This window comes from Anditalea andensis (assembly GCF_000714815.1).
Taxonomy (GTDB): Bacteria; Bacteroidota; Bacteroidia; order Cytophagales; family Cyclobacteriaceae; genus Anditalea; species Anditalea andensis.
The window spans coordinates 1-115,343 of sequence record NZ_JMIH01000034.1 but is presented as its reverse complement, the minus strand read 5'-3'; the positions used below and the strand labels follow the sequence as shown (position 1 = coordinate 115,343).

General features: G+C 39.5%; 73 protein-coding genes and 4 pseudogenes (1 of these 77 running past the window's edge). 68 read left to right on the top strand and 9 right to left on the bottom strand.

The features are described from left to right. From EL17_RS20695 to EL17_RS20630, 14 genes are all read left to right on the top strand, one after another. Positions 1-1,759: the 3' portion of a SusC/RagA family TonB-linked outer membrane protein gene (locus EL17_RS20695; protein ID WP_035078936.1), read on the top strand. 1,301 nt of this gene lie to the left of the window's left edge; only the last 1,759 of its 3,060 coding nucleotides appear in the window; its start codon lies beyond the left edge, outside the window; the stop codon is at positions 1,757-1,759. Between the two features lie 17 nt (positions 1,760-1,776). After that, positions 1,777-3,309 carry a RagB/SusD family nutrient uptake outer membrane protein gene (locus tag EL17_RS20690; protein ID WP_035078933.1) on the top strand — a complete coding sequence of 511 codons (1,533 nt, stop codon included), beginning with the start codon at positions 1,777-1,779 and terminating at the stop codon, positions 3,307-3,309. Between the two features lie 79 nt (positions 3,310-3,388). After that, positions 3,389-4,447 (top strand): family 43 glycosylhydrolase, encoded by a 1,059-nt coding sequence (locus tag EL17_RS20685; protein WP_035078932.1) that lies wholly within the window; start codon positions 3,389-3,391, stop codon positions 4,445-4,447. 238 nt (positions 4,448-4,685) lie between these two features. Then, positions 4,686-6,716, top strand: coding sequence for a glycoside hydrolase family protein (locus EL17_RS20680; RefSeq protein ID WP_035078929.1), 2,031 nt, complete (start codon positions 4,686-4,688; stop codon positions 6,714-6,716). Between the two features lie 201 nt (positions 6,717-6,917). After that, the gene (locus tag EL17_RS20675; RefSeq protein ID WP_205623594.1) at positions 6,918-8,756 is read left to right on the top strand and encodes a glycoside hydrolase family 2 protein; all 1,839 of its coding nucleotides are present in this window, start codon (positions 6,918-6,920) and stop codon (positions 8,754-8,756) included. Positions 8,757-8,758: 2 nt separating this feature from the next. Next, positions 8,759-9,904, top strand: coding sequence for an aldose epimerase family protein (locus EL17_RS20670; protein ID WP_084166293.1), 1,146 nt, complete (start codon positions 8,759-8,761; stop codon positions 9,902-9,904). A 78-nt stretch (positions 9,905-9,982) separates the two neighbouring features. Continuing rightward, complete coding sequence (locus EL17_RS20665; protein ID WP_035078923.1) at positions 9,983-11,119, top strand: glycoside hydrolase family 43 protein; 1,137 nt, start codon at positions 9,983-9,985, stop codon at positions 11,117-11,119. A gap of 483 nt (positions 11,120-11,602) precedes the next feature. Then, the gene (locus tag EL17_RS20660) at positions 11,603-13,984 is read left to right on the top strand and encodes a TonB-dependent receptor (RefSeq protein ID WP_084166292.1); all 2,382 of its coding nucleotides are present in this window, start codon (positions 11,603-11,605) and stop codon (positions 13,982-13,984) included. Between the two features lie 27 nt (positions 13,985-14,011). Beyond that, the gene (locus tag EL17_RS20655; protein WP_035078917.1) at positions 14,012-14,743 is read left to right on the top strand and encodes an ABC transporter ATP-binding protein; all 732 of its coding nucleotides are present in this window, start codon (positions 14,012-14,014) and stop codon (positions 14,741-14,743) included. Then, positions 14,740-16,134, top strand: a complete 1,395-nt coding sequence (locus EL17_RS20650) for an ABC transporter permease subunit (protein WP_035078915.1) — start codon at positions 14,740-14,742, stop codon at positions 16,132-16,134. The genes EL17_RS20655 and EL17_RS20650 overlap by 4 nt, the downstream gene beginning before the upstream one ends. Position 16,135: 1 nt before the next feature. Next, positions 16,136-17,596 carry an ABC transporter permease subunit gene (locus EL17_RS20645; protein ID WP_035078911.1) on the top strand — a complete coding sequence of 487 codons (1,461 nt, stop codon included), beginning with the start codon at positions 16,136-16,138 and terminating at the stop codon, positions 17,594-17,596. Positions 17,597-17,791: 195 nt separating this feature from the next. Next, complete coding sequence (locus EL17_RS20640; RefSeq protein ID WP_035078908.1) at positions 17,792-18,160, top strand: hypothetical protein; 369 nt, start codon at positions 17,792-17,794, stop codon at positions 18,158-18,160. Positions 18,161-18,451: 291 nt separating this feature from the next. Then, positions 18,452-18,733, top strand: a complete 282-nt coding sequence (locus EL17_RS20635; protein ID WP_035078905.1) for a hypothetical protein — start codon at positions 18,452-18,454, stop codon at positions 18,731-18,733. 101 nt (positions 18,734-18,834) lie between these two features. Next, positions 18,835-19,590, top strand: coding sequence for a TerC family protein (locus tag EL17_RS20630; protein ID WP_035078902.1), 756 nt, complete (start codon positions 18,835-18,837; stop codon positions 19,588-19,590). Between the two features lie 178 nt (positions 19,591-19,768). On the opposite strand, the gene EL17_RS20625 is transcribed toward EL17_RS20630, so the two are convergent. After that, the gene (locus EL17_RS20625) at positions 19,769-20,461 is read right to left on the bottom strand and encodes a LytR/AlgR family response regulator transcription factor (RefSeq protein ID WP_035078900.1); all 693 of its coding nucleotides are present in this window, start codon (positions 20,459-20,461) and stop codon (positions 19,769-19,771) included. Further along, positions 20,458-21,489, bottom strand: a complete 1,032-nt coding sequence (locus EL17_RS20620) for a sensor histidine kinase (RefSeq protein ID WP_035078897.1) — start codon at positions 21,487-21,489, stop codon at positions 20,458-20,460. Before EL17_RS20620 ends, EL17_RS20625 begins: the two co-directional genes overlap by 4 nt. 151 nt (positions 21,490-21,640) lie before the next feature. On the opposite strand from EL17_RS20620, the gene EL17_RS20615 reads away from it, so the two are divergent. The 5 genes from EL17_RS20615 (at position 21,641) to EL17_RS20595 (ending at position 26,593) form a co-directional block, all read left to right on the top strand. Beyond that, positions 21,641-22,246 (top strand): hypothetical protein, encoded by a 606-nt coding sequence (locus tag EL17_RS20615; RefSeq protein WP_035078894.1) that lies wholly within the window; start codon positions 21,641-21,643, stop codon positions 22,244-22,246. A gap of 466 nt (positions 22,247-22,712) precedes the next feature. Continuing rightward, positions 22,713-23,129, top strand: coding sequence for a hypothetical protein (locus EL17_RS20610; protein ID WP_035078891.1), 417 nt, complete (start codon positions 22,713-22,715; stop codon positions 23,127-23,129). A gap of 28 nt (positions 23,130-23,157) precedes the next feature. Further along, on the top strand, positions 23,158-23,658 hold the full coding sequence (locus tag EL17_RS20605; RefSeq protein WP_051720257.1) for a hypothetical protein: 501 nt from the start codon (positions 23,158-23,160) through the stop codon (positions 23,656-23,658). 185 nt (positions 23,659-23,843) lie between these two features. Next, on the top strand, positions 23,844-25,847 hold the full coding sequence (locus tag EL17_RS20600) for a sensor histidine kinase (protein WP_035078888.1): 2,004 nt from the start codon (positions 23,844-23,846) through the stop codon (positions 25,845-25,847). 125 nt (positions 25,848-25,972) lie between these two features. Then, the gene (locus EL17_RS20595) at positions 25,973-26,593 is read left to right on the top strand and encodes a response regulator transcription factor (protein WP_035078884.1); all 621 of its coding nucleotides are present in this window, start codon (positions 25,973-25,975) and stop codon (positions 26,591-26,593) included. A gap of 342 nt (positions 26,594-26,935) precedes the next feature. Here the strand turns inward: EL17_RS20595 and EL17_RS20590 are convergent, their stop codons facing one another. Continuing rightward, positions 26,936-28,621 (bottom strand): DUF885 family protein, encoded by a 1,686-nt coding sequence (locus EL17_RS20590; protein WP_035078881.1) that lies wholly within the window; start codon positions 28,619-28,621, stop codon positions 26,936-26,938. 232 nt (positions 28,622-28,853) lie between these two features. On the opposite strand from EL17_RS20590, the gene EL17_RS20585 reads away from it, so the two are divergent. From EL17_RS20585 to EL17_RS20570, 4 genes are all read left to right on the top strand, one after another. Then, positions 28,854-29,765: a dihydrodipicolinate synthase family protein gene (locus EL17_RS20585; RefSeq protein ID WP_035078878.1), complete on the top strand. Its 912-nt coding sequence runs from the start codon at positions 28,854-28,856 to the stop codon at positions 29,763-29,765. After that, a complete protein-coding gene (locus EL17_RS20580; RefSeq protein ID WP_051720255.1) occupies positions 29,762-31,204 on the top strand; it encodes an aldehyde dehydrogenase (NADP(+)) in 1,443 nt (480 codons plus the stop codon). Before EL17_RS20585 ends, EL17_RS20580 begins: the two co-directional genes overlap by 4 nt. Before the next feature lie 130 nt (positions 31,205-31,334). Further along, the gene (locus EL17_RS20575) at positions 31,335-32,333 is read left to right on the top strand and encodes a 4-hydroxyproline epimerase (protein ID WP_035078875.1); all 999 of its coding nucleotides are present in this window, start codon (positions 31,335-31,337) and stop codon (positions 32,331-32,333) included. Between the two features lie 12 nt (positions 32,334-32,345). After that, entirely contained in the window at positions 32,346-33,599 is a 1,254-nt protein-coding gene (locus EL17_RS20570; protein WP_035078872.1) for an NAD(P)/FAD-dependent oxidoreductase, read from the top strand. Between the two features lie 17 nt (positions 33,600-33,616). Here the strand turns inward: EL17_RS20570 and EL17_RS20565 are convergent, their stop codons facing one another. Beyond that, positions 33,617-34,504 (bottom strand): AraC family transcriptional regulator, encoded by an 888-nt coding sequence (locus EL17_RS20565; RefSeq protein ID WP_035078870.1) that lies wholly within the window; start codon positions 34,502-34,504, stop codon positions 33,617-33,619. Positions 34,505-35,294: 790 nt separating this feature from the next. Here EL17_RS20565 and EL17_RS20560 point away from each other — a divergent pair. From EL17_RS20560 to EL17_RS20540, 5 genes are all read left to right on the top strand, one after another. Further along, positions 35,295-37,949 (top strand): DUF5695 domain-containing protein, encoded by a 2,655-nt coding sequence (locus tag EL17_RS20560; RefSeq protein ID WP_164675196.1) that lies wholly within the window; start codon positions 35,295-35,297, stop codon positions 37,947-37,949. 262 nt (positions 37,950-38,211) lie between these two features. Beyond that, positions 38,212-41,220, top strand: coding sequence for a SusC/RagA family TonB-linked outer membrane protein (locus tag EL17_RS20555; RefSeq protein ID WP_084166291.1), 3,009 nt, complete (start codon positions 38,212-38,214; stop codon positions 41,218-41,220). Positions 41,221-41,231: 11 nt separating this feature from the next. Then, positions 41,232-42,821, top strand: coding sequence for a RagB/SusD family nutrient uptake outer membrane protein (locus tag EL17_RS20550; RefSeq protein WP_035078867.1), 1,590 nt, complete (start codon positions 41,232-41,234; stop codon positions 42,819-42,821). A 220-nt stretch (positions 42,822-43,041) separates the two neighbouring features. Further along, positions 43,042-45,303: a S9 family peptidase gene (locus EL17_RS20545; protein ID WP_051720283.1), complete on the top strand. Its 2,262-nt coding sequence runs from the start codon at positions 43,042-43,044 to the stop codon at positions 45,301-45,303. Between the two features lie 481 nt (positions 45,304-45,784). After that, a complete protein-coding gene (locus EL17_RS20540) occupies positions 45,785-47,203 on the top strand; it encodes an alkaline phosphatase (RefSeq protein WP_035078864.1) in 1,419 nt (472 codons plus the stop codon). Positions 47,204-47,342: 139 nt separating this feature from the next. Here EL17_RS20540 and EL17_RS20535 read toward each other — a convergent pair whose 3' ends face one another. Next, on the bottom strand, positions 47,343-50,402 hold the full coding sequence (locus tag EL17_RS20535) for a beta-L-arabinofuranosidase domain-containing protein (protein ID WP_035078861.1): 3,060 nt from the start codon (positions 50,400-50,402) through the stop codon (positions 47,343-47,345). A gap of 333 nt (positions 50,403-50,735) precedes the next feature. Between EL17_RS20535 and EL17_RS20530 the strand changes: the two genes are divergently transcribed. The 6 genes and pseudogenes from EL17_RS20530 to EL17_RS24430 form a co-directional block, all read left to right on the top strand. Beyond that, positions 50,736-51,995, top strand: coding sequence for a serpin family protein (locus EL17_RS20530; protein ID WP_035078858.1), 1,260 nt, complete (start codon positions 50,736-50,738; stop codon positions 51,993-51,995). Between the two features lie 309 nt (positions 51,996-52,304). Beyond that, positions 52,305-53,381 (top strand): gluzincin family metallopeptidase, encoded by a 1,077-nt coding sequence (locus EL17_RS20525; RefSeq protein ID WP_035078856.1) that lies wholly within the window; start codon positions 52,305-52,307, stop codon positions 53,379-53,381. A gap of 28 nt (positions 53,382-53,409) precedes the next feature. Further along, the gene (locus tag EL17_RS20520; RefSeq protein WP_035078852.1) at positions 53,410-55,062 is read left to right on the top strand and encodes a MutS-related protein; all 1,653 of its coding nucleotides are present in this window, start codon (positions 53,410-53,412) and stop codon (positions 55,060-55,062) included. Positions 55,063-55,231: 169 nt separating this feature from the next. Continuing rightward, a complete protein-coding gene (locus tag EL17_RS20515) occupies positions 55,232-57,673 on the top strand; it encodes an ABC transporter permease (protein WP_035078849.1) in 2,442 nt (813 codons plus the stop codon). A 220-nt stretch (positions 57,674-57,893) separates the two neighbouring features. Continuing rightward, on the top strand, positions 57,894-58,307 hold the full coding sequence (locus EL17_RS20510; RefSeq protein WP_164675194.1) for an NUDIX hydrolase: 414 nt from the start codon (positions 57,894-57,896) through the stop codon (positions 58,305-58,307). A gap of 197 nt (positions 58,308-58,504) precedes the next feature. Beyond that, positions 58,505-58,666 (top strand): annotated as a pseudogene (locus EL17_RS24430) (GNAT family N-acetyltransferase); the annotation flags it as partial. A 232-nt stretch (positions 58,667-58,898) separates the two neighbouring features. On the opposite strand, the gene EL17_RS20505 reads toward EL17_RS24430, so the two are convergent. Next, positions 58,899-60,146, bottom strand: a complete 1,248-nt coding sequence (locus tag EL17_RS20505; RefSeq protein ID WP_035078842.1) for a hypothetical protein — start codon at positions 60,144-60,146, stop codon at positions 58,899-58,901. A gap of 410 nt (positions 60,147-60,556) precedes the next feature. On the opposite strand from EL17_RS20505, the gene EL17_RS20500 reads away from it, so the two are divergent. Beyond that, positions 60,557-61,051 carry a GNAT family N-acetyltransferase gene (locus EL17_RS20500; RefSeq protein ID WP_035078839.1) on the top strand — a complete coding sequence of 165 codons (495 nt, stop codon included), beginning with the start codon at positions 60,557-60,559 and terminating at the stop codon, positions 61,049-61,051. Positions 61,052-61,197: 146 nt separating this feature from the next. Here EL17_RS20500 and EL17_RS20495 read toward each other — a convergent pair whose 3' ends face one another. Continuing rightward, on the bottom strand, positions 61,198-62,574 hold the full coding sequence (locus EL17_RS20495; RefSeq protein ID WP_051720251.1) for an alpha/beta hydrolase family protein: 1,377 nt from the start codon (positions 62,572-62,574) through the stop codon (positions 61,198-61,200). 351 nt (positions 62,575-62,925) lie between these two features. Here EL17_RS20495 and EL17_RS20490 point away from each other — a divergent pair, with 351 nt between their 5' ends. Then, on the top strand, positions 62,926-63,270 hold the full coding sequence (locus tag EL17_RS20490) for a PadR family transcriptional regulator (RefSeq protein WP_035078836.1): 345 nt from the start codon (positions 62,926-62,928) through the stop codon (positions 63,268-63,270). Positions 63,271-63,273: 3 nt separating this feature from the next. Continuing rightward, positions 63,274-65,901 carry an FtsX-like permease family protein gene (locus EL17_RS20485; RefSeq protein ID WP_084166289.1) on the top strand — a complete coding sequence of 876 codons (2,628 nt, stop codon included), beginning with the start codon at positions 63,274-63,276 and terminating at the stop codon, positions 65,899-65,901. A gap of 34 nt (positions 65,902-65,935) precedes the next feature. Here EL17_RS20485 and EL17_RS20480 read toward each other — a convergent pair whose 3' ends face one another. Then, complete coding sequence (locus EL17_RS20480; RefSeq protein ID WP_035078833.1) at positions 65,936-66,415, bottom strand: GNAT family N-acetyltransferase; 480 nt, start codon at positions 66,413-66,415, stop codon at positions 65,936-65,938. A 630-nt stretch (positions 66,416-67,045) separates the two neighbouring features. Between EL17_RS20480 and EL17_RS20475 the strand changes: the two genes are divergently transcribed. The 23 genes from EL17_RS20475 to EL17_RS20365 all read left to right on the top strand — a co-directional run bounded on the left by EL17_RS20475 (position 67,046) and on the right by EL17_RS20365 (position 102,134). Next, complete coding sequence (locus EL17_RS20475; protein WP_035078829.1) at positions 67,046-68,542, top strand: calcineurin-like phosphoesterase C-terminal domain-containing protein; 1,497 nt, start codon at positions 67,046-67,048, stop codon at positions 68,540-68,542. 111 nt (positions 68,543-68,653) lie between these two features. After that, positions 68,654-69,178: a sigma-70 family RNA polymerase sigma factor gene (locus tag EL17_RS20470; protein WP_035078827.1), complete on the top strand. Its 525-nt coding sequence runs from the start codon at positions 68,654-68,656 to the stop codon at positions 69,176-69,178. Between the two features lie 103 nt (positions 69,179-69,281). Beyond that, a complete protein-coding gene (locus EL17_RS20465) occupies positions 69,282-70,223 on the top strand; it encodes a FecR family protein (protein ID WP_035078824.1) in 942 nt (313 codons plus the stop codon). A gap of 122 nt (positions 70,224-70,345) precedes the next feature. Continuing rightward, a complete protein-coding gene (locus tag EL17_RS20460; RefSeq protein ID WP_240486040.1) occupies positions 70,346-73,795 on the top strand; it encodes a SusC/RagA family TonB-linked outer membrane protein in 3,450 nt (1,149 codons plus the stop codon). A gap of 115 nt (positions 73,796-73,910) precedes the next feature. After that, entirely contained in the window at positions 73,911-75,347 is a 1,437-nt protein-coding gene (locus EL17_RS20455) for a SusD/RagB family nutrient-binding outer membrane lipoprotein (protein ID WP_240486039.1), read from the top strand. Positions 75,348-75,810: 463 nt separating this feature from the next. Then, positions 75,811-76,218, top strand: coding sequence for a transmembrane 220 family protein (locus tag EL17_RS20450; protein ID WP_051720248.1), 408 nt, complete (start codon positions 75,811-75,813; stop codon positions 76,216-76,218). Positions 76,219-76,271: 53 nt separating this feature from the next. After that, positions 76,272-77,174, top strand: a complete 903-nt coding sequence (locus EL17_RS20445) for an EboA domain-containing protein (RefSeq protein WP_035078816.1) — start codon at positions 76,272-76,274, stop codon at positions 77,172-77,174. Positions 77,175-77,228: 54 nt separating this feature from the next. After that, entirely contained in the window at positions 77,229-78,140 is a 912-nt protein-coding gene (locus EL17_RS20440; protein ID WP_035078813.1) for a TatD family hydrolase, read from the top strand. A gap of 16 nt (positions 78,141-78,156) precedes the next feature. Beyond that, positions 78,157-79,065, top strand: coding sequence for a UbiA-like protein EboC (eboC, locus tag EL17_RS20435; protein WP_035078810.1), 909 nt, complete (start codon positions 78,157-78,159; stop codon positions 79,063-79,065). A gap of 27 nt (positions 79,066-79,092) precedes the next feature. Next, the gene (locus EL17_RS20430) at positions 79,093-80,250 is read left to right on the top strand and encodes a 3-dehydroquinate synthase (protein ID WP_035078807.1); all 1,158 of its coding nucleotides are present in this window, start codon (positions 79,093-79,095) and stop codon (positions 80,248-80,250) included. A gap of 11 nt (positions 80,251-80,261) precedes the next feature. Further along, a complete protein-coding gene (gene eboE / locus EL17_RS20425; RefSeq protein WP_035078804.1) occupies positions 80,262-81,476 on the top strand; it encodes a metabolite traffic protein EboE in 1,215 nt (404 codons plus the stop codon). A gap of 90 nt (positions 81,477-81,566) precedes the next feature. Continuing rightward, entirely contained in the window at positions 81,567-82,937 is a 1,371-nt protein-coding gene (locus EL17_RS20420; protein WP_035078801.1) for an alkaline phosphatase family protein, read from the top strand. Positions 82,938-83,026: 89 nt separating this feature from the next. Next, positions 83,027-84,253 (top strand): MFS transporter, encoded by a 1,227-nt coding sequence (locus tag EL17_RS20415; RefSeq protein ID WP_035079072.1) that lies wholly within the window; start codon positions 83,027-83,029, stop codon positions 84,251-84,253. A 439-nt stretch (positions 84,254-84,692) separates the two neighbouring features. Then, complete coding sequence (locus EL17_RS20410) at positions 84,693-86,873, top strand: GH92 family glycosyl hydrolase (RefSeq protein WP_035078798.1); 2,181 nt, start codon at positions 84,693-84,695, stop codon at positions 86,871-86,873. A gap of 211 nt (positions 86,874-87,084) precedes the next feature. After that, positions 87,085-88,488, top strand: a complete 1,404-nt coding sequence (locus EL17_RS20405; RefSeq protein WP_035078795.1) for a sugar porter family MFS transporter — start codon at positions 87,085-87,087, stop codon at positions 88,486-88,488. Between the two features lie 175 nt (positions 88,489-88,663). Further along, positions 88,664-89,386 carry a GntR family transcriptional regulator gene (locus tag EL17_RS20400; protein WP_035078791.1) on the top strand — a complete coding sequence of 241 codons (723 nt, stop codon included), beginning with the start codon at positions 88,664-88,666 and terminating at the stop codon, positions 89,384-89,386. Beyond that, complete coding sequence (locus EL17_RS20395; RefSeq protein WP_051720247.1) at positions 89,383-90,294, top strand: ROK family protein; 912 nt, start codon at positions 89,383-89,385, stop codon at positions 90,292-90,294. Before EL17_RS20400 ends, EL17_RS20395 begins: the two co-directional genes overlap by 4 nt. 34 nt (positions 90,295-90,328) lie before the next feature. Then, positions 90,329-92,698, top strand: coding sequence for a GH92 family glycosyl hydrolase (locus EL17_RS20390; protein WP_035078788.1), 2,370 nt, complete (start codon positions 90,329-90,331; stop codon positions 92,696-92,698). Positions 92,699-92,821: 123 nt separating this feature from the next. Continuing rightward, positions 92,822-95,845 (top strand): SusC/RagA family TonB-linked outer membrane protein, encoded by a 3,024-nt coding sequence (locus EL17_RS20385; RefSeq protein ID WP_035079067.1) that lies wholly within the window; start codon positions 92,822-92,824, stop codon positions 95,843-95,845. A 17-nt stretch (positions 95,846-95,862) separates the two neighbouring features. After that, the gene (locus tag EL17_RS20380; RefSeq protein ID WP_035078785.1) at positions 95,863-97,434 is read left to right on the top strand and encodes a RagB/SusD family nutrient uptake outer membrane protein; all 1,572 of its coding nucleotides are present in this window, start codon (positions 95,863-95,865) and stop codon (positions 97,432-97,434) included. A gap of 140 nt (positions 97,435-97,574) precedes the next feature. Next, entirely contained in the window at positions 97,575-98,804 is a 1,230-nt protein-coding gene (locus tag EL17_RS20375; RefSeq protein ID WP_035078782.1) for a SusE domain-containing protein, read from the top strand. A gap of 28 nt (positions 98,805-98,832) precedes the next feature. Continuing rightward, positions 98,833-100,023: a glycoside hydrolase family 76 protein gene (locus tag EL17_RS20370; protein ID WP_035078779.1), complete on the top strand. Its 1,191-nt coding sequence runs from the start codon at positions 98,833-98,835 to the stop codon at positions 100,021-100,023. Between the two features lie 338 nt (positions 100,024-100,361). Further along, the gene (locus EL17_RS20365) at positions 100,362-102,134 is read left to right on the top strand and encodes a class I mannose-6-phosphate isomerase (RefSeq protein WP_035078776.1); all 1,773 of its coding nucleotides are present in this window, start codon (positions 100,362-100,364) and stop codon (positions 102,132-102,134) included. A gap of 329 nt (positions 102,135-102,463) precedes the next feature. Here EL17_RS20365 and EL17_RS24120 read toward each other — a convergent pair. Then, positions 102,464-103,228: pseudogene (locus EL17_RS24120) on the bottom strand (SDR family oxidoreductase). 282 nt (positions 103,229-103,510) lie between these two features. Here EL17_RS24120 and EL17_RS20355 point away from each other — a divergent pair. The 8 genes and pseudogenes from EL17_RS20355 (at position 103,511) to EL17_RS20325 (ending at position 115,249) form a co-directional block, all read left to right on the top strand. Beyond that, on the top strand, positions 103,511-105,844 hold the full coding sequence (locus tag EL17_RS20355; protein WP_035078773.1) for a glycoside hydrolase family 2 TIM barrel-domain containing protein: 2,334 nt from the start codon (positions 103,511-103,513) through the stop codon (positions 105,842-105,844). Between the two features lie 29 nt (positions 105,845-105,873). Further along, the gene (locus EL17_RS20350) at positions 105,874-107,757 is read left to right on the top strand and encodes a rhamnogalacturonan lyase (RefSeq protein ID WP_035078770.1); all 1,884 of its coding nucleotides are present in this window, start codon (positions 105,874-105,876) and stop codon (positions 107,755-107,757) included. A gap of 236 nt (positions 107,758-107,993) precedes the next feature. Next, a pseudogene (locus EL17_RS24425) lies at positions 107,994-108,146 on the top strand (DUF4160 domain-containing protein); the annotation flags it as partial. Next, the gene (locus tag EL17_RS22865) at positions 108,130-108,450 is read left to right on the top strand and encodes a DUF2442 domain-containing protein (RefSeq protein ID WP_051720237.1); all 321 of its coding nucleotides are present in this window, start codon (positions 108,130-108,132) and stop codon (positions 108,448-108,450) included. The pseudogene EL17_RS24425 and the gene EL17_RS22865, both read left to right, overlap by 17 nt. Before the next feature lie 703 nt (positions 108,451-109,153). Continuing rightward, complete coding sequence (locus tag EL17_RS20340) at positions 109,154-109,858, top strand: DUF1961 family protein (protein ID WP_035078767.1); 705 nt, start codon at positions 109,154-109,156, stop codon at positions 109,856-109,858. Between the two features lie 42 nt (positions 109,859-109,900). Continuing rightward, positions 109,901-112,621 (top strand): exo-rhamnogalacturonan lyase family protein, encoded by a 2,721-nt coding sequence (locus EL17_RS20335; RefSeq protein ID WP_035078764.1) that lies wholly within the window; start codon positions 109,901-109,903, stop codon positions 112,619-112,621. Between the two features lie 281 nt (positions 112,622-112,902). Beyond that, positions 112,903-114,007, top strand: a pseudogene (locus EL17_RS23920) (tyrosine-type recombinase/integrase). 87 nt (positions 114,008-114,094) lie between these two features. After that, positions 114,095-115,249, top strand: a complete 1,155-nt coding sequence (locus EL17_RS20325; RefSeq protein WP_164675193.1) for an erythromycin esterase family protein — start codon at positions 114,095-114,097, stop codon at positions 115,247-115,249. Positions 115,250-115,343: the final 94 nt, after the last annotated feature.

The following is a 115,343-nucleotide window of genomic DNA, read 5'->3' as shown; positions in this document are numbered from 1 at the left end:
CAATGCTTATTTGGAAGTTGAACTTGCGGATTGGCTTACCTATAGATTTAATGCAGGTTTGGAAGCCAGTTTTGACCATATAAAAACGCTAAGAAGGGTAGGGGAATGGCATTTCAATCAACCTGCTGCTCCTACCACCATACAGGAAAACAGGTCCACCTATACCAGTTTGCTTTTAGAACATACCCTGAATTTCAATAAAACTTTTGGGCTTCATGATATCAATGGTGTGGTAGGGTACTCTCAGCAGCAATCTAATAACCAAGGGATATTAGCAGGAAGAACTGATATACAACAATTCGGTGGAAGATATCTTGAGACTATAGGATCTGCTACTGGAGATCCAATTGCAGATGGATTTGTCAATACTGATTTTTTGATAGTAGGGTATTTGGGAAGGTTAAACTATACCTATAATGATAAATACCTACTTACTTTTACAGGAAGATATGATGCTGATTCCCGTTTTGGTGCGGATAACAGATCCCGGTTTTTTCCTTCTATAGCAGCAGGATGGAGAATAAGTGATGAAGCGTTTTTCAACTCAGGATTTGTCTCTGATTTAAAACTTCGGGGTTCCTATGGAGAACTGGGCATAGTCACTGTAGGATCATGGGATTATATAGGGTTCTTGAACAGTAACCCCAGGGCTATATTTGGTCCGGACCAGGTACCTTATGTAGGCGCTACGCAGGCTAGGTTAGCTAATCCAAACCTTGGCTGGGAAAGAAGAAAAAGCCAAAATTATGGCTTTGATGCCAATTTTTTAGAAGGCAGAATAGGATTGTCAGCAGAATATTATAATTCCCTTTCTGAAGATGTACTCGTAAACCTTCCGGTGGCTTTTTACTTGGGTAATCTGGGAGGCGATCCGGCCGTCAATGCGGCCTCCATAAGAAACAGAGGATTGGAAATAGAAGCAACCTATAGAAAATACAGCGGTGAATTCCAGTGGGATGTTTCGGCAAATATCACTACAATCAGGAATAGGGTAGAAGATGTAGGAAACTTTGGTGAGGGCATAGATTATATCCAAACAGGTATCACCAGATCTCAAATAGGCAGATCAATAGGAGAATGGTATGTATTAAAGACGGACGGCTTGTTTCAGAGTCAGGAAGAAATAAACAACTATACAGGACCAGATGGTCAACTGATACAGCCACATGCACGGCCTGGTGATGTTCGATTTTTAGATATTAATGGCGATGGTCAGATCAATCAGGAAGACAGGACATTTGTAGGATCTCCCTGGCCTACTATGCAGGCAGGTGGTCAGTTTAATGCTTCCTATGGCCAATTTACGCTCAACATCCAGATGGTGGGTGTATTTGGATACTCTGTACTCAATGGGGTGAGAGCCGATATAGACGGCTATCAGAATACTAACTTCAGACGGGACATCAGTCCCTGGAGCCCTGATAATAGAAATACGACAGACCCAAGGATAGGTTTCGCTGTAGGTGATCCTGGATTAATAGATAATGCCAGGCTAGAAAGTGACCGATGGCTAGAGGATGCATCCTATTTTAGGATTAGAAATTTAGAACTGGGTTATGCCTTAGCGCCTCAATTAAATCAAAGACTTGGAATCCAGAGGGCCAAGATCTTTATCAGCGGACAGAATTTGTTCACGTTCACCAAATACAGCGGACCTGACCCCGATGTGGTGGGTTCAGGGATTCTTAACAGGGGTTATGATCAGGGTAATTGGCCTGCCAATAAAATTTATTCGATAGGATTTAATTGTGAGTTTTAACTGAAAAAGATTTTATCATGAAGAATATATATAAATACATCACCATAATTTTCACGGCATTCACAATAAGCTGTAACCCTGATTTGGATAGAATCAATCCAAACCAGCCTACGATGGATGTGTTCTGGAACAATGCTACAGATGCAGAACAGGGAGTCAATGCTATATACAGTACATTTGCTCGGGTAGGATTTTCCAGGTGGATGCCCATCATTTTTATCACCAGATCTGATGAGGGCTACAGTGCCAGTCCATGGGCTGATTTAGCCAATGCGATGGGAGGTTTCATTCAGCCGGATTATAATTTTGGACCTGTAGTAGATGTTTGGAGAGATAATTACATCGGCATATTCAGAGCTAACCAAGTTTTGGAAAATGTACCTTTAATAGAAATGGATGCGGAACTAAAAGCCAGACTATTGGGGGAAGCTTATTTTCTGAGAGGATATTTTTATTATAACTTAGCTTTGCTGTGGGGAAATGTTCCTTTGATGTTAGAGATTTCTACTCCTACTGACCTGCCACCTACTGCGACTCAGCAGGAAGTATGGGCTCAGGTAGAGAGAGATCTGCTTAATGCTATTAGTGGCCTTCCAGCACGCTATTCATCCAGTAATGATCTAGGGAGAGTCACCAAAGGAGCTGCCTACGCCCTGCTGGCCAAAACTTATATGCAGCAGGAGAAAAACAATGATGCTGAATCAGCGCTCAATTGGTTGGTAAATGGAGAAGGGGCGGGAATTTATGAACTAGCTTCAGGGTACCGTGATAATTTTCTGATTCATACAGAAAATAACAGTGAATCAGTTTTTGAGTGGCAGTTTGCAGTGAACCCTACGGAAGTCACTGATGATGATGTGGCTACTTTTAACCACAATTATGGATCTTCTATAGCTCAGTTTATGGCACCTCCAGGCATAGGATGGTCAGATGCTGAATCCAGAACTTGGGCCATTGAAGAATTCTTAGCCGAAAGGACAATTGACAATCAAAGAGATCCTCGACTGTCTACTAGTATATTGTATGCCTTTTCCGACGAAAGGGGACCAGAATTTACTATGGTCTATGGGCAGTCTTTTGTACAGAGATATGGAAATACAAATCGCAATAGGGCCTGGCATAGAAAATTTCTCAATGATCATTGGAAAAATGAAGAGGGATACCGCTCGCCTAATAACTACAGGTTTATACGCTATGCGGATGTATTATTGATGTATGCGGAGGTATTAAATGCTCTGGGAAGAACCCAAGAAGCTTACCCATATGTAGACAGGGTAAGGCAAAGGGTTAACCTTCCTGCTCTATCAGTAGCACGGCCTGGTCTTAGTCAAATGGCATTTTTGGATCAATTAAAACATGAAAGACTGCTGGAGTTATTTGGAGAAGGCCATCGATATGCTGACCTGATCAGATGGGGTGATCTGAACAAAAATCTAGCATCACGGGACCCAGGGTTCAATAATTTTGAGGTGGGGAAGGATGAATTTTTGCCTATACCTCAGAGAGATTTAGATATCAATCCGAACCTGCGTCAGAATCCACGCTGGTAAAAGGTCAATACTGCTTATTATATGAATCAGCACAGGGGCAGGTTTTCCTGCCCCTGTATCTTCACTAAATTTTAATTATATGAAGAGTTTAATCAATATTTACTGTTTATTTGTTCCTATTCTCTTGGCAGCATCCTGTCAGGAATCCAATGAGGGGAATCCGGATGTAGATTTACCTGAACAGGAAAATACTTATATCAATCCTGTATTTTCACCCGTTTTGGCAGATCCTACTGTGGTCAAAAGTAACGGATATTTTTATGCCTATGGTACAGAAGATAACTGGGGAAATGAAGGAGGTCATAAGCTGGTTCCCATTATCCGATCAAAAAACTTGGTGAATTGGGAATTTGTCCGAAATGCATTTCAGGTAAAGCCAAACTGGAAAAATGCAGGGGGTATCTGGGCTCCTGATGTAACCCAAGTCGGAGAGGAGTATTACATGTATTACTCTTATTCCACCTGGGGTGATCCTGATGCCGGTATAGGGTTAGCCATAGCTTCAGGGCCGGAGGGTCCATTTATAGACCAGGGAAAATTATTTCTTTCCAGTGAAATAGGGGTAGAAAATTCCATTGATCCATTTTATATAGAAGATGATGGGAAGAAATTTCTGTTTTGGGGAAGTTTTCATGGGATATATGCCATAGAACTGTCTGCAGATGGTAAGTCAGTAGAAGGAGAAAAAGTACATATCGGCCATACGCACCTGGAAGCAGCATATGTATATAAAAAGGATGGAGCATACTTCTTTTTCGGTTCTGAAGGATCCTGCTGTGAGGGAGCCAATAGTACTTACCAGGTAAGGGTAGGAAAATCAAACAATCTTTTAGGCCCTTATTTGGATAAAGGAGGAAACAGTATTGCAGATGGTAATCACGGTGAAATTATCTTAAGAAGCAATTCAGTAAACTATGGTTTTGCAGGTCCGGGGCATAATGCTGAGATCATGGTGGATGATGAAGGCACTGAATGGCTGCTTTACCATGCCATACCCAAAAACAACCCCAGACTGGACAATGGAACCAATAGGAGACCTCTGATGCTGGATAAACTGATTTGGAGAGATGGCTATCCCACCATACAGGGGCAGGAACCCAGCGTAACTTCCCAAAAAGCACCTGCATTCAATGATTGACATCACTATATGCAAACCGTGCGTTAAAAAGGACTCATTCTGTGAAGAATGTATAGGCAAAATGGCATCAAAATCTCTAATGGGTGGAACTCAGTCTGGGCCTTCAGTTCGGAAGGGTTTTGACTAAAAAAAGATTATTATACACATAAAGTCGAGCTTGACTTAAATTGTCACCAGAGAGAATCAATCGCTTTACAGCAAGGTTCCATTTCACTTGACTTTTGAAAAACAATCACTAATGAAAAAAATACTCATAGCGTCAGCTATATATATAATGGGAATGTCTGCAATGGCCCAAAAAACTGATAGCAAGTTACTGGAGCAGGCTTCATTTGCCCTTGCTGTCAAAAAACCGGGAAATGATGCATCCACACATGCTTTGACTATGGATGAGAAAGGCAATCTTCAAGCTGCTAAATCTATACCCCTGACCGTATCTATGGAACAAGGGCAGATGGGAACCACCCTTGAAGTCAAACTCAATATAGTCGCGACAGAAGATGTTTATTTTCATTTGCAGGGGAAATTTCATTTGAATGAGCTCCAGTTTGAACAGGCCCAGATGTATCTGCCAGGCTTTTGGTACCGACAGAATCAAAGATCTCCGGAAAATGCACCTTCTTTGCGGTCAGGAAATAATTGGCTAGTAAGAGAAGATAGGTTGAGTACCCCGCTTTCGGCTATATTCGATCCGGCTGCCCATACAGGTTATACTTTGATGAGAAAGAATGCTCCCACTCAAATAGCACTGACTACCCACCATACCGGAGAAGTAATATTGGGAGGGCCCACCGATATGGGTGCCTTGGGATTTGGGGAAGATGGAGGAATCCCTTTTTTGGCATTTGCATATCCCTACGCTGAGGAACCGTATAGTTATTATAGAAAACTGACACTGGGAAATCCGGTTAAAAGCTTTTTGAAACTGGATAAAGGGGAATCGGTTTCCATAACCTATTTGCTGTCTAAATCAGAAGAGGAAAATTTTTCTGCCTTTGTGGCGCATGAGTGGAAATATTCCTTCGATCAATTACAGCCCAAACCTCTGGAGGATCAGAAATTTACTGATCAGGAAATCAAATCCACCCTCGTGCAGTTTTTTAAGTCATCTTATATCGAGCCAGGTAACCTGAAGGGTTTTTCAGGAGTGCACCTTTTGACAGCTACCTGTGAGCCTGTCAATGTACTGGAAGTGGGTTTTATCGGCAGGGTGCTGTTAAATGCTTTCAATGCGCTGGAGTACGGAGAAGCTTACGGAGATGGGGAATTGGTCACTATGGCCAATAATGTATTTGATAGTTATGAACAGCATGGGTTTACCTCCAAAGGATTGATCAGGGAAAATGTAGACTTTGATAAAGGTGACGAACCTTCCGTTTATTCTATCAGAAGGCAGTCGGAAGGTATATATGCTTTGCTGATGTATTTTCAGTATGAAAAATCCAAAGGTAGGAATCACCGTGCCTTTGAGCAAAAAGTCAAAGGCCTACTGAACACGCTCATGACTTTGCAACAAGCAGACGGCAGCTTTCCACGAAAATTTGACGGCAGTCTTGGTATCATTGATGAAACTGGCGGCAGCTCTCCCTCAGCAGTGCTACCATTGGTCATGGCCCACCATTATTTTAAAGATAAGCGATATCTAGAGGCTGCCAGAAAGGTGGCCACGTATCAGGAAGTAGAAATCATCTCTAAATCAGATTATTTTTCGTCTACCCTGGATGCCGACTGTGAAGATAAAGAAGCCTCCCTATATGCATCGACGGCGATGTATTATATGGCTCAGGTCACTAAAGGCAAAGAGCGACAGCATTATGTAGACCTGGCAAAAGAAGCGGCATTTTTTGCGCTTTCATGGTATTACACATGGGATGTGCCTTTTGCCCAGGGTCAGATGCTCGGTGATATCGGACTCAAAAGTAGGGGTTGGGGCAATGTCTCCGTAGAGAACAACCATATAGATGTTTTTATTTTCGAATTTGTAGAAGTACTTCAATGGCTGACAAGGGAAACAAAGGAAGAAAGATTTGCTGCTTTTGCCGATGTCATCAAATCTTCTATGAGGGAGCAATTATTGCCTCATAAAGGTAATTTAATGGGAGTAGCTAAAGTGGGCTATTATCCGGAAGTAGTTCAGCATACCGCCTGGGACTATGGCAAAAACGGAAAAGGATTTTATAACGATCTTTTTGCCCCCGGATGGACAGTGGCTTCTTTATGGGAATTATTGTCAGATCAGAGGGCTTCCAGGTTCTTTTCACAAAAGTGAATTGAAAGTCTGCTGTCTAGCTTAATTATACAAAACAGAATAACTTACAGCGGCAAAAAAAAATTATAGTAGGCTCCATGATCATCCTATTATAATGGAACCGTTGATTAAGGTTTGGATATAGATATAGAAGAGTCCAACTTACGGATGATCACCCTAAGTTTAAAAAATATTGAATTAAATAACCTAAAATACCCAATCATGATAAAAAACCTGCTTTTATTCACGGCACTACTGTTTTGTTTCATTCCATTATATGCGCAAGAACAAGCCCTTAAATCTATGGAAACGCCATGGTCGGATAAGGTGGGTCAACAGCCCCATCAGGAATATCCCCGACCTCAAATGAGCAGGGAAAACTGGGTAAATCTAAATGGGAAATGGCAATATACCATACAGGATAAATCTCCCGCTATACCGGAAAAGTTTGATGGTGAAATTCTGGTTCCTTTTGCAGTGGAATCCAAGCTTTCCGGTGTAGGCCGGATAGTGGGTGATGAAAAGTACCTTTGGTACAAAAGGACTTTCGATGTATCACCGAAGATGAGGTCGGGTAAACTTTTACTCCATTTCGGAGCAGTAGATTGGGAAGCGGAAGTATTTATCAACGGACAGTCTGTAGGAATGCACCAGGGTGGATATGATCCCTTTTATTTTGAGATCAATGACTATTTGGTCAAGAACAGAGAACAGGAAGTAGTGGTCAGGGTTTGGGATCCTTCGGACAATGGACCTCAGCCCAGAGGTAAGCAGGTAGAAAAGCCCAACAGCATTTGGTATACTCCCGTGACAGGGATCTGGCAGACAGTATGGATGGAAGCAGTACCTTCCAGGTACATTTCTTCTACAAAAAATACACCGGATTTTGATCAGAATAAGATCAGCATCTTACCTCACGTGGCAGGCAACCCCGGCAATGGCAATATAGAAGTCAAAGTCATGGATAACGGTCGCATGGTAGGTCAGAAAACTGTCAAAATAGGGGAAACAGCGGATTTTGTCATCGACAGCCCAAAACACTGGAGCCCTTCCAGTCCTTTCCTCTATGATGTGGAAGTAAGCTTAAAAGAGGGTAACAAAGTAATTGATAAGGTGAAAACCTATACCGCGCTCAGAAAAATAAATATGGGCACGGACCAAAACGGTGTACAGCGCATGCTTTTGAACAATGAATTTTTATTTCAATATGGGCCTTTGGATCAGGGATGGTGGCCTGATGGACTATATACTGCACCTAATGAAGCCGCCCTAGTTTTTGATATTCAGAAAACCCGTGATATGGGCTTTAATATGATTAGAAAGCATGTAAAAGTAGAACCGGCCCGCTGGTACTATCACTGTGACCGTATGGGAATGTTGGTATGGCAGGATATGCCCAATGGAGATCATGGCAACCGATGGGAACAGCGGCCAGGTATAGTTGGCTTAGGTACCGAGAAAGATAGAACTGCAGCATCTGAACAGATTTTTAGAAAAGAGTGGAAAGCCATCATGGATGCCAACTATAATTTCCCTTCCATAGTCGTATGGGTACCTTTCAATGAAGCTTGGGGCCAGTTTAAGACCACTGAAATTACCGAATGGACACAACAATATGATCCCACACGGCTCATTAACAGTGCCAGTGGAGGAAATTTTATCATGAAAGGGAGCAAAATTACGGGGCATGTTATTGATCTTCACAATTATCCGGATGCAGCTATGCCAGATCCGGAGCTGTATGGAAAGGATCAAGTAATCGTTTTGGGAGAATTTGGAGGTCTAGGTTTACCGGTAGAAGGACACACTTGGCAGCAAAAAGACAACTGGGGATATCAAAGTTTTCAAAATAAAGAAGCTTTAGAGAAAAGATATACCGAATTAATAGAAGCATTGCTCCCTCTGATCCAGAAAGGCTTATCTGCAGCAGTCTATACCCAAACCACCGATGTTGAAATAGAAATAAATGGCTTAATGACTTATGATCGCAAGGTAGTAAAGTTAAACGTAGAGCACCTGAATAAAATACACCAAAGACTATATCAAATTAAACTAAAATAAGCATGGGCAAATCCCTGTTATGGATATGTTGCATCTCTTTGAGCTGCATGGTCCTATCCAGTTCAAATGAAAAGTCTGGGGAATCTGATGCACAGGATCCATTTACAGCTACAGTTGATGGAAAAGAAGTAGCCATATACAAATTGAAAAATGATAAGGGCATGGAGATCCATGTGCTGAATTATGGTGGCAGGGTGGTTAAAATAATGGTGCCCGACCGGGAGGGTAGCATAGATGATGTAGTGTTGGGATTCGACAGGCTGGAGGACTATCAGGAAAGTTCAGAAGCATACTTTGGAGCAGTTATAGGTAGGTATGGCAATAGGATAGCCAAGGGTAGCTTCAGCTTGGATGGCACCAGCTATGCACTGGCCATAAATAATGAACCCAATGCCCTCCATGGTGGACCTGCGGGTTTTCATCATGTAGTCTGGGAGGTCCTGGAACATCATGACGACCATATTGCTATGAAATATATAGCGAAAGATGGAGAGGAAGGATATCCCGGCAATATGGAAATTTTTATGACCTATACCCTGACTGATGACAATGGATTTAGGATAGATTATGAGGCTACTACTGATAAAAAGACAGTAGTTAACTTAACCCATCATTCATTTTTTAATTTGAACGGTGCTGGGAGCGGTGATGTGATGGATCATATATTGGAACTGAATGCAAGTGCCTTTACTCCGGTGGATAAAACATTGATACCAGTGGGGACAATTTTGCCGGTAGCCAATACTCCCATGGACTTTACCCGGCCTACCGCTATAGGAGAAAGGATAGGAGAGGGAGATGAACAACTGACATTTGGCAGAGGGTATGACCATAACTGGGTACTGGATAAAGCAGAACCGGGTTTACTTACATTCGCGGCTGCTATAACGGCTCCCGCCAGTGGAAGAAAAATGGAAGTGTTTACCACAGAACCAGGCATCCAGTTTTATAGTGGCAATTTTCTGAACGGCAGCGTAAGCGGAAAGGATGGTAAAAATTATATCCATCGGTCTGCCTTTTGTTTGGAAACCCAGCATTTTCCGGATTCACCTAATCAGGAGACATTTCCAAGTACTGTTTTATCACCAGGAGAAAAGTATACCCATACAGTGATATACCAGTTTTCTGTTTTAGCAGATACTAGATAGGTGGAATTTATGCATGAAGATAAAAGCTATTAAAATTCAACATTTTAATTTGGGCCATATTAAATCTATACACTTACAATGAAAGCTTCACATATAGTCATTGTGTTTTATGTTTTAACGATCATCCAGTTTTCCTGTCAGAGCCGTTCCTCTAACGACGATATGGATGCAGCTACTTTTAGTAATCCATTGGATGTGGCTTTTGGCGATCCTTTTGTATTAGATGGAAATGATGGTAAATTTTATATGTATGGAACAGGAGCCGGAGCTAAGGATGGATTTGTGGCTTTTTCATCCGATGACCTGGTTAATTGGGAAAGTGAGGGACAGGTATTTACAGGAAACACAGAAGATTCTTGGAGTGTAGCCAATTTTTGGGCTCCTGAGGTCTATAAATTTGATGACAGGTTTTATTTGTTTTACAGTGCCGACTGGAAGGTTAATCCAAACCGGGATGACGAAAATTTCCGAATAGGGGTAGCGGTATCCGATTTGCCGACTGGGCCGTTTATTGATCTGAAGGATGAACCTATCTTTGATCCAGGCTATCCTATCATCGATGCCAATGTCTATCAAGATGAAAACGGAAAATTTTATTTATATTATTCCAGAGCTTGCTACCAGCATCCTGTGGAATCAGAAATAGCTGATTGGGCGAGGAGTCAAAACCTTTACGATGAAGTCGAAGAAAGTTGGATCTATGGCGTAGAAATGTCTTCGGACTTTATGTCTACGATAGGCGATCCTGTATTACTATTAAGACCACCGGTTAAAATGGATGACAAGAATGCGGAGTGGGAAAGCAGGTCAGTCACCTCGAAGGAAGTCAACAGGCGTTGGACCGAGGGTTCTTTTATCTTTAAATTCAAAGATACGTACTACATGATGTATTCAGCCAATCATTTTGGAGGCGAACATTATGCCGTGGGGTATGCTACCGGCACCTCACCTTTGGGCCCCTTTACCAAAGCTTCAAACAATCCCGTGTTGGAAAGCAATAGGAATACCGGAGGAACAGTTACGGGGACGGGCCATAATATGGTGCTATTTTCTCCAGATAAGCGTTTGATGTACACAGTATACCACGGCAGGACTGAAAAAACTGGTAATGAAAGGGTAGTCTTTATTGATAAAGTGACTATAAACGAAGAAGGTAAATTAGAAGTGGATGGCCCAACTTTAGGTCTGCAACCTTTGCCAGATATTGTTAGATAGACATTCACTCTAGGCTCGTGTATTGGGAGTTTAATACGGGATGCGGAAAGCATTTAAACAATAAATAAAAGTAGGCAAGAATTTAAAATATATTGGGGTAATCATTTTATAATGGTTAAACATGGATTTTTATGTATATATCAATTCATGTTTAACCTTATTTTTTTATATTTTATTCTTTATTAACCGCTGCTAGACTCATACATAAGTGGAGATTCAGGTTTTAGTATTATTGGGTATGTTTATAGATCGCATGCCTAGGGCCGGTATGATTCGTCTTTAAATTTCCTCTTTATAAAAAGGTGTAAAATATATAGCTATAGACCTCTTTACTCATTACTATTAAATTTTTTTAGAATAATTTATAAGCCAGTTGCGTTATTAAATTTTTTTATGCAATATTGTTGCAATTATAATGATTTATGAATTCTCCGCATATAAATTCACACATCTATTGCTTATTATGATCAGCTACGTTTGTATATGAGAACAATATACTTTTTATTATTCTATTTATTATTCTATTTATTATTTGCTCAAGCTTCAATAGCTCAAAGTCCTAAGGTTAATCATACATACTCTATTAGAGGTATAGTAACAGATGCTCATCACGATCACTTTTTGGTTGGGGCAAGTATCTTAGTTCTGACTGGTGATAGTGAGCGATCAAATATACATATGGGAGCTGGGAAAGACAGAGGTGCTATTACTGATGGATCTGGCCGGTTTCAGCTCTATCAGATGAGTATGGGCACTAAAATCAAAATATCATATCTGGGATATGAATCCCAGATAGTGGTGGTAAATTCACCTGAAGAAATGATTCAGGTGCGTCTTACGCCAATTTCTACTTCTCTCTCCGAAGTTACTGTAACTGCCTTTGAATCAGATCGGAAACTAATGGATATTCCTGCAGCTATAGGCTATCTGGGATCGAGGGATCTTGAAAGATTTGCTATAGTGTCCCCTCATCAGGCATTCAGCACCCTGCCGGGTGTAAAGGTACATACTACTACTATAGGAAGGTATCAGGTCAAAATAAGAGGAGGATCTATGGGGACCATAGGCCATGGAGATAACTATAAATCTTATTGGAACGGTATACCGATCACTACTTCCAATGGCTTTAATCCCTTGGCATACTTTGATATGGGAAATGTGGGCAATGTAAGTGTAATTCGTGGCCCCTCGGGAAGCATTTATGGAGCAGGAATTAACGGGGTGATGCTTTTTGAAAGTAAGGAGCCTACGGAAGGGGAAACAAGTCTTCAGACAGATGGTTTATATGGATCTTACCATACCTATAGGTATAACCTTGAATTTGCATCTGCTACCGATAAAGGTGATATAAGGCTACAATATTCTCAGGTTCACACAGATGGCTATAGGCAGGAAGCTGCATCTGACAATGAATTTATAAGTGTGTCTGGAAACATCCGGGCTTCTGAAAAGGGTAAAGTTACCTTTCTTGCCCAATATGTAGATAGGTTTTATGGGATACCAGGAAATCTAAATGCAGGACAAGTGCTAGAAAACAGAAAGCAACCAGGAAACTCCCCAGATTTTGATAATGGCCTGACTACTTTAAGCCTAATGGTGGGTGCAGCGCATGACTATAGATGGAACGAACGCTGGCAAAATATCACCTCCTTTAGCTATCTGGCTTCAGAAGGTACTTTCTTAATTGGAACTCCTTTTTTTAGTCTAGCAGATGAAACCCTAGTCACTTCGTTTTCTATGCGCACGGCCACTTCATATAATTTCAAAACTTTGGGAAATAGAAATGGCAGATGGGTGATAGGTGGAGAGCTTACCAGAGGGATAAATCAGGTTAATGATTTTACAGATGGCTTTAATAGCCCCATTTATAGTTCTAGAAGATCCACAGACCGTGTGTTTTTAGGATTTAGTCAGGTAGAAGTAGACCTACCTTTGGATTTTACCCTAATGGCAGGAGCTAGTTTTAATAATTATTTTTTGGGGTTCAGGGAGTATTTGGCAGATGATATACCCGCTTTCTCGAAGTACGTAAATGATATATCACCCAGGCTCGCCATTACCAAGAAAATGGGTGAAAATATAGTATTGCATGGCAATATCAGCAAAGGTTTTACTCCGCCACCGAGAGGAGCGATAGACAATACCGGTAGAAATATAAATGCAGATTTACAGTCTACCACAGGGTTAAATCAGGAAATAGGGATACGTGGAAATCTCTTTGACAGTCGTTTTCATTTTGACCTGATCACTTATAGACTCAATGAAAGAAATGTAATTCTTCCCAAAGTAATGGGAAATATGGGAGGTATAGATCTCATCAGAAATGAAAATGCCGGTGCAATAAATAGACTGGGAATAGAACTAACCAGTGCTTATGATTTCAGGCATCTTACCGGAAGAAATTTTAGTCAAGCCAAGCTTTGGACCAGTTATACTTATATGCACCATGTTTTTGATACTTACCATTCCCTTCAAACTGCCGAAAATGAAGAAAGTATAGAAATAAGCTACAGTGGAAAGGTAATTCCAGGCATTCATCCCCATACATTGGTTAAGGGGGCTGACCTTGCTATGCGCAATGGTTTCTATATAAATGCTACTTATAGTAATTACACAGGGATTTATCTTAACAACGAAAATACGGATAAGGATACAGCTTATGCTGTTCTGGATTTCCGATCAGGTATTAGAAGACCGCTCGGCAGTAGGTTTAAAGGAGAAATTTATGCAGGAATTAATAATGCTTTAGACGAACGCTATACCGCAGTCCATAATCTAAACGCTTTCTTAGGATCTTATTTTGACCCAGCTCCGGGTAGGAATTACTATGGAGGGTTTAGCTTGAAATATTTCTTATTACCATAAGTAATATATTAATAAAGAGATGTACCAATGATAAAAACAGAAAATCTTTCAAAAAAATATGAAGCTCAGGTAGCCCTTCATTCACTCAACCTGGACATTAAAAAAGGAGAAATTTACGCTCTTTTAGGATCAAATGGGGCCGGTAAGTCAACTACCATTCACTTGCTAATGGGCTTTATGAAGCCTACATCAGGACTGGCATATATAAATGAGCTTCAAGTAAAGCCAAATGATTCCGCTATCAAACAGTGGGTAGCCTATATACCGGAAGTAGTCAACCTATACCCCAACTTTTCGGCTTTAGAAAATTTGGATTTCTTCAGCGGATTATCCGGCTTTAAATATACAAAAGATCAGCAGGTAGCATTATTAAGAGAGGCAGGTTTACGAGATGAATTTCTAAAAAAACCTGTAGGGGCATTCTCTAAAGGTATGAGGCAGAAAGTAGGTATATCCATCGCACTGGGCAAACAGGCAAAGGCTATTCTAATGGATGAGCCTACCTCAGGGCTAGACCCCTATGCCAGCAATGAATTTTCAGAGATTTTACATACCCTTAGTAAGAAGGGGGTAAGTATTCTGATGGCTACACACGATCTGTTTAGGGCCAAAGAGAGCGGACATAGGATCGGTATCATGCATTTAGGTCATTTGCTGTTAGAACAGGATACTTCTTCAGTTTCTCAAGTGGAGCTAGAGCAATTATACATGCATACCATTCAGTCCTTTAATAATCAAGATCAAAAGATTATCATATGATTTTGTTAATATTCAGGAAAGAATTCAATGAAATCTTCTTCAGTAAGAGGTTTTTGATCATAGTGATAGGAGTTGCGGTTCTATGGTTTTTTGCGTTGTTTAACGGCATTGGGTATTATCAGGGAAGCAATAGTAGTGCCCAGCAAGTACAGAACGAGACTTATCAGCAATGGTTGGATCAGGGAGATAAAAATCCCCATTCTGCTGCTCATTATGGCTTTTATATTGCCAAACCCATCCCGTTATTGGCTGTAATAGACAAAGGTGCCAATGACTTTTTAGGGAATGTAGTTTGGATAGAGGCGCATAACCAGAATGAAGTGAAAAACCCAGCTGCTACTGATGCGGGATCCCTGCTACGGATGGGGCAACTTACCATAGGTTTTGTATTGCAGTTTATCATCCCTTTGATGATTATATTACTATGTTATAACCTATTCACTAAAGAAAAAGAGAACGGAACCATTAAATTGCTTTTGAGTACCCGAGCCAATCTAATAGATCTTTTTATGGGAAAATTTCTGGCCTCCATGCTTAGCTTATGGATGATGTTATTGCCACTTTTGGCTTTTTCCATGTTATTGATGTATCAACAGGATTTTTCTGAAAGTTGGTCTTTAGAAATTATTCCTTCCATGGTATATTTTGTTTTAGGTTTATTTTTATTGTACACCTTATTGATTGCTATTTGTATCTCGGTGTCCCTTAAGGTGAATAGTTCATCAATTGCCTTAGTGATTTTGGCTGGTTTTTGGCTTTGTGGTGTGTTTTTGGTACCTCGTTTTGCCAGTGTATTGGCCGAGCAGGTTTATCCTGCCCCTACTTCATTTGCCTTTGAACAGCAGATCACTGATATGAGACTGAAGGGCATAGATGGGCATGGACCGGTAAATGAAGATTTACTGAAAGAGACCTTGGATCAATATGGGGTGGACAGTATAGAGGACCTTCCTGTAAACTTTGCAGCTATTTCTTTGCAAGCAAGTGAGGAATCAGATGCCGCCATATACGACATAGTCTATACAGAGCTGTTCATTCAATTTCGACAGCAGGAAAAATTTTTAAGCTATATGGGAATTCTATCACCTTTCCAGACTTTCAGAAATATTTCTATGGCTCTTAGCGGCACCGATATGCAGACACATTTGGATTTTGCCGAACATGCAGAAAAACATAGAAGAGCTATCCAAAAAACCATAAATGATTTTTACCTCTCCCATGATACGGGTAGTGATGATTTGTGGCACTCGGTGGGGTTATTGAATTACACATCTCCGGATATATATCAAAGACTGCACATGGCACAATTAGATGTGGTGGTATTGATCACATGGTTATTGTTAGGTTTGGGGTTTACCTATTATTCTGTTAAAACGTTTAAAATAGTCTGATATGCTGATTCATATATTTAAGTACGAATGGCTTACTTTGGTAAAAAACCGGGTATTCCTGACTGTTTTTTCTTTTAGTATGCTGCTTTGTATCCTGGCTTTATGGAGCGGATATCGGGAATATCATAAACAGAATAGTGTAGTCCAACAGATTCAGGAAACGGAAAGGGCCTATTATGATAAATTAAGCGTGGAACTGGCCGATATAGAGCAGAATGGGTGGACGGGTAGTTCATGGAGCAATCCCGCCGATCCTACCAGTCTAGCCTTGGGTATAGGAGCCAGGTATGCCTATAGAAAACCTCATTTTATGCAGATTATCAATGGAGGCCAAAGTGATTTACACCCTTATTACTATAAAATTACTGGAACCAAGCATCAGGCATTTTTTCATCATGCGGAAATAAAAAACGGTATGCTGAATTTTATAGGTAGATATGACCTTTCATTTGTGATCATCTTTTTATTGCCATTATTGATCATAGCTTTTAGCTTTGATATATTGGGCAAAGAAAAAGAGGGGGGTACATTGCCCTACCTATATGCTTCCCAGTGGTCATTAGCAACTGTTTTCCTATGTAAATATTTATTCAGATCCTTGGTATTTTTTATGGGAGTATGGCTGGTTAGTACCGTATGCTTGGGTTGCTCTTTGCAGAGTATGAACTTCTTAGTTACATGGCCATTCTTGATATGGAGTCTTTTAGTATTTGGTTATATGAGTTTTTGGTTTTGTCTTACATTTTTTGTGAGTAGCATGGGCATCAGTGCTAATTATACAGCTTCCACCGCAGTAGTGGTATGGCTGATGGCTGTCGTTCTTTTACCGGGTATATTGGAATATATCACAGAAGCTAGTTATCCACTTCCCTCTAGATCTGGACTAATCGTCCAGTCCCGAGATGCTGGGGTGGAAGCCCAGAAAAAAGCCGCCGATATTTTGAAAGAATATGTGGAAGAACATCCGGAATTGGCTGCTAATCACGAGGACCTGAACATGAATGATTTTGGCACCCGGTATTTTACGGTTTTGAATGAGGTAGAGGCTTCTATGAAACCTTCAGCTGATGATTTTGGCAGACGACTGGAGCAGAGAGACCACTTTATAAAAAGTTTATCTATTATCAGCCCTGCCTTGTTGAGCCAGGAAATCATGAATGAAATAAGCGCCAATACAAACTTCCATTACCGTTTTCTGGAAGCTGATGCCAATGCTATTAAAAAGGAATTGCGTGAATTTTACCTTAAAAAAATTATTCAGGGACAGGTATTAAAATCAAATGAAATACCATACTTACCGGGACTTGTTCATTCGGAAATTTATTATCAGTCTGATCTCAGTTGGCTCTTTAGAAATACGATGATCATATGGGGATTATGTTTATTGTTTCTGATATTGGGTATAGGTCGGTATAGAAGTATGACATCTTCTGAATTCAGTAAGATATTGGCCGGTAAATAATATGGTCATTTTTTAATGAGACCATTACCATTTAAGTGACAGTGTGCCTACTGAATTTTATGGCTATATCCAATATTACCATAAATTATGCTTAGGAAATAAATTTTTAAATTGAAGGTCTGTTTTGTTAACATGGTATATAAATTGATTATATTTATTACGAATAATTGGTAAAACCAATTATCGGCCAAATCTATGAGAAATTTTCTGAAAACCTGTTTTGGTATTTTCTTGGCACTCTTTATGGGGGTGCAGGGAATTTTACTACAGTTCCTTTCAGGAGGTAATATCGATAATTCAGGGGCCAATATAGAAAGCATTGATTTTAATCAGCTTTCTCTTGAGGATTATGCCAAATCATTACCGATCATCAGCCAGGGAGAAGTTTTTCCTGCTGTCCAGGAAGATCCAGATATTTTTCCTTCCATTGATTTTCTTCATACCCATTTTTTAAGTCTTCAATATTACGATCAGACTGTAAAACAAAGACTTTTCCTTTCTAAAAAGGTTGAGGTCTTATTAGATATAAGGACAATAATCTTCCCAAGCCATTTTTTCTGGTAGTAAGGTTTATTTTTTATCTCAGGACGTGACAACTAAGTGAGAAAAATCGGGTACACTCTATATATACTAGGATTTGTATATGTTAACTGAACAGCTATAAAAATCTGTTTTACCTGATAGCAACACTTATCTTGGTTACGCCTGTTATACCTTTCCATATTTATATGCTGATAAAAAATTATAGCGTGCTAATGGAGCTTATGCAGGCATGTTATATCAAAGTGTTCCAGCAATAAAACGGAGTAGGCCTTATGAACCATTTCTAATAAATATTTAAGAACTCATCATTATATGAATCCTATCGTTCAGTTAAAAAAAGAAGACATTGCTTCCATTCGCTTCAGCCATACTGATGTGCTTGCTAACCCGGTATCCGTTTTACTTAGGGAAAAAGATATGGAAAGAGCACTTATACTCGGTAATCTGGAACATACCAAAGTGAGGATAACCTTCATGGATCTTTATCAATCCACGTATGAAGTAGAAACTACGGTATGGGCAATTACCGAAGAAAGTATCTGCCTAAAAGGACATTTATACCTACCAAAAAAAGCTGTCTTGTCTTTATGTTAAAGTAAATCAGAAGCCCTCACCGGGCTTCTGATTCATATGATATAAGAATTTACATACTACATTCAATATTATAGTCCTTTCTATACATCATTCTTTATAAAATGGATATTTTCCTTCTGACTGAAACATGGATTGCATTAGCCACATTGACTTTTCTGGAAGTCGTTCTGGGTATAGACAATATTATATTTATCTCTATTATTTCAAATAAACTTCCTCCATCCCAACAGGAGAGGGCACGGATAATAGGCCTTTCCTTTGCCATGGTATTTAGGATCGGATTGCTTCTGGGGCTTACTTATATCATTAGATTCAACGAACCCTTAATTGCCATCTTTGATTTTGAATGGAGCATCAAAGATCTCATCTTAATAGCCGGTGGATTATTTCTTCTCTTCAAATCTACTGTGGAAATTCACCACAAAATGGAGGGAAAGGTAGAAGAAGTAAAATCAAATGTCACCAATAATGTATTCAAGGTGATTCTTCAGATCATTTTATTGGACGCAGTATTTTCATTTGACAGTATCTTAACAGCGGTGGGTTTGGTCAATGAAGTGGTGGTGATGATCATTGCTGTGATTATCGCTATGGGTATAATGATCATCTTTGCAGGCAAAATCAGTAACTTTATCAATAAACAACCTGCTCTACAGGTGTTGGCACTATCATTTCTGATCCTGATCGGTTTTATGCTGATGGTAGAAGGATTTCATGTAGAAGTACCAAAAGGTTATATATATTTTGCAGTATTCTTTTCACTCACTGTAGAAATCATCAATATGAGAATGAGAAAAAATACGGAAGGAAATAAGGTTGAACTTAACCCGAGATTAAAAGAACAAGATCAAAATTAGAGAATAAATATATTTTGGAGGCATCATGGAGAATACATGCTCAAAATTTACACCTACATTTTACCAGATAGATTGACAGGGTATAGGTAGACCTATAATACTATCAATGGATGGATCATCCTACAGTTTCATAGGTATATTATATATTGATATGTACTGCCGGTGGATTTAAACTACCTTACATCTGTTGAAGTAAATTGAGCAAATTTTTTCTCCGGTCTCTAGATACAGGCAAACTTTTATTTCCGATAAACAGGAGGGCACCGTCAATTTTTGATATATGTCTAATATTTACTATATAAGATTTATGGATCTGTACAAAAACATTTTTTGGCAACTCTTCTATAATACTTTTGAGTGTCTGATGTACGAGATGTCGAATACCTGTGGCCATATTCAGTTCTATATAGTTTTGTAAACCACTTATGTACGTCAAATTTTCCATGTCTATACTGATCATTTGGCCGTTTTCCCTTATAAAAAAATGATTAGATGATATCTCCTGCGGATTAGATAAGTCCCATAACTTTTTAGCTTTTTGAACTGCCTGACTGAATGAATCAAAAAATATAGGTTTGAGCAGATAACCGACTGCATTGAACTGATAACCTTCCAGGGCATATTCTGGGAAAGCTGTGGTAAATATGATCATAATTTGATGATCTGAAATCAATTTGGCAAAATCCAAACCGTTTAAGGAAGGCATTTGAATATCCAGGAAGATGAGGTCTATGCTTTCCATCTGGGTATTTGCCAAAGCTAATTTAGCATTAGCATAGTCTCCCACGATCTCTAGATAATCAAATTCTTTTATAAATTCAATAAGCCCTTGCCTCGCTATCCTTTCATCATCTATTACGATACATTTCATATGCTTTGTAATTTAATCTGTAGATGTACTTGGTATATCCCATCTATAGCACTGATATCCAGCTTATAATTTTCATGATAGGAGAGCTCTAGTCTTTTTTTAGCATTGTCTAACCCCATACCTTTAACCGAATTTTTTGATGCCTTTTCATCAAAGGAGTTTTCAATATAGAATTTTAATTCATTTCCTTCATATACAGATATATCCAAATGGATAAAATTAGGCTGTTCAGTATAACAGGAAACATGCTTAAAGGCATTTTCTACAAATGTAGATAGAACAAATGGTATAATTACCAATTGTGTTTCAGGGATTTCCCAGGAACAGTCTATTTGGAGATCTTCTCCAGATCTACCTTTTTCGAGATGAAAATAATGTTTTAGAAAAGATATTTCATCATTTAATCTTATCCATTTATTTTTAGATTCATATACATAATATCTTAATATACTGCTATACCTCGAAAGTAAATCTAAAGCCTCATCTTTATCTTTTCTGATCAGAAATTGGAGATTGTTAAGGATATTAAAAGTAAAATGGGGACTAAGCTGGGTCCTTAAATGGTCCACTTCCAATTCTAAGACCGTATTTTTCATAATTTGGTCTCTTTTTTCTATTTCGAGGTTTTTCTTTAAAATCTCAAATCCAAAAACCAACCCTGAGAATAAGATGGTAAAAGTCAGCATACCAAAAAAAATAGTAACCATATCCTCCAATAACATTGTAAAAATTGAATAGGGTAAAAGCATATAGAATAAATAGTAGCCAATAGCTGTTAAAATAACGGCCACTAAAGTGCTTATACCTATGCAGTAGGCTATAAATCTTTTTCCGTATTTAGAAATAAAAAAGGATTCAATTAATCTACTTAGAATAAAATCCAGATAAAATTTTAGCACTGCTGTAATCACTATGGTATAAATAAATGATAATACCAGTGAAAATTCTTTACTCGTAAATAGCTGCAAAAAAATCACCCCGAAAATAAATGCCCAGAAAATATAATTTGCATTTTTAATTTTATACATGTCTCAGTAAATAGATAGGGTAAAATTAAACTAAACAATCGATAGGAAATAACGGCTCGTCAACTAATATCGACTAATGGTCAAAGAAAAAAAAAGTTTCTGTTTTTTAAAATTAGGTTTGTTTCATCATTAACGAAAATGAACAAATAAAATGAGAAAAAACCTTATGATTATCATGGCATTTATGCCTTTTCTTACTGCTTATGCCCAAGATGATAAGACTGTTACGGCTGTTGCTTTTCATGTAACCAATTCTTATCAATGGCCAGGTCAAAACACCGGTATTCATAGTTTCTATGGATTGGGAGGACATATTAACGTATATCTTAATGACAGATATTATGTTGGGTTTTCTCAAATGGGAAGTTTAGCGCCTTCGGATTTGCTCAAAGCCGGTGACCTATCTCCTGAAAAACTCAGACTGTATGAATATACCCTAAATGCAGGTTTAAAATTTAATCTGGGCTCAAATTTATATATGAGAACAGGTTTAAACGGGGGAGTAGCTTTAGTTAGCGTTGGCGAAACGCAAAAGATAGACGGTATTAATGAATTTAAATCAAGATATAGAACTGAATATATCGTTCTATCTCCACAGATAAATTTTGGGCTGCCAGTAAACAGATACTTTTCGGTAGAAGCAGGCGCTGCTCATAAATGGTATCTTGGTGACAAAACGCTGAATGGTATTAGGGCAGGTGATTTTAATGGTTTTGCCGTTTCGCTTTCTTTAGTCGGGAGATTGCCATTTGATTAAAATAAAAAAAAACGGTGAAGATCTTTTCATAATAATACATTTTGGGAAATTAAGCCACTGTTGATTTTTGTTTATAAGGATGGTATTAAACTTATGATCTGAATTGGACAATTTATTTAAACTGCGGGAAGAAAATTTTGATTTCTCCCGCAGTTATATGAGTAGCGTATACATCTAATTAAAAATATAATTTTTTAAAATTCAAAAAATTTTTCGTATCTATAAAATCCTCTCTCCCAAAGAATAAACTTTAAAAAACTCCACTTATATATTATTGAATAAGCATACGTTTGCAATAGCTTCTATTCAATTGGCATAAAAATCTTGTTAAAGATACCTTTAACATATAGAAATAGCATTGCTATAGAATGGGGTTTAAATATTAAAAATACTGGTTTTCGTGGATGTTTTGCTGTAGATGGATTATCTAATTTTGAATAATAAATCTCACTTAAATTTTTGAACCATGAAAAATAATTGTATCGCTGCTTTCCTGATCCTGATACTAATAGCAGGTGCCTGTAGTGGCAAGGAGGATGATGAACCAGTTAATGCAGATCCACTTATCGGCCTCTGGCAACTCATAGGTATAAGTCAAGGTAACCAAACGGTGGATGTCACCGACCAGGCATGTCTGAACAATAGTAATTTAGACGTTTCATCATCGACGATGACGCTTACCCTTTCCGTTCCCCAAGAACAAGGAAATACGGGATGTCAGACCCAAGCCTCATCAGTAAATTGGGTAAATGAAGATGGCACCTATTATATGGTGGAGAATGGTAATAAAGTACCAGCCATCTTTTCCTTAAAGGCCAATAATGAGCTACACGTGGACATTACCTTAAATAATGAGCCTGCTACACTCATCTTCACTAAATAATTTCTGTTAACTTATCTTTTTTTTAAAAATGAATACATTTAAAACATTACAGATTATCACGAGAATATCAATTTGTTTAATCCTGCTATTAGGAAGTATGGATTTTGTCCAGGCACAGGCGCCAATCTATAAAACAGGAGTAGGTCTGCTGATTGATGTGGGAGATGGCGGGACACTGGTAGGACCTCATGTAAAACATTTCTTCGACCAAAACCAGGCCGGTGAGGCTGCTTTACAGTTTGGAGCTGGATTGACTTTATTACAGGTAATGTATCAGTACCACCAGCCTGTAGATGGAGCACCAGGTTTACAGTGGTATATCGGTCTGGGTGGTGCCCTGGCTTTTCCAGATGGAGGAGGGGATACTTCTTTTGGGATAGTCCCTGCCATAGGGATGGATTATAAATTAGATAATATCCCGCTGAATCTTTTTCTGGACTGGCGCCCGAAGTTTATGATTTATGATAATGACAATGAATTTATTGCTGCCAGATTTGGACTAGGTTTACGATTTACATTCGGAAATTGATTATTTTACCATATTAAATCTAGTTATTAAATAATTTCTCCCGCAGATGTCAGAAGGCTCTTAACCGGGGTTGCTTCGGAAGATCATCCTAAAGTTCAGTATGAATCGGTAAATCTGTGGGAGAATTTACAGACATTTAAATAAGCATAAATGGAGTGCCTGGATAGGGTGATTTTGGATACAAAATGAAAAAAACTATTGTTTCAGTCAGCTTATATTTCTTTGTTTTTGCGGCTGTATGCCAATCATCACCAGCGGAAATTTACGCGGACAGCTTATTAAATATTGCCGAAAATGCACATTCAGACTCATTGAAAATAAATGGGTACCTGGAATTAAGTGATTTTTGGTCAGATCGTGATACTACTATTGCGTTCCAATACCTAGATATAGCTTCAGGTCTAATGCCTGCTGGAGATAAATATTATGAAGGTTTGGTCCATTTTTATACAGCTGGTATTTATTTCGATAAGGTCATAGAGCGTGGGAAAAACGAATACTTAGAGGCTGAACAACTATTAAAAACACTGGATTCTAAAGCAGCTTACCGGCTGAGGGCTAGGTTATGGAATAACTATGGGGCACTTCTTCAAAGACAAGATCAGCAAGATGGCTATATTAAAATTCTTTTGAATCAAGCAATACCTATGGCTAAGATGGCAGGGGATAGCATTATAGTCGCTACTAATTATCAAAATGTGGCCTTGGTACTGATGAATATTACGGATTATGATAGGGCAGATGAATATTATCATAAGGCCATTCAGGCCCTTTCTGGTTTTTCTAATGCACATGAGGAAAAGTTGACCGCTTTTGTCAATGCTGCCAAAAATGGTATTTATAGCAGGAAATTTAAACAGGCAAAAGTATACTTAGACAGCGCCGAGGTACAATTGAATTTTATCCCACATTCATTATATGCTCCTGTTTTCTATATGACTTCGGGTAATTACTTTAGACACCAAAAAATGTGGGATGAGTCTTTACAAATGTTGGACACCGGACATCGGCTAGCTAATGAATATAACGATCACCGATCTATAGCTGCTATATTATTCGAAAAATATAACCTATATAAGGATTTGGGAGATATAAAGAATGCCAAATTAATTTTAATGGAATCCTATCGTTTGGTAAATAGGTTTGATAGCCTCCACGATAAAAAACTTCACCTTAAAGAACTATCTATTATCGATGCCCAACTGAACGACTTCCCTGCTGCCTATAGGTGGCTCAATGAATATGTCATTATTTCCGACAGTATGATGCAGATGGATTCCCAATTAAAAATTTTGGAGTTGGAAAAAAAATACCGAACGGTAGAGCGTGAAAATGAAATATTGAAACTAAAAACTGACAACCAACAACAACAGCTAATATTAAAAGAGAGCAAACTTGTTTTGGTGTTGTTGATTTCGGTTTTATTGATAGTTTTAATAATAGCTGTTTTTGGGTGGAAACTGTATAAAAACAACAAAAAAACCATTAAACAAAATAAACTGATACACCAACAAGAATTAAGAGCAATCAAGCAATCAGGACAATTGACAGCCTATAATGCCATGCTGCAGGGCCAGGATCAGGAACGGAATCGGATTGCCAGAGACCTACATGATGGGTTAGGGGGCATGCTGGCGGGAGTCAAACTTAAACTCTCCTCTATAGTATCTAATGAAAAGCAAAACAACTCATTAATCCAACCGGATATGGAAATATATAAGGTAATAGGTCAGTTAGACCAATCAGTGGACGAATTAAGAAGAATAGCTAGAAATATGATGCCTGAATCCTTAATTTATATGGGATTAGAGGCTGCCCTTTCAGATTTATGTAAATCTTTGGATTCAGAAAAGACAGCTGTGGTTTTTGAAGCTTTCAACCTTGGAAGTAATTATGAACAGGCATTTCAGATTTCAGTATATAGAATAGTGCAAGAATTACTTACCAATGCACTGAAACATGCCAATGCCCAATCAATAATGGTACAGTGCAGTGAAAATGAAGACCGACTTTATATTACCGTTGAGGATGATGGAAAAGGTTTTGATCAAAATTTGATGGAAAAAAATACCGGTATAGGCCTGAGCAATATCAAAAATAGGGTTCAACTTTTACAAGGTTCGGTAGAGATAAATTCAAAGCCAAATGAAGGAACTACTTTCTCTATAGAGATACCATGTAGCCTTTGATATAAATTAACAACATCTTATAATCGATGAATACAAAAGGGTATTAAACCTGGATTATTATTTGCTTTGCGAGGTTATGTCCAGTCTTTGGTGCGTAAAATTATTACCTATAAAATATTATAATAATGAACAATGTGTCTATTGTAATCATTGATGACCATCCCATAGTGTTACAAGGATTTACACATATCCTGCTACATGAGGACAATATAAATTTGCTGGAGACATTCACTTCAGCTTCTAATGGCATTTCATATATAGCAACCCATCAGGTAGATGTGGTGTTGCTGGATATCAATATGCCAGATATGAACGGTCTTGAAGCCTGCGATCTGATTTCCAAAAAAAATCCTTTGTGCAAAGTTATTGCTATAAGCAATAATAATGAGCATAGTATCATACATAGGATGTTACATAGTGGTGCATCAGGCTATGTTCTCAAAAATGCCTCCGCGGAAGAATTGGTAAAGTGTATCTGGGATGCCGTATCGGGAAATACTGCTTTGAGTCAGGATGTGAAGGAGATATTACGAACCACCAAAATCAGCAATCTTCCAAAAATCACCAGAAGAGAAACTGAAATACTTCTGCTATTGGCCAAGGGCTTGACTTCAGTAGAAATAGCTGATAAAATATATGTGAGTCCCCTTACTATAGAAACACACCGCCGCAATCTGATTCAAAAGTTTGAAGTAGCCAATTGTGCTGCCTTGATCCATAAAGCCATGGAATTAAAATACATATAATGCTATTTATATTTCCTATTTATACATTATTTTTTATTTAATTTTTGTTTTAAAGATCAAGGTTCTATCAAGGTATACGATGGTTTTAATCAGCATATAATGGATAATAATGTTAATATGTAAACCCAGTGGTTATTTAATTTTTATCAAGCTTTTCTTATCTATTTAGATATTTAAATAAAATAAAATTACACTAAAATTTAGTAAACTATTATTGGTATTGAGAGGTAGGATTTTATATTCTTATAATCTGCACATAATCTTCCTAAAATGTGGATTTATAATAAACAAAATCATGCAGGATAAATATAAAATATGCCATTATATATCTTCTCATTGATTTTAGTCCAAAAACTTCCAGCTGGTAGTATACTCTTTTGGAATTTGTTTATCTGATAACTGCAGTCGGATAAGTTCTACTGGGATGGAGTTTTGTTGTAATATAAAATCATGGAAATCTTTTTCTGACATTTTTCCAGATTTTACATATTCATTGTTTAAGGAGTAAAATTGAAGTCCGCCGATCATATAGGCTATTTGATAAAGAGGACCATATCTGCCTTCAAATGACCTTCTCACTTCTGCTTCAGCATTGGCTTTTTCATGGCCTAACTTGTCTACCAAAAAGTCTATGCATTCCTGTGGTGTCATCTTTTCCAAATGGTAATTTAAGCTGAAGATGATCCGTGCACATCTATGCATTCTCCAAAATAACATGCCTATTTTATCTTCTGCTGATATGGGGAAGTCTTTGTCCCATAGATTAAATTCCCAGTATAAGGCCCAACCTTCTATCCAAAATGGAGTGGAAAATATCCTTCTATAAGGTTTATACCGCTGTGTCATAAAATTCTGCAGATGGTGGCCTGGTATGAGTTCATGCTGTACAGTGGCTCTGGAGAAATGAGGGTTATTGCCTCTCATGCTCATCATTTTTTCATCATGGCTCATAGTAGAAGTGGGGTAGGAGATCTGAATAACTTCCCCTCCCAGAAAGAAAGGATTGACCCTTTGGGCTTCGGGACTCATCATTTTCATTCTCCAGGTTTCCTTGGCCAAGTCAGGTATAGTGACTAAGTCTCTTTCTTCCAGAAATTTAATAGCTTCTTCAGCCAAATAATGTATATCTTCAGGCCATTGTCCTGGAGGTACATAGGTGTTTTTTACATATTCCAAAGCTTCTTTCCATTGGTTACCATAATCTAATTCTTGAGTAGCCAAAAGCATTTCTTTTTCACACCAGGCAAATTGCTTTTCCGCTTCGGCTATCAAATCCTCAGGCGAATAGGGAATAAATTCATATTCCAGCTCTTTAAGGATAGCTTTTTTTCCAATAGGTTTACCTATTATACCGCTTCCATCATCTTTTACCAGTTTATTGGTATAATGGCCACTTAAAAATGTTTCATACTGTGCCAGTGCTTCCGATAATTGGTGATAGGGGGCTTTTAACCACCATGAAAAATCAGGATCGTAATCAAAATAGAATTGATAGGCTTCTTCCACTGCTATTCTTAATGATTTTATCACCTCACTTGCCAGTTCTGCTTTTTGCCAGCTGTCAAATGGTTCTGAAGACTTTATATCTTGATGAAGTTTATTAATCGCCAAGGTGGTCTCATTAAACTGTCTGGCAAGTGCTTTTCCATCTTGTTTTTTCCCAGCCCTTCTTTCTATGTAGAATAACTCCAAGGGGGATGAAAATGCCATTACATGAGATATTTCTTTATAAGAAGCATAAGAAAGTGAGTGAAAGTGTAATTCTTTTCTCAATTTATTTTTAAATAGCAGATAATCAATCTGAGCATCTTTGGAAGCATTTGAAAAATCAAAAACTTCTATTTTGTTGAGCCATTCTTTATATAATTGCTCCATTCTTTCAAAATATTCCGGCGTATATATGTTAGTATATTTTCTGCTTAAAGCAGCATGATCTGCTCTAAAAGATTCGATTTCGGAATACAGATCGTGTCCGTAAATATTGGAATGAACCAGAGAGAAGAATAAGAATAATATGCCTATCTTCATTTTTCGGCAAGTATTAAACTTATTGCTGTAGAGGGAAAATATCTTAAACATTACTTATTAACTTTAGGGTAGCATAAAAAACTAATTCTATTTAAAATTTTTATGAATTTAATAAATAATGTTTGCCTTTTTTAGAATAGCCAATATAGTGCAAGCAATGATTAATCTGGTGCCATGATAGGTTGGGATGAAGTACTAATTTTGATTTTGAAGAAACCAAAATAAAAAATATATGAATTGGAATGGTGTTTTACCTGCCGTGACCACAAAATTTCACGCAGATGGAAGTTTGGATTTCGAATTATTTTTCCAAAATATTGATGAGCAAGTAAAAGCGGGAGTATCAGGGATCATATTAGGGGGAACCTTAGGAGAATCCAGTGTATTGGAAGATGATGAGAAACTTCTTTTGACTCAAAAAACTATTGATTATCTAGACGGCCAGGTACCAGTTATTTTAAATATTGCTGAAGGATCTACTAAAAAAGCTGTCCAATGTGCGCAGCGTGCAGAAGATATGGGTGTAGATGCCCTGATGATGCTTCCCCCCATGAGATACCTGCCCGACCATCGCGAACTGGTAGCCTATTTTGCCACAGTCGCAGAAAGCACCTCCCTTCCTATCATGATTTATAACAATCCGGTAGATTACAAAACATATGTTACTCTCGAAGTTTTTGAAGACCTATTGCCCTATAAAAATATCCAGGCTGTAAAGGAATCCACCCGGGATGTATCCAATGTGACCAGAATGATCAATAAATTTGGTGACCGGTATAAGATACTTTGTGGCGTAGATACCCTGACCATGGAAAGCCTGACCATGGGAGCCCATGGGCTGGTGGCAGGTCTGGTATGTGCCTTTCCTCATGAGACGGTGACATTATTTAATCTGATCAAAGCAGGGAAAACCACAGAAGCAATTTCCATTTATCGTTGGTTTTTACCTCTTTTGGAATTAGACATCCATCCTAAGCTGGTACAGTATATTAAACTGGCAGAGGAAATGGTAGGCATAGGTTCGAGCCATGTCCGGGCCCCTAGACTCCCTTTGGATGGGGAAGAATATCAGAAGATAAAGCAACTTATACAGGAAGGGATAGATACCAGGCCTGTTTTAGCATCTAAAAATATTTCAGTATGAGTAAATACAGTATATCTACTATGGTAGAATGGTCTGATAAGGCTTTTGAGCGGTATGGACAAAGCACCATTGCCACCAGATCCAAGTTTCTGCTATCCATCATTGAATCATTGACTGATAAAAAAGAGATTATTATAGAGGTGGCGGTCCAAGAAACCCATTTACCCGCCGTCAGACTTCAAAATGAATTTGGAAGAACAGTAAACCAAATAAAGCTCTTTGCCACTTCTATTTTAAACGGAACTTACCTGGAGGCGACCATTGATCCTGGGGATCCACATCGGCAGCCCTTTCCAAAGCCAGACATCAGACGATTATTAATACCTATAGGACCGGTGGTGGTGTTTGGTGCCAGTAATTTTCCTTTGGCATTTTCCACTATCGGAGGGGATGCAGTGTCTGCCTTGGCTGCAGGCTGTACGGTTATTTATAAAAGCCATCCGGCTCATCCCCAAACTTCAAAATTGGTTTTTGAAGCCATATCAGAAGCGTTAAAAAAAAATGGACTGCCTTTGGATACATTTATCCATCTTGAATTGAGTAATGAGGAGAGCCAATCGCTTATAATGCATCCCTTAGTAGAAGCGATAGGTTTTACAGGATCGTATACAGCTGGAAAACTTATCTATGATTTGGTTCAAAAGAGAGATAAGCCTATACCGGTATTTGCCGAAATGGGAAGCGTAAATCCGATTATGGTTTTAGTGCAAAAGATAAGGGAAGATATGGAAGAATTAGCTTCCAGTTATGCCAGTTCACTATGTTTAGGGGTCGGGCAATTTTGTACCAATCCCGGATTGATTTTTATACCAGAGACCGAAAAGGAAACATTTGTTGCGCTGCTTAGGGAAAAACTTTCAGCTGTTACACCCCAACCCATGCTTACGTCCCAGATAGCCAAAGATTACCACCGCAAACTATCTGAATTTGGTAAACTGGACTTCGGAAATGGGATTTCTGAAGTGAGCATCGATGCACTTCCGGCCATTAAAGTCGTAGATTCCGACACCTGGATCAATACTCCGCTCTACCATCAGGAGGTATTCGGTCCATTTGGTATGGTGGTCACCTATAATTCTACCGATGATTTAGCCGACATCACCAAACATCTGGAAGGACAGCTTACGATCACCTTATGGGCCACAGAGGAAGAACTTGTACAGCATAAAGGGATCATACATTCCCTGCTCCGAAAATGCGGAAGACTATTGTTTAAAGGGGTGCCTACAGGTGTGGAAGTAGGTCATGCCATGCAGCATGGTGGACCTTTTCCTGCCACCACTGACAGCAGGTCTACCTCTGTAGGAACATTTGCTATAAAGAGATTTTTGAAACCTATAGCTTTTCAGGATTGTCCCGAGGCATTGCTACCCGAAGAATTAAAGGATGATAATCCCTTGAAGGTGGTACGTATGGTGGATGGAGAGATGAATTTATAACATGAAAATTTGGAATCGAACATGAATCATGCATATAGTGAGGCATATCAGGATGCATTTTATGCCAGATGTTATCCATACCTCCTGTACTGAACAATTTTATGATCCTTAAAAGACATTTATAATAAAGATGAAAAACACTTTTAGCTGCATTGATGGGCATACCTGTGGAAATCCTGTACGATTGGTAATAGGAGGGGGGCCGCTTCTTAAAGGGGAAAATATGTTTGAAAAGAGGCGCCACTTTTTAGAAGAATTTGACTGGGTAAGGAAAGGGCTGATGTTTGAGCCACGTGGCCATGATATGATGTCCGGTAGTATTTTATATAGTCCCTCGGATCCCAATAATGATGTAGGTGTACTCTTTATCGAAACAAGTGGCTGCCTCCCAATGTGTGGGCATGGACTAATCGGTACAGTCACCATGGCTGTAGAAGAAGGCATCATCACGCCTAAGCAAGAAGGAGTAGTAAGGGTCGAAACTCCTGCAGGTCTGGTAACGGCCACCTATCAAAAAAATGGTGATAAAGTGACAGCTGTTAAAATCACCAACGTCCCGAGTTTTCTACTTCATACAGATCTGAGCATAGATCACCAGGACCTTGGGAGGTTGACCTTTGATGTGGCTTATGGAGGGAATTTTTATGCAATAGTAGATCCTCAGGAAAATTTTCCTGGGATACACCATTATTCTGCAGAAGAGCTGATCCGTTTAAGTAGAAAACTCCGAGAGGGTATCAATCAAAATTTTACCGCGGTTCATCCAGAAAATCCTAATATAAGCGGCATATCTCATATATTATGGACAGGGAATGTGCTTTATCCTACATCTGATGCACGAAATGCCGTCTTTTATGGAGATAAGGCAATTGATAGATCTCCATGTGGCACAGGAACTTCGGCCCGCATGGCACAATTGTTTTTTAAGGGCAGGTTAAAGGTAGGGGATAGTTTTATACATGAAAGTTTTATCGGTTCGGTCTTTAAAGGACAGGTATCTGCTATTGTAAAGGTGGGGGGATATGAAGCTATAATCCCCACCATAGAAGGATGGGCTATTAAAACAGGTTATAACACTATCTTTTTGGATAATAATGACCCTTATGTTCATGGCTTTCAGGTGATTTAATAATATAGGATAATGGATACAGTAATAGTGGGAGGAGGTATAGTCGGATTATTTACTGCTTACTATCTTCAGAAGAAAGGAATCAAAGTTACTATTATAGACAAAGGTAACTTTACAGAAAGCTGTTCTACGGGTAACGCAGGAATGATAGTGCCCAGCCATATAGTCCCATTAGCATCTCCAGGGATGATATCAAAAGGGATAGGCTGGATGTTTTCTTCAAAAAGTCCCTTTTACATTCATCCCCGACTGGATAAGGAACTGATCAAATGGTGTTATTATTTCTATAAAGCTTCAAATGTTAGCCAGGTATCTAAGGCTGTTCCTGTATTAAAAGATTTTAGTTTACAGAGTAAAGCCCTGTACCTGGACTTTCAAACAGAGCATGCCCAATTGGATTTTTCTTTACAACCGAAAGGTCTATTGATGCTTTATCAGAGCAAAGCAGCGGAAGTGGAGGAAACTGCCTTTGCTTCACTGGCACAAAAAAGCGGTCTAAATGCAGAAATCTTAAGCAAAGAGGAAGCCCAAAAGTTGGAACCAAATCAAGAACTAAACATTCGGGGAGCACTATATTTTCCTGATGATGCACACCTCGATCCTGCTAAGCTATATGGATTATTAAAAACCGTTTTAATAGATAGTGGTGTAAGGTTGATTCCGGAAACAGTAGTAACAGGCTTTGAAAAATGGGGTAGAAAAGTAAATAAAATAATCAGTGACAAAGGATCCTTTACTTGTAATAACCTCATTATCTGTACAGGAGCCTGGTCTGGTGCTTTGGCGAAAAACCTGGGGTTTACATTACCTATGATAGGAGGGAAAGGCTATAGCTTTTTACAGCCCAACCTTTCCAATCTCAAACAGGCCACCATTCTGACTGAAGCCAAAGTTACCCAAAGTCCCTATGCTGATTTTGTGAGATTTGGAGGTACGATGGAAATTTCAAAGCCTAATACAGAGATAAATCTGAACAGGGTTCAAGGCATATTTTCTTCCATACAAAAGTATTACCCGGGATTGTCGGTAGTTTTTCCTGAAAAAAAGGCTATTTGGAGTGGCATAAGACCATGCTCTCCTGACGGCATGCCTTACATTGGCCCTGCACCTGGGTACGATAATGTTTGGGTAGGAGCAGGACATAGTATGATGGGTGTAAGTTTGGCACCTGCTACTGGCAAAATGCTCACAGATCTACTGGTAGGGAAGAAAGTAGATCCAGTACTTCACCATATGCTATTTGATGTAGATCGATACAATAAATAAAACACAAAAGGGTATCCTTAAACTACAATCATTTCATGTTTGTAGTTTATGTTTTTAGAATATTCTGAAGGTGTACAATGGGTAATGGCTTTAAACTGCCTATTGAAATAGGAGATATTATAATAACCTACATTAAAAGCCACTTCTTTGATACTCAGCTGTTCTTCTACCAGTTGTCTGCAGGCATGTCCTATTCTTATTTCATTTAAAAACTGGGAAAAGGTTTTACGGGTATGTTTTTTAAAATACCTGCAAAAAGCATTTACACTCAGATTAGCCACATCGGCAGCATCGGCCAATGAAATATCTTTTGAAAAATTTTCAATGAGGAAATTGATTACAGCACCTACCTTATCAGTATCGGCAAACTTTGTACTCTTTTCGTAAGTGATATGGCTCAAAGTCTCCACGTCCTGAGAATGCGATAGTTCATTTAGTATTTTGAACAAATAGATGTATTTATCAAAACCTTTCTTTTTGGTGATTTTTTTACTGGCTTTGTATAATTTTTCTTTTGTTTTGCCTTTTAGCACTAAGCCACTATTACTCTTTTCAAGTAATTTATTTAAATGATGTAATTCAGGTAGCTTTTTAAAATTTTCACCTATGGCATCCAGAGAAAACAGTATGGAAATATTCTTAGAACGTAATTTGCTATCAGGTTGATAATAAGCCATATCACTTCTGAAAAAATGTGGTAGATTAGAACCTATAAGAAATGTATCACCTGAATGAAAATTTCCGAAAGCATCTCCTATAAAATAAGTCCCACTACCTTCTATAATGGTCATGATCTGATATTCAGCATGAAAATGTAGGTTGTCATAAAAATGGGGGTGATTTTCTTTGAGAATTCGGACCGGCTCATCTGTAGTCCTAGGCAGGTGGTATAGAAGTGGCTTCATAATATAGGGCTGGGGTTGGGTGATAGTAAAGATAGATATACACTTAGAAATATTCCAAGTGCTGATAGTCGTTCTATAGAGGGTATTTATCAAATACCCCTTATCAGTACTTTTTCATTTGATAGTCGGATTATGATAAATATGCATAGGCAAATGTTTTATCGTCATTTTACTATTTTACTGTCTTAATATGTAGCTTATTTTATATGATCAGTTAAAATTAGTATACTATGCTAATATTACAAATTATAGCGGAGATATAATAAAAGCGGTTAATATAGTATCAATAATTAATAAAGATGTACATGCCTATATCAGCATCGCACTTAAAGAACTATTCCATAGGTGGTTTGGTGATTATTCATCAGATGAATTAACCACATACTTTGAATATTAAGGAATAGCAGGGATGTAATCTAACAGCTAGTATTTTTATTAAGTCAATGATATTTATCTCATTAGATGGCATGGTGATCTGGTATCTGTTTTCACATTTAAATATAATTTTTTATTAACGGATAGAAACCTATATCAGTAACCGTGGTAAGAAGTGTATTATATGCCCTATCACCCTTTCCTTTAAATCTGAGGATACTATAAACCAGTTAATATTGTATCAGTCATGGATAAATCCATATAATTTTCTGCTATTGGTTTTTTCTACATTTGTATTTATTGATGTTTGATTGACATGGTCTTCCTCAAAAAATATATAATGAAAAAATATTCAATTTCCTTTAGAATTATAATTAGGTACATTTTATCTATTCAGATTATATTAGTTTTTAATTTGACACCTTTATTAGCCCAAGGCATTTGGGATAAGATAGAAAAGAAGCCTCAGACATTTGATATCAATAAGGTAGAGTATTTAGAATCTGAAGATATTAGATTAGGCATACTGGCATCTACACAGACTGTAGCCTCCTTAAATCCAAAAAATGACCTATCTTTTGATTTTGTGCCTTCAGAACTCTTAGATATCAGAAATAGAGATAGCTTATATCATCTTGGAGATATCAATATCATGTACCAGGTAAAAGGAGAGGACATTTGGAAGAGCTTTTCTACAGCACATCAGCGGGTAGCGCAGGGGAACCATTCCAGCGTACATAGCACCAATATAAAAATGCCAAATGGCAATAATACCCCTATAACCATCCAGCGAAACTGGAAAAGTGCGGGTAAGGGCATCCTACTCGAATTTGTGATAACAAATAAATCTACCACTGATATAGAAATAGGGTATCTCGGTATTCCTATGATATTTGATAATGTGCTTCATGGAAAAGACCTTGAACAGGCGCATCTTGAAAAAGTATTTTATGATCCATATATAGGTGCAGATGCTGGATACCTGCAAGTGGTCAGACTCCACGGCAAATCTCCTGTGCTCTTAGTCTTACCGAATAAAAATGCTGGATTTGAAGCCTACAATCCATTATTGGATGATTTGACTCCCAGAAACATTACGTTCGAAGGATTTCATGATTGGGTGATTCATAGTAAAGCTTTAGCTGATACTAAATGGAACAAAGCTCAGCCATGGGTAAATCCAAGTTCTAAAGTGTTAAAACCTGGTGAATCATACCAGTCAAGTTTAAAGTTGGTACTGACTGACAACATTAGAACTATAGAAACCACACTTTCCGAAAACGATAGACCTGTAGCGGTAGGGTTCCCTGGGTATGTAGTACCCATGGACATAAATGCAGACCTACGGATAAAAACATCCTCACCTATAAAGAACATCCAGGTGTATCCAGAAGGAGCCATTGAAATCTCCAGATCCAAAGATAAGGATGTAAATGAATGGTTAACTTATCAGGTAAAGGGGAAAAAATGGGGGCGGGCCAGCGTAAATATTGAATACGAAAATGGATTAAATCAAGTGATCTCCTACAAAATAATAGAACCTGAAGCTGAAGTGGTCAAAAAAATCGGACATTTTCTGACCAATGAGCAGTGGTATGAAAACGAAAAAGACCTCTTTGGCAGGGATAAATCCATCATTTCTTACGATTATGAAAAGAAGAAACAGGTGGTAGAAGATTCTAGGGCATGGATCGCAGGACTAAGTGATGAAGCCGGCGCAGGATCCTGGCTTGCTGCTTTTATGAAACAAATTTTGGAGCCTGAAAAAGAAGAGATAAATAAGTTAAACCAATTTGTAAACCATGTCATGTGGGGTGGGCTCCAGCTCCACGAAGGAGATCAAAAATATGGTGTACGCAAAAGCATGTTTTACTATGAACCTACCTTAATGCCTGAAGGTACCTATAGTGAAGATGTAAATTATGGCACCTGGGCAGCATGGAGTAAGGAACATGCGGAATCTATCGGTAGATCTTACAACTATCCGCACGTAGCAGCAGCCCATTGGGTCATGTACAAAATGGCCAGATATCATGAAAATGTAGATTTGGACCATTCTTGGGACTGGTATTTGACGAATGCATACCACACCTCCATGGCCATGGTAGAACTGGCCCCCCATTATGCCCAATACGGTCAAATGGAAGGAACAGTATTTCTCTTAATACTGGAAGATCTCAAGCGTGAAGGTTTTATAGATTTTTCAAGGGAATTAGAGGCTTTAATGCGTAAAAGAACTGATGGGTGGGTAGCATTGGCTTATCCCTTTGGAAGCGAAATGCCATGGGACTCTACAGGTCAGGAGGAAGTATATATGTGGACAGATTATTTTGGATTTACTGAAAAATCCGACGCTACATTGAACGCTATTCTTGCATATATGCCTACGGTGCCCCACTGGGGCTACAATGGATCAGCTAGACGCTATTGGGATTTTCTATACGGAGGAAAATTACAGCGTGTGGAAAGGCAGTTACATCATTATGGATCAGCTTTAAATGCCATTCCAGTAATGAAAGAATTCACTAAAAATCCAACGGATTTATATCTCCTTAGGGTGGCATATGGTGGATTACTGGGGGGGATATCCAATATAACCCAAGATGGTTTTGGTCCAGCAGCATTTCATTCCTTTCCAGATTTTTTGGACATAGATGCCTATAGCGGTGATTATGGTTCTGGTTTCTTTGGATATGCCATCAATTCAAAAAGTATTTTGATGAATGATATGGATTTTGGATGGATGGGTTTTGGAGGAAATATAATTAGTGATTCAGATAATATTAATATGGATATAACTTCTGGAGGTAGAAATAAATTTTATCTAGCCCCTGAAAAAACCATGATCATCATGGAGGCCGGGAAGATCGAGTCAGTTAATTATCATCCAAAAGAGCGGAAATTGAAATTATATTTAGAAAGAAAAAATCAACTTACTCCTTATGCTTACTTTAGAATCGAAAGTGAGTATACAGGTGGTTTTGATTTATCAAATTATCCAAAAATAAATAAGGATGTATATAAAGTAACCCTTGATGAAGGGTCTGCTGCTATAGAAATATCTTTTTAAATATCGCTTAAAAAATATACCCCCATGCATTATGGTAATAATTTATGTATGTAAAATATAAGATTATTATATATATGAATGATGTGTGTTTTCATTAACTAATCATTTTTAGTACAGGAAAATTTAATAGGATAATATAGTATAAGAACATGATATAATTGTAGCAATTTTTTAAATATTGTATAGGTACATTTATACACTTGTTATATATAAAATTTCATCCTAAAAAATATTATTATGTACAATTTAACCTGTGTTATTTATGAAAATATTTACTAATGGAATATATTCTTTAGTTATAATAGGAATATTTTTGACCATTTCTATTCAAGCTAGAGCATATAGTACAGTGAAAAAAATCTATATATCCATAGAAGGAAAAGGGGCTATAGAATCGACAGAGGCTAGGACTATAAGTGGTACTGTTTATTCAAACGAGGATAATCTGCCCTTGCCCGGCGTGAGTGTAGTAATAAAAGGTACATCTACAGGGACAGCTACTGATGGAGAAGGTAATTTCACTTTAGAAATACCGGATGAGCCTACCACACTAGTTTTAAGCTTTATAGGGTATGTGACCAGGGAATTGGTCATTAATAATGAATCTCAGATAGAAGTGAGAATGGATGCAGATGTAGCGTCTATGGATGAGGTGGTAGTAGTGGGCTACGGATCTATGCGAAAAGGAGACGTTACCAGTTCAGTGGGTGGAGTTAAAGAAGAAGATTTTGTTAAAGGAGCTGTGAGGGATGCAGCACAGTTGATACAGGGAAAGGTAGCCGGTTTAAGAGTTACCACGCCGAGCGGCGATCCCGGAGCCAGTACGCAAATTAATTTACGAGGCATCAATTCCATTCATGGATCATCCCAGCCGTTGATTTTGATAGATGGTATTCCGGGTGATATGAATACCGTAGCACCTGAAGACATTGAATCTATTGATGTTTTGAAAGATGGGTCTGCTGCAGCGATATATGGAACCAGGGCAACAGGTGGAGTAATCATCATAACCACTCGGCAGTATAGGGAAAATAGAAATACTGTTTCTTATAATAACTATGTAAGTATCCAGACCATAGCCAGAAGACCGCAGTTGCTTACAGGAGACGATTATAGAAGGTTAATAAGAGAAGAAGGGATTCCCTATACAGATTATGGGCACAATACTGACTGGCTTGGGGAAATGTTGCAGACACCTGTAAGTCATAACCATAATTTGACACTTTTTGGAGGAAATAGTACGACAAACTTTACCGGATCAGTAAATTATAGAGACTGGGATGGCATATTTTTAAGAACGGGCCAACAAAGGCTGACCTTAAGGGCCGATCTCAACCATAGTATGTACAATGACAAGCTAAGGGCTAACATCCAGATTATCAATAGAATTTTTACTGCTAACAGAGGGGGAGCTGACGGTTATGCCTATAGGCAGGCTATGATCAGAAATCCCACTGACCGTGTACGCGATGATCAGCAAAACTGGCAGGAAAGAGATGGCTATTTTTATGAAAACCCTATCTCCCGAATATATGAATATAACTCAGAGTCCAGGTTTAAAGAAATGCGAATAAGCGGTAGTTTGATTTATAACCCTTTGGATAATCTGGATTTGAAACTTTTGGTTAGTAGTGTACAAAATGATACCCTCGTGGGTAATGCCACCACATTTGACCATACAAATACCTGGTTAAATAATCAGAATGGAACGGCAAGCAGGTCCACCATTGCCCGTGTAGAAAACTTAATGGAAATGACTGCGAACTACCATAAATCTTTTGGCAGACACATTTTATCAGTATTGGGCGGATATAGCTGGCAGGATGCTACCAATGAATCTTTTTATGCCAGTAACTGGAACTTCCCTACAGATCTGTATGGGTGGAACAATTTAGGGGCCGGTGCAGCACTTCAGACCGGGCAAGCTGGTATGGGAAGTGGTAAAGACAAATGGCAATTGGCTGGATTTTTTGGAAGGTTTACCTATAATTATGATGACAGATACCTCTTTATGAGTAGTATTAGAAGAGAAGGATCATCTAGGTTTGGCGTAAATTATCAGTGGGGAACCTTTCCTGCTGCCTCTGTAGGTTGGAGGATTAGTAATGAACCGTTCTTAAAAGGGAACAGTAATATTCAGGATATAAAGCTAAGGGCAGGATATGGAGTGACAGGGACCATAGCCAATTCCCCTTATTTAAGCCAAATAAGCTATAATTTTAATAGGGATCAAGGTGCCTTTATAGGAGGCAATTGGGTTCAGGGATTTATACCAGCCCGTAACTTTAATCCGGACCTGAGATGGGAAAGAAAGATGGAATATAATTTTGGACTGGATTTTAGTTTTTTTAAAGACCGAGTAAGTGGATCATTTGATATTTATCGTAGAGATATCAACGATCTTTTATACAGCTTCCCTGTTCCGGTTCCTCCATATCTTATCAATACTATGATGCTCAATGCAGGCTCCATGCAGAATGACGGTGCTGAAGTTTTGCTTAATATTACCCCTATTGAGCAGCGCGAATTCGTATGGCGCGTTAACTTAACCTATTCTACAAACAAGAATAAATTGGTGGATTTATCCAATGACCAATTTGAAGTGTCTAACCAATTTTTCAATGCTGGCGGGACAGGTGAACCTATCCAGGATTATACACACCGGGTAGAAGTAGGGGGACCTATAGGGAGATTTTTTGTATGGCATACGGTCGGTGTAAGTGAATCAGGTGAATGGTTAATAGAAAGTCAAAATGGAGAGACAATACCAATCAGTGAAGCTGTTCAGGAAGACAGGCAATTTTATGGAAATGGCATTCCTAAACATATTTTAGGTATTAACAATACCTTTATTTATAAAAATTTTGATTTGGAATTAAATATCAGAGGCGCATTTGGTCATGATATACTAAATTTCCAGCGGATGTTCTATGAAAACCCATACAATACAGCCTATAATATGTTAAATACGGCTTATGATCCGGTATATGGGCAGAGATTAAGCACGGATCTAGCATATGTCAGCCATTACATAGAAAGTGGAGATTATATAAAACTGGACAATGTGACATTCGGCTATACATTGCCCAGACTTAGATTTATGCAGCATGCTAGAATATATGCATCAGGATTGAACCTGCTCATTTTGACCAATTATAAAGGGATAGATCCAGAAGGTGTTTATATTTCCGGCTTTGCCCCGGGTAATGATGAAAGAGATAAATATCCCACCACGAGAACCTTTACATTAGGATTGAACGTGACCTTTTAATAGATATAGATATGAAGACAAATATAAAAATTCTTTTAGTAATAATGCTGATCATTAGCGGAATCAGTCTGCCATCATGCCTGGATCTTACAGAAGAAGTCTTTTCGGAGGTGGTGGCTGAAAATTTTCAGCCTGGAGAACGAGACATTCCCTCTATCATTGCACCGGTGTATGGCTCATTGAGGGCATTGATGATGGGCTGGCAGGGGCATTTTGATGTGCAGGAAGAGTCCGCTGACATCATCATCACCCCCTCCAGGCCAAACGGATGGTATGACGGAGGCACTTACCTGCGCATGCACCAGCACAATTGGACTCCTATCCAATGGCAGCCTACAAATCTCTGGCAAAGTTCCTATAGGAGTATTACTACTGCTAACAGGGTGATATCACAGATCGAGGATGGAGAGATTCCCATAGAGGCCGGAAGAGATGAAGTTATAGCTGAACTAAAGGCAGTAAGAGCATTTGCCTATTACTTATTACTGGACAATCATGGGAATGTACCGATAGTAACCGATTTTAGAGATGTGAGCCTGCCACTTCAGCGCACTAGGGCTGAGCTTAGTGATTTTATATTATCTGAACTGGAAACTGTACTGCCATTTTTAAGCAAAGATGCTTCTTCTACCTATGGGCAGCTGAATTATTGGGGAGCTATGACGCTAATGGCCAAAATATACCTTAATGCGGAAGTCTATACCGGCACAGCCCAATGGGATAGGGTCATCGATGTCTGTGATGAAATCATAAATGAGGGGGGATATGCTTTGGAACCAATGTATGCTGATATTTTTCACTGGGACAATGCCAATAGTGTAGAAACTATTTTTGCTATCCCCTATGATGAAATATTTGGAACGGGAAATACCGTCCATATGAAAACCCTGGATCCACTTAGCAGATTTGTATACAATATGCAGGCAGGACCTTGGGGAGGAAACTGCGCTGTACCACAATTCATCAATAGCTATGATGAGGAAGATGGCCGACTTCAAGATACCTGGATTATGGGGCCCCAGTACCATGCCAATACAGGAGAGATGGTAATTAACTATACCAGAGAGGTGCCAGGCATGGCCGCAACTGCTTCTAACAACGGTTATCGTATAGGAAAATATCAGATAAAACAGGGAGCTACTGGTAGCCTTGATAATGATTTTCCTTTTTTCAGATATGCGGACGTGTTGATGATGAAAGCAGAAGCACTTTTGAGAACAGGGAGGGCCACTGAGGCAGCCATTTTGGTTACCCAGGTCAGAGAAAGGGCATTTGTAAATTCAAATCCAGCAAAAGCGGTGGTCACTGCCGAAACACTTATCGGTGGTAGCAGGTACAAATATGGCTATCAAAATATCGATGGCTCCATAGAAGTAGACCAAAGTGGGGATGTTCCTTTTGGTGGATTCTTGGATGAATTAGGCTGGGAATTTGCCGCTGAGGCGCACCGAAGACAAGATATAATACGTTTTGGTGTTTTCCAGACAAAAAGTTGGTTCAACCACAGGCCTCATCCACAGGCCAATACCAGAATAATATTTCCCATACCTGAGGGAGAAATCAACAGTAATCCCAATCTTGCACAAAACCCCGGTTATTAAAACCTATTGGGGATACCAAGAGCGTATCCCTATTTATACGGGGATTTATTGAAAGTATTTAATAATGATGGTTAAAAATAACTATGCCAGCCTATGCAGATAGATGATGATCATCTTATAAAATTAACTTATACTAGTACCCTATATGGATACTCATTGGTATTCATTACAGTATTTACCCAGATTGACTTATAGCCAATACATGATCAATATATATATTATGGTAACATTATTATCAAATTCCTTGAAGAAGATTCAATGTGAAAAATATACCTATTCACTGTTTTTATTACTGTTTTTGAGTTACTTCGGCAATGTGACTGCTCAAGGGACTGCTGCTGATCATCAAAGGGCTGAGGTTATAAAGGAAGTCATGGATAATGCTATGTATAATACCCCTAAAGATTTTGTCTGGCTAGAGGATCATTCTAAATTTTGGTATATAAATCCCAGCCGAAACGGGAATGAAATCATACTAGTGGATGCTGAAAACCGTACAAAAAAAGTCGCTGTGGATTTGCAGAAATTAGCAAATACCTTATCATCAACATCGGGATTGAGTATAGATGTTTCTCAATTAAACCTTCAGGGATTAAAATTTGTAAATGAAAAAGAGATATCCTTCCAATTTGATCGGAAGGCATGGAAATATGATCTGGTTTCATTCCAATTGAAGTACATTGAGGGTGAAGTGGAAGAAAGCAGGGGGGCTGGATATTGGGGAGCCAACAGAGAAGAACAAAAGGAAAACCATCCCTTAAGCTCACCGGACGGTAAATGGGAAGCCTATATCAAAAATAATAATGTCTATATAAAAAATAAGAGTGTGGACAATGAGGAATTTGCCCTGAGTTTTGACGGTTCTCCGGGGGAATATTATTCCTCTTATATATACTGGTCTCCGGATTCCAGATATTTGGCCACCTTTAAGGTAAGGCCCAATCAGAACAGGATACTTTATCTTCTGGAATCTTCACCCATTGACCAGCTGCAGCCAAAACTTCATACCAGAAATTACCTCAAACCCGGTGATGCCTTACCTCAGAAAAAACCCGGACTTTTTTCTGTTTACGACAAAAAGCAGATTCCCGTCCATACAGGCCTAGGTGACCAATATCATGTCACTCATCCTGTATGGAGAAAAGACAGCAGAAGCTTTACCTTTGAATATAATGAGCGTGGACATCAAGCATATAAGGTGCTTGACGTAGAGGCTCATACCGGTAAGGTAAAGGAAATTATAGCGGAAAAAAGTAATACCTTCATAGACTATAGCAGTAAGAAAGTCCGCTATGACGTGAAGGATGGAAAAGAAATCATATGGGCCTCTGAACGGGATGGCTGGAATCACCTATACCTATATGACGGAGTCACCGGTAAGGTAAAAAACCAAATCACCAAAGGGGAATGGGTGGTCAGAAAATTGATACATGTGGACGAAAATAGCCGTACTTTGATCTTTGAGGGCAGTGGTATGGATACCGGGGAAGATCCCTATTTGATCAAGTATTATAGAATAAATTTTGATGGATCAGGAATGGTTACTTTGACTAAAGAAGAAGCGAATCATAGCGCATTCTTTTCAGATAATTACAAATACTTTGTAGATAGCTATTCTAGGCTGGATTTACCACCAGTTACTGTATTAAGGAGTGCTGAGGACGGTAAAGTAATCATGGAACTTGAAAAAGCAGATGTAAAGGATCTGCTCAAAGCTGGATGGAAGGCACCTGAGGTTTTCTCCGCTAAAGCCAGAGATAACAAAACAGATATTTGGGGGTTTATCATACGGCCTTCTAACTTTAATCCAAACAAAGTTTACCCTGTTATAGAATACATATATGCGGGGCCTCATAGTTCGCATGTACCAAAGACCTATAATTCTGAATTTCGATACCGTTTTTTGCATGAGATTGCCGAATTGGGTTTTATAGTGGTTCAGCTAGATGGTATGGGTACCTCTAACCGCTCCAAAGCCTTTCATGATATAGCGTGGAAAAATCTGAAGGACGCGGGCTTTCCTGACCGTATAAAATGGATCAGGGCCGCTGCCGAGAAGTACCCTTATATGGATACAAGCAGGGTAGGTATCTTCGGAAACTCGGCGGGAGGGCAAAGCTCTGCGGGAGCCTTACTACTGCACCCTGATTTTTATAAAGTAGCCGTCTCCTCTTCCGGCTGTCATGATAACCGTATGGATAAGATGTGGTGGAATGAACAGTGGATGGGATTCCCTATTGGTCCACATTATGCAGAATCTTCCAATGTGACCCATGCACATAAACTTGAAGGTAAACTGATGTTGATCCTGGGCGAGCTGGATGACAATGTAGATCCGGCTTCATCTTTACAGTTGGTAAATGCTTTAATCAAGGCCAACAAAGATTTTGACTTTTTGATGATCCCTGGTATGGGACATTCATTGGGGGGAGATTATGGGGAAAGAAAAAGGAGAGAGTTTTTTTTAAAGCATTTATATTAAATGCTGAATAACTAGGTCTATTATCTATAATATAAACCCCTGCCATGTATATAATATATTGAGGGGACCAATATGACATTATATATTTTTTTAACTATTTTTCATGCAGATGATTCATGCCCTTATCTGATAGGCGATGTACGAAATAATTCCGGAGGATATATTTACCCATATTATCTTTTGATGCCATATTTTAACAGGTCCTAAAAATATACCAAACATCTACCATAATATAAGAGCGTATAATAAAATCCAAGGGGAGTAGAAGTAGATGAAGAAGAGGATGATGAATTTAAAGCGCATCTGCGCCATTTTTACAATAGCAATGGCACAATGATGGCCTTTGGGGAAGAATACACCACTATTTTTTTAATTCTGAAGTCATGATTTCTTAACAATTCCCTAATTATCGATTTCAAGATGTTGTGAATATTCACTTTACCTTCGACGTGAATAATTCATATTTTCTTTAAAAACACTCATGAAAAGACGTAATTTCTTTAAAAATGGAATCATGGCCACTGTAGGCCTTAGTGTGTTAGGTTCAAGGCCAATTCTTGCCAAGCCTGAACAATATAAAGGTGAAAAAGCTAAGAATATTATTTTTCTAGTCTCTGACGGAATGAGTACTGGAACGCTTAACATGACAGATATACTGACCCGACAAAAACTGGGCAAGGTATCAAATTGGATTTCCCTATATGAATCGGGTAAAGTTAGGAGATCTCTGATGGACACAGCATCAGCTAATTCTTTTGTAACAGACTCTGCTGCAGCAGGATCTTCATGGGGGTGCGGGCATCGGGTTAATAATGGTTCTTTAAATATTGGCGCTAATGGGGAAAACTTTGAACCCATTTTGCAGAAATTCAAATCAGAAGGAAAGGCTGTTGGGTTTGTCACTTCTGTGCAGGTCACGCATGCCACACCAGCTTCCTTTTGTGTCAATCAGAGTAGCAGAAACGCTATGCCTATGATTGCAGAGGATTATCTTAAATTGGGATTTGATGTAATGATGGGGGGTGGACGTGAATTTTTTGACCCAGCCAAACGTCCGGATGGAAAGAATCTGTTTTCAGAATTTACCAACAGGGGCTTTCAAGTGGTAAATAACAAAGAGGAAATGCTTAGTGCAAATAGAGGTAAACCCTTGTTAGGTGTGTTTACAGATGACGGATTGCCTTATGCCATCGACAGAGAGAATGATCCTAATCTGAAGAAATCTATTCCTAGCTTAGCTGAAATGACTAAAAAGGCCATCGATTTACTTAGCCAAAATAAAAAGGGATTTGTCATGCAGGTGGAAGGCGGAAAAGTGGATTGGGCAGCTCACGGTAACGATGCCTCGGCCATACTTTATGACCAGATTGATTTTGATGATGCTGTCGGAGTGGCGATGGATTTTGCCTTAAAAGATAAAAATACACTTATAATCATCACCTCAGACCATGGCAATGCCAATCCAGGTATGTTTAATCCAGGCGTAAAAAATGTGCATTTTGAAAGCCTATTTGAATCTAAAGCATCGAATCAGTGGATACTTCAACAAGTCAAGACCAATACTTCAGTATCCCAGTTGATAGAACTGGTAGACCATTACCAAAATGTCGCATTGGAAAAAGAAGAAGCGAATGTACTATTAAAGAATTTTACTATAAATGATGATGGCTTGTATAATCCAGATAAGTTGCCCATGGAAATGTTTGGCAAAATTTTGTCCAAACATAATGCTGTCAGCTGGGCACATTCAAATCACTCAGCTGATTATGTAGAATTAGCAGCATATGGCCCAGGCAGTGATGCCATAGGTGGTTTTGTCAAAAACTATGAATTACATAATTTTATGCTAGAAGCTGCTGGTATTGCAAGGGATAAATTTGCTCAATTACAAGAGGTATAAAGTAATACATTAATATTGATAAATTATTGTTTTCATTATGAAGTGATTATGTATAATAGTTAAATTAATTTTTTAAAGTTTAATAGGTAGTTCTGGAAAGTTGCTTGCTGCTCATCACCAATATAAATAATGATGAAATTCATTCTAATGTGAAGTCTAAATAAACCGAGTGCCTTCCATAAGTTTCATAAAAAGGCTTGAAGATCACACCATCAATGGTGTATTCCAAGGGCTTTCCAGAACTTTTAATTTTACTGCTTATGTCTTTTACATCTAAAATTATGGATCGCCAGTCGCTTCTAGCTTCTTTTTCCTGAGCAGCAAGTAATACAGGTCCGTAAAATAAACTTGCAATATTTTGCTGATCCATTACGGGTTCCAGATAAAAATGAAAAGGCATTTCTAATTCTATGGTATCACCTTCTTTCCATTTGCGCTTGATAGTCAGATAAGTTCCGGGTATTGCCTCCATTTTTTGTTGTTTACCATTTATTTTAACATAAAAACCTTTTGTGGCCCAACCAGGTACCCTTACATTGATATCAAATTTTCCACTGCCTTTGACAGTCAGCTGAGTTTTGTCCTCCTTAGGGAAATTAGTCGATTGTTCTATAGTAATTCCCTTAGAATCCCAGAATAAAGTGGATGGAATGAATAGGTTTACGTATAATGCCTTATCATCTAGACTTTTAAAATAAATGGCACTTTGAAGCTTTGTGTTACTTTCAATAGAAGTACCGTTGCAGCAGGTAAAACCAGACATTTTAGGATTGCCAAAATGTTTGATCGAACCAGGTTTGAGGGGTACGTGATAGGTATTTGCAGGGCTATCTTCCGCCACGGATGCCAAAATGTGGTTATACAGTCCTCGTTCATAATAATCCATATAGGACGCCCGCTGCTCAAATAGAAATAGCTCTGAAGATAATTTAAGCATATTATATGTAGCGCAGGTTTCATTTTGTCCACCGGCAGAAAACCCGTTTTCATACAAAGTACTCGGTTGCGCGGTAAAACACTCTGCATTTGCTGGGTTTCGAGCACCTGCCACCCCACCTATGCTATACATATAATCGTTGACTGTTTTATACCAGAAATTATCTGCCACTTTAAAATATTCTGGATTTTTGGAAGCACGGTATGTCTCTATGCTTCCTACAATTTGAGGAATATGCTGATTGGCATGTAATCCACGGAAGACGTCCACATTTTTTGCTAATCCGTGAATATGGGTAGTGTCACCAAAAAATACCCGAACATTGTCAAATAACTTAGCGGTAGCTAAGTATTTGGCATTTCCGGTAATACGGTGCAGCTTAGCCATCGATTCATTCATGCCTCCATATTCACCGGCTATATATGTGTTCCACATTTTTATAAGCTGTTCTGTGGGTACTTTATCGAGTCGGGAATGCACCCAATCGCTCATGTCTGTAGCGATAGCCAGAGCCTTAGGATTATCGCTAACCTCGTATACATCTATTAATCCGGCCAAGATTTTATGTAGTGTATAATAGGGTGCCCATACTTGGTTTATCTGTCCGCCATATGAGGCCCCCTGTTCTAACATGATAAATTGGTCAGGTGGGTATGCACTGATGTATCCCTTTCCCCAATTCCAATAATCGGTGCGTATACCTGATTCACTCAGGTCAGAATCATATGCTGATTTTCCTGGTCCGTGAGGTATTGCGGCAGGATCTGATACCGAGTGTGTCCCTACTTCTCTCTCCATTCCTGATAACTGGGATAATTGATATAAGGTATTTACCATATACTCCATTTTATCAGAGAAGTTAGCTTGAAGTTCTTTATCATATCCAGTACTGGCGTAAGCTTGTGCTATCGCAGTTAGGTAATGTCCGGTGGCATGTCCTCTTAGTTTTGTGTCTTGACTGTCCCAAACTCCCAGCGGCTTGACTCCCACAGGCTGTTTCTGACCAAAAGCATCCCTAAACATATAAAGAAAAGCATCTGGGTCTGTTTCTGCCAATGTGGTTATGAACTTATCCCTGTTTTCGATGAATTTAGTCTGCTGACCTTGTTCATTTGTCTTCAACATAACCTGTCCCAGGTCAAAAGTTTGTAACTTTACGTTAGGAGCGGTAGATAATGGTGATTTTTTTACTGTCACTATAGCCTTTGGTTCATAATCAGTTCCAGGTACCTTTCCGGTTAGAGAATAGATTCCGGGATGGAGTACTGCAATATTGTCGGTATCGGATGGCCATATCACCCTCACTTTGGGGCCATTGATCATATTTTTATATGTTCCTTGTATATAACTGGGTAATCTAGGCAAATGGCCTACTTCTGTTTCTACTTCCACATCTGCCACATGGGTCAAATAGCGATTGTAAAATTGAGATCCTGATTCGGTAAAAGCCGGCAGTTCATCTATTTGTTTAGTCACATTAACAACACCCTCATTTAGATTTTTTGAAGCATTATTAAAAATTTCCGCTACTTGGTTATCTGTTAATGCGATGCGGTAAATCCGGAAATCATGTAGCAGTGCATTTAAATTAGTCGCTTCCTGAATGAATGATTTTCCTATATTGAGTTGAACTGCATCAGGTGGCGGTGAACTAAATTGAAGGTCAATATTGATGTTTTTGTTATCTCCTACACGCTTTCCGTCCACGTATGTTATTAAGGACTTTGATGGTACATCTGCTACCACTGTTACATAAACCCACTTATTTATATCCAGTTCTGGAGAAATAACTTCATTGTTGCCCTCAGTTTCTCCTATTATATTGGTAATTAATCCTTTTTGCAAAGCAGTTCCCACCGGTGCTGCAAAAAACCTTTTGTTATTGTCCCTGCCAAAATCAAACAAAATTTGGCCCTCTTCTTTAGAACGCAGGTAAACCCAACAGGATATACTCATCGACTCTATGTCCGTCAGACCATCAGGAGGTATAGTCAAATAGCCAGGGTTTTGCCCTGAGAGCGAAATAACTTTACCAAACCTGCTGTCTTGTATAAATTTGATATCTGTGCCCTGAAATTTTGCATGCAGGTTGTTCCGGGACCAGTCTTTGACATCATTATCAAATATATAACGTGCCACAAGTCCTGTTTCGCCGATACCATCCAACATCTGATCACCACTTTGGGCCTTTAGACTATACTGTGGCTGTACAAGGATTAAAATGGTTAGGACAAATAAAAATCGGATATAGTATAATTCCATGTTTTATAGGTTTCATCTGTATGCTGTAAAATTATTGAAAAAATTACTTGGTCTTATATCTCTATATTAGCTTACATCTATACTATATTAACTTGTATATGTACAAAGGCCAATAGGGAAAGAAGCTTATATAGTGATAATAAATATAGAAGGGTTTTCATTATAAAAAGTATAATGTCATGGAATTTCAGGTCGAGTTGTTGATGCCTGCCATTAACTTTTTTTTGGCGGGTTGTGGTAAGGAAATAATTACTCAGAATCTGGCATACTTTATTTCTATTGTAGCAATTATCCCATTACATTCGTCTAGTAGGAGTAATAATATTACTGAATATGACAAAGCATAGCTGCACAGGTATTGCCTCCATATTTTTAGCATTTGCTTGTTCACAAGCGAATGTAGATGAAGCGCCAATAGAAGCCAATCTCCGTTCTATGGCTTATTATGAAACCACATTGGCAAAATCAGGTTCTAAATTTGCCATCGACCTTTTTCATCAGCTAAATGATCCGGAGGAACCTAATCAATTTTACAGCCCTTACAGTATCCACCAAGTGCTATCACTGGCCATGAACGGCAATGAAGGAGAGGTTCTGGAAGAGTATAAAAAATTGCTTCGGTATGATGGTTTGAGTATGACTGATGGTAATAAAGGGGCAAAAGAGCTTACTGAGTTTTTGTTACATGTGGATCCGAAGGTTAAAATATCCATCGCCAATGGAATTTGGTATAGGGAAGAATATGACCTTCATGTACCTTTCCGGGATGATGCCCAATATTACTATGGATCCGAAGTGGCACCACTTAATATGGAGAATCCTGCTTCTGTCAATGTAATAAACAATTGGATTGAAGCCAAGACCAATAATCTCATCAAAGAGATGTTGGATGAAATACCCCAATATCCTTATGATAAAGTGGTCATGTACCTGGCAAATGCCATATATTACAAAGCAGACTGGAAATACCAGTTTTTGACCTCCAAAACTCAAAAGAAACCGTTTTACCCCCGTAAGGGGAGTCAAGTCCAAGTGGATATGATGGATCTGGATAAGCCGGCGGCATTCAAAAGCTATTTCGAAAACGATTTGACTTACATTGAAATCCCTTATAGTACAGGGCAATATTCTATGGGAATATTATACAACTCTGCCGGGAATTTAGATAGTGTGGCCGATATACTGACTTTTGAAAACCTGGAAAAATGGAAAGCAAACAGCTCTGAATCGAATTTCATCCTTAAAATGCCAAAGTTCAGGTTGAGACATAAGCAGGATAACATGAGTGAGGATTTGGCCGCTATGGGGCTGGTCCAGCCATTCTCTTATCATCCAGGCAATTTCACTAGACTATTTGATAATCCCACAGACCCATTAAAAATCAGTAGGGTCATCCATGATGCACTAATTGAAGTGGACGAAAAGGGAGCAGAGGCTGCGGCAGCCACTGTGGTGGAAGTTGTAGAATTAACCTCTATGCCAAGTAAACCTCGGGAAGTAATTTTGGACAAACCTTTCATCTTTTTCATCCAAGAAGCACACAGCGGTGCGATATTGTTTATGGGAAAACTGGGAGATCCTTCTTTGCTTTAATAAGAATACGATAACTAATCTAAAGTATATTTATCTCGCTTCAGGATTAAAAGCATGTTTAGTGGATTATATTTTGAAACAATGTGAAAGTAGTGGACAGGGATATTGGAACGTTCCGATATTGATTTTGTATATATTGGTTGTATAAAAACTTTAGTTTTGATTTTCCATTGCTGCAAATTATATTTGGTTGGGTAGGATTACAGGAGGGTAATGTTAAAAACCTGGACCTTCCACCTATCTTTCGTATTGAGATAGGTCTCTATTGATTTTTAGAATTTGCCCAAACGATGAAAGTAAATGATACTAATGAATAGACTTACCTCTTTAATCTTTGCTTTAATCATACTTTCTTTAAAGGTAGGCGCCATGCCTACTGATAAATCGGTTGAGCCTGAAACCTTTGTTCGAGTAAACCTTAAAATATTAGGAGAAGAGAATTCCTTTTCAATTGTATATTCAGGAAAACCGTCTAAAGGGTTTTGGATTGATGAATACAACAAGGTGGATATTGATCCGGATTTTATGTTCTTGCCTGTATTCAGTACATTGGAAGATTTTGGTTATAAAATCAATGCGGGGGTGGATGACATGAACTATACATTTATAGATGTCCACAGAGGTAGATTATCTCAAGAAATGGAGTTGACATCCAGCACCACATCCTACTACTTCAATCCAATTTTGGTGAGCAATAATCAAGAGAATGGGATTGGGTCATATGAAAATTCTTTCGATGGTAATAATGTAAGAGTGTTTACTGAATATGTAGACAGTGCCCCTTATGTAGGAGATGCAGCTATGAGGATTTTCGATTTCTTCAACAGTACTTTTGCCAGAGAAGACCAGCTACAGTTCTTTTATGTGCAGTACAGCCCGATATCATGCGATGAACATAAAGTCACCAGGTCATTTAAACCTTCTATAGTGTTTGCTAAGTCCCCTGAAGACATCGCTACTCTTGCCCATGAGATATCCCATTTATGGTGGAATAGGGGAGATGCCCTTACAACTGAAAAATGGCTTTCTGAATCATTTGCCCTATATTCGGAGATGATGTTCATTCGTCAAGACCAGGGAGAAGCTAAATTTAATAAAATCATAGAGAAACTTGCAGAACGTTCAAATGATTTGTCACCTCTTTTGGGAGGGCACAGGTTTGGTAAATATGGAGATGGTCTGATCTATGTAAAAGGACCATATATTTTGTATCAGTTGGAAAACAGCATTGGGCACGAAAAATTTGTGGACTTTATAGTGGCAGTTAACAGAGATCAAGTTTCTACCACAGGACATCTATTGGAAATACTGGAGGGCCAAACATCTGTCGAGGTCCGAAAGGAATTCGAGGAGTTGATGAAATTCAGGTTTATAGGGATTTTTTAGAAGCTATTTTTAAATTAGAAAAAAACAAATGGAGTATCTAATATTAGGCTTTATTGGGATAATGGGAATAATTATTTTTATTAATTACAATAAATCCGGAAATGACAACAAGAAAATCGAAGCGCTTAGACATAATTGGGGAAAAGTTAAAAACGAGTATTTTAATTTTGATTACATCTGCAAATATTCAGATGTAGTAGAAGACGACTGCTTTCATCGTCTGAATGATCAGACGCTCGAGGACATAGACATTTACGGAATTTTTAAATTTATTGACAGGACTACGAGTAAAGTGGGGCAGCAGTTCCTCTTCAAAAAATTAATCGGACCAACAGATAATGCCAAAGATCATTCAGAAGCCTTTATCAATTTATTCACAAATGATTCGCATCTGCGAGAAAATATCCAGTTGGAACTCATGAAGCTAAATAGAGAAGGAGCTTACTTTATCCCATCCTTACTGGAGGACAAACTTTTAGAAAGACCAAAGTGGTACAATCTACTCATTTTGGATATTTATATGCTAGTAAGTTTACTGATCTTATCATTCAAGTTCCCCATTCTGATTATTGCGTTTCTTATTCTAGTAATTGTAAATATGTGTTTACACTACTGGAATAAAAATAACACGTATCAATTTCTCAGATCATTTCCTCAACTGAACCGCCTAATTAATGTTTCGAAATCCTTACAGAAAAAGGGCGATCCATTCCGAGACAAATCGATTGAAGAAAGTATTTATAACCTAAAATCATTTCAACACAAAGTAAGGCTGATCAACTTAGAAACAGCCAGTGGAATCAAATCAGAATTAAGCTTTTTGGTAAACTATATCGTTGAATTAATTAAAGGTATTTTTTTAATAGAGGTATTTGCACTTTACAGAATAACCTCAGAATTGGAAAACAAAAAATCTTCTATTCTTAATCTTTTCAGATATGTTGGAAATATTGATGCTTCAATTTCGATAGCCTCTTTACGGGCTGGTAAGGAAAAAACCTGCGTACCGAATTTTGTCTCTCCCAGAAAAGAAATTATTGCCAAAAACGTCTATCATCCTTTAGTAAAAAACTGTGTAAAAAATAGCTTGACGATAAAAAACAAAAGCATTCTTATTACCGGTTCTAACATGTCGGGAAAGTCTACATTTTTAAGATCCATGATTATAAATTCAGTTTTGGGTCAAACCATTTATACATGTTTTGCTGACGAGTTTACTTCCCCGATCCTAAAGCAATTTTCAACTATCAAAATTAACGATGACCTATTAGATGGTAAGAGTTATTATTTTCAGGAGGTGAGTATAATGGCAAACTTACTAGAACAAGTAAAGTCTTCACACCAAAATCTGTTTGTATTAGATGAAGTTTTCAAGGGGACCAATACCATAGAAAGGATAGCCGCTGCCAAGGCTATTCTATCCTATTTAAATCGCAATGATAACATGGTGTTGGTTGCTACCCACGATATTGAATTGGCTGAAATGCTGGAACAGGAATATGACCTGTACCACTTTACAGAAACGGTCGAAAACAAAGCGCTTCATTTTGATCACAGTATCAAGTCGGGGCAATTAAAAACCAGAAATGCTATCAAGATATTAGAATTATCAAACTACCCCAGCGAAGTTTTAGATGAAGCGCAAAAAGTAAGTAGGATGCTAGGGGTAAATAAACTTTGATGCCACATGTAGGAGCTCAAACAATTTCCAATGTCCGCTTTCGGGCAAAAATGGTCGGATTAATTGACAGCTAAGTATTGAAAAGGGTTTCTACGCATTTAAATTGATTTTTTTGATGGCATGGGAATGGAAGAGCCAGATTATTTTAAGAGAGGAATTATTATAATCTATGTGGAAAAATTATTTTAAGATTGCCTATAGAAATCTTTTGAGACAGAAGGTTAATACTTTTATTAATGTGATGAGTTTAACACTGGGTATTGCGGGGGCTTTAGTGATCTATACCATTTTGCATTATGAATCGGGATTTGATGCTTTTCATACCAACGCTGACCAAACATACAGAGTAGTACACCATAACAAAACGTCAGATGGTATGCAGTATTGGAACACCACTGCATATCCATTGGCAGACGCTTTACGCCAGGCATTTCCAGAATTGATAGTAACCCAAACCTCTGGTCCAATCACCGCTAAGCTTTCGTCTACAAAAGCCGAAAACCAACTTAATTATGAAGAAGATAAGATATGGTTTGTTGATCCTATGTATTTTGATGTTTTTGATTATAAAGGGGCGTATGCAGATGGGGAAATTTGGATAGGTGGAGATCAAGACAAAGCATTTGAGCATCCAAATTCCGTAGTGTTGACCTTAAAAGCAGCGAAAAGATACTTTGGGAAGGTAGCCGATACTCCTGCCAATGTCATCGGTCAGTCGCTTGTACTGAATGAGCATGCGTCCATGATGGTAAGCGGTATCATACAGAATCCTCCTTTAAATTCCAGTATGCCCTTTGAAATTCTTCTACCCTATGAATATTTTAAAGGTAATAATAAAAGTCAGGCTGAAAGTTGGGAAGGAAATCATCAAGGTACTACATACCTGGTGATCCCACCAGGAACCGATCCTACTCAATTGACTGAAAAAATAGCAACTCTAAAATCTCAGTTTTTAAGTAAGGAAGATAATGAAAGGATCGCTTATCATCTTCAACCACTTAGTGAAATTCATACCGAAACTTTGTATGGAAGTAGCCCGGGTAGCTATGTTACCAGCCAAAGTATAATTAATGGATTATGGTTACTGGCCTTTGTACTCATATTAATATCTTGCCTAAATTATATTAACCTGGCTACTGCATTATCCATAAAAAGAGCTAGAGAGGTAGGAATCAGGAAAGTTCTTGGAAGTACAAAACAACAGCTTTTCTTCCAACATATGAGTGAAGCGTTACTAACTTCCACTTTAGCTTTTATCGCGGCATTCTTCATCGGGAATTGGGTCATAGGGGTTATTAATGAAATTATTGACTTTGCCACTTTTGAATTTCCAATAGATCTGGAGTTTTACTTATTGAGCATTGTGTTAATATGTGCCACCACTTTCTTGGCGGGAGGATATCCAGGTATCGTGATGACTCAGTTTACGCCCATTATGGCTTTAAAAAATAGGTTGAGTCTTGCTAGTGGCAATGGTTTGTCTTTTCGACACTCAATGATTGTTTTTCAGTTTGCTATTGCACAAGCACTTATAGCTGGAACGCTTATCATGTCCAACCAAATGAATTTTATACAAAAAAAAGATTTAGGTTACAAAAAGGATGATATTTTGTCAATTAAACTTCAGGATTTGAATACTCAGAAAAGAGAAGCATTTCGTCAAAGCCTTTTACAAATACCTGCTATAAATCAGGTTAGTTTTTCATCGGGAGCACCCACTACTCATGAAAGGCAGTATGGAAGCAGCTTTAGACTTTCGCATGAACCTGTGGAAATGAGAAGGGGTACTGAGTTAAAATTTATTGACAGAGAATATATCAGTCTTTTTCAGATTTCGCTAGAGGCAGGTCAGATGATGCCATTTAAAGATGAATATAACTTATCCGATGGCCTAATAGTAAACGAAAATTTAGTCCAGAACTTGGGTTTGACCCCTGAGGAAGCAATAGGAATGGACCTATTGACAAATGAAGGGACTGCCTCTATTATAGCTGTGGTTAAGGATTTTCATAACAATGCCCTTCAGGAGGAAATAATGCCGTGTATAATGGTATTTGGGGGCAGTAATTTTCTTGATGAAACTAACATTGGCATTAGCGAAAATATAAATTATGCTAATTTAAATGATGATATTAAGGCATCATGGCAAAAGGTTTATCCAGACGAAAAAATGTCAATAGAATTTTTGAATGAAAAACTAGATGATTTCTATAGATTAGAAAATTATCTCTTTCAAGTTTTGCAAGTCGCTTCAGGTTTAGCTATCCTAATTGGATGTCTGGGCTTATATGGGTTGGTATTACTCGCAGCTCAGCAAAGGACCAAAGAAATCGGTATTAGAAAGCTGGTTGGAGCCTCTATAACAGGTATTATTACTTTACTTTCATGGGATTTTATCAAATTGATTTTGGTAGCGATAACTTTAGCCACCCCAATTATTTTTCTTTTGATGGATGATTATCTTCAGAGATTCGCTTTCAGAATCGATTTAGAATGGTGGTATTTTCTAGGTTCAGGGATAATAACATTCACTATAGCTCTGGTGACTGTAAGCTATCAAGCTTCTAAAACTGCATTAATGAATCCCGTCAATGCTTTAAGAAGCGAATAGTCAATAATAGATGAAAGAATAGTTTCAATATTTAAAAACAAATTGTTTAACCATTTCACATTTTAATTAGATAATATTTAGCCTTATAAACTCACAATCAATTAAAAAATTTTTATCCATCCTCTTTTTTCTAACTTACATAAACGCACAGGCCCAAGACAAATCCGATAACTATTCTTTTTTCAAACTGTATGTAACCAATGATAAAGACCAGGTGCTTTTGGTCAAATGGAACGGGGAGTGGGAAATAGTCGGAGAGAGATACAATGATCCTTTATCTATCAAAGTATTTTTGGATGGGATGGGGTTAGATATGGGAATTACTATCAGAGAACCAAGGTTGAGCGGAATGTATACTCAGCGATGGAGGGGAGTGCCCTTCTTGACTATGATGCATTATTATCATGCTAACTATGCCGGGGGCGAATTACAGATTCCACCGGACTGTACCGATATAAGATGGTTTAGCTACGAAGAGGCTTTACAAGTTATACCTTACGAAAACATGACCACTATGTTGAAAGAAATCAAAAAGAACCCTGGGAAAATTATAGGGGCAGCTTTTGAGAGATATAAAGATGAAAATAATATGACCCAGTTCATTACCTTGGAGAATTTTCATGTTATGAATTAAATAGGAATTTACTATTATATAGCTTATTCCATTATAAGTTGAAGAACGATTTTAGTATATCATTTAGGGCAGCCAATTTTAGCGACGTATCAGAGATTTAAAAACTGTTTGTAGAAACAATTATGGCTATCAGTATGGACTACTATTCACCGGTATAGGTAGAGGCATGGGCTTCTGCCTCAAAAAAATCAGAACGCTGGGCAACCAAAATAGACAGGCACTATTTTCATGTCGCTGAACACGATCATATAATGTTGGGTTTCGCTTCCCTAGATGAGAATGATCTTATTGATCTGCTTTTTGTCCATATAGATTATCAAAAAATGGGTATTGTAGCTAAACTTTATTGCGAAATTTAAAATGAAGGCATCAGAATAAAAATTTTAGTGCTGCAAGCTAATGTAAGTAAAAAAGCCAAGTTGCTTTTTTAGATGGTGGCGTTCAAAACTGTAAAAGAACAAAAAAATATCCATGAAAGTCTAGAGATTATTAACTACAAAATGGAAAAGACAATATCCACTATGCAAGGATTTTTATCTCCTAATGAAAAAAGGCTTGACGTAAGAATTTAATTTTTTGGTTTCTTATAGTTTATCGGTTAAACGGAATCTCGTTGATCCAATGAAAACCCCTGTTCACCAAAAGATAATCCTGTTTTAACTTTCTCTTAGTAATGTATTCTACATTCGCGCCATCCATTTTCCAAGAAATCAGAAAATCAAGGTTTTCTTTTTCTGAAATGAACAATGTAAAGGGATCTTCCTGATCCCCATCTTTTATAAAGTTAATTTCCCCTTCATTCCAAATGTTGTCTATAGTGTAATACTGCTTTGATTTATGGCTGTCCACAGTCATGATAGATTTTCCCTGGACGATTATTTTTTGAATGCTCAATAAAGAATCCATGGAATGTTCTGTTAATGAACTGGTGGACTGTACATCATATATCCCTTCCCATTCATTCAGATATACCCTCATTTTTTGACTGGCTACATGACTTGTTACCATGGTTATGGGTAAAAGGACAATAAGTATTACCTTTATGCTGATATAGATCAACCTTTTCCATTTTTTATCAAAAGTGTATCGGTCATCAGATATCTGCGCTGGTTGATGAAGTAGAAAGAATGAAGCTAACTTAGAGATATAAGGAAATACTATCAGAATAGAAAAGAATAAAAGATGTCCTGAGAAAAGTTTTACTGGAACGTCAAATGATAAGTTAACCAGAAAAATATTAACAGTGACACTTATGGTTATCAAGGCTCCCAGGACTTTTGTTCTTCTGATCAGTAATAGAAAACCTGCCAGAATTTCTGCCACTCCCATAAAGCCTTTATAAAGATCTGAATACCCAAAAAATCTCCATGCGAGACCCATAGGAGAGAAATCTCCAAAAGTGGACTCTAATGAAAAATAGCTTGGGCCCGGAAACTGGCCAATAAGAAATTTGACCACTCCATATGATATTAGGGTGAGCCCGACAAAGTATCGGGCATATGTAAGCATAAAACTGTATAGCTTATCGATTTTTCCACTGACTAGTAAAACAAGCAGTACAGCAGTAGCTAATGCTATAATGGAATAACTGGCCAGTGCCACATAATCCAGAGTGGTATCCCCACTTCCGTTCATAGGATTAAAGATGATATCATTGATTCCAAAGACCTTTTTAGCAAATAACAGGTTCAGCTGCCCTTTTACCCAGTCCAAATGTCTGGTGATAAAAAGATAGCCATAAGGAACATAACTTATAGGGAAGGGAAAGACATAAATAAAAATATAAATGCTAAAAAATGCTTTGGTAAAAAGACGGATGTTTTGACCTGAATTTTTCATATGGCATAAGATAATCATGGGAATTTAAAAAATTTTTTGAATATCGCAAAAGGATGTAGTTGATCTAAAGGTAGGAGAGGGCAGTGAGAAGGTTTTTCAGGCTACTATTTTATCTCTACATTGGAGCTACAGTTTCCGCCTGGCTGCACCGATATTCGATAGTTTGGCCCTGAAGACGCTTTATAGATCATCCCATTCGAAAATATGTCTACCATGATGGCTAATATTAGAAAAGACTCTCGTAAAATAATAGGCGCTGCATTTGAGAGATACAAGGATGAAAACAATTTTATTACATTAGATGAGTTTCATATTATAAATTAATAATAGCCTCGAAAATCCCAAAAATTATTATTTACTTAGAATAAACGTGAACAGTTTAGATCATCTGAATATTACATCTACCATTAATGGATAATTTTAGAACATCGATAAGGGTTTCAAATCTTAACGATTTGGCCGATATTATAAAACTCTTTAAAGAAACAATTGCAGTCGTTTGCAAAGATGATTATTCCCCAGAGCAATTAAAGGTATGGACTTCCTCAACCGAAAATCCTGATCGATGGATTGACAAAATAAAATCCCACTACTTACTAGTGGCTGAATTGGACAAAGAGTTAATAGGGATCGCTTCATTGGATAATAGGGACTATATAGATTTACTTTTTGTCCATAAAGATTATCAAAGAAAAGGTATTGCAAATAGGCTTTACTCCGAAATTGAAAATGAAGCCATTAAAAGAAAAATAACTTCTCTATATGCTGATGTAAGCATAACAGCCAAGTTATTTTTTCAAAAAATCGGGTATGAAATTTTAAAAGAGCAGAAAAATAATAAAGAGGGTGTAGAAATCATCAATTACAAAATGAAAAAGCAATTAAGCAATAGTAATAGCTTATAAAGTTTTCAATGAATAGTAATTTTGGTTGAGTCGTTTTAGTCCGATATACCAGCCGAATCAAAAAGGAAATATTACACACCTTCTTCTAAAATTAATGAGTTTGAAGTGCCGGATGCCAGCGTGAGAAGATAACTTTTATTTTCCCGTCAATCCTTTCCCATTACATTTGCTTTGATCCAATCGCTAATTTCTTGCAAAGCCTGAACCGAAAATGTTTCTTCCAGAAAGTATACTTCCTCAAAATTTCCAACTTTGCATGGTTGGAAAAAATGATTGACGTTTTCAAGTTCCACCAATTTATAATTGGGATGTCCCATTGCTTCAAAAGTTTTCCTTAAACCCTCAAGATTTTGATCAGCATCAACCAGAAAATCCTTTGTACCGTTGAGCGCTAAAATAGGGATATCCAATTTGGGAAGGTATTGATTGACATCAAACTGTAAAAAGTAGTGGTACCACTCAGAGGTATGGCTATTTATTTGGTCTCTCTTATACTTTTCCCTGCCGCCTTCCACAATAAACTCATCATCTGCGATGGATGCCATCCAGGTATCAAAGAGCGGATCCAAAGTTTCTTTCAGGATTTCTTTATCATTAATCTGGGCCATGCTTCTATACACTTGCTCCCAATGGGCAAAATCCCTTTCAAAGTCTTCGGGAGCATCATTTTCAAAAATCATTTGCAATTGCTTCAGGTACATGTCCAGATTGGATACTCCTGGAGCAGCCAATAGTACAAGAAAATTTATATCTTCCCAGGTTGCTACTAAGGGAGCTATATTGCCACCTTCACTGTGACCTGCCAATCCTATCCGGTCGGATAGAATGTTAGGATGATTTTTCAGAAATTGAACAGCGCCCTGGGCATCCCTTGCATAATTTTCAGCGGTGGCTGGCCTAAACTTGCCTTTGGATTCACCTGTTCCCCTATCATCATACCGGAGTACGGCTATGCCATTTCTGGTCAAGTGATCCGCTAATACCAGAAAAGGTTTGTGTCCCATAATTTCTTCGTCTCTATTCTGGGCACCACTTCCTGTTATAAGAACAATGGCGGGGAATTTACCCTGGACATTTGGCATCGTAAGTGTTCCAGCAAGCTCAATGCCTTCTTTGGTATTCCAGAAGGGGATGTTTTCGGAATAATAGGGAACAGGAAGATCTATAATTTGTGTACGCTTAGTAAGCGGTTCCCGATGCCAAGTTAGGGAGCTTAGGGAATCGCTTCCTGTTATTTTTCCGTTTATTATTGACCCGTCGATTGATCCTATAAATTCATAGCCGAGGCCTTCATGCCTTAAGAACAGCTGTTCATCTTTATAGCTTATACTGTCAAATTTTGTTCTGAATATACTTTTCTCAGGAATATCCAGCAATGCCGAATATTTCCCATCGGTTTTGCTTACATCAAGCAGCAGATGTTCCCTGTCCCGAAGCTGTCCGTACCAGTTGCCGGTGATTTCCTGGGCATTTGAAAAGTGAAAGATAAATAAAAAAAATATCAGAATAGAAAGCTTCGACATGATGTTCTTATAGTTTTATAAAGGCAAAATTAGTCAAAATCTTTTATCCAGGCCAGTCATCGAACTGCTACATATAAAAGTGACGAAGTGAGGGGTATAGGGGGGATAATTATGAATATAGGGTTTACGATTTAGGTATCATTTTATAATTGTTTTAAAACTCTTCATATCCAACCTGTAGGAATAACCAAATCATAATTCATTTATGTAAATGATGAAATCGCCCGTCCCCGACCATTTTTGTTCTATTACGAGCGAAGTTTTTACTAATTATAGCCATTTCTACCCATTTAAGACCATATCTTATTTGGCACAATTATTAAATCTACATTTAGATAATATTCGATAGCTATGAAAGATTATCAACTGGGTGAGTTTGAAGAAATCGTCTTATTGACGGTAGGAATTCTTAACAATGTAGCCTATAGTATTGGAATCAAGGATGAAATAGAATCACGCCTCAGCCGAACGGTGAGTATGGGAGCGCTACATACTGCACTGAAAAGAATGGAGGATAAAGATTATCTTAGATCATATGCCGGCGAAGCTACAGAGGAGAGGGTAGGGAGGCCAAGGAGGTATTTTGAGATTACAGCCCTTGGAAAAAAAGCCTTACAGCATGCTAAGGCTACCCGTGAACAGTTATGGGCTGCCATACCGGATACGATTTGGCAGGCTAAATTAATGGGGATTTAACTTATGAAAAATAAAAAGCATACACCTCCCAAATTCTTTTTAAACTTCTTTCGATGGTTTTGTCATCCTGAAATGTCAGATTATATAGAAGGAGACCTGATGGAGGTTTACGATAGAAACCTCAAAAAACTAGGCAAAGGAAAAGCTGATTGGAAGTTTATCATTGATGTGATTCTGCTACTCAGACCTGGCATTATAAAACCACGAAAAGCATATCAAAATCTAAATTCTTATAGCATGTATAAAAGTTACTTCAAAATAGGGTGGAGAACGCTCTTCCGAAACAAAGATTATGCACTGATGAACATTGCAGGCTTGGCGTTAAGCATTACTTGTTGCCTGCTCATTTTTACATTGGTCAAGCACCATTTAAGTTTTGATAATTTTCACGAAAACAATGAGCAGATTTATAGAATCGTCACGGAAATGCACAGTGAAAATGAACATTATTCCACAGGTGTTCCCACACCCTTAGGGACATTAGTACGTGATAACCAGACTTTCAGCGAAAAGACGGCGAGGATTTATATTCATCCAAATGCTTTAATAACACTACCAGAAGAGGAAGAAAAGATTAAATATAAGGAGGCCTCTGGTGTAACCTTCGCTGAGCCGGAATTTTTTAATATTTTTAATTTTCACCTGGTTGAAGGTAGTATAGAATCTTCTATGAATGCCCTAAATTCAGCCATCATTTCCGAGCGACTGGCTGTAAAATATTTTGGAGATAAAAACCCAATCGGTAAAACCATCTTGCTGGAAAATGATCTTGAAATATCTATTAGTGGAATACTAAAAGATATCCCTGACAATACCGACTTTAGGTCAGAGATAATAGTTTCTTTCCCTACTTTTAAATCATTTATGCCTTGGTTAGCTTCGGATGATTTTTGGTCCGGTATATCCGGAAATCTCCAAACGTATGTGGTATTAAACCCATCCACACCTACTTATGAGGCAGAGGAGGCGCTAACCTACTATGCTCAGGAATACCCAATAAATAAACAAACCAAAAGCGTGTATAAATTGCAGGCACTTTCTGATATTCATTTTATAGACAGATTTGGAGGAGGAGTGATCGATAAAAACCATCTATGGATACTTTCTGCAATAGGTATATTTTTACTGCTGACAGCATGTGTTAATTTTATAAACCTAGCCACAGCGCAGGCTTTAAGACGTGCCAAAGAAGTGGGAGTCCGCAAAACAATGGGGGGCCAACGGAGGCAACTTTTTTGGCAGTTTATGGTGGAGACAGGAATAATTACTGCCATAAGTATTTTTATAGCAATTATAGCTGCCTATATACTGCTTCCTAACCTTAATAATCTATATGAAACTAATCTTCGTTTAGCATTATTCACCGATAGGAGTTTGATACTGTTTATAGTTGTTTTGGGTTTGGTCATCACCTTTTTAGCAGGATTTTATCCAGGTTATTTATTGGGAGGATTCCAACCGATTACTGCCTTTCGACAGAAACTTTCGCAGCAGCATATAGGCGGATTTAATTTGCGGCGGACATTGATTGTATCCCAGTTTGTGATTTCTCAGGTATTGATCATATCCTTGATAGTGGTGATCAACCAGATGCGGTTCACTAAAAATGCAGACCTGGGTTTTGATAAGGAAGCCATTGTAATGGTAAAGGCAGGGGATTATGCTATTTCGAAAATGGAAGCAGTAAAAAATGAATGCTACCGATTACCTGGTGTGGAGCAGGTATCACTTTGTAATAATGCCCCGGCATCTGCTGATAAATGGGAAACGGATATATTAAGGGGAAACAGTCAGGAAAAAATGGATTTTCTTATCAATATGAAATTAGTGGACGCTAATTATGTTTCTACATTCAATTTAGATATTATATATGGGCGCAATTTGATTGTTTCCGATACAGTAATGGAAATCTTAGTCAATGAGACTTTGGTTGAGCTATTGGGAATCATCAATCCAAATGATGCACTTGGAAGCCATATATCAGTTAATTCCGGTAATATGAAGGGGCAAATTGTAGGGGTGATCAAGGATTTTCATGACAGGTCTTTTCATGAAGCCATTAGCCCCACTATTTTGGCTTCAGCCAGTAGACATTATTCTCATTTTGCCATTAAAATAGACCCCCAGGATATCCAAAGTACGTTAGAGGGACTTAGGTCGATATGGCAAGGAAATTATCAAGATCAAGTGTATGAGTACGCATTTCTAGATGACCGTATAGAGCAATTTTATTTGACTGAAAACATGATGCTATCAGGGATCCAAATGTTTACCATTATTGCACTATGCATCAGTTGTTTAGGTCTATATGGTTTAATTTCATTTATGGTCACACAGAAGACCAAAGAGGTGGGTATCCGAAAAGTCATGGGAGGAGGGGAAATCCATATTATGTGGATATTTGGGAAAGAATTTGTGCTTTTGATCGGGTTAGGTTTTGTGATAGCCTCTCCTATAGGGTGGTGGTTGATGCAAAGGTGGCTTCAGGATTTCGCATTTAGCATTCAGATAGATATATGGACATTTGCTATAGCGGGTATAGGAACATTGATCATAGCTGCTGCCACGGTCAGCTATCAGGTTCTTCGTGTTGCTTTTCTTAATCCTGTATTAAGTTTGAAGGCCGAATAGCAGATCTAAAATTATACACAACCAATAACTCTGTCTATTTTATCTTTCGGTTTAACGTCATCATGTCCGGTAATTTCTTTTCAAAACATCGACTGTTTTCGATTTCAGCATACTGGCCGTAATTTGGAATTAAGCTGTATCCGTTTTTAAAATACAGGCCTATTGCTTCCGGCTGCTTTACACCGGTTTCCAATATGCATTTCTGATAGGATAATTCAGCAGCCCAGGTTTCTAAAGTCCTTAACACAAGGGAAGCTGCTCCCAGACCTCTGTTTTTGGGCAGAGTATACATTCTTTTGATTTCCATAGTATGCTTATCATATTCTTTAATAGCCCCACAGCTGATGGGGTAACCATTATCATATATGACTATGACATATTTTATAGAATCAATTTTATTGAATTGTTCATAAAAAGAATGATCCTCGCCATCCCTTTTGGCCAGGTCCATATCAAGGTGTTTTACCAGTTCTATAAAATCCCTGTCATTAGAATCAGTTCTTTGTATTTCCATCTTTAATTCAAATATAGAGTATTAATTTATGGGGTGTCATAAAGTATGTATCATTGAAACCCAAGCTGGACGTCTATCTTTTCGCTGAGTATAGAAGTCAGGTGATGTGTACATTTTTCAGCTTTAACATTAGTGATCGGCTCCTATATCTCAGGCTAAGTTTATGGACCTATGACTTGTTCATTTTTATTGTGACGTAATTGATATTTTAAAATTGAAATGGCGGCAATTCAATTTATTTATGCTTTAATTCCTTCCATGCCTAAAGCAATATAGGCTAATTTTAGTAAAATTAATTATAAATACCTCAGAAATGCTTCTGATATATTGTTAGATGTGAAGCATAGTTTCTTAGATCCCATATCTTGCAGTTTTAAGTATTGATCATAAATAATTCAATTATAAAACTTAAAATTGAAAAATCCTGAAGCTTAAGCTTATGAAGAATATGGCTATATTGAATATAAGATGCAGCGCCTTTTCTCAGTGAAAATAAGGGTAAAAAAGTCTATTTTTTTGGCGTGTCGTTATTAAGAAATTTTTAAGGTTTTTTGACCATTTATTAATGGTAGTGATTGGAATAGAAAAAAAGATGATTTTTAGCCATTCTTAAAACTAACTCGCATTATAATGTTTAACCGACGCAATTTTATCAAAACATTAGGGCTTTCAGGCCTTGGCCTTACTGGTTTAGGCCTTGAGTCCTTGGGCGCCGATCAACCTATCAGGTCTAAGGCTATTGTCCCTTATTCACCTATAAAAATCAAAGGCAGGGTCACTTCTAATGGTAAAGGTATATACAGGACCATAATATCGGACGGAAGGAGTGTAATACCAACCGATAAAGAAGGAAGGTTTGAATTGATATCTGGTACAGACAGGGACTTTATCTTCATCAGTTTGCCTGCAGGCTATCAGATCAAAAAACAGGCAAACGGATCGGCTGCCTATTATTATAAACTGGATCCCACCAAGTCAGAGCAGGAATTTAGCTTTAAACTGGATCCGGTGTCGCAATCAGATGATAACCATCATTTTTTATTACTGGCTGATACGCAGATCCAAAATGAATATGAAGCGGAACAATTACTCACCGTTTCGGCAGTTGATGTACAAAAAACAGTTCAGCAACTTAATGACCCCAACCTGTTTGGAATAGGCTGCGGGGATTTGGTATTTGATCAGTTTGATCTGTTTAAAGACTACAATGATGCTATTGTAAAGACAGGAATTCCTTTTTTTCAGGTAATAGGCAACCACGATATGGACCTGAACGTACGGACTGACCGCTGGAGTGGGGATACATTTAAAGGACATTTTGGCCCCACCTATTATTCATTTAACAGGGGAGAAATACATTATGTGGTGCTGGATGATGTTTTTTATCTAGGAGCGGATAAAAAATACATAGGCTATCTGGATGAAGAACAACTACAATGGCTGGAAAATGATCTGTCTTTTGTGGAAAAAGGGAAAACAGTGGTGGTATCCCTTCATATCCCTACTTATACAGGAGCAGTGACCAGATATCCAGAAAGGGATACGCTCGGAGGGACGGTCAGTAACCGACAGCATTTATATAAAATTTTGGAAGGATATAATGCACATATTATGTCTGGGCATACACATTTTAATGATAATATGATCCTGGGCGATCATCTCTTTGAGCACTGCCATGGGACAGTATGCGGTGCGTGGTGGTCTGGACCGATATGCTATGATGGTACGCCTAATGGCTATGGCGTATACAAAGCACAAGGTTCTAGTCTCAGTTGGCAATATAAATCTACAGGTATGGACCTGAACCACCAGATGAGGATCTATGAACAAGGAAAGCATTCAGAACATATGGATATGGTGGCAGTGAACTGCTGGAACTGGGATCCTAGCTGGAAAATGACATGGGAAGAGAATGGTATTCAGAAAGGTCAACTGGATAGAAGGGTGGCCCTGGATCCACTTAGCGTATCACTCCATTTGGGCCCTGAATTACCTTCCCGAAGAAAATGGGTAGAACCCCAATTGAATGACCACATGTTTTTCTTTAAGCCCCAGGATGCAGGAGCTAATATTAACATTTTAGCTGAAGACAGGTTTGGAAATACCTATAGGGAAAAACTTGTATGATGATCATCCCCTGTCGAAACCGGGCAGGGGATTTAATAAAAACATAATCTATTTATTTTCTGTCGGGAAAACCTCATAGTTACATTTATATCCTGTAAAGATCTATCTAATATGTTGTTCAGTAAAAATCAATTTAATGCTGTCTTTGAAGAGCATTGGGAGGTTTTATACAAGGCTGCCTATAGCCGAATCCAGGATCAGGCTGTAGTGGAAGATATGCTTCAGGATATTTTTATTGACCTTTGGAGCCGGAGGGATTCCATCATCATCCGGTCTACCTTAAAAGCATATTTGCTCACTGCGGTAAAATATAGAGTTCTAAAATTTTTACATCAGAAAAACCAGTATTATATTAGGGATATACAAGGACTAGATTTTGTAAATGCCACTGAAGAAGAAGTTCATCCTTTTGATCTACTCTATGAACGACTCGAAGTTGTGCTTCAAAAATTGCCGGAAAAAAACAGATTGATATTTAAGTTAAGCAAACTGGAAGGCTATTCTACACAAGAAATAGCGGATAAACTGGATATTTCATCTCAGACTGTTCACAACCACCTTACCAAATCAATGAAAATTATCAGAACAGAGCTATCTGATGCTACTCCTCTATTGTTATATTTCTTTTTACCTTAGGTTAAGAAATCTGTACTTTTTGAATTTAAGTTAATATTTTCTTAATTAAATGAAGTAGTAGTGGGCCCTATCTATTCGGACTATATAGATAGGACCCATTACTATGGAAGAAGATCAGCGAATCCAATTATTAATTTCCCGGGCATTGACTGGGAAGCTCTCAGCGGATGAATGGAAGGTACTAAACGATTGGTACCAGCATCAAAAGGAGGAATATCTTGTCATAAAAGACTATCGGGACAGGTCTAAATCCCAGATCAAAAGGGATATCTTACATCGCATAGAAACCTCTGTAGAGACCAAGCAGAAAACAAAGCTGTATTATTATGCAGCTGCAGCTGCTTCTTTATTTTTGATTTTTTCATATTGGATATATCCCCCTTTGTCAGAAGCAAAAAAGAATGATACCCTCATCTACCAAAAAGTGGAAAACGGCGTAGGTATGATAAAGAAAATAAAGCTGCCGGATGGTTCCTTAGTTTTCTTATATCATAATTCTTCCATACAGTTTGATGCCAGATTTAAGGATGACAGAAGAGTGCTGTTATCAGGCAAAGCTTTTTTTGATGTCAAAAAGGATTCCATACATGCTTTCACTGTAATAACTCCCTCATTCAGTACAGAAGTCTTAGGGACCTCTTTTCTAGTGAATGAGGCAGATAGTCAGGTAGCTGTCAAAACCGGTAAGGTAAAAGTTGAAAATTCTCTTGGAAGAGAAGTGTTTCTTTCACCTGACCATCTATTGACCTATTCTGGAGATGATGTTAAAGTCGAGTCCATATTAGAGCCAGAAATTTATTTCGGATGGGTAGAGGGACAGCTTTATTTTAAAAATACCTCCATGCCTGCGCTTATAAGTGAACTGGAGAACTGGTATGGGGTGACCATTACTTCCAATGTAAAGGATGACATCAATTGCCAGGTAACCGGGACCTATACTGATCTGAGCTTAGAAAGCCTTCTACAGGCTATCCAATATTCAATACCACTTACCTATACGATCAATGAAAAAAATGTAATCATCCATTTCAAAAATTGCAATTAAATATGAAGGGGACTGTTACAGCAGCCCATTACCATTCTAGGCAAGCTCGACTTGTCTCCGTACACATTACCAGAACATTCAAATTTATGAAAGAAAAATTACAACACCCTTTAAGGAAAACAATGATGAAATTATTTTCCATTATGTTACTGCTCTGTTGGGGGCAATCTCTTGTCTGGGCAAATGATTCTGATGCCCAGAGTCTTACTCAAACCATGATCAAAGTATCTGGCAAAAAACAGTCCGTGCTGACTTATTTCCATGATATAGAAAAGCAGTCATCATTTCGGTTTTCTTATGACAGCCATCTGGATTTAAATCAGCAGATCAACCTGTCCAAGGAAGTACAGTCTTTAGAACAACTGCTTTTAGCCATTTCTAAAAAAGCCAATCTTAAATTTAAGCAGGTCAATCAAACCCTTGCTGTATCAAAAAACCAGGAACAGATGGATAAGGGAATGCACAAGCTTTTGGTAATCAGCGGTCAGGTGAGGGATATGGATACAGGGGAAGCATTACCAGGTGTAAATATTATAATCAAAGGTACTCAGAAAGGAACCGTCACAGATATCGAAGGGATGTTTCAAATAGCTGCTGAGCCGAATGACATTCTTTTGTTCTCTTATTTAGGATATCAAAAGCAGGAAGTGGCTATTCAAAACCAGCAGCAAATACAGGTTCTGCTTAGTATGGATGACAGCGAGTTACAGGAAGTCATTGTGACGGCCTTGGGTATCAAAAGAGAAGAAAAAGCCCTGGGGTATGCCACCCAAAAGGTGACAGGTGACGAATTATTAGAAGCAAGGCCAAACAACTGGTCAGATGCCTTGATAGGAAAAGTCGCTGGGTTAAATGTATTGTCTGCTGGTTCAGGTCCTATGAACTCTTCTCAGATAAGCCTAAGAGGTGATAATTCATTAAATCCCAATGGTAATTTTGCTTTGATAGTAGTAGATGGTGTACCGCTGAACAGTGGTCTTACCTCATCTGGAGTGGGCAGTGCATATGGGGCCGGATCTGGAAATGATGTCCCTGTAGATTTTGGAAATGGAATAGCGGATCTTAACCCGGATGACATTGAAAACATCACGGTACTAAAAGGGGCCAGTGCGACGGCTCTATATGGCAGCAGGGCTGCTAACGGAGCCCTTATCATCACCACCAAAAGCGGAAGAAGACCGCAAAAGGGTATAGGGGTGACGGTAAATACAAACGTAAGTTTTAATGATGTGCTTAGATGGCCTGACCGCCAATACGAATATGGTCAGGGAACAGGTAGGGCATTCAACCAGCAAGGAGAGCTGTATTATTCCTATGGCGTGTCTGAAGACGGTGCCAGTACAGGAGGTACCAGTAGTGCCTTCGGCCCAAGGTTTGATGGTCAATTTTATTATCAGTTTGACCCTGCTACTCAGGAACAATCAGCGGAAAGGCAATTGTGGAGACCTTATGAGGATAATGTAACCGGTTTCTGGAGGACAGGTTCCACTATTACCAATAGTGTAGCGCTGGAAGGTAGTACCCAGACGAGTGCGGTAAGGGCATCCTTTACCCATACCAAAAACGAATGGATAATGCCTAATACCGGATTTGAAAGATATGTGGCAGCTATAAGTGTAAACCAGGAGATCAGCCCGAGGTTAAAATTGACCGGAAAGGTCAATTATATCAATAAAAGAAGTGACAATCTGCCCGCCACAGGATACAACAACCAGTCTATCGCTTATTTTATGATTTTTCAGAATCCCAATATCAGCCTAGATGCATATAGACCGATATGGCGTGCAGGTATGGAAAATGTCCAACAATTGAATGCGTTCAGTGGCTTTATAGATAATCCCTACCTTATCGCATATGAAATGACCAATGCTGTAAACAATAATTCGGTGATCGGTAACCTATCAGCTAACTATGAATTCAGTCCCAAATTTGATCTACTCATAAGGTCCGGGATAGCCATGAGCCAAGAGGAAAGGGAGCAGCGTAGGCCATACAGTACAGCAAATTTTCAGCGGGGATACTATAGGGAACAGGACATTACCAATTATGAAATCAATACAGACTTCCTGCTTTCCTATCACGAAAAGCTGGGAGATAAAGTGGATCTCAGAATGAGTGCGGGAGGCAACCAAATGATCCGAAACTATAGAATGGTCAGTGCGGACGTAGATGGATTGGTGATACCGGGTGTGTTTAAATTAAGCAATGGCATTAATAATCCTATGTTAAATACCCTTACCAGTGATAGGGTCATTAATTCTTTATTCGGATTGGCATCTTGGTCTTTTGATGAAAAAATATATGTAGATCTCACAGGTAGGAATGACTGGTCCAGCACCCTTCCATCGCAGAACCGAAGCTTTTTCTATCCTTCGATCAGTACCTCGTTTATAGTTACGGATTTGATGGCCTTGCCGAAAATGATATCTTTTGCAAAGCTTAGGTTGTCTGGAGCGCAGGTAGGAAATGATACGGAGCCCTACAGGACCAGTAAATATTATGGTCAGAGTGAATTTCCCGGATCAGGTTCAGTACCTACCTTACTATATAATACTAATTTTAAACCGGAAATCAGTACCAGTTACGAAGCTGGGATAGATTTGATTTTTTTTAACAGAAGATTGGGTGCGGACATCAATTTCTATCATACCGTCACCAATAATCAGATTTTGGAAGTACCTATAGACATTACTTCTGGATATTCCAGAGCGGTATTAAATGCGGGCAGGGTCCGGAATCAGGGAGTGGAACTGGTATTAAACGGTTCACCGGTGGTTACCAAAACTTTTAAATGGAATACTTTCATCACTTGGGCAAAAAATGATAATAGGGTATTGGCCCTGGCTGATGAAGTAGATGGTAGCCAGGTGATCGGTACAGGAGGCAATGCCTCCATTATTGCCAGAGTGGGAGGGACTACAGGAGATATTTATGGATTTGGCTTTGAACGCTCTCCTGATGGACAGATTATTTATAACGCTACTACAGGATTACCCATCAGACCTCAGGAAATCCAATATATAGGAAACGCGTATGCAGATTGGAAAGGAGGGTTTAGAAATGAATTTACCTATAGAAATATCCGGACCAGCATTCTTTTCGATGGCCAGTATGGGGGAATGGTGTATTCCCAGACACACCATAAAATGGCCGAACAGGGGAAATTGACCCATACCTTACGGGGAAGAGAGGATGGATTCATCATAGGGGATGGAGTGGTGGATAACGGTGACGGTACTTATTCACCCAATACAACACAGGTAGATTTACCTGCCTACTATGGCGATTATTATAGACGGGCCAATGTAGAATCCAATTCCTTTGATGCTTCTTTCATCAAATTAAGAGAGCTCCGAATCGAATACAACATTCCATCCAGGTGGATGAATAGGTGGATGGCCGAAAGAGCTTCCATTGCCATTTACGGCAGAGACCTGGCCATGTGGACCAATTTCCCCATGTTTGATCCTGAAACGGCAGCCTTGAACGGTGGCACTTTATTGCCCGGTATAGAAATGGGCCAGTTGCCTACGCCTAGAACTTTCGGTGTAAATATCACGCTTAAACTTTAATTCTGAATCCGGTCATGACAAAATCCTCACGCTGTAAAAAATTATCTCCTATACGAGATGCCGACCGCTACTTCGATATGGGCTAAATTATGACTTTTAAACAAAAAATGACTTAATGATGAAAAATATATTATTGATATGTAGCGCGATTACATTCATGATGAGTGTAAATTCTTGTGTATATGATTTTGATGAATTAAATACCAATCCCAATCTGATAGACAGGGTCAGTCCGGGTACGCTGCTCAATCCGATTCTCTATGGAGTGACCAGTTTTAATACGTCCAGGGCGGATGCGTTTACCTTCCAGCTGATGCAAGTAGCACTGCCCTTCCCAAGTGCTGCAGGAGGCATACACAGGTATGATCTTACTGAATCAGCTGGTAACTCCACATGGAATACTTATTATAGATGGCTGATCAATATCAAAGAAATGGAAACAGCGGCAATAGCCGCCCAAGACCCTAATTATGAAGCCATCGCACTAACTTTAAAAGCATGGGTGTATAGTTTGCTTACAGATAGTTTTGGAGATGTGCCATTTTATGAAGCATCTAAGGCGGAAGAGGGAGTGCTACGGGCCAGGTTTGACACACAGCAGGAAATATATGAAGCGATCCTGAAAGATTTAGAAATAGCCAATAGTTTATATGATCTTCAGCGTAACATGATTTATGGAGAAGATATACTATTTCAGAATAATGTGGCCAGGTGGCAGAAATTTACCAATTCCCTACACCTACGCTTATTGTTAAGGATTTCTAATAAACATACGGATGCGTACAGCAGGATGGCTGAAATCATATCACAGCCAGCAGTGTATCCCATATTTAGTTCCAATGAGGAATCTGCTGTTTTGAAAATCACTGGGGTGGCGCCTAATCTTTCACCTTGGGGAAGAGCCATTGATTTCACCACTTTCAGGTCCATGTCCGAATTTTTTATCGATCACCTAAATCAGCTCAATGACCCACGTAGGGCTAAGTTCAGTACCCAGGCCAGAGAACTCGACGGGCAGTCTATTATAGGATATAAAGGCATACCCAGTGGATATGCCAGCAATGAATCTGCATTTCAGTTTCAGCCCAGTAACCATAATATAGCTTTGGTTCAGGCCCCTATGATCGGACTGATCCTTACTTATGCAGAAGTGGAATTTATCAAAGCAGAATTGGCACTGAAAGGACATATAGCTGCTAATGCCAAATCTCATTATGAAGCAGGTGTTAAAGCAGCCATGGCAATTTGGGGAGTGCAGTTGCCTAATGAATATTTTACCAATCCGGCTGCGGCTTTTAATAATACGATCGAAAGGTTAATGTTACAAAAATATATAGGCCTTTATTTTAATGATTACCAACAGTGGTTTGAATATAGAAGAACCGGATATCCTGTACTTCCAAAAGCAGCCGGTATGTTAAATGATCAAAAGGTACCGGTCAGGTTTCGCTATCCTGTGGATGTACAGTTGCATAACAGGGCAAATTACAATGATGCTGTGGCGAGAATGGGCGGGGATAATATTAACATAAAAGTTTGGTGGGAAATGTAAACAAATGGAATGCTGCTAAAGAAAGACCGGCCTGCTGTAGTAGGTCGGTCTTTTTATAAGGATGAGTTCTTAAACAAAAAGTCTATATAATCACCTTTTAACATGGTTTACTTATTTAATTTTGGAATAATATTACGATGGTACTTGGCATGTCGTATTCCATGTCCTATGTTTATATCTATTTGAAGAAGAAAATAACCACAGATCATTAAAGAAAGTATTAGATCAAACTTATTAACTATATTATGCCAAATTTAATAAAATGCTTAATACGGCTTAAAATAGGTTTGGATAATTTCACAAATGGCATAAATCACAATTGGTAAACTTGAAATTTATGGCATTTCTGAAAATTTTAAATAATTTAAAAAAAACGAAGTAGAATGGCATATTTTAATTTGCCCTGCTATAAATTTAATTCTAAAGTATTCTACCTTTAACAACGAATAAAACTACTTACATCATGTTATCATTTGCCCGAGTTTTTTTTGGTGCCTGGAGTCTATTGTTTATAGTTTTTGCTTATCTCCAATTTAACGATCCCGACCCTGAAGTATGGGTAAGTATATATGGGCTGGCAGCAGTCTTATCCGCTTTGGCAGCTTATGGGAAATACCTTCTGCCTGTATTGCTGGTAGCTGCTGTGGCTGCTCTGATAGGAGGCATTTATTTATTTCCCTCATCCGTGAGTGACTGGGTGATTCAGGAGTGGCGACAAGCGGATCTAACTATGAAAACCCCCGATATGGAAGAAGCCAGAGAATCCTTTGGTTTACTTATCATTTTTGTGATCATGAGCATCGCTGCCTTTATAGGCTGGAGGCAGATAAAACCTTCCCCCATAGCTAAGAAAAATGCTTTACATTCATAAGAATAAAACCTATTTGCCTTTATCCATTTCAATTTATTTATCCTAATGACCATATGATCTATCAGGTAGACATTTCAGATGCTAAAACCTTTTTTCGGAAGATTATTCAGGAGAATATCCCTACAGCTGGGCTAAACTGGATAGATGGCCAGGTATCGAATCTAGAAGATGATTTCAAAATAAGGTCATTTTATATGGCATTCAGTACTGTACCCCGGTATATCAGCAAAGATTTTTTGGTCATGACAAAAGATCAAATTAGAGAGGCAGAAAATTTGCGGCAAGGCTTTCAGCCCAAATATTGGAACCAGGTACAATTTGTCCGAACCTATTTGCTGTTAATGCTACCAAACGATATAGCAGGTGAATATATAGCTAGCCTGGATAAGCTCTATGAAACTGCAGATATGGACGAACAGATAAGCCTCTTTGGAGCTTTACCCTTACTTCCATATCCTGAGATGTTAATTAAACGTGCAGCGGACGGCATCCGTACCAATATCACTGCAGTATTTGATGCCATTACTTTACATAACCCTTACCCTAAGGAATTCTTGCATGAAGAAGCTTGGAATCAGATGGTTTTAAAAGCAGTATTCATGCAGCGCCCCCTGTACAGAATCTATAGGGCAGACGAACGGACCAATCCAGAATTGGCCAGGATGCTGATAGATTTTGCGCATGAACGTAGGGCCGCTGGACGGAAGGTATGGCCGGAACTCTGGCGGTTTGTGGCACCCTATATGGGCAATAATGATTTATCAGACCTAACTAGCCTCCTCAATGGAGATATATTAGAGAGGAAGGCAGCCCTATTGGCATGTGCATTCAGTAAGGCCTCCCAGGCTGAACAGCTGCTCAACCAATTTCCCGACATAAATAAGGAAATATTAAGTGGCAGCCTAGACTGGGATACCCTAGGTGAGCTTGTAGAGGACAATGTTTTGAATGCTTGATCATAAAATCCCAAAACGCTATTATAAAAGTTTACCATAATAAAATAATATTTTATGTTTATAGATCCCCATATCCACGTTAGTTCAAGAACTACTGACGATTATGAAGCCATGCGAAAAGCGGGTATAGTAGCGATCATAGAGCCGGCTTTCTGGCTTGGTCAGCCAAGAACCAAAGTGGGCAGCTTTCAAGATTACTTTAACAGCCTGGTAGGCTGGGAACGTTTTAGGTCCAGCCAATTTGGTATCAAACATTACTGTACCATAGGCCTGAATTCAAAAGAGGCCAATAATGAAGCCCTTGCAGAAGAGGTAATGGATCTGTTGCCGCTTTATGTAGGAAAAGAAGGTGTAGTGGCGGTGGGTGAGATAGGGTATGATGATCAGACTAGGGCTGAGGATAAATATTACCGCCTGCAGCTGGAGCTGGCTAAGGAAGTAAACCTGCCGGTGATGATCCATACTCCCCACAGGGATAAAAAAAGAGGGACCATTAAGAGTATGGATGTTTCAGAAGAGCACGGAATATCTCCTTCCATGGTCATAGTGGACCATAATAATGAGGAGACCGTGAAAGAGGTGCTGGACCGAGGATACTGGGCAGCATTTACCATTTATCCCCATACCAAAATGGGCAGTGAGAGAATGGTGGAAATTATCAGGCAATATGGAGCTGAAAGAATAATCGTAGACAGTGCTGCTGACTGGGGTATCAGTGATCCCCTTGCCGTTCCAAAAACAGCTAAACTGATGAAGGAAAAAGGAATAAAGGAAGAACTTATCCATCTGGCTTGCTATCAGAATGCACTGACGGCCTATGGACAAAGTGGCCAAATGAACGAAAACGATTGGCTCAATGCTGAGCCCATAGACCAGCGGAAAAAATTAGCCGGCAATACCGTATTGCGCGGGGGGCAAAATCCCAAAATTGAAGGAGAATCTTCCGAAGATATTGTGGAGAATTAAAAATTATAAAATGTAAATGGATAAGATTATTGCTCATATACGCTTAATGCGGCCAGCTAATATCATTACAGCCATTGCTGACATCCTTGCGGGATTTGCGGTTTCTGGTGCAGCAGTGATGTTGTTTTCTACAGATTATCCAGGCTCTTCTGCTTTGCTTTATTCCCTGTTGTGGCTGGTGCTGGCTACTATAGGCCTATATGGCGGGGGAGTGGTATTCAATGATGTCTTCGATGCAGGACTGGATAGTTTAGAACGTCCCGAGAGACCTATACCCCGTGGACTTGCTACAGTAGGCAGTGCCAGTATTTTGGCTGGTCTGCTATTATTTATTGGGATAGTGGCGGCATTTTTGGTGTCTGTCTTAAGTGGGGTTATCGCTATAATTATAGCTGCACTTGCGGTATTATATGATGCTTGGGGAAAGCATCAACCCATATTTGGACCCATTAATATGGGTCTATGCAGGGGATGGAACCTGCTGTTGGGTGTGAGTGCGGTACCAGTAATGGTCCAGGAACTATGGTTTTTAGCATTAATCCCTGTTGTTTATATTGCAGCAATTACTATGATCAGTAGAGGGGAAGTGCATGGTAAAAATAGAAGAGCGCTGGTGGGGGGGGCAGTAATGTACGGCATCATCATACTGGCCCTGATAGTAATATCCGTATTGGCAGCAGATATCTGGTGGCAGATTATTCCCTTTACAGTATTGTTTTCTTACCTCATATTCCCCCCTCTGGTGAAAGCGATACAAAACCAGGATCCAAGACTGATCGGAAAGGCAGTCAAGGCTGGTGTACTTTCACTCATAGTGTTAAATGCCATCTTGGCTACGGCTTTTGCTGGTTGGATGTATGGGGTTGCTGTGCTACTATTATTACCCATTTCTATAGGTGTGGCCAAAAGATTTGCTGTCACCTAGGGTCCTTTAACTATTTATAAAATATAGATGAAAAAACCACTCAAACAATCTTTTTCTGTACCCTTTACCTATTCGGTTCATTTTACGGAAAATGTTTTTGACATAGAAAATACGCTTTTGGCCAAATCAGTTATGAAGCCACAGCTGGCCAAAGTATTTTTTGTCATAGATCATAAAGTAGCAGAACTGCACCCTGATCTTACCGATAAGATCCAAAAATACGCTCAGGCATATAAAAACCATTTTATCTTGTGCGCTTTACCTTTGATAGTACCCGGAGGTGAAGAGGTAAAAAACAGCATGCAATATGTGGAGCAGATCATAGATGCCACTAATGCTTATGGTATAGACCGTCACTCATTTATAGTGGCTATAGGTGGAGGAGCTGTACTGGACATGGCTGGTTTTGCTTCAGCTATCGCCCATAGAGGGATCCGGCATATTAGGATACCCACTACTGTATTGGCACAGAATGACTCCGGTATAGGCATTAAAAACAGTGTGAATGCCTATAAAAAGAAAAACTTCATTGGGACATTTGCCCCTCCATATGCGGTAATCAATGACGCCACCTTTTTGTCTACTTTGGATCACAGAGACTGGCGATCGGGCATATCTGAGGCGATTAAGGTGGCATTAATCAAAGATGCCTCTTTCTTTGACTGGATTGAAGCTAATTCAGAAAAATTGGTCACAAGGGATATGGACGCCATGCAAGTATTGATCTATCGTTGTGCAGAAATGCATCTTGAACATATCGGAGGCGGAGACCCATTTGAAATGGGATCATCCCGTCCATTGGATTTTGGCCATTGGGCAGCACATAAACTGGAGCAGCTTACACAATATTCTCTGCGCCACGGTGAAGCAGTGGCCATTGGAATCTGTCTGGATTCCACATATTCCCATCTAAAAGGAATGATCTCCCAAGAACACTTACTGCGTATCATTTCAGTTTTTAAAAAATTGGGTTTTACTGTACATATCCCAGAACTCTCGGATGGAAATGTAATCAAAGGATTGGATGAATTTAGGGAACACTTGGGTGGTAAGTTGACTATCATGTTATTGGACGATATAGGCAGGGGAATAGAAGTCCATGAAATGGATAAAGACCTGATCCATCGTGCTACAGAAATGCTCAAGATATTTCAGCAAGAGCGAGTAAATGAAGCTTTAAAATAACCAGTTTGACTATGTTCAATAACGGCTGCCATATAACCTATTGTACTAATATTCACCCCGGAGAAAGTTGGGAAGATACATTTGCCAGTATTAAGGCTGCCGTTCCCGCTGTTAAAAGTAAAGTAGCAAAAGGCACTTCTTTCGGGATTGGTCTCAGGCTTTCAGACAAGGCCAGTATATCACTATTGGAAAAGGACAATCTCCCTGAATTTAAAAACTGGCTAAAGGAGCATGACTGTTATGTATTTACCATGAATGGTTTTCCTTTCGGAGAATTCCACCATCAGATAGTAAAAGATCAGGTGCATCATCCAGATTGGACTACACCTGCCAGGTTTGACTATACTTCCCGCCTTTTTGACATTCTAGCCGTACTTTTACCGGAAAATATAGATGGGGGTATATCCACTTCCCCTCTTTCTTACAAATACTGGGAAGCAGTAAGGGAAGATAAGGACCGGATAATGCATGAAGCCACCATGCATATGGTTAAAATAGCAGAAAAGCTCTACAGGATCAACCAACAAACCAAACAGGTATTACACCTGGATATAGAACCCGAGCCCGATGGTTTATTGGAAAATACCGATGAGGTCATCATCTGGTTCAATGATTGGCTTATGCCCCTCGGTACAGCCTATTTGAAACAACAGCTGGACTTATCATCCCAAACAGCGGAAGCATGTTTAAAAAAACATATCCGTCTCTGTTATGATGTTTGCCATTTTGCCATAGGATATGAAAAGCCGGAAGAGGTGTTCAGATTATTGAAAACCAATGGTATTCAGATAGGAAAAATCCAAATCAGTGCTGCACTGAAAGTAATGCTGCCGGGGAAATTAGAAGAAAGGCAGTGGGTGGATGATGCACTCAAGCCTTTTGTAGAATCTACCTATCTTCATCAGGTAGTGGAGCGGGATGCTGAGGGTCAAATTACCCATTATCCAGATCTACCTCAAGCCCTGCATCAACTTCAAACAACCAAGGCTGATGAATGGCGCATACATTTCCATGTTCCGGTTTTTATACAAGGTTATGGAAAGTTAGCTTCCACACAGGAGGATATAGTACAGGTGCTGGATTATATTAAAAACGAAAGGGTGACCAATCACCTCGAGGTGGAGACCTATACCTGGGAAGTATTGCCTAAGGGCATTCAACTAGATTTAGTAGCATCCATTATCCGAGAAATGGACTGGGTGATTAATATCTTTTCCAATCGGTAATCGGCCTTTTGACAATCAAACATTTAGGTGCCGTTAAGTCCATCTACTGATACGGGATAGGACATGACCAATAAAAATAAATTTTAAAACATGAAAAAAACAGTAGTCCTTAATGTAGTTGCTCTATCTTCCCGATTGATCGGAAAGCATACACCATTTTTGAAAGAATGGTCAGACAAAGGGAGAAAGGCATATATTAAACCACTCCTTCCTGCAGTTACCTGTTCTATGCAGGCCACTTATTTTACAGGGAAGTGGCCCTCTGAACATGGGGCAGTCGGAAATGGATGGTGCTTTAGGGATGAATATGAAATCAAATTCTGGAGGCAGTCCAATAAATTGGTACAGGCACCCAAGATCTGGGAGGAGCTTAAAAAGCAGGATCCATCGTTTACCTGTGCTAATATGTTTTGGTGGTTTAACATGAACTCCTCTGTAGATTATGCTGTCACGCCCAGGCCATTGTATCCTGCCGATGGCCGGAAGCTTCCAGATATTCACAGCCAGCCTATGGATCTGCGTGAAAAGCTTCAGCAGGAGTTGGGCCAATTTCCTCTTTTCTCTTTCTGGGGACCCAATGCCAATATAGCTTCCACTCGCTGGATAGCAGAAGCATCTATGCTGGTGGACAGATGGCATGACCCTACATTAACACTTATATATTTGCCTCATTTAGATTATAATCTTCAAAGGCAGGGCATTGATTTTTCGAAAATTGGTAAAGATCTACAAGAAATAGATGAGGTATGCAAAGATCTTATCACCTATTATGAAAAGCAGGGGGCGGAGGTGATTATAGTTTCTGAATATGGGATCACCGATGTGAATAATCCTGTCCACATCAATAGGGTGCTTAGGGAAAATGGGTACCTGACAGTGAAGGATGAAATGGGCCGTGAGACTTTGGACACCTGGGCCAGTAAGGCATTTGCGGTGGCTGACCACCAGTTGGCTCACGTCTATATAAAAGATCCGAAAGATATTCAGGCGGTAAAAGAGCTGTTAATAAGCACCTCCGGGGTAGAGCTGGTGCTGGATGATTCTGGAAAGAAGTCGTATCATCTGGACCATGAAAGGGCAGGAGAACTGGTAGTGGTGGCAGATAAGGATTCGTGGTTTACATATTATTTCTGGTTGGAAGATAAAAAAGCCCCAGACTATGCCCGGACAGTGGATATTCACCGAAAGCCCGGGTATGATCCTGTAGAGACAATTGCTGATCCAGAGATCCGGTTCCTGAAAGGCAAGATTGGATTGAAATTATTAAAGAAGAAACTGGGATTCAGGTATTTGATGGATGTCATTCCTCTGAATGCTACATTGATAAAAGGATCGCATGGGAGGATTAGTGAGAGTAAGGAAAATTGGCCTGTATTGATTACCCAGCAGCATCAGCTGGCAGAAGATGTAACGATTGAGTCAATAGATGTTTATGAACAGATAAAATACCGTGTTATGTAAAATTTTTTGGCGTCAGATAAACAGAATAAAAAATGCTGTATATTAATACATATTAATTAACCTTTTAAACCCATAAACCATTAATGCCTATGAACCAAATTAACAAAAGTGCTTTGTTTAACGGTAGTTGCTTTGCTCTTATCACTACTGCTTTCTCTTTTTCGATTAGAGCAGGAATTCTTCCCCAATTAGGATTACAATTTGGACTTTCTGCCGAACAGTTAGGATTTATAAATTCTATGTGGTTTTTGGGATTTCCTATATCAATGATTATAGGAGGGCTGGTTTATCATTCTGTAGGTCCACGGATTATCATGAATGTAGCGTTTGTAGCCCACACCCTGGGTATTTTAATGACGATTTTTGCAGGTGGATATACTACCTTACTTATATCCACCCTATTGATCGGGATAGGTAATGGCTGTACAGAAGCTGCCTGTAATCCTATGATAGCGGATATGTATTCCGGTATCAAAATGAATAAAATGATGGGTAGATTTCACATGTGGTTTCCGGGAGGTATATTTTTGGGATCTATCATCTCTTATGCCATGACGACAATCAATTTGGGTTGGGAAATTCAAATGTGGATAATCATGGTACCGACTGTCATTTATGCCTTTTTGTTTTTTGGAAAAGCATTTCCCCAACCAAAAGTAGAAGGGGCTACCTCACTGACAGAAAACTTAAAGGCCATGATCAGCCCTTTATACATGTTTTTGTTTATTTGTATGGCACTTACGGCCATTACGGAGTTTGGACCTAATCAGTGGGTAAGCGTGATATTCAGTTATAGCGGGGCTGAACCAATGATTATATTGGCCCTGATCAGTGCGCTGATGGCGCTGGGTAGATTTTTTGCAGGACCTGTAGTCCAGCTTTTGGGACAAACAGGCGCACTCCTTGGTGGGGCTATATTGGCTGCCATTGGCATTTATATGTTCAGCACTGTCACTGGACCTATGGCTTATATAGCTGCAATAATATTTGCATTGGGGGTATGCTATTTCTGGCCTGTGATGGTAGGAGCTGTCGCACAAAGAGTGCCTTTGAGCAGTGCATTGGGGATGTCTGTAATAGGAGGGGTGGGGATGTTTTCAACCTCCATCTTTCAACCCATTATCGGTAGCTGGATCGATAGTGCCCGAGAAGAAAAAATGGCCAGCGGTTTAATGGGAGAAGCTTTAGAATTGGCCACCGGTCAAGATACGCTGGAAAAGATGGTTGCATTCCCAGCGATCCTTATCGTGCTCTTTACGATTTTGTTTTTCTGGCAAAAAAACTCAAAAAGCACTAAAGAAATGGCCGTTCATTAAAATACAAATTGACTAAATAGGCGATCTGTTACCATTACAGATTGCCTATTTAGTAAAGACATGCCACAGGGAAATTTTAAATGTAGAAAATTGTCCAAGTGATATTTCCTATTGTTGGAGGTCAATTTACTATAAATGGATATGGATGGATCCATCATTTTTTTCAATTTATAAAGCCATGGAGAATGAACTTTATATGGAGGACTAAAAATTATAGTAGTAGGAGGCTGTAAATTTGAATATTATAACTGTCCACTTAATTATATGCCCATGTTTGATTTTCAAATGGTTATTATATTGTTTAAAAGTTTTATTAAAGAATATAATTCATTAATTTGTATTCTGCCACACTGATCATTTATAAAATTAAGCATTGTTCAATAGTTTATTAACGAATTGCTAAATCGATTTATTTAATCATTACCTAGATAGACCCAAAATGAAATTATTACCTTTAATGACCCTAATCCTTCTTAATATCCTATTATTACCTCACGAGGTAGACGGTCAGGCAACCACTGAAAGCCAAAAAAATAATAGGTTGATCGACTGGGTTAATCCATTTATAGGAACCGCGCCCCTTACCGATCCGGATTTCATCGGCTATACCCCGCCTGAAGGCTGGAGGGTATGGGCGGGTTTGACTTATCCTGGTAGTTCCCTGCCCAATGCTATGGTACAGCTAAGTCCTATTACAGAATATGGTACCGGGGCAGGATATCAGTATGAGGATAGTGTTATCTATGCCTTTACCCATACCAATAAAGGTCATTGGAACTATTGCAATATTCCGGTACTTCCAGTATCGGGAGATCATACCCATCCGAATAAATACGGATCACGCTTTCGTCATGATCGGGAAAATGCCCAACCTGGATATTATCAGGTTTATTTAGAAGATTATGCTGTGGATGTGGAGTTGACTTCTACTTTAAGATCAGGATTTCACAAATATAATTTTAAGCATCCTACTGATAATAAAATATTGTTTGATCTGGGCAAAGCCAATAACGAAGTGACTGATTGGGGCATCAGGCAAAAAGGTGAAAAAGAAATTGAAGGTTTTCAACGTAACGGGGAACAGATTATTCATTTCTATGCCACACTGAATGTTCCTATACAAAAGCTGGAAGTCAATCAGCCCGGGACACGAAAGGGAAATGCCTTAGTACACCTTGGAGGGGCTGACCATAATGTGGAGATGAAAATCGGACTCTCCTTTGTAAGTGCCCAAAACGCCAAGGAAAACCATACCAGGGAAATAGCTACCAAAACCTTTGATGCCGTGAAGTCAGAAGCAGCTGAAACTTGGGAAAAACTGCTTTCCAACATAAAGATAGAAGGGGGAAGTGATAAGCAAAAGGAAATGTTCTATACCTCTCTTTATAGATCATTTTTATGGCCTGCCCTACGTAGTGACGTGAACGGTGAATTTCAGGACATAGAAGGAAATATCTCCAAAGCGGATTTTCGATATTATACCAGGCCTTCCTTATGGGATACCTATCGGAATAAGTTGGTATTAATGACCATTATAGCCCCTGATGTAACGGCTGATGTAATCAGGTCCATGCATCATATGGGAGAAAAAACAGGCTTTATTCCGACTTTTTTTCATGGAGACCATGCCGCTCCTTTTATTACAGGAGCATATAAAAGAGGTATAAAAGATTTTGATGTCAAAAGTGTATACCAGCTGCTGTTGCGTAATGCAAATGTAGAAGGAGGAATCCGTCCTTTTATCAGTGAATACATCGAGAAAGGGTATGTATCCAGTCCTGATATAGAAAAGCCCCATGTAGAAACAAAGGCGAAAGCTGGCGTATCCAAAACGCTGGAGTATGCTTATGATGACTATTCACTGGCACAACTGGCGCTAATCATGGAAGATGATGACAATTATCATTCCTTAATGAAACGCTCTCAAAATTATGTGAATGTATTTGATAAATCCACCAATTTTATGAGAGGCAGGTTGAGTGATGGTACATGGGTAAAGAACTTTGATCCACAATATCCTTATTATGAATATACGTACCGGGAGGCAAATGCCTGGCAACTGTCTTTTTATGTACCGCATGACATGGAAGGACTGGTTCAGCTATATGGCGGAGCCAGTGCTTTTGAGGCAAAATTAGATTCGCTCTTTACTGTACCCTGGAACCCAGACCACATCGCCAGGAATGTATCTAGTTTCATTGGACAATATTGTGTGGGAAATCAGCCTGATCATGAAGCACCATTTTCTTACCATTTTATAGGAAAGCCTGAAAAATCCCAGCTGATTATTGATAATGTTCTCAATAATTTTTACGGAGTAGGGGAACATGGATTGGCACTACCCGGTATGGATGATGCCGGTGAAATGTCATCATGGTATGTTTTTGCGTCCCTGGGTATATATCCCTTGTCTCCGGCGGATGATGAATATATAGTCACTGTTCCATTATTTGACAGCGTAAGGTGGCAGCTGGAGCAAAACAGAACGCTAAACATAACCAACTCTTCACAAGGTAGAAATATGAAGGGGATCACTGTAGACGGCAATGCTATAAAAGGGTATTTCATTTCCCATGAGCTGTTCAATAAGGGAGGAGATTTACAGATAATTACAGATTAACCCTTTCTTTATTTATAATTAGGGTGGCAATAATGCTTAAGTCAGAGGATGAAAATTTGAGAAGAATTAAATCAATATAAAAGCAACTCATTTTTAAAATGCTTTAAAACCATATCTTAAAAAAATTTAAAAGGATATGTTTGAACATTCGTACATTTAATTTATATTTAAATATATTTTTATTATTTGGAATAATACGGAATAGTTTAGTATGAATAATGGGTATTATATAGGTAAAGTAACACTGATAAGTTCTTTGGGTGGTCTTCTATTTGGTTTTGATATGGCGGTCATATCCGGTGTTTTGCCTTTTGTGCAGTCCCAGTTTGCTTTGAATGCTGCAGAGGAAGGTTGGTTTGTATCTTCAGCTTTGGTAGGCGCAGTACTGGGCGTGGCTTTTTCAGGTGAGCTGTGTGACCGGTTTGGGAGGAAAAAGCTGTTGCTTTTAGCTGCACTCCTATTTCTTATTTCTGCTGTGGGAAGTACCCTGATGCCTACTTTTGCACTGCTTATATATGCCAGAATGCTGGGCGGTATAGCAGTAGGTATAGCTTCAAACGCCGTACCGCTATACCTGTCCGAAATAGCCCCTTCTAAAATAAGGGGCCGCTTGGTAACCTGTTACCAACTTGCCATTACATTCGGTATCTTAGTAGCCTATTTGACAAATGCGGGTTTATTAAGCTTATCCAATAATATCGCCCCCCAGGATTTACCTGCTGATTTCCGTTTTCTTTATGTAGACGAAGTATGGCGGGGGATGTTCAGTATAGAGGTTTTTCCCGCACTGTTGTTTTTTATAGGTCTGATATTTATCCCGGAAAGTCCCCGATGGCTGATACAAATGGGCAGGAATAAGGACGCACTGCATATCATGAAGAAGATCAAAAAGGAGGATGAAATTAAGCAGGATCTAGAAGAGATCCATGCCAATCAATACACAAAAAAGGGATCCTCCTATAAAATGCTTCTTGCTCCGGAAATGCGAAAACCTTTACTGATAGGTATACTTCTTCCACTGTTTTCCCAGTTTAGTGGCATCAATGCCATAATCTATTATGGTCCAAGTATCTTGAAAGAAGCAGGATTAAATTTAAACAATGCTTTTCTTGGCCAGATTTTACTCGGTACGGTCAATATGCTCTTTACTTTTATCGCGGTATGGAAAGTAGACAGCCTGGGTCGACGTCCGCTGTATCTGACTGGTACCGTTTGCGCCGCCATCAGTTTATTTGTCACCGGCATTTGTTTTTATACAGGAAATACAGAAAGCTTTCTTTTACTGATCAGCGCCACTATATTTCTGGCCAGTTTTGCCTTTTCCATTGGGCCTCTGAAATTTGTAATTGCCTCTGAGATCTTTCCTGATAAAATCCGAGGTCGTGCATTGGCATTGAGCATTATGGTGATGTGGGTAGCGGACACTATAGTGGGACAGATTACGCCCATTATGCTGGCAGCTTTTGGAGCGGCAAGTACCTTCTGGTTTTTTGCCTTTTGCTGTCTGACAGCATTCATCGTGGTATATAGGATGGTGCCGGAAACAAAAGGAAAAACACTGGAGAAGATCCAGGAAATGTGGTATAAGAAAAAAACGCAACAGGTAAATGGTTGATTATAGGTACTGGGTAATTTTAATTTATCAATATAGACTTTAATTTAAATTATAGTATAGAGTTCAATACTTATTATGTAGAAGCGTATTAACCATAGATAAACAGTTAATAACATAATAAAATAATGCTTATATTGAAGATTGTTTATACATCAGACATAGGATACAAATTACAGTGGATATAAAAGTAGATCATGACAGCCCTATACCGCTTCATATACAGGTAGAGGAGCTTTTGCGGAAATTGATTGAGCTTCCGGAATTTAAAAATGGGGCATTTTTGCCTAAAGAAGTGGAACTGTCTAAAATTCTGGGAGTCTCCAGGAATACGGTAAGACAAGCAGGCAATAAATTAGAATATGAAGGTCTGATTTCAAGAAAAAAGGGCGTGGGTACTAAGGTATCTTCTAAGAGTATAGTTACTAATTTGAGTGAGTGGCATAGTTTTACCCAAGAAATGAATTCAAAAGGAATACCCTTTAAAAACCTGAAACTTGAAGTGGAATGGGTTCCGGCCAAAAAATATATTGCCAATTTTCTGAATGTTGACGAGGGGACCAAAATTTTAAAACTTAGCCGGCTAAAAGGGTTCGATGAGCCTTTTGTTTATTTTGAAAGTTATTTCCAACCGAGGATAGGCTTAACGGGCAAAGAAGATTTCAGTCGTCCTTTATATGATATTCTGGAAAATGATTATCATTCCATTCCGGCTGTTTCGAGAGAAAAGATAAAAGCTGGTTTGGCGGGTGAATTTGCCAGGACACTGATGGTAAAAACCAAGGACCCTATTCTTATAAGAGAGAGGTTTGTTTCAGATCCCGGTGATAGACCGCTCGAATATAACATTGGATATTACCGTAATGATTTGTTTACCTATTCCATAGAAATCAGGCGATGAACATATATAGTATAGGAGTTGACATTGGAGGTAGCCATATCAGTTGTGGTATGTATGAACATTCTAACAAAGTATTTTTAAAGCACAGCAAAATTAGTCTTCCTGTAAACAATAAAGGAAGTTTAAAAGAAATAATAGGTATTTGGGGTTCTGCCATTTCCAAGACCATCAATGCTTCCGGTGTTCCTTTTGAAGGAATAGGAGTAGCTGTTCCGGGTCCATTTGATTACGCGAACGGTATAAGTTTGATCAATGGAGTAGATAAGTATGAATCACTTATGAATGTTAATGTCAGGGATGAGCTTGCCTCTTACCTCAATATACCTCCTGCAGCTATTCGTTTTATAAATGATGCAGCTGCCTTTGCCACAGCAGAAGCAGCTGTTGGAAAAGCTTCTGAATACAAAAGAATGGTAGGGCTCACTTTAGGTACAGGCTTGGGTTCATCATTTTGCTTGGATGGTAAAGCAGTGGAAAAAGGTCCCGATGTACCTAAAGGAGGATATTTGTTTGATAAAAAACATGGAGACCAGTTATCGGATGATTTGTTTTCCACCCGTGGAATCATCAATCATTTTAAAAAAATAAGCGGGAGAGATGTGGCTACTGTTTTGGATTTATGTCAATTAATACCAGTGGATGAAGATGCCCATAAAACCATGAGATGGTTTGGACAAGAATTGGGTGTTTTTCTATCACCGCATCTAAAAAAATTTGAAGCGGAGGTAGTAGTGCTTGGAGGAAACATAGCGAAAGCTTTTCAATTTTTCCATGATGACTTGTCCTATCATTTGCCAAACATCCCTATTTTCTATTCAGATTATGGGGAGGAGGCCGCTATGATGGGAGCCGCTTTACTTTATGAGGGTTCCGGTGATGGAAGTTATATAACAGCATCACCAAGATAAATTAAAACTATAAACTCAACATAATCATAATTTAATGACATATTTACCAAATATTAAATCTGTTCTTTTTTTATACCTGCTGTTTTGTACTGCATGCAATTCTCAAGATATAGTACAGCATAATGATGGGCAGGATACTGATTCCGTGCTGGATCTGGTAGATCCCAACATAGGTTCCGTCCATAGCAGATGGTTCTTTTATACCCCCGGGGCCATACCCTTTGGAATGGCCAAGCTGGGGCCTTCCACCAATGGAAGTTATGGCAATCCCAGTGGCTGGGAAGCAGTGGGATATGATGGCAGACATGAGAGTATAGAAGGTTTTGCCAACCTTCATGAATTTCAGATCGGAGGTTTTCTGTTTACAGCCATGACCGGCCAGCTGCAGACTGTACCTGGCAGTTTGGAAAACCCTGATGAGGGATACCGTTCACGTTTTGATAAACAGGATGAACATGCCTCTCCGGGATATTACAGGGTAAAGCTCAAAGATTATGATGTCACTGCTGAACTTACCGCTACAGAAAGAGTAGGCTTTCACCGCTACACTTTTCCCAAATCAGATAAGGCCCATATCATTTTGGATATAGGGAACCAACTTGGTGAAAGTGGTAAGGTAAAAGATGCTGCGGTTACATATCATGATAACAATACCATAGAAGGCTGGGTGGTGACTTATCCTGAATATGTGAAAAAGTACCAACCGGATGGTGAAGTTAGAATGTATTTTTCGGGGGTAATAAACAAATCACCTACATCAGTCGGCACTTTTAAAGGAGCAGATAGGCAGGATAACAATAGCAGCATGACAGGAGCAGGGTCGGGGCTATATATGACCTTTGACACAAATGAAGGAGAAGCCATTGAAATTAAAGCCGGTTTTTCATATACCTCTGTAGAAAATGCCAGATTAAATCTACTGGCTGAAGCGAAGGACCTAAATTTTGATCAGGCAAAAGCAAATGCCAGGGAGCAGTGGACCAGTGAGTTAAACAAAATAGCCATCACAGATCAGTCCAGGGAAAACAAAGTGAAATTCTATACCGGACTGTACCATGCACTGCTGGGTAGGGGATTGGCCAGCGATATAAACGGCCAATTTCCCGAAAACGACGGGACTGTAGGACAGATCCCTCTGGATGAAAACGGAGACCCGATATTTAAGTTTTACAATACAGATTCTGTATGGGGGGCATTTTGGAATCTGACCCAACTATGGACATTGGTATGGCCGGAATATTACAATGATTTTGTGCAGAGCCATTTGGCAGTATACAAAAACTCAGGATGGATGAGTGACGGTTTGGCCAACAGTAAATTTGTCTCCGGGGTAGGAACCAATTTCGTCGGACTCGTCATAGCTTCTGCTTATCAGGCCAATATCAGGGATTACGATATAGAACTGGCTTTTCAAGCAGCTTATGAAAATGAAGTAAGGTATGAAAACAGAAATGAAGGAGCCGGTAAAACTGATCTTGGAAATTTTGTTAAAAACGGCTTTATTCCTTATCTGCCGGGTTGGGATACCTCATCGGAGGGATCGGCATTTTCTGTTTCCCATGCCCTGGAATATAGCTATAGCAGTTATGCAGTAGCCCAATTTGCCAAGGCTTTGGGCAAAGAAGAAGCATATGGAGAGCTTATGGAATTGTCCCGGAACTGGGAGAAATCTTATGATGAGCAAATAGATTTTGTAAGACCAAGATTAGCCTCAGGTGAATTTTTAGAGGATTTTGATCCTTTTGCACCATGGGTGGGATTTCAGGAAGGAAATGCATGGCAATATACTTTTTATGTCCCACATACTCCCAAAGCATTGGTAAAAAAAATGGGGGATGATAAATTTGTCAGCAGACTGGATTCCATTTTTACTGTATCCGAAAAAACGGGATTTGGTGGAGAAGACATTGATGCCTTTGCCGGATTAAGTTATTTATATAACCACGGTAACCAGCCTAACCTGCATATTCCCTGGCTATTCAACTTCACCAGTCAGCCATGGTTGACACAGAAATGGGTAAGACGAATCTGTGATGTATTTTATGGAGTGGAGGAGATACATGGGTATGGTTTGGGACAGGATGAGGACCAGGGCCAGTTAGGAGCTTGGTTTGTAATGTCTTCCATAGGACTGTTTGATGTCAAAGGACTGGTAGAAAGGCAGCCGTCATTTCAATTTGGCAGTCCCTTATTTGACGGGATAAAAATCAATACTCCAAATGGCAACACCATCAGGATTACCACCCATAACAATGCGGAGGGAAATGTTTATATCCAATCCATCAGCCTCAATGGTAAACCCTACCATCAGTCCCAAATAGCCCTGAATAAACTATTAGATGGAGCTCACCTTGAGATAACCTTGGGAAATACTCCCAATAAATTTCTTTTTGAAGATTTATAAATAATGTACCCTTTAATCAGTCCCCATATGTAAAAAAACCTTTATGATTCTGAAGAATTAATTTTAAACAAAAAACCCAAAATTTATAGTATGTCCAAACATTTGGACCTAAACATTAAAGTTATGCTATCGACAAAACTAAAACTATTAGCAATCACGCTGCTCTTCTTCGGATATTATCAGCAGGCAATGGCGCAGGAACGCGTCATCAGTGGAACCGTATTTGCGGAAAATGAGCCTTTGCCAGGGGCTTCTATAATTGTAAAAGGAACGTCGCAAGGAACGGTAAGTGATGCAAACGGCAAATTTCGACTGACACTGGATAGCAGTGGAGATAATGTTATACTGGTTTCTTTTATAGGATTTATCACAAATGAAGTTAATATTTCCCCCAATCAAACTTCATTAGATGTAATACTGGATGTGGATTTAAGTGATCTGGATGAGTTTGTGGTCGTAGGATATGGTACCAAAAAAAGGGACAATATCACCGGCGCAATCAGTGAAACCGGGGAGCGAGCCATAGTGGGTAAGCCGGTCACAAATGCCTACCAGGCTCTTCAGGGTGAAGTACCCGGATTGGTGATCCAACAGGGTACGTCAGAACCGGGGACATTGCCAGAGATCAATATCCGGGGATTAAGTACGATGAGCGGCAATACACCTTTGATCGTGGTAGATGGCGTGATCAGTTCATTGAACAATATCAATCCCAATGATATAGAAAGTATCAGTGTTTTGAAAGATGCTGCCTCCGCTGCTATATATGGTTCCCGTGCGGCCAATGGGGTAATATTAGTCACTACCAAATTAGGAAAAGAAGGCAAGCCCAAATTTTCTTATAGTGGACAGGTTGGCTTACAGCAGCCCACTAATTTCCCAAAGATTGCAGACTCCTGGGAATATGCCACGCTACGAAATGAGGCCTTGGTAAATTCGCGGATGGCTCCGGTTTTTTCACCTGAGCAGATCCTTGGATTTAAAGAAAACGGGCCTAATGTATCGCATTACCAGGCACTGTTCAAAGATCATGCTGTTCAAAGTAACCATAATCTTTCGCTTAGCGGGGCAGAAAGAGGGCTTAATTATATGATGTCTTTGGGATATATGGATCAGGAAAGTTTATTCCATGGACCCGGTTATGGCCACCAGCGGTATAACATCCGGATAAACCTTGATAAGCAGGTTAATGAAAAGCTAAAGATAGGAGGTAGGATGTCGCTAGCCAGAAACGATATCAAGGGCCATGCCTGGTGGACAGAATGGCTGATCGAGCCTTCAGTACGTATGCCTCCCATCTATAATATAATTGATGAAGATGGTAATTACACCCTTTCCAGTGGCAGTAACGGGAATCCCCTGGCGCAACTGGAGCAGGGAGGAGCCCGGACCAATCAGAATGATGAAATCCTGGTCAATTTAAGTATAGAATATGAACCTATAGAGAACCTCGTTTTAAGAGGTGTCCTGGGTGGAAATACCACCAGTAATCTGACCCATGAATTCAGAAGGGCCATAGAATATGCCTATCCGGGAGGAGGAAATAACCAGAACTCGGTAGCCAACCAATATGGAAGATCCATTTATTTGAATCCGTTTATCACCGCTACTTATAATAAAAACATATCCGAAAAGCATGACTTTGATTTTCTGTTAGGTGTCTCCTCTGAATCATTCAAAACCGAATTTTTTGGGGTCACAGGTCTGGATGTGCCCGGAAACCAATTTGGAGTAATTGACAATGTCTCTGAAATATTACAAAGTGGTACCAATGGGTCCGGTAATGAGTGGGGTATTCAGTCATTTTTCGGCAGAATGGGATACCGGTTTTCTGATAAATACCTATTGGAAGGGAATCTGAGATATGATGGCTCTTCCCGCTTTACGTCGGCAAACCGCTGGGGAGTGTTTCCCTCTGTGTCAGCAGGCTGGATTCTAAGTAGAGAAGAATTTTTCTCAGCGGTGGAGGATGTTGTTTCATTTGCCAAAATCAGGGCCTCATGGGGTCAGCTCGGTAATCAGGATATAGGGAGTTTATATGGCCATCAGAGTTTGGTAAATATAAACAGCAATGTTTATGCTTTCGGTGGAGTAGGTGTGCCCGGGGCATATTATTCGGTATCAAACCCCCAAAGAACGTGGGAAACATCCACCATGTCCAATTTGGGGATAGACTTGGCATTCTTTCAGAGAAAACTCAGTGTAAGTTTCGATATATTTAATAACCTGACACGGGACATTCTTTTAGAGTTACCAGTGCCATCAACTTATGGACTGGGTCAGCCAATTCAAAATGCGGGAGTAGTCAGAAACAGAGGCTGGGAAATCTCTGTGGATTATGCTGTTAATACCGGTAACGTGGGACATTCATTTAATTTGAATTTATCTGACAGCCAAAATGAGGTGGTGGATCTCAGAGGTAGGGAATTTATAAACGGCAGCGACGTACAGACCATTCTGAGGGAAGGATATCCCATAAATTCCTATTTTGCCCTCAGGTCAGATGGATTTTTTAATTCCCAGGAAGAGGTTTCGGCAAGTGCCACGCCGATATTTGCCACTAGTGTGCAACCGGGAGATATAAAATATGTGGATAGAAATAATGATGGGGTAATAAATTACGAGAATGACCGCTTTGTATTGGGCCATGCGTTTCCCCGCTATACATTTGGAGCCACCTATGCCGCTAACTTCAAAGGATTTGACTTTTCTATATTTATTCAAGGTGTAGGAGAGCGATCCCAGTGGGTTCGCGGAGAAATTGTTGAAGCATTTCATAACAACAATGAAGGGCCGGTTTTTGCCAGACATCTTGATCGATGGACGCCGGGAAATATGGATGCCACCTATCCCAGGTTGACAGTAGGATCGGAGTCGGTTAATAATGCTGCGAGATCTGATTTTTACATATTCAATGCACAATATCTTAGAATTAAAAATGTACAGTTGGGTTATACATTGCCCTCTACTTTAATTTCAAGGATTGGATTGGGACAGGCCCGTTTGTATGTAACAGGACTCAACCTGTTCACTTTTACGCCCATGAATCTGGGACTGGACCCGGAGAGTCACGGGGGAGCAGCCACTAATGGCCGTGTCTATCCCGTATCAAGGGTGTTTTCTACTGGTATAGATATTAATTTCTAATTTAAACTGTAATTTCCATGCAAAAATATATAATTATAGCAGCATTTGGGCTTCTTAGTACTGGATGCTTTACGGAACTAGACCTTCCTCCCATTGACGCCACCAGCGAATTAACCTTTTGGCAAACAGAAGAAGATAGCAGGGTTTTCTTAAATTCCATGTATGCCGATCTGATGAATTCGGATACCTACTTATTTCTAAATGCCATGTCAGATGATGCCTATTCAAGGGAAAAAGAGGATTATAGGAATATAGGTAATGGGAACTTTGATTCATCTAATGGTGTAATAGCCGATGTCTGGTCTTCACGCTATGAAGGTATCAGAAGGGCAAATATTTTTTTGAATAATATAGATAGGATACAGACCATAACAGAAGAAACCCGGGAATCCTATAGAGCTCAGGCGAGATTTATACGGGCATGGCATTATTTCTATTTAAGGGAATTTTTTGGGAATGTTCCTTTGATTACAGATGAAATCAGTATAGATCAATCTTTACAGCTGCAAAGGACTGATCAGAGTATTGTTTTATCGTTTGTTTTTGAAGAACTGGACCAGGCGATCAATAGCCTTCCTGAGTCTTATCCCTCTGAACAGAACGGTAGGATTACCAAATGGGCTGTCATTGCTTTTAAGTCCAAAGTTCATTTGTACAATAGGGAATATGAACAAGCCGCATCACTGGCCAGTCAACTATTGGATAAATATAGCCTGCATCCCAATTATGCAGATTTATTTAAACAACCCAATGCCGGAAATAATGAGGTGATTTTGGCCCTGCAGTATGTGCCTACAGACCGGGAACATGATCTACAGTATTCATTGATCCCACCCAGCCTTTCAGGGTATGCCAATTTTTCACCGCTGCAAGAGCTTGTAGATACCTATCCTATGCGTAACGGCCTTTCCATAAATGATCCTATGTCCAATTATGATGAGAATAATCCCTATGAAAACAGGGATCCCAGATTGGAAGCATCAGTTATATATAATGGATATAGGATGAGAGATTTTAGCGGTAATATTGTGACCATAGATACATCACCAAATGCTGCTCCCGATGGATTGAATTTCTCATCCAATTCGACCCCGTCTGGATATTATGTTTCTAAATTTTATGATGTGGAAGCCAGGAACCAGGTCAATTCCGGACTGAACCTGATAGTAATTCGCTATGCAGAAGTATTATTGAACTATGCTGAAGCTAAAATAGAGTTGGGCAGTTTTACCCAACAGGATTGGGATATTACCATAGGTGCTATCCGTGCCCGGGCTGGGTTGATCGATAATGCGCTTCAGTTTCCTAATGTTGGCCAAGAGATGCTGAGAGAGATGGTAAGGAAGGAAAGGAGGATTGAGTTAGCCTTTGAAGCTGGACATCGATTCTTTGATATTAAGCGATGGAGAATTGCGGAAGAGGTACTTGATGGTTGGGCTTTAGGAATGCGAACAAATAGCTCTGATGACCATAATGGATATGTAAGGGTAGATTTGAGGACATTCGATCCCAATAAACATTATTTGTGGCCTATTCCACTTAGAGAAACAGATTTAAATAAAAACCTATCCCAAAATCCTAACTGGTAATAAAATCATGCATGACATTGATCGTCACAAACTGCGGATGATAATAAACATGCGAGATTCTCCCGAATAAATCCGGGACAGGCTATCATGACCTATGGAACGGGACAAGTTCTGACCATTCGAAAACAAATTATAAACAGATGAAATCAATATATAATTTCTTCACACTAATTGCTGTGGCCTCTTTGGCCTTAATATCCTGTCAGGATAATAGCTTTAGTTTAGACATTGAGCTTATAGGGCTGGGTACCTTACATGGACCTGAAAATAATTTTCATATTAGCATAGATCCTGAAAGCAATGAAAGAGTTGACTTTAATTGGTCAGCAGCCACTTCAGGTGATGGAGGCCTAGTGTTGTACAGGGTGCTGTTTGATCGGGAAGATGGAGATTTTCAAGAGCCTATAGCCAGCTTTCCTTCATCCTCCGGTGGAAGTTTGCTTACCCTTATGTTATCCCAGCCAGCACTTAACAATATAGCTTCCGCTGCCGGGATTGGTCAGCTGGCTACTGGAAAAGTCCGCTGGACAGTGGAAGCTTCCAGTGGGTATAATAAAGTCTTATTTCCACAGAGTAGCTTATTGTCCTTGACCCGTCCAGAGGGCATAGCCAATTTACCGGATGATCTGTATATCTTTGGACCGGCGACTGAAGGTGCAGATTTGGAAAATGGTATTGCCTTTAAAAGGCTTTCTAATCAACTGCCTATCGATGATTTCGTCACCGGTATCTACGAGTCCATTACTTATCTTAAACCAGGTGAATTTCAGATTGCCGATAGAAATGCAGAAGAGGAACCTATTACCTATTTCCATATTAATGAGGAAGGCAGGGTACGGACAGGTGATCAAAATTCTACTTTTAATGGGGAGGAAGGGGTATATAGGATCAGACTTAACCTCACACAATCAAGGGTTACTTATGAAAAAATCGATAATATTGAACTGTATATCCTTGCAAACGGACTAAAAAAAGCTGAGTTATCCTACAAGGGTAACCATACTTTTGAAAGCAATAACGGATATTTTGAATTTTTAAATCCGGGTCATCCAGAAGCACCGGATTGGTTGGGTTGGGAAGAAGAAAGGTATCGCTTTAGGCTATCAGTGAATGGGGAAACTTCCTACATAGGCAGTAATCAAAATGATGATATGAATGGTTCACTGGTCCCCAACCTGAGTGCTTATAATGGTAGGCCAAATGGAAGTCAGCCTCCTTATTATCACCAAGTATTTTTTCTGGGCTCAGAAGCATCTCATTGGCAGGGAGCATGGAAATTTTCAAATCAGTTTAATAAAGTTCCTTTTACTGTCCGCATTGTATTCGATCCCAAAGCAGATAACTATTATCACGAATTTGAATTGAATTAACCAATCTTCAAATTATAAATTAAGCGACATGTACACAAATAAAAAATATATACTCTTAATTTTCATCTTGGGGCTCATTCTTAGCTGTAAAGATTCTTTAGATGACCAAATGACCGATCCAGATGACAATGAGCCAGGACAGTCGGAAGGATTGACCCATAAAGAAAAAGCTAAAGCAGTTTATGACATGATCCAGACACACTATAGGCAGGGAAATTTATATAAAGAAAATTTTCCTGCACAGCCCGGGGAAAACAGGTACTGTTATTTATGGCCCTATGTAGGCATGCTGACGGCAGGGAATATATTATATGAACTGGGTTATGGCCAGGAAATCCTTAATAAAGAGTTTGATGGACTGGAAGCTTACTATGACGACAGGAATGGTCTTCCAACATATCAGGCATATCCTGTTTCCGAACAGCGTACAGACCATTATTATGATGACAGTGCCATTGTAGCCATGGAACTCATTACAGCCTACAGGTTGACTAAAAATCCCTTTTACCTCGAGCGTGCCATAGTCATCACCGAATTTATCATGTCGGGAGAAGATAACAGAATGGGAGGTGGCCTTTATTGGTTTGAAGGCGTATCTACTGGATGCTTCTCAGACCCAAACTGTATAAAAGCGGCCAATACCAGTGCCTATGCTTCTTTTGTGACTACTGAATTGTATATAGAAACAAAGAAAAATGCGTATTTGGATTTTGCAAAAAAAACCTATGCTTGGACCTATCAAACGCTACGTGATCCATCAGATAACTTGTACTGGAACGATATCCATATAGGTACCCAAAAGATAAATACTAGAAAATGGACATACAATGCTGCCATGATGATCATGTCCGGACTTAATTTATATGAGATCACCGGTGAAGCAGCTTATCTGGATCATGCTAAAGCTACTGGTAGGGGAGCCTTCTCCCGTTTCACCAATGTGGTTCATGATCAGCTATTTTATCCAAACCATGATTCCTGGTTCAATGTAGAACTGATGAGTTCTTTTGTCCAACTGGCAGATTATGATGAAGGCGCCAGGGATTACGTGAGGGTATTTATAAGGAATATGGACTATGCATGGGATAATGCAAGGAATAAAGAAGGGCAATTTTATGAAGATTGGTCAGGGAATAGTCAGGGGAGATATTATTGGCTACTACATCAGGCGGCTTTGGTAGAAGCCTACGGCCGTGCTGCGCTGTTTGATGACAATTGATAGCATTATGATTTATCTGATCCGGTAAACGGCAATTCTTCCAAGATTATACTCATTTAATAGTCCACAGTATAGTATTCGTATTTAATAAACAAACAAATAATTTTCTGACAAAGCTAGAATTGAAATGTATAAAGCTTATATATAAACTATCTCATTCCTGCATGAGTGATCATGCAGGTTAATTTCCTCACTTGAGTCGTTAATAAAAGGACAAAAATGGGTTAATGGATCTTATAAGATCTGTTCGATAGATTGATATGGTAAGATGAATAGTTTAGATTAATGTAAAACACATCCAATATAGGTAGTACGATTTAACATTTTAAATAGAACAAATGGAAGAAGTGAATTTAGAGAAAATTAGAGAAACAGCTCAGTTCGAATTGCCGGTAAAAAGGACGCAGGCAGGACCTAGGTATGACATATATCCTATTCATCCTATCGGGGCAGATTTAATCCATGTAGGTTATGATTCACTTGCAAAAGAATTGGCTGCTTTTGATTGTGTAAAAATTGAAGGGTATGGAGGAATCATATTTGAGGATCTGAAAGAGAGGTTACAGGCTGCTTTTTTAAGGTTGCATAGAAACCCTATTTGGGTAAATGTGCAGGATTCCATGAAAGCAGAAGTAAAAATAGACGAAATGGTAGCTCCATTTTTGGGTGGAGATGATCCGGTATTTGGGAGATTGGCAGATATTGATTTAGAGGATTATTTTGATTTGGATAAACTGGAAGCTCTGACTCCCACTGACTACAATGAAACGGTAGTGTTCTATGGAACAGGTGCACATCTGGTTCCCCTAGGGGGTAAATTAGTTTATTTTGATATCAGCAAAAATGAGATACAGTTCCGGTCCAGAGCAGGTTCCGTAACCAATTTGGGTGCGACACGGCCTTCACCTCCAAAAGATATGTATAAAAGGTTTTATTTTGTGGATTGGGTTGTATTGAACAAATATAAAAACAGGATAAAAAATGAAATAGATTATCTGGTGGATGGTCAGAGATCGCATGAGATCACTTGGGTACAGGGTAATATCTGGAGATCATGTATTAATACAATAACCACAGCGCCGATAAGGGTACGGCCTTGGTTTGAACCTGGAGCATGGGGCGGACAGTGGATCAAGGAAAACATTAAAGCATTAAACCAGGAGGTGGAAAATTATGCATGGTCCTTCGAATTGATCCTTCCGGAAAATGGAATCATAATAGAAAGTTCTGACATTATGCTAGAATTCTCATTTGACTTCCTCATGTACCATTCCGGGGAAAACATATTGGGAAAAGACTTCGATACTTTTGGGTTTGAATTTCCTATTAGATTTGATTTCTTGGATACGTTCGATGGTGGAAACCTGTCCATTCAGTGTCACCCCCAGACGGATTATATTCAAAAGCATTTCGGGGAAAACATCACACAGGAGGAAACCTATTATATATTGGATAGAAAAGATGATGCATTGGTATATTTGGGCTTTCAGGAAGGCGTAAAACCGGAAGCATTTCAGGAAGCATTGGAAAAAAGTTTCAAAAATTCAGAAGAAATTGATATTACTCAATATGTGCAGTCTTTTCGGTCCATGAAACATGGTTTGTATCTAATTCCTCCCGGAACCATTCATAGTTCGGGAAAAGATAATCTGGTACTGGAAATAAGCTCTACGCCATACATTTACACTTTTAAAATGTATGACTGGTTAAGGGTTGACCTGGATGGTAATCCGCGGCCAATCAATATTCAGCGTGGAATGGATAATCTTGTTTTCGAGCACGCTGGACTTTCTGTGGAGGAAAAATTAATTTCAAAACCCCAACTGATAGAAGAAAATACAGAATGCCAATTAGAACACCTCCCTACACATGAAAAACACCTTTATGATGTACATAGATTTGTTATAAACACTAAAGTTACAGTAAAAACAAATGGAAAGGCTCATGTGTTAAGCTTGGTAGAAGGGTCAAAATTGGAAATAAATAGCAATGGGCAATCATTCACTTTCCACTATGCCGAATCTTTCATTATCCCAGCCGCTGCAGAAGAGTATACCATAACCAATTCATCAGATCAACCTATTATGGTCATTAAAGCCTTCATCAAATAATAGCGATAAAAGTATAATCCTTGCCTAGAGTTTAACTTGCTAATGTCAGCAGATTTTTAGGTATCCTGGAGTATCTCCCTGATATAGTAAAACCTTTATTAGGGTATTGCCATAGCAGGAGATACTCCAAATAATGATGAATAGTACATAAAATCAGTATTTTATATAGCCGACTATATATTGTTTTGCCTATTTTTTTAATGCAAGCCTATTGAAACGATGCCAATTATATCTGGTTAAGTTTTTCGACTTTATATCCGGAATCTTTGTCCTCGGTTTTAATGATCATAGTTCAAGGGAAGTCACTTTAGCTCAAGGTTAGCTCTAGCTTACCCAAAAACACCTGATATAGCTCCTCCGTCATGACTGATGGTTTGTCCGGTAATGTATCCGCTATGTGGGGAAAGCATCCAGGCAGCCAGACTTGCCAGTTCTTCAGCCAATCCCAATCTACCCACTGGAATATGCTCCTCCAGTTCCTTTTTAGCTGATGCATAGGAATAGCCATTTTTACTGCTGCTGTTTTTGATAATACGGGCTATAGCAGGGGTATCATGGGATCCTGGGGCCAGCACATTGACCGTTACGCCAGTGGAAGCCAATTCAAGAGAAAGGCTTTTGGCAAATCATACCACCGCAGCCCGGAAGGCATTGCTAAGCACTAGGGAAGGTATAGGCTGCTTGACGGTCTGACTTTCCAGAAATAGCATCCTGCCATATCCTTTTTTCGCCAGGAGCGGAGCGATGCGTAAGGCCAGGTCAATCTTCCAGCTCATCACCAAGGGCCAGGCCTGGTCCCAATCTTCTATAGTAGTCTGTAGAGGGGTGCCAGTAGGAGGCTCTCCAGCATTAAAAAGAATCCCGTGGAATTCTCCCATCTCTACAGATCTAACTATTTTATCAATAGTATCAGAATCTGTCAGACTGCCTTCTAAAATCTCAGCATTTAAAAATTTTTTATAGAGTAATTCTCCTCTTCTGGCTACTAGTACTACCTTTGCCCCTTCACTGATGAGCTGCCTGGCTACAGCTTCTCCAAATCCACTACTGGCACCACATATTAGGAATCGTTGCTGATTGATTTTTAAATCCATGTATTGGTATTTTATGATAATCTAAATGTACCTCTTCTGTAGTGATTTAGCAAAACGGGATAGATGTTCGGCTTGTATGAAATATTGGTATTCAGATTAGATAAATAGATATTAAGACTTTACATCTTTTTTTATCATAAAGTAATCTGGTTAAAAGAAAAGTTTTTGGGTTTCTGCTCACACATTATCTAAAATAACAGCATATAGCAGGACACCTTACCGACCTCGTTTTTATATTTTTAAGCTAACACCCGTTTTCATAATACATCAGCATTTAAATCCATGAGAAAAATCAGTCATTACTTTACCTTATTTCTACTATTTACCACGCTTACCGCTTACTCCCAGACCCAAAGCAGAAAGACAGTATCCTTTGACAAAGACTGGAATTTTCTACTCGGGGATGATCATGATGCCATGAAGGTGGAGTATGACGATAGGAGATGGCAGCTGCTGGATGTGCCCCATGACTGGAGTATAGCCGGGCCTGTAGACAGGGACAATCCTACCGGGAGGGGTGGTGCTTTCTTTCCTGACGGAGTGGGCTGGTACCGTAAAGCTTTTCAGGTACCTGCAGCTGATAAAGGCAAAAGGGTATTTATAGATTTTGATGGCATCATGGCCAACAGTGATGTTTATATAAATGGTGAACACCTGGACCACCGTCCCTTCGGATATGTAAGCTTCCGCTACGAACTCACCCCACATCTGAAATACGGGGAGGAAAATATCATCGCCGTACGCGCGGACAATACCATACAGCCTGCCTCCAGATGGTACACCGGTGCAGGTATATACAGGAATGTGCGCATGGTCACCACCCAGCCTACGCATATAGATCACTGGGGCGTATTCGTCAGCACACCGGAAGTGTCAAAGAAAAATGCCAAAGTAAAAGTACAGACCAAGGTGGTAAACACTTCTTCCTCAGAAAAACAGGTAAGGCTGATCACAGAAATCCAAGATACAGAAGGAAAGAAATTAAAAACGGTCGAAAATACCCAAAAGATAGCAGCGGGTGGATCCTATGATTTTGATCAGACCACGGATGTGAAGAACCCTAAGCTTTGGGACATCGGTCAGGGTAATTTATATAGGACCGTTTCTAAAGTTTTTATAGGAAATGAAGAAATCGATCTTTTGGAAACAAATTTCGGGATAAGGGAATTTAGGTTCGAATCGGCTACAGGATTTTATGTCAATGACCGGAACATCAAGATCAAAGGCGTCTGCCTTCACCATGATGGTGGAGGCCTCGGTGCCGCTGTTCCACTGAAAGTATGGGAAAGAAGGTTAAATCTATTGAGAGATTTAGGTGTAAATGCTATTCGTGTCTCACATAATCCTTTTTCACCCGAATTTTATGAACTCTGTGACCGAATGGGATTTTTAGTAATGGATGAAACTTTTGATACCTGGACAGCAGCTAAGAACCATGGTGAAGAAGGGTATAACCTCCATTTTGAGGAATGGTGGGAAAGGGATACCCGGGATGTGGTGATGCGTGACCGTAACTATCCCAGCATCTTTATCTACAGCATAGGAAATGAGATCAGAGATAACCTGGATTCTCCGGAAGGTTTCAGAAAATACAGAGAGCAACAGGATCTTATCCATTCCCTGGACCCTACACGACCGGTGACCATGGGACTTTTTAGGCCCAACACACAGAATGTATATGACAATGGTTTTGCGGAGATGATGGATATAGTGGGCCAAAACTACAGGGAAGAGGAGCTGGTAGCAGCCTATCATCAGAATCCGGAGAGAAAAGTTTTAGGGACTGAAAATGCCCACGGCAGGGAAGCATGGCTGATCCTTCGTGACAATCCATTTATGTCAGGGCAGTTCTTATGGACAGGCATTGACTATCTGGGAGAGGCCGACTGGCCACAGATATCCCATGATTTTGGCCTTTTGGACAGAATAGGAGGGATCAAGGCCAGAGCGCTCGAGCGCAAGAGCTGGTGGGCAGATGAGCCGGTGGTGTATGCGGTGAGAAGAGAGGACAATCTGGGTGGCGGAGAGCTGGTCGTCGACTGGACGCCAAAGGATTTTGATACCTATGACGTAGCCCACATTGAAGTATACAGCAATACCGAAGAGGTAGAACTTTTTCTGAACGGAAATTCCCAGGGGGTGAAAAAAGTACCCGCAGATGCTTCTCCTGTTCGATATGATGTGACCTATGAAAGGGGAACTTTAGAGGTTATCGGCAGAAACAAAGGAAAGCAAGCTGCTGTCCATACCCTAAAAACAGCAGGCAAACCCTATGCGGTAAAATTAGAGACCGATCAAAAAGAAATCGAAAACAGGTACCATGATATTTCCCATGTAAAAGTATACGTAGTAGATGAAGCGGGCAACCGCTGCCCCAATGCAGATAATCTGATCAATTATGAGATAACCGGATCCGGTAAATTCCGTGCTTTGGACAACGGGGACAGGATAGACCATTCCTCTTCTAAAGGCGTAAGACGCCGTGTGTATCGCGGTGAAGGGTTGGCCATAGTGGCCGCCACAGCAGATGAAGGATCGATCCGCATTAAGGCTGTTTCCAAAGGCCTTCAACCTGCAGAGATAGTACTTACAGCCAAGCCCGGCAATGAAAGATAGACTTGCCATAAATCCAAAATAAACGAGTTATGAGATCATTACCCAAAATACTTTCAGTCTTTATTATATGTCTAAATACCCATTACAGCTTTGGGCAGAGACAAATGGAATATCTGGACAGGGGAGTAGTGGCTATAAAATCAGACGGGGGTGTTTTTGTGAGTTGGCGATTATTGGGTACCGAAGAGGATGATCTGGGTTTTAATGTATATAGAAAAGCAGGTAATGGAAAAGCTACCAAAGTCAACAACCAACCCATAACCCAAAGCACTAATTTTTTGGATAAAAAAGCAGTTCACAATAAAGACTACAGCTATTTCGTAAGAGCGGTTTTGAATGGAAAGGAACAGGAGATGTCTCCCGAGGTTAAAATGTGGGAAAAGCCTTACCATTCTATTCCTTTAAAAACACCTGAAGGCTATACCCCCAATGACGCTTCGGTAGGCGATCTCACCGGGGACGGCCGCTATGAGATAGTAGTACATATGACGGGCACAGGGAAAGACAATTCTCATAAGGGATTTACAGATGAACCTATTCTACATGCCTATACCTTGGATGGCGATTTTCTATGGGAAATAAATCTGGGCAAAAACATAAGAGAAGGGGCCCACTATACCCAGTTTATGGTCTATGACCTGGACGGTGACGGCATAGCAGAGATAGCCTGTAAAACGGCCGATGGCACCAAAGACGGCAAAGGAAATATCATAGGAGATGCGGAGGCGGATCATCGGAATGCTGATGGCTATATCTTGAGAGGTCCGGAGTTTCTGACCGTTTTCAGTGGGCGGACCGGCGAGGCCCTAGCCACTACGGATTATATACCTGCCAGACATCCGGATACTGAAAATCCCACTGCTGACCAGTTAAAAGAAGTATGGGGTGATGGATATGGCAATAGGGTAGACAGGTTTCTGGCCGGCATAGCCTATCTGGACGGGGAGCGCCCGAGTCTTATAATGACCAGGGGATATTATACCCGTACGGTGATCGCTGCCTTTAATTGGAGAGATGGTGAGCTGTCTGAGGTTTGGAACTTTGACAGCCATGACGGAAACCGGGAGAACAGAAAGTTTGCCGGTCAGGGTTATCATAGCCTTGCTATAGGAGATGTAGATGGCGATGGACATGATGAGGTAGTGTTTGGATCTATGGTGGTAGATCATGATGGAACAGGTCTCTACAGTACCGGTCTTGGCCATGGTGACGCGATGCACCTGACCAATATAGACCCAGACCGTCCTGGAATGGAGATTTTCGGTATCCACGAGCATGTCAAGCATGAGCACGGGGCCAACCTTCGGGATGCACGTACAGGTGAAGTGCTTTGGTCATATCCGTCCACAGATGTGGGCAGAGGTCTGGCCATTGATATTGATCCCCGGCACAAAGGTCTGGAGAGCTGGGCTGCCGGAGAGGGCATGGAAGGACTTTGGAATGCCAAAGGTGAAGTGATATCAGATATAAAGCCTAATTCAGTGAATATGGGCATCTGGTGGGATGGTGACCTGCTGCGTGAACTGCTCAATGGAGTGGACATCAGCAAGTGGGATTACAAAAATCAAAAAACAGATAGAATTTTTTCAGGTGAGGACTATGAGGTAATCAAGATCAACGGCACCAAATCAAATCCCAACCTGGCGGCTGATATTCTGGGCGACTGGCGGGAAGAACTGATCGCCCGGTCGGCGGACAACAAGGAGTTGAGGATCTTCTCCACCACCATCCCTACAGAGCACCGCTTTTATACCCTGATGCACAATCCGCAGTACCGTGTCAGCATCGCCTGGCAAAACGTAGGCTACAACCAGCCTCCCCATCCTGATTATTACTTGGGCGTAGGCATGGAAAAACCCAGTCTGCCAAATATCCAGATGGTAATGCCTAAGGGCTTGCAAGGGAAGAAGTAGGGTTTCAATTGTCACCATGAATGATGCGGTTAAGGTGTTTTAGTTAATGAGACGCCCGCCTACCGAAGGACAGGGAAATGAACGCATACCCAAAACTGCGTCCTTTCGACCGAGCCTTTTTGGGGCGAGTGGAGAAATCTCTAAACTGTAAATAATTTCGTATTTGTTAGGAAAAGGGTTATCGATTTTTCTTTTATTCTGGAGACAGAAATGAACCAGTCCACGTTCATGTAGAGAAAGGTGAAAAAGACGGGAAAATATGGTTAGAACCACAAATTAAAATCAAATATCTGCATGATTTCAAACTTAAAGAGCAGAAAGTGATTATGGGTATAGTAGAAGAAAATGTTGAACTATTAAAAGCAAAATGGCATGAATTCTTTCAGTAATGAATATGACACCATAGAAAAGCTTATATATGAGGAGGGACTTAAAATCAATGCTTTACATTTTCACCCAGACCTAGATTTGATGTTGATTGTTTTATCGAATAAAAAAGTTTTACAATGGGCTATTTCCTCTTCGCTGCGGTTAGGTCAGGCTACACTGGAGCAGTTGCATAATTATCGTCTGATCGGTAAAGGTGCTGGAGTACATTGGCCAGATTTAGATGAAGACTTGAGTTTAAAAGGTTTTTTGAAAGAAGAAATTGATCGATCTCTCCGTGAAATAAAAAGTGCTAGGATCGTTTAGCATTGCTATTCGATATTTACCCCGAGCTATTGGGATCAAATCGGTGATAAAAGGAATTTGTAATCTACCACATAACTCCATGTCATTGGTAGCCTGCCACCTAGATATTTATTTTTATTACAGAACTCAAAGTTTACCTCCCGATAGGGAGGCAGGCGTGGCAATCTCGGCAACGGTTTTTCCCTGCGTCCTCCGAATCCACCTCACCGAGTCACACAGTCAACATCCCAATCAGAGTTGTAGGGGCGAAAAAAGATGCCAGGGATGATGCCCATATGGATTCTCGCTGATTTATTTTCTACTAAGATGCCAGGGCTACCGCCCCTATGGATGCCTGGGAATAACTGAAGGTAGCAGAACATGGATTACATACAGAGAAAGTTTAAGGGCGTAGCCCTACCCGCTTTCACGTCATTCAGAGCGAAGCGAAGAATCCCATGGTGATGCGGAAGGGATTCCGTCTGCTGATCAACACAGTTCTCCAAATCAGCCCTTTTCCTTTACCTCGTGAGATCTTTCGGCAAGCTCAAGATGACGCTTTCACGTCATTCAGAGCGAAGCGAAGAATCCCACGCTGATGCGAAGGGATACCGTGTGATAATCATTACAGAACTTCCCCAACCATGACATTACGGGAGACTCCCGTGAAAAATTAAATTTATATTGATCGATCAAAAATTAAGGATGGATAAACCCGATAATCATGACGCGTCATATAAAACCTATTTTATTTCAACTACCCTTACTTTTGCTGTTCATCAATTTATCATGCACAGAAAATAAAGGCAACACTGGTGATAGGGTCATCTTCCAGGAAGACTTCAGCTCCGAACTCGATCCCAATCTGTGGGTCATAGAAATGGACAACCAGCCTAATTCCTCCGTCAGGGTAGAGGACGGAAAGCTGGTCCTCGACACCAAAGGGGGTGTGACGGTATGGCTGAACCGGGAACTGGACGGTGATTTTGAGATCACTTATGAACGCACAGTGGTTATGGATGATGGACCCAATGACAGACTCTCTGATCTGAACCAGTTCTGGCTGGCCAATGATCCCAATATTGAAAATCTCTTTACCCGCTCCGGAGTGTTTGAAGAATATGATGATCTGGAGATGTATTATGTGGGGTTTGGAGGCAACTATAACTCATCCACCCGTTTTAGAAAATATAAAGGAGAAGGAGAGAAACCAGTGCTACAGGAATATGACGAAGCACCCTATCTGCTGGCGGCGAATAAAACTTACAGGATAAAGACTGTCCGTGAAGGGGGAAAGGTAAGCTTCTGGGTGGATGATCGGCTTTTCTTTGAATACGAGGATCCCCATCCTATACCCAGCGGATATTTCGGATTTCGATCCACCTGGTCCCGCCATGAAATAGACTATATTAAAATCACCCGCCTATAAAACTGACAGGTTTTCACCCACTTAGACTGAACCCAAAAGCCCATGAAACTAAACCCCATTTCCCGAAGAGAATTTGTAAGAAATTCCGTTTTGTTATCCGGTGGATTATTTATGTTGCCACCATTTGCAGCCAATGCAGAGCAGCCGTCTCCACCTGCTTTGGGACCGGTAGAACTTTCATGGTTAAATAAATCGGCACCGCCCCTTAATCCCGGTGTGACCTGGGGAGTGTCCTGGCCGAAAGGAGCTGTAAACCGCAAATCTGATTTTTCATTAAAAGGATCAGAAGGCACTGCTATCGGCGTTCAAAACTGGCCGCTGGCTTACTGGCCGGATGGGTCACTGAAATGGACGGGGCATGCCATAGGAGCAGGGGAAATGGCTTTGGGTGAAAAATTCAGCCTTACGCCCGGCAAAGCAAAAGGCCCAACGGAAAAGTTAAAAGTAGAAGAAACAGCTGATACCATCTCCATCGATACCGGCAAGATCAGATGTCTGTTGAATAAAAAGGGAAACAGCATCATCGCCCATATCCAGCGGGACGGCAGAAAGATCCTGGAGGAAGGTAAGCTGGTACTGATGCATCAGGACAGACCGGATGATGATTTTTTTGAAAATATAGATAGAACTCAACTCTTAGGCGAGATCAGCAGCATCAGCCTGGAGCAAATGGGGGATGTCAGATCAGTGGTCAAAGTGGAAGGGATCCATAAGGCTGAGGTGGGCAAGTCCTTGCTTCCCTACATCATCCGCATGTATTTCTATCAGGGAGCAGAATCCATCAAAATCCTCCATACCATCATCTATGATGGCGATGAGGAAAAGGATTTTATCAAAGGACTGGGCATCCGCTTCGATGTGGCGATGGAGGACGAATTGCACAACAGGCACATCCGGTTTACAGGAGAAGAGGACGGCGTGTTTTCCGAAGCCGTAAGAGGGCTTACAGGATTGAGAAGAGATCCGGGCAAGGATGTCAGAGATGCGCAGTTGCTGGGCAAAAAGACCAAACCACTTTCAGAGTTTCCGGATAATGTGGCCGGAAATATTGAAAACATCCCGGCATTTGGAGACTATACCTTGTACCAGGGCAGTTCGGATGCCTTTCATATCAAAAAAAGAACCAAGCACGGCCACACCTGGCTGAACTCCGGTCAGGGTAGAAGATCTAACGGTATGGGATATGTGGGCAGTGCCTCGGGGGGAGTAGCTTTTGGCATCAGAAATTTCTGGCAAAGCTATCCGGCTCAGTTGGATATCAGAAACGCCCATACTGATAAGGCGCAGGTCACCACCTGGTTTTGGGCGCCGCAGTCTCCGGCCATGGACCTGCGCTTTTACCATGACGGTATGGGGCTGGATACCCATGAGAAACAGCTCAAAGCCATGGACATCACCTATGAGGATTACGAACCGGGCTTTGGTACAGCCGAAGGGGTGGCCCGCACATCGGAGGTGATGCTATGGGTACTGCCCGCCACTCCGGAGCAGGTCAATCTTGTGAAAATGGCATCTGTGCTGACAGAACCACCACTACTGACCACCACATCCGAGCACATGCTGCAGTCAGGTGTATTCGGGCAACTGTGGAGTACTCCCGACAGGTCCTCTGATCAGCGCAAAGAAATAGAAGAGCAGTTGGACTGGTACTTCGACTTCTATCAGAAACAGCAGGAGCAGCACCGCTGGTTTGGGTTCTGGGATTATGGCGACTTCATGCATACCTATGATGTGGACCGGAAGGTCTGGCGATACGATGTAGGAGGATTTGCCTGGGACAATTCTGAGCTGTCGACAGATCTCTGGCTTTGGTACTATTACCTGAAGACCGGCAGGGCAGATGCCTTCAGACTGGCAGAAGCCATGACCCGACATACGGGAGAAGTGGATGTGCACCATACCGGACCTTTTGCTCCCCTGGGCAGCCGGCACAATGTCCAGCACTGGGGATGCAGTGCCAAGCAACTCCGAATCAGTACCGCTGCCAATAGAAGATTTTATTACTACCTGACCGCTGATGAGCGGACGGGGGATCTGATGCGGGAACAGATAGATGCCGTGGCTACCTTGCGAAAAGTGCCACCAACCAGAAAAGTAACTGCTAAGGAAAACTGGGTGACGGAAGACCCCGACATGGTGCATGTCGGCTTTGGTACCGACTGGGGAGCCATATCCGCAGCCTGGCTGGTAGAGTGGGAGAGGACAGAAAATGAGGGGATCAAAAAGAAACTGCTGAACAGCATGCGGACCATAGGCGAACAGCCCCTTGGGTTTTTCAACGGCGGCAGCAAGATGAACCTGCAGACCGGCGAGTTTGACATCGTCCAGAGCAGGAGGCCGACGGCCTCCCACCTCAGCGCCGTGTTCGGTCTGACCGAGATGGCCATAGAACTCTATGATCTGGTCGGCATGGAATCCTTCAATAAGGCCTGGCTTACCTACTGTGAGCTGTACAATGCAGACGATGCCGCACAGGAAAAAGTCTTGGGCAGCAGTCTTGGCAGCCTGAACTTAGCCCAGGGCCACAGCCGACTGACAGCCTTTGCCGCCCATAAGAAGAAGGATCCGGCACTGGCCAAACGGGCCTGGGAAGAATTCTACGCCGGAGCAGGCGGTACCGGTAGGATAACCCCATCTATGGAGACCATTACCGGCCCCTCTGTTCTCAGGCCTACCATTCAGGCAATCGGGGTTTCTACTAACGGAACTGCCCAATGGGGTTTGGCGGCTATTCAGAATTTGGCATTGATCGGGAAGATGTAAGGTTAATTAGCTAAGACTAGGGTTTTTACTTATTAAACTAAATAGAGCACATAGGTAAGGCAAACTGAGGCGGATTTAATAGTGTTTGGTTTTTTGGATAAAAGTATGAGCATACCGATATGGCGGAGGCAAAGTTGAAGGTAGACCTCAGGTAGTTTTTGGGGAATGGTAAAGTAATTATCTAAGTTCTAACAATTGCAATCATGCATCTACTTGTTAGTCAGTATTTTGAATATTACATGTAAAATACTTATCTTGTATTATATGTTTTTTTAGCTGCTATGGAAAAAATTATTTTAACGAACGCAATATCGGGGAGGGAAAACATTATTATCCTTCACTTTCCTTACAGTCTGCAACTCAAAGAACTCGTAAAGCAATTTCCTGGGGCAAAATGGAACGTGAAGCTAAACGCCTGGACCATCCCCTATACTGAATGGCAACTGGACCTTCTTTTGAAATATTTCAAGGGGAAGGTATGGCTGGACTATTCGCAATTTAAGAAAGTTCACCAGAAAAAGCCCTGTCCGGATATTGCAGAACTAGAACCATTGGATGAGGCTATTTTAAAAGAAATCAAGTCCTTTGTCGATTGGATGCGGAACAAACGTTATGCTGAATCCTCTATCGAAACCTATGCGGGTGCGCTATCGACATTTTTCAGATTTTTAAAAAACAAGTCTCCGGAGGAGGTAGACAATCAGGACATTGAGCAGTTCAACACAGCATATATCATAGCCAGAAAATATTCAAGCTCTTTTCAGAGCCAGGTGGTGAATGCGGTGAAGCTGTTTTTCAGCAACCGGCAGAACAGAAAGCTGAACCCGGATATCATTTACAGGCCTAAAAAGGAAAGAAAGCTCCCCAATGTACTGAGCAAGGAAGAGATCAAAAGGATTTTAGAGTCACATCATAACCGGAAGCACAAATCCATACTCTCTGTAATATATGCATGTGGTTTGAGACGCAGTGAGCTATTAAATCTCAAAATTCAAGATGTGGATTCCAAAAGAAATTTACTGATAGTACGACAGTCTAAAGGAAAAAAGGACAGGGTAGTACCCCTTTCTGAAAAAATAGTGGATATGCTACGGGAGTATTACAAGGTATACCGGCCAGTGGCATGGCTATTTGAAGGCAAGACAGCAGGGAATAAATACAGTGAAAAAAGTCTTGAAAACATTCTAAAACAAGCATTGGCCAAGGCAAAAATAAACAACCCGGTAACACTTCACTGGCTCAGACATTCCTTTACTTGAGAACGGAACAGATTTGAGGTATATACAAGAAATACTGGGGCATAAAAGCAGCAAAACTACAGAGGTCTATACCCATGTCAGCAACAAAAGCCTCCAAAAAATAAAATCGCCCTTTGATGATTTATAATTAAAAAATTAGTATCATTAAACCCTGATAGATTACCCCAAATTATGAGGCTTATCCCCTCAAATCTGGGTGCATAAGCCTGATAAAATGAGGGGTATAACAGAGTTGGCATTAATTTCAAAAGACAAAAAAATGAGGAATAAAAGATTATCAATCTCTGTACTCTTAACCCTAATCATATCTATTTCAAACGCTCAAGAAACTTTTTTTAGCAAATTCGAAAATTTACAAGATAAAAAAATTATTGCAGTAGGTGAATCAGCTCATGCTCAACTAGATTTTGCATCTTGGAACATCAACTTTTTTAAAGAATTAGTCGAAAATGAAATTACATCAGTTTTTTCATTAGAAAATGACTACTCAAATTCAAAGACACTAAATGAATTTATACAAGGTAAATACAATACAACATCCCTAGATTCATTAATGAAGAATAATTTGCAAGGAGTTTGGCAAAGCGAAGTAATGAAAGATTTCCTTTTGTGGGCGAGACAACACAATATGGATAAGCTCGATAATAAAAAAATCAGATTTTTTGGTTTCGACTCTCAATGTGGAAGATGTGCCATGAAAGAAATTATAAAATTCATAGATGATGAAAAACCAGATTTAAAAAAAGGATTATCTGTGAATGGTTTGGAACTTCTATCTCAAATATATGCTACAAGCGATTATAATTTGAAAAAATTACCCAAAGAGGATCGTCAACTTATGAAAGAGACTTTAAATAGGTTAAATGAAGTATTTAAGGAAGAGGTTAACTCATCACATAAGATTCAAATTGACTTGCTTGCATTAAATCATGCGTGGGAATTTGAAAATGCAAATTTGTTAAACTTCACGAATGTGAGAGACAAAAATATGGCGATAATTTTTGAAGAAATTATCAAAGCTCAATCAACACCTGTTTTTATGTGGGCACATAACGGTCATATTAGTAAGTCAAATAATTCCTTTTATAAACCGATAGGTTATCACTTATACAACAAATATAAATCAGACTACCTTTCAATAGCATTAGATTTTAAAACGAAGGTAAACAGCAAAACTTTTACTGATGTTGAGGACAAAAAATGGTTAGCTAACGATACGGATTTTGGAGAAAATAATATTAAAATTATTAAAACATACAGATTAGGCAAATCGACTATAAGGGATGTCGGAGCTTATCAACATAAGTTGAAAATCAAAAATGATAAACAGTTTGACTATATAGTTTACTTTAAAGAAATAAAAAACTAATGCCAATTGAGGTACTGTCTTAAATTCCAAGTAATTTTTAAAGGTTTTTATTAAATTTACAATAGCGAAAAGAGGCGATTCTTTGCACGGAAGT

What these genes read in the sequence shown, in the direction of transcription:
- EL17_RS20410 (WP_035078798.1), top strand. Translation starts at nt 84,693, where the DNA reads ATGAAATTATTACCTTTAATGACCCTAATCCTTCTTAATATCCTATTA.
- EL17_RS20485 (WP_084166289.1), top strand. Translation starts at nt 63,274, where the DNA reads ATGAAAAATAAAAAGCATACACCTCCCAAATTCTTTTTAAACTTCTTT.
- EL17_RS20635 (WP_035078905.1), top strand. Translation starts at nt 18,452, where the DNA reads ATGAATCCTATCGTTCAGTTAAAAAAAGAAGACATTGCTTCCATTCGC.
- EL17_RS20495 (WP_051720251.1), bottom strand. Translation starts at nt 62,574, where the DNA reads ATGTCGAAGCTTTCTATTCTGATATTTTTTTTATTTATCTTTCACTTT.
- EL17_RS20515 (WP_035078849.1), top strand. Translation starts at nt 55,232, where the DNA reads ATGTGGAAAAATTATTTTAAGATTGCCTATAGAAATCTTTTGAGACAG.
- EL17_RS20460 (WP_240486040.1), top strand. Translation starts at nt 70,346, where the DNA reads ATGATGAAATTATTTTCCATTATGTTACTGCTCTGTTGGGGGCAATCT.
- EL17_RS20625 (WP_035078900.1), bottom strand. Translation starts at nt 20,461, where the DNA reads ATGAAATGTATCGTAATAGATGATGAAAGGATAGCGAGGCAAGGGCTT.
- EL17_RS20455 (WP_240486039.1), top strand. Translation starts at nt 73,911, where the DNA reads ATGATGAAAAATATATTATTGATATGTAGCGCGATTACATTCATGATG.
- EL17_RS20660 (WP_084166292.1), top strand. Translation starts at nt 11,603, where the DNA reads ATGAGAACAATATACTTTTTATTATTCTATTTATTATTCTATTTATTA.
- EL17_RS20365 (WP_035078776.1), top strand. Translation starts at nt 100,362, where the DNA reads ATGGAAGAAGTGAATTTAGAGAAAATTAGAGAAACAGCTCAGTTCGAA.
- EL17_RS20550 (WP_035078867.1), top strand. Translation starts at nt 41,232, where the DNA reads ATGAAGACAAATATAAAAATTCTTTTAGTAATAATGCTGATCATTAGC.
- EL17_RS20595 (WP_035078884.1), top strand. Translation starts at nt 25,973, where the DNA reads ATGAACAATGTGTCTATTGTAATCATTGATGACCATCCCATAGTGTTA.
- EL17_RS20570 (WP_035078872.1), top strand. Translation starts at nt 32,346, where the DNA reads ATGGATACAGTAATAGTGGGAGGAGGTATAGTCGGATTATTTACTGCT.
- EL17_RS20585 (WP_035078878.1), top strand. Translation starts at nt 28,854, where the DNA reads ATGAATTGGAATGGTGTTTTACCTGCCGTGACCACAAAATTTCACGCA.
- EL17_RS20450 (WP_051720248.1), top strand. Translation starts at nt 75,811, where the DNA reads ATGTTATCATTTGCCCGAGTTTTTTTTGGTGCCTGGAGTCTATTGTTT.
- EL17_RS20375 (WP_035078782.1), top strand. Translation starts at nt 97,575, where the DNA reads ATGAAATCAATATATAATTTCTTCACACTAATTGCTGTGGCCTCTTTG.
- EL17_RS20385 (WP_035079067.1), top strand. Translation starts at nt 92,822, where the DNA reads ATGCTATCGACAAAACTAAAACTATTAGCAATCACGCTGCTCTTCTTC.
- EL17_RS20380 (WP_035078785.1), top strand. Translation starts at nt 95,863, where the DNA reads ATGCAAAAATATATAATTATAGCAGCATTTGGGCTTCTTAGTACTGGA.
- EL17_RS20580 (WP_051720255.1), top strand. Translation starts at nt 29,762, where the DNA reads ATGAGTAAATACAGTATATCTACTATGGTAGAATGGTCTGATAAGGCT.
- EL17_RS20420 (WP_035078801.1), top strand. Translation starts at nt 81,567, where the DNA reads ATGAAAAAAACAGTAGTCCTTAATGTAGTTGCTCTATCTTCCCGATTG.
- EL17_RS20575 (WP_035078875.1), top strand. Translation starts at nt 31,335, where the DNA reads ATGAAAAACACTTTTAGCTGCATTGATGGGCATACCTGTGGAAATCCT.
- EL17_RS20490 (WP_035078836.1), top strand. Translation starts at nt 62,926, where the DNA reads ATGAAAGATTATCAACTGGGTGAGTTTGAAGAAATCGTCTTATTGACG.
- EL17_RS20590 (WP_035078881.1), bottom strand. Translation starts at nt 28,621, where the DNA reads ATGAAGATAGGCATATTATTCTTATTCTTCTCTCTGGTTCATTCCAAT.
- EL17_RS20610 (WP_035078891.1), top strand. Translation starts at nt 22,713, where the DNA reads ATGAAAAATAATTGTATCGCTGCTTTCCTGATCCTGATACTAATAGCA.
- EL17_RS20520 (WP_035078852.1), top strand. Translation starts at nt 53,410, where the DNA reads ATGGAGTATCTAATATTAGGCTTTATTGGGATAATGGGAATAATTATT.
- EL17_RS20335 (WP_035078764.1), top strand. Translation starts at nt 109,901, where the DNA reads ATGAAACTAAACCCCATTTCCCGAAGAGAATTTGTAAGAAATTCCGTT.
- EL17_RS20325 (WP_164675193.1), top strand. Translation starts at nt 114,095, where the DNA reads ATGAGGGGTATAACAGAGTTGGCATTAATTTCAAAAGACAAAAAAATG.
- EL17_RS20680 (WP_035078929.1), top strand. Translation starts at nt 4,686, where the DNA reads ATGAAAAAAATACTCATAGCGTCAGCTATATATATAATGGGAATGTCT.
- EL17_RS20665 (WP_035078923.1), top strand. Translation starts at nt 9,983, where the DNA reads ATGAAAGCTTCACATATAGTCATTGTGTTTTATGTTTTAACGATCATC.
- EL17_RS20405 (WP_035078795.1), top strand. Translation starts at nt 87,085, where the DNA reads ATGAATAATGGGTATTATATAGGTAAAGTAACACTGATAAGTTCTTTG.
- EL17_RS20355 (WP_035078773.1), top strand. Translation starts at nt 103,511, where the DNA reads ATGAGAAAAATCAGTCATTACTTTACCTTATTTCTACTATTTACCACG.
- EL17_RS20390 (WP_035078788.1), top strand. Translation starts at nt 90,329, where the DNA reads ATGACATATTTACCAAATATTAAATCTGTTCTTTTTTTATACCTGCTG.
- EL17_RS20640 (WP_035078908.1), top strand. Translation starts at nt 17,792, where the DNA reads ATGAGAAATTTTCTGAAAACCTGTTTTGGTATTTTCTTGGCACTCTTT.
- EL17_RS20545 (WP_051720283.1), top strand. Translation starts at nt 43,042, where the DNA reads ATGGTAACATTATTATCAAATTCCTTGAAGAAGATTCAATGTGAAAAA.
- EL17_RS20340 (WP_035078767.1), top strand. Translation starts at nt 109,154, where the DNA reads ATGACGCGTCATATAAAACCTATTTTATTTCAACTACCCTTACTTTTG.
- EL17_RS20690 (WP_035078933.1), top strand. Translation starts at nt 1,777, where the DNA reads ATGAAGAATATATATAAATACATCACCATAATTTTCACGGCATTCACA.
- EL17_RS20650 (WP_035078915.1), top strand. Translation starts at nt 14,740, where the DNA reads ATGATTTTGTTAATATTCAGGAAAGAATTCAATGAAATCTTCTTCAGT.
- EL17_RS20415 (WP_035079072.1), top strand. Translation starts at nt 83,027, where the DNA reads ATGAACCAAATTAACAAAAGTGCTTTGTTTAACGGTAGTTGCTTTGCT.
- eboC (WP_035078810.1), top strand. Translation starts at nt 78,157, where the DNA reads ATGGATAAGATTATTGCTCATATACGCTTAATGCGGCCAGCTAATATC.
- EL17_RS20630 (WP_035078902.1), top strand. Translation starts at nt 18,835, where the DNA reads ATGGATATTTTCCTTCTGACTGAAACATGGATTGCATTAGCCACATTG.
- EL17_RS20620 (WP_035078897.1), bottom strand. Translation starts at nt 21,489, where the DNA reads ATGTATAAAATTAAAAATGCAAATTATATTTTCTGGGCATTTATTTTC.
- EL17_RS20465 (WP_035078824.1), top strand. Translation starts at nt 69,282, where the DNA reads ATGGAAGAAGATCAGCGAATCCAATTATTAATTTCCCGGGCATTGACT.
- EL17_RS20445 (WP_035078816.1), top strand. Translation starts at nt 76,272, where the DNA reads ATGATCTATCAGGTAGACATTTCAGATGCTAAAACCTTTTTTCGGAAG.
- EL17_RS20600 (WP_035078888.1), top strand. Translation starts at nt 23,844, where the DNA reads ATGAAAAAAACTATTGTTTCAGTCAGCTTATATTTCTTTGTTTTTGCG.
- EL17_RS20565 (WP_035078870.1), bottom strand. Translation starts at nt 34,504, where the DNA reads ATGAAGCCACTTCTATACCACCTGCCTAGGACTACAGATGAGCCGGTC.
- EL17_RS20350 (WP_035078770.1), top strand. Translation starts at nt 105,874, where the DNA reads ATGAGATCATTACCCAAAATACTTTCAGTCTTTATTATATGTCTAAAT.
- EL17_RS20475 (WP_035078829.1), top strand. Translation starts at nt 67,046, where the DNA reads ATGTTTAACCGACGCAATTTTATCAAAACATTAGGGCTTTCAGGCCTT.
- EL17_RS20655 (WP_035078917.1), top strand. Translation starts at nt 14,012, where the DNA reads ATGATAAAAACAGAAAATCTTTCAAAAAAATATGAAGCTCAGGTAGCC.
- EL17_RS20395 (WP_051720247.1), top strand. Translation starts at nt 89,383, where the DNA reads ATGAACATATATAGTATAGGAGTTGACATTGGAGGTAGCCATATCAGT.
- EL17_RS20685 (WP_035078932.1), top strand. Translation starts at nt 3,389, where the DNA reads ATGAAGAGTTTAATCAATATTTACTGTTTATTTGTTCCTATTCTCTTG.
- EL17_RS20670 (WP_084166293.1), top strand. Translation starts at nt 8,759, where the DNA reads ATGGGCAAATCCCTGTTATGGATATGTTGCATCTCTTTGAGCTGCATG.
- eboE (WP_035078804.1), top strand. Translation starts at nt 80,262, where the DNA reads ATGTTCAATAACGGCTGCCATATAACCTATTGTACTAATATTCACCCC.
- EL17_RS20615 (WP_035078894.1), top strand. Translation starts at nt 21,641, where the DNA reads ATGAGAAAAAACCTTATGATTATCATGGCATTTATGCCTTTTCTTACT.
- EL17_RS20645 (WP_035078911.1), top strand. Translation starts at nt 16,136, where the DNA reads ATGCTGATTCATATATTTAAGTACGAATGGCTTACTTTGGTAAAAAAC.
- EL17_RS20530 (WP_035078858.1), top strand. Translation starts at nt 50,736, where the DNA reads ATGACAAAGCATAGCTGCACAGGTATTGCCTCCATATTTTTAGCATTT.
- EL17_RS20430 (WP_035078807.1), top strand. Translation starts at nt 79,093, where the DNA reads ATGAAAAAACCACTCAAACAATCTTTTTCTGTACCCTTTACCTATTCG.
- EL17_RS20370 (WP_035078779.1), top strand. Translation starts at nt 98,833, where the DNA reads ATGTACACAAATAAAAAATATATACTCTTAATTTTCATCTTGGGGCTC.
- EL17_RS20525 (WP_035078856.1), top strand. Translation starts at nt 52,305, where the DNA reads ATGAATAGACTTACCTCTTTAATCTTTGCTTTAATCATACTTTCTTTA.
- EL17_RS20440 (WP_035078813.1), top strand. Translation starts at nt 77,229, where the DNA reads ATGTTTATAGATCCCCATATCCACGTTAGTTCAAGAACTACTGACGAT.
- EL17_RS20555 (WP_084166291.1), top strand. Translation starts at nt 38,212, where the DNA reads ATGAAAATATTTACTAATGGAATATATTCTTTAGTTATAATAGGAATA.
- EL17_RS20605 (WP_051720257.1), top strand. Translation starts at nt 23,158, where the DNA reads ATGAATACATTTAAAACATTACAGATTATCACGAGAATATCAATTTGT.
- EL17_RS20470 (WP_035078827.1), top strand. Translation starts at nt 68,654, where the DNA reads ATGTTGTTCAGTAAAAATCAATTTAATGCTGTCTTTGAAGAGCATTGG.
- EL17_RS20505 (WP_035078842.1), bottom strand. Translation starts at nt 60,146, where the DNA reads ATGAAAAATTCAGGTCAAAACATCCGTCTTTTTACCAAAGCATTTTTT.
- EL17_RS22865 (WP_051720237.1), top strand. Translation starts at nt 108,130, where the DNA reads ATGAATTCTTTCAGTAATGAATATGACACCATAGAAAAGCTTATATAT.
- EL17_RS20480 (WP_035078833.1), bottom strand. Translation starts at nt 66,415, where the DNA reads ATGGAAATACAAAGAACTGATTCTAATGACAGGGATTTTATAGAACTG.
- EL17_RS20535 (WP_035078861.1), bottom strand. Translation starts at nt 50,402, where the DNA reads ATGGAATTATACTATATCCGATTTTTATTTGTCCTAACCATTTTAATC.
- EL17_RS20500 (WP_035078839.1), top strand. Translation starts at nt 60,557, where the DNA reads ATGGATAATTTTAGAACATCGATAAGGGTTTCAAATCTTAACGATTTG.
- EL17_RS20540 (WP_035078864.1), top strand. Translation starts at nt 45,785, where the DNA reads ATGAAAAGACGTAATTTCTTTAAAAATGGAATCATGGCCACTGTAGGC.
- EL17_RS20675 (WP_205623594.1), top strand. Translation starts at nt 6,918, where the DNA reads ATGATAAAAAACCTGCTTTTATTCACGGCACTACTGTTTTGTTTCATT.